The 115343-nt window shown below is 45.5% G+C and carries 81 protein-coding genes and 6 pseudogenes (2 of these 87 cut by a window edge); 65 read left to right on the forward strand and 22 right to left on the reverse strand.

Annotated elements, in window-relative coordinates:
- Together QFZ77_RS12645 and QFZ77_RS12650 are read right to left on the reverse strand one after the other, a co-directional pair.
- On the reverse strand, window positions 1-487 hold the start of the coding sequence (locus QFZ77_RS12645; protein ID WP_307439956.1) for a YheC/YheD family endospore coat-associated protein. 641 nt of this gene lie to the left of the window's left edge; only the first 487 of its 1128 coding nucleotides appear in the window; the start codon lies at window positions 485-487; its stop codon lies off the left edge, out of view.
- A gap of 9 nt (window positions 488-496) precedes the next feature.
- A complete protein-coding gene (locus QFZ77_RS12650; RefSeq protein WP_307439957.1) occupies window positions 497-1873 on the reverse strand; it encodes a YheC/YheD family endospore coat-associated protein in 1377 nt (458 codons plus the stop codon).
- 286 nt (window positions 1874-2159) lie between these two features.
- On the opposite strand from QFZ77_RS12650, the gene QFZ77_RS12655 reads away from it, so the two are divergent.
- The 5 genes from QFZ77_RS12655 to QFZ77_RS12675 all read left to right on the forward strand — a co-directional run bounded on the left by QFZ77_RS12655 (window position 2160) and on the right by QFZ77_RS12675 (window position 6985).
- Window positions 2160-2495: a YlbF family regulator gene (locus QFZ77_RS12655; RefSeq protein ID WP_307439959.1), complete on the forward strand. Its 336-nt coding sequence runs from the start codon at window positions 2160-2162 to the stop codon at window positions 2493-2495.
- Window positions 2496-2684: 189 nt separating this feature from the next.
- Window positions 2685-3740 (forward strand): acyltransferase, encoded by a 1056-nt coding sequence (locus QFZ77_RS12660; protein WP_307439961.1) that lies wholly within the window; start codon window positions 2685-2687, stop codon window positions 3738-3740.
- A 628-nt stretch (window positions 3741-4368) separates the two neighbouring features.
- A complete protein-coding gene (gene nfsA / locus QFZ77_RS12665; protein ID WP_307439963.1) occupies window positions 4369-5097 on the forward strand; it encodes an oxygen-insensitive NADPH nitroreductase in 729 nt (242 codons plus the stop codon).
- A gap of 93 nt (window positions 5098-5190) precedes the next feature.
- Entirely contained in the window at window positions 5191-5478 is a 288-nt protein-coding gene (locus QFZ77_RS12670; RefSeq protein WP_307439966.1) for a hypothetical protein, read from the forward strand.
- Between the two features lie 178 nt (window positions 5479-5656).
- Window positions 5657-6985, forward strand: coding sequence for a DRTGG domain-containing protein (locus tag QFZ77_RS12675; RefSeq protein WP_307439968.1), 1329 nt, complete (start codon window positions 5657-5659; stop codon window positions 6983-6985).
- On the opposite strand, the gene QFZ77_RS12680 is transcribed toward QFZ77_RS12675, so the two are convergent.
- From QFZ77_RS12680 to QFZ77_RS12690, 3 genes are all read right to left on the reverse strand, one after another.
- Window positions 6982-7275 (reverse strand): YtpI family protein, encoded by a 294-nt coding sequence (locus tag QFZ77_RS12680; RefSeq protein WP_261302100.1) that lies wholly within the window; start codon window positions 7273-7275, stop codon window positions 6982-6984. The two genes, QFZ77_RS12675 and QFZ77_RS12680, sit on opposite strands and share 4 nt — an antisense overlap.
- 94 nt (window positions 7276-7369) lie before the next feature.
- Window positions 7370-7771: a sporulation membrane protein YtrI gene (locus QFZ77_RS12685; RefSeq protein ID WP_307439971.1), complete on the reverse strand. Its 402-nt coding sequence runs from the start codon at window positions 7769-7771 to the stop codon at window positions 7370-7372.
- 86 nt (window positions 7772-7857) lie between these two features.
- A complete protein-coding gene (locus tag QFZ77_RS12690) occupies window positions 7858-8190 on the reverse strand; it encodes a YtrH family sporulation protein (RefSeq protein WP_307439973.1) in 333 nt (110 codons plus the stop codon).
- 124 nt (window positions 8191-8314) lie between these two features.
- On the opposite strand from QFZ77_RS12690, the gene QFZ77_RS12695 reads away from it, so the two are divergent.
- From QFZ77_RS12695 to QFZ77_RS12730, 8 genes are all read left to right on the forward strand, one after another.
- Window positions 8315-11944 (forward strand): DNA polymerase III subunit alpha, encoded by a 3630-nt coding sequence (locus QFZ77_RS12695; RefSeq protein ID WP_307439975.1) that lies wholly within the window; start codon window positions 8315-8317, stop codon window positions 11942-11944.
- A gap of 71 nt (window positions 11945-12015) precedes the next feature.
- On the forward strand, window positions 12016-12516 hold the full coding sequence (locus QFZ77_RS12700; RefSeq protein WP_057307279.1) for a phosphatidylglycerophosphatase A family protein: 501 nt from the start codon (window positions 12016-12018) through the stop codon (window positions 12514-12516).
- A gap of 174 nt (window positions 12517-12690) precedes the next feature.
- Entirely contained in the window at window positions 12691-12879 is a 189-nt protein-coding gene (locus QFZ77_RS12705; protein WP_029197080.1) for a hypothetical protein, read from the forward strand.
- Between the two features lie 67 nt (window positions 12880-12946).
- Window positions 12947-13813 (forward strand): acetyl-CoA carboxylase, carboxyltransferase subunit beta, encoded by an 867-nt coding sequence (gene accD / locus QFZ77_RS12710; protein ID WP_307439979.1) that lies wholly within the window; start codon window positions 12947-12949, stop codon window positions 13811-13813.
- Complete coding sequence (locus QFZ77_RS12715; protein WP_307439981.1) at window positions 13803-14777, forward strand: acetyl-CoA carboxylase carboxyltransferase subunit alpha; 975 nt, start codon at window positions 13803-13805, stop codon at window positions 14775-14777. The genes accD and QFZ77_RS12715 overlap by 11 nt, the downstream gene beginning before the upstream one ends.
- Entirely contained in the window at window positions 14770-16524 is a 1755-nt protein-coding gene (gene pyk / locus QFZ77_RS12720; protein ID WP_307439983.1) for a pyruvate kinase, read from the forward strand. Before QFZ77_RS12715 ends, pyk begins: the two co-directional genes overlap by 8 nt.
- A 175-nt stretch (window positions 16525-16699) precedes the next feature.
- Window positions 16700-17164, forward strand: coding sequence for an acyl-CoA thioesterase (locus QFZ77_RS12725; RefSeq protein ID WP_307439985.1), 465 nt, complete (start codon window positions 16700-16702; stop codon window positions 17162-17164).
- A 14-nt stretch (window positions 17165-17178) separates the two neighbouring features.
- Window positions 17179-17574 (forward strand): FxsA family protein, encoded by a 396-nt coding sequence (locus QFZ77_RS12730; protein ID WP_307439987.1) that lies wholly within the window; start codon window positions 17179-17181, stop codon window positions 17572-17574.
- A gap of 24 nt (window positions 17575-17598) precedes the next feature.
- Here QFZ77_RS12730 and ytvI read toward each other — a convergent pair whose 3' ends face one another.
- On the reverse strand, window positions 17599-18735 hold the full coding sequence (ytvI, locus tag QFZ77_RS12735; RefSeq protein WP_307439989.1) for a sporulation integral membrane protein YtvI: 1137 nt from the start codon (window positions 18733-18735) through the stop codon (window positions 17599-17601).
- A gap of 191 nt (window positions 18736-18926) precedes the next feature.
- On the opposite strand from ytvI, the gene QFZ77_RS12740 reads away from it, so the two are divergent.
- Window positions 18927-21059: an RNA degradosome polyphosphate kinase gene (locus tag QFZ77_RS12740; protein ID WP_307439992.1), complete on the forward strand. Its 2133-nt coding sequence runs from the start codon at window positions 18927-18929 to the stop codon at window positions 21057-21059.
- On the opposite strand, the gene QFZ77_RS12745 is transcribed toward QFZ77_RS12740, so the two are convergent.
- A complete protein-coding gene (locus QFZ77_RS12745; RefSeq protein WP_307439994.1) occupies window positions 21025-22560 on the reverse strand; it encodes a Ppx/GppA phosphatase family protein in 1536 nt (511 codons plus the stop codon). The two genes, QFZ77_RS12740 and QFZ77_RS12745, sit on opposite strands and share 35 nt — an antisense overlap.
- 302 nt (window positions 22561-22862) lie before the next feature.
- Between QFZ77_RS12745 and citZ the strand changes: the two genes are divergently transcribed.
- The 4 genes from citZ to QFZ77_RS12765 all read left to right on the forward strand — a co-directional run bounded on the left by citZ (window position 22863) and on the right by QFZ77_RS12765 (window position 28384).
- Complete coding sequence (citZ, locus tag QFZ77_RS12750; RefSeq protein ID WP_307439996.1) at window positions 22863-23975, forward strand: citrate synthase; 1113 nt, start codon at window positions 22863-22865, stop codon at window positions 23973-23975.
- A 344-nt stretch (window positions 23976-24319) separates the two neighbouring features.
- On the forward strand, window positions 24320-25618 hold the full coding sequence (icd, locus tag QFZ77_RS12755) for an NADP-dependent isocitrate dehydrogenase (RefSeq protein ID WP_307439998.1): 1299 nt from the start codon (window positions 24320-24322) through the stop codon (window positions 25616-25618).
- Between the two features lie 51 nt (window positions 25619-25669).
- Window positions 25670-26611, forward strand: a complete 942-nt coding sequence (gene mdh / locus QFZ77_RS12760) for a malate dehydrogenase (RefSeq protein WP_307440000.1) — start codon at window positions 25670-25672, stop codon at window positions 26609-26611.
- Between the two features lie 198 nt (window positions 26612-26809).
- A complete protein-coding gene (locus QFZ77_RS12765; protein ID WP_307449468.1) occupies window positions 26810-28384 on the forward strand; it encodes a DNA-binding protein in 1575 nt (524 codons plus the stop codon).
- 191 nt (window positions 28385-28575) lie between these two features.
- Here the strand turns inward: QFZ77_RS12765 and QFZ77_RS38150 are convergent, their stop codons facing one another.
- The 3 genes and pseudogenes from QFZ77_RS38150 to QFZ77_RS37760 all read right to left on the reverse strand — a co-directional run.
- Window positions 28576-29481: an OmpL47-type beta-barrel domain-containing protein gene (locus QFZ77_RS38150; RefSeq protein ID WP_483874773.1), complete on the reverse strand. Its 906-nt coding sequence runs from the start codon at window positions 29479-29481 to the stop codon at window positions 28576-28578.
- A gap of 504 nt (window positions 29482-29985) precedes the next feature.
- Window positions 29986-31317: pseudogene (locus QFZ77_RS38155) on the reverse strand (pectate lyase family protein); the annotation flags it as partial.
- Between the two features lie 117 nt (window positions 31318-31434).
- Window positions 31435-33882: pseudogene (locus QFZ77_RS37760) on the reverse strand (right-handed parallel beta-helix repeat-containing protein); the annotation flags it as partial.
- A 1295-nt stretch (window positions 33883-35177) separates the two neighbouring features.
- Between QFZ77_RS37760 and QFZ77_RS37765 the strand changes: the two are divergent.
- The 4 genes and pseudogenes from QFZ77_RS37765 to QFZ77_RS12790 all read left to right on the forward strand — a co-directional run.
- A pseudogene (locus QFZ77_RS37765) lies at window positions 35178-39002 on the forward strand (pectinesterase family protein); the annotation flags it as partial.
- A gap of 15 nt (window positions 39003-39017) precedes the next feature.
- Window positions 39018-40268, forward strand: a pseudogene (locus QFZ77_RS12785) (pectate lyase family protein); the annotation flags it as partial.
- Window positions 40269-40316: 48 nt separating this feature from the next.
- On the forward strand, window positions 40317-40907 hold the full coding sequence (locus QFZ77_RS37770) for a chitobiase/beta-hexosaminidase C-terminal domain-containing protein (RefSeq protein ID WP_373462737.1): 591 nt from the start codon (window positions 40317-40319) through the stop codon (window positions 40905-40907).
- A 141-nt stretch (window positions 40908-41048) separates the two neighbouring features.
- Complete coding sequence (locus QFZ77_RS12790) at window positions 41049-41483, forward strand: hypothetical protein (protein WP_307440002.1); 435 nt, start codon at window positions 41049-41051, stop codon at window positions 41481-41483.
- 51 nt (window positions 41484-41534) lie between these two features.
- On the opposite strand, the gene yfbR is transcribed toward QFZ77_RS12790, so the two are convergent.
- Together yfbR and QFZ77_RS12800 are read right to left on the reverse strand one after the other, a co-directional pair.
- Window positions 41535-42125, reverse strand: coding sequence for a 5'-deoxynucleotidase (gene yfbR, locus QFZ77_RS12795; protein ID WP_307440004.1), 591 nt, complete (start codon window positions 42123-42125; stop codon window positions 41535-41537).
- Window positions 42126-42172: 47 nt separating this feature from the next.
- A complete protein-coding gene (locus QFZ77_RS12800) occupies window positions 42173-43309 on the reverse strand; it encodes a polysaccharide deacetylase family protein (protein WP_307440006.1) in 1137 nt (378 codons plus the stop codon).
- 116 nt (window positions 43310-43425) lie between these two features.
- Here QFZ77_RS12800 and QFZ77_RS12805 point away from each other — a divergent pair, with 116 nt between their 5' ends.
- From QFZ77_RS12805 to QFZ77_RS12815, 3 genes are all read left to right on the forward strand, one after another.
- Window positions 43426-44976, forward strand: a complete 1551-nt coding sequence (locus QFZ77_RS12805) for a fumarate hydratase (RefSeq protein WP_307440009.1) — start codon at window positions 43426-43428, stop codon at window positions 44974-44976.
- A gap of 148 nt (window positions 44977-45124) precedes the next feature.
- A complete protein-coding gene (gene pnpS / locus QFZ77_RS12810) occupies window positions 45125-46921 on the forward strand; it encodes a two-component system histidine kinase PnpS (protein WP_307440011.1) in 1797 nt (598 codons plus the stop codon).
- A gap of 96 nt (window positions 46922-47017) precedes the next feature.
- Window positions 47018-47734, forward strand: coding sequence for a response regulator transcription factor (locus QFZ77_RS12815; RefSeq protein WP_307440013.1), 717 nt, complete (start codon window positions 47018-47020; stop codon window positions 47732-47734).
- A 34-nt stretch (window positions 47735-47768) separates the two neighbouring features.
- Here QFZ77_RS12815 and QFZ77_RS12820 read toward each other — a convergent pair whose 3' ends face one another.
- Entirely contained in the window at window positions 47769-48869 is a 1101-nt protein-coding gene (locus QFZ77_RS12820) for a MerR family transcriptional regulator (RefSeq protein WP_307440015.1), read from the reverse strand.
- 148 nt (window positions 48870-49017) lie between these two features.
- On the opposite strand from QFZ77_RS12820, the gene QFZ77_RS12825 reads away from it, so the two are divergent.
- Complete coding sequence (locus QFZ77_RS12825; RefSeq protein WP_307440017.1) at window positions 49018-50100, forward strand: Gfo/Idh/MocA family protein; 1083 nt, start codon at window positions 49018-49020, stop codon at window positions 50098-50100.
- A 71-nt stretch (window positions 50101-50171) separates the two neighbouring features.
- Here the strand turns inward: QFZ77_RS12825 and QFZ77_RS12830 are convergent, their stop codons facing one another.
- On the reverse strand, window positions 50172-51044 hold the full coding sequence (locus QFZ77_RS12830) for a helix-turn-helix domain-containing protein (RefSeq protein WP_307440019.1): 873 nt from the start codon (window positions 51042-51044) through the stop codon (window positions 50172-50174).
- Window positions 51045-51254: 210 nt separating this feature from the next.
- On the opposite strand from QFZ77_RS12830, the gene QFZ77_RS12835 reads away from it, so the two are divergent.
- Entirely contained in the window at window positions 51255-52061 is an 807-nt protein-coding gene (locus QFZ77_RS12835; RefSeq protein WP_307440022.1) for a phytanoyl-CoA dioxygenase family protein, read from the forward strand.
- A 58-nt stretch (window positions 52062-52119) separates the two neighbouring features.
- Here the strand turns inward: QFZ77_RS12835 and QFZ77_RS12840 are convergent, their stop codons facing one another.
- From QFZ77_RS12840 to QFZ77_RS12850, 3 genes are read right to left on the reverse strand one after another with little or no spacing between them, the layout of a single operon-like run.
- Window positions 52120-52404, reverse strand: coding sequence for a hypothetical protein (locus tag QFZ77_RS12840; protein ID WP_307440024.1), 285 nt, complete (start codon window positions 52402-52404; stop codon window positions 52120-52122).
- Window positions 52405-52418: 14 nt separating this feature from the next.
- Window positions 52419-53897, reverse strand: a complete 1479-nt coding sequence (locus QFZ77_RS12845; protein WP_307440026.1) for an alpha-N-arabinofuranosidase — start codon at window positions 53895-53897, stop codon at window positions 52419-52421.
- Window positions 53898-53906: 9 nt separating this feature from the next.
- On the reverse strand, window positions 53907-54935 hold the full coding sequence (locus tag QFZ77_RS12850) for a GntR family transcriptional regulator (protein WP_307440028.1): 1029 nt from the start codon (window positions 54933-54935) through the stop codon (window positions 53907-53909).
- A gap of 317 nt (window positions 54936-55252) precedes the next feature.
- Here QFZ77_RS12850 and QFZ77_RS12855 point away from each other — a divergent pair, with 317 nt between their 5' ends.
- From QFZ77_RS12855 to QFZ77_RS12915, 13 genes are all read left to right on the forward strand, one after another.
- Window positions 55253-56017: a PDDEXK family nuclease gene (locus QFZ77_RS12855; RefSeq protein WP_307440030.1), complete on the forward strand. Its 765-nt coding sequence runs from the start codon at window positions 55253-55255 to the stop codon at window positions 56015-56017.
- Between the two features lie 46 nt (window positions 56018-56063).
- Entirely contained in the window at window positions 56064-57944 is a 1881-nt protein-coding gene (locus tag QFZ77_RS12860; RefSeq protein ID WP_307440033.1) for a Mu transposase C-terminal domain-containing protein, read from the forward strand.
- Between the two features lie 42 nt (window positions 57945-57986).
- Window positions 57987-58694 (forward strand): IS6 family transposase, encoded by a 708-nt coding sequence (locus QFZ77_RS12865; protein WP_373462592.1) that lies wholly within the window; start codon window positions 57987-57989, stop codon window positions 58692-58694.
- Between the two features lie 458 nt (window positions 58695-59152).
- Window positions 59153-60889, forward strand: coding sequence for a sensor histidine kinase (locus tag QFZ77_RS12870; protein WP_307440037.1), 1737 nt, complete (start codon window positions 59153-59155; stop codon window positions 60887-60889).
- 17 nt (window positions 60890-60906) lie between these two features.
- Window positions 60907-62514 (forward strand): response regulator, encoded by a 1608-nt coding sequence (locus tag QFZ77_RS12875; protein WP_307440039.1) that lies wholly within the window; start codon window positions 60907-60909, stop codon window positions 62512-62514.
- Between the two features lie 143 nt (window positions 62515-62657).
- Window positions 62658-64160, forward strand: coding sequence for an ABC transporter substrate-binding protein (locus QFZ77_RS12880; RefSeq protein ID WP_307440040.1), 1503 nt, complete (start codon window positions 62658-62660; stop codon window positions 64158-64160).
- 108 nt (window positions 64161-64268) lie between these two features.
- Window positions 64269-66557 carry a glycoside hydrolase family 2 protein gene (locus QFZ77_RS12885; RefSeq protein ID WP_307440042.1) on the forward strand — a complete coding sequence of 763 codons (2289 nt, stop codon included), beginning with the start codon at window positions 64269-64271 and terminating at the stop codon, window positions 66555-66557.
- 186 nt (window positions 66558-66743) lie between these two features.
- Complete coding sequence (locus tag QFZ77_RS12890) at window positions 66744-67676, forward strand: ABC transporter permease (RefSeq protein WP_047677910.1); 933 nt, start codon at window positions 66744-66746, stop codon at window positions 67674-67676.
- Between the two features lie 11 nt (window positions 67677-67687).
- A complete protein-coding gene (locus QFZ77_RS12895) occupies window positions 67688-68578 on the forward strand; it encodes a carbohydrate ABC transporter permease (RefSeq protein ID WP_307440045.1) in 891 nt (296 codons plus the stop codon).
- Between the two features lie 24 nt (window positions 68579-68602).
- Window positions 68603-70879 carry a glycoside hydrolase family 3 C-terminal domain-containing protein gene (locus tag QFZ77_RS12900; protein ID WP_307440047.1) on the forward strand — a complete coding sequence of 759 codons (2277 nt, stop codon included), beginning with the start codon at window positions 68603-68605 and terminating at the stop codon, window positions 70877-70879.
- 975 nt (window positions 70880-71854) lie between these two features.
- Complete coding sequence (locus tag QFZ77_RS12905) at window positions 71855-72043, forward strand: hypothetical protein (protein WP_307440050.1); 189 nt, start codon at window positions 71855-71857, stop codon at window positions 72041-72043.
- A 249-nt stretch (window positions 72044-72292) separates the two neighbouring features.
- On the forward strand, window positions 72293-73459 hold the full coding sequence (gene ltrA / locus QFZ77_RS12910) for a group II intron reverse transcriptase/maturase (protein WP_307440052.1): 1167 nt from the start codon (window positions 72293-72295) through the stop codon (window positions 73457-73459).
- A 265-nt stretch (window positions 73460-73724) separates the two neighbouring features.
- Window positions 73725-75011, forward strand: coding sequence for an IS110 family RNA-guided transposase (locus tag QFZ77_RS12915; RefSeq protein WP_307440053.1), 1287 nt, complete (start codon window positions 73725-73727; stop codon window positions 75009-75011).
- Window positions 75012-75898: 887 nt separating this feature from the next.
- Here QFZ77_RS12915 and QFZ77_RS12920 read toward each other — a convergent pair.
- Window positions 75899-77020, reverse strand: a complete 1122-nt coding sequence (locus QFZ77_RS12920; protein ID WP_307440054.1) for an NADH-dependent flavin oxidoreductase — start codon at window positions 77018-77020, stop codon at window positions 75899-75901.
- Window positions 77021-77189: 169 nt separating this feature from the next.
- Here QFZ77_RS12920 and QFZ77_RS12925 point away from each other — a divergent pair, with 169 nt between their 5' ends.
- The gene (locus QFZ77_RS12925; RefSeq protein ID WP_307440055.1) at window positions 77190-77600 is read left to right on the forward strand and encodes a MerR family transcriptional regulator; all 411 of its coding nucleotides are present in this window, start codon (window positions 77190-77192) and stop codon (window positions 77598-77600) included.
- Between the two features lie 502 nt (window positions 77601-78102).
- Window positions 78103-78474 carry a hypothetical protein gene (locus QFZ77_RS12930; RefSeq protein ID WP_307440056.1) on the forward strand — a complete coding sequence of 124 codons (372 nt, stop codon included), beginning with the start codon at window positions 78103-78105 and terminating at the stop codon, window positions 78472-78474.
- 929 nt (window positions 78475-79403) lie between these two features.
- Here QFZ77_RS12930 and QFZ77_RS12935 read toward each other — a convergent pair.
- Window positions 79404-80669: an IS110 family RNA-guided transposase gene (locus QFZ77_RS12935; RefSeq protein ID WP_307440057.1), complete on the reverse strand. Its 1266-nt coding sequence runs from the start codon at window positions 80667-80669 to the stop codon at window positions 79404-79406.
- A 453-nt stretch (window positions 80670-81122) separates the two neighbouring features.
- Window positions 81123-82205 carry a stalk domain-containing protein gene (locus QFZ77_RS12940; RefSeq protein WP_307440058.1) on the reverse strand — a complete coding sequence of 361 codons (1083 nt, stop codon included), beginning with the start codon at window positions 82203-82205 and terminating at the stop codon, window positions 81123-81125.
- 469 nt (window positions 82206-82674) lie between these two features.
- On the opposite strand from QFZ77_RS12940, the gene QFZ77_RS12945 reads away from it, so the two are divergent.
- From QFZ77_RS12945 to QFZ77_RS12965, 5 genes are all read left to right on the forward strand, one after another.
- Complete coding sequence (locus QFZ77_RS12945) at window positions 82675-83916, forward strand: ATP-binding protein (RefSeq protein ID WP_307440059.1); 1242 nt, start codon at window positions 82675-82677, stop codon at window positions 83914-83916.
- A gap of 13 nt (window positions 83917-83929) precedes the next feature.
- Window positions 83930-84559 carry a response regulator gene (locus QFZ77_RS12950; RefSeq protein WP_307449473.1) on the forward strand — a complete coding sequence of 210 codons (630 nt, stop codon included), beginning with the start codon at window positions 83930-83932 and terminating at the stop codon, window positions 84557-84559.
- 262 nt (window positions 84560-84821) lie between these two features.
- Window positions 84822-85952: a peptide-methionine (S)-S-oxide reductase MsrA gene (gene msrA / locus QFZ77_RS12955; RefSeq protein ID WP_307440060.1), complete on the forward strand. Its 1131-nt coding sequence runs from the start codon at window positions 84822-84824 to the stop codon at window positions 85950-85952.
- Entirely contained in the window at window positions 85949-86407 is a 459-nt protein-coding gene (locus QFZ77_RS12960) for a DinB family protein (RefSeq protein WP_307440061.1), read from the forward strand. The genes msrA and QFZ77_RS12960 overlap by 4 nt, the downstream gene beginning before the upstream one ends.
- A 376-nt stretch (window positions 86408-86783) precedes the next feature.
- Complete coding sequence (locus tag QFZ77_RS12965; RefSeq protein ID WP_307440062.1) at window positions 86784-87038, forward strand: hypothetical protein; 255 nt, start codon at window positions 86784-86786, stop codon at window positions 87036-87038.
- Between the two features lie 421 nt (window positions 87039-87459).
- Here QFZ77_RS12965 and QFZ77_RS12970 read toward each other — a convergent pair.
- A pseudogene (locus tag QFZ77_RS12970) lies at window positions 87460-88660 on the reverse strand (IS110 family RNA-guided transposase).
- Between the two features lie 768 nt (window positions 88661-89428).
- The gene (locus QFZ77_RS12975; RefSeq protein WP_307440063.1) at window positions 89429-89704 is read right to left on the reverse strand and encodes a hypothetical protein; all 276 of its coding nucleotides are present in this window, start codon (window positions 89702-89704) and stop codon (window positions 89429-89431) included.
- A 194-nt stretch (window positions 89705-89898) separates the two neighbouring features.
- Here QFZ77_RS12975 and QFZ77_RS12980 point away from each other — a divergent pair.
- The 18 genes and pseudogenes from QFZ77_RS12980 to QFZ77_RS13060 all read left to right on the forward strand — a co-directional run.
- Window positions 89899-90256 (forward strand): annotated as a pseudogene (locus QFZ77_RS12980) (SDR family oxidoreductase).
- A gap of 15 nt (window positions 90257-90271) precedes the next feature.
- Complete coding sequence (locus QFZ77_RS12985; protein ID WP_307440064.1) at window positions 90272-93244, forward strand: OmpL47-type beta-barrel domain-containing protein; 2973 nt, start codon at window positions 90272-90274, stop codon at window positions 93242-93244.
- A gap of 180 nt (window positions 93245-93424) precedes the next feature.
- Window positions 93425-93757, forward strand: coding sequence for an Imm7 family immunity protein (locus QFZ77_RS37775; RefSeq protein WP_373462593.1), 333 nt, complete (start codon window positions 93425-93427; stop codon window positions 93755-93757).
- Window positions 93758-94344: 587 nt separating this feature from the next.
- The gene (locus QFZ77_RS12990; RefSeq protein WP_307440065.1) at window positions 94345-94656 is read left to right on the forward strand and encodes a GntR family transcriptional regulator; all 312 of its coding nucleotides are present in this window, start codon (window positions 94345-94347) and stop codon (window positions 94654-94656) included.
- A 19-nt stretch (window positions 94657-94675) separates the two neighbouring features.
- Window positions 94676-95473 (forward strand): LacI family DNA-binding transcriptional regulator, encoded by a 798-nt coding sequence (locus QFZ77_RS12995; RefSeq protein ID WP_307440066.1) that lies wholly within the window; start codon window positions 94676-94678, stop codon window positions 95471-95473.
- Between the two features lie 110 nt (window positions 95474-95583).
- Window positions 95584-96858 carry a glycoside hydrolase family 125 protein gene (locus QFZ77_RS13000; protein ID WP_307440067.1) on the forward strand — a complete coding sequence of 425 codons (1275 nt, stop codon included), beginning with the start codon at window positions 95584-95586 and terminating at the stop codon, window positions 96856-96858.
- 19 nt (window positions 96859-96877) lie between these two features.
- Window positions 96878-97783 (forward strand): carbohydrate ABC transporter permease, encoded by a 906-nt coding sequence (locus QFZ77_RS13005; RefSeq protein WP_307440068.1) that lies wholly within the window; start codon window positions 96878-96880, stop codon window positions 97781-97783.
- A gap of 5 nt (window positions 97784-97788) precedes the next feature.
- Window positions 97789-98673 carry a carbohydrate ABC transporter permease gene (locus tag QFZ77_RS13010; RefSeq protein WP_307440069.1) on the forward strand — a complete coding sequence of 295 codons (885 nt, stop codon included), beginning with the start codon at window positions 97789-97791 and terminating at the stop codon, window positions 98671-98673.
- A gap of 23 nt (window positions 98674-98696) precedes the next feature.
- The gene (locus tag QFZ77_RS13015; RefSeq protein WP_307440070.1) at window positions 98697-100028 is read left to right on the forward strand and encodes an ABC transporter substrate-binding protein; all 1332 of its coding nucleotides are present in this window, start codon (window positions 98697-98699) and stop codon (window positions 100026-100028) included.
- A 17-nt stretch (window positions 100029-100045) separates the two neighbouring features.
- Window positions 100046-103318: a carbohydrate-binding protein gene (locus QFZ77_RS13020; RefSeq protein WP_307440071.1), complete on the forward strand. Its 3273-nt coding sequence runs from the start codon at window positions 100046-100048 to the stop codon at window positions 103316-103318.
- A gap of 125 nt (window positions 103319-103443) precedes the next feature.
- The gene (locus QFZ77_RS13025) at window positions 103444-104919 is read left to right on the forward strand and encodes an S-layer homology domain-containing protein (RefSeq protein WP_307440072.1); all 1476 of its coding nucleotides are present in this window, start codon (window positions 103444-103446) and stop codon (window positions 104917-104919) included.
- Between the two features lie 40 nt (window positions 104920-104959).
- Complete coding sequence (locus QFZ77_RS13030; protein WP_307440073.1) at window positions 104960-108958, forward strand: NPCBM/NEW2 domain-containing protein; 3999 nt, start codon at window positions 104960-104962, stop codon at window positions 108956-108958.
- Between the two features lie 392 nt (window positions 108959-109350).
- The gene (locus QFZ77_RS13035; RefSeq protein WP_307440074.1) at window positions 109351-111003 is read left to right on the forward strand and encodes a sensor histidine kinase; all 1653 of its coding nucleotides are present in this window, start codon (window positions 109351-109353) and stop codon (window positions 111001-111003) included.
- A 2-nt stretch (window positions 111004-111005) separates the two neighbouring features.
- Window positions 111006-111143, forward strand: coding sequence for a hypothetical protein (locus tag QFZ77_RS13040; protein WP_307440075.1), 138 nt, complete (start codon window positions 111006-111008; stop codon window positions 111141-111143).
- 34 nt (window positions 111144-111177) lie between these two features.
- Window positions 111178-112341, forward strand: a complete 1164-nt coding sequence (locus QFZ77_RS13045; protein ID WP_307440077.1) for an extracellular solute-binding protein — start codon at window positions 111178-111180, stop codon at window positions 112339-112341.
- A 16-nt stretch (window positions 112342-112357) separates the two neighbouring features.
- Window positions 112358-113137 (forward strand): response regulator transcription factor, encoded by a 780-nt coding sequence (locus QFZ77_RS13050; protein ID WP_307440079.1) that lies wholly within the window; start codon window positions 112358-112360, stop codon window positions 113135-113137.
- Window positions 113138-113271: 134 nt separating this feature from the next.
- Window positions 113272-114630 carry an ABC transporter substrate-binding protein gene (locus QFZ77_RS13055; protein WP_307440082.1) on the forward strand — a complete coding sequence of 453 codons (1359 nt, stop codon included), beginning with the start codon at window positions 113272-113274 and terminating at the stop codon, window positions 114628-114630.
- A gap of 65 nt (window positions 114631-114695) precedes the next feature.
- Window positions 114696-115343, forward strand: the 5' portion of a protein-coding gene (locus tag QFZ77_RS13060; RefSeq protein WP_307440084.1) for a carbohydrate ABC transporter permease. Its footprint extends 342 nt past the window's final position; the window shows 648 of its 990 coding nt (coding positions 1-648); its start codon is at window positions 114696-114698; the stop codon falls past the right edge of the window.

Here is a 115343-nt window from a genome sequence, read left to right on the forward strand (position 1 = left end):
GTGGTTTGAGGAAAACGTCGCTCCTAGTACGAAGCCATTTTCTCAGTTCGGTGCCACTTGATAGCATGCTCGTTTCAGGCAAATAAAGGTGCAAAGCGCTGTCTTTCTGTAGGATCTGACCCACTTCCCACTTTCCGCTCAAACCATAACCGAGAAAACGAATATGGGGTTTCGCACGCAGCTTGCCAACATGGTAACGGTACTGCCTATAGCTGTGTTTACTGCTAAAGAAGCATCGATCATAGATCAGTGAAGGCAGAGGGAAGAGCTTCATGACCCACTCTTGCGTCTGACTCAGGTAGCTGTAACCTCTCACCATATTCTGCTTCCAATCGATACGATTCGGTGAGAACACGAACACATCTAGGCCCTCGCTATCACCATAAGAAATGAGATGCTCATAAAAGTCCGAACTTGCAAAAGGCAGCCTTCGATTCTGTTCCGTAACCATTATCCCTAACAAGGGACGAGTTGCGCTTAACCGCATGTTTTCACCTCAGAACTTCGCTAAAAAGCGCGAATATTGCACGATTTGTTTCACAGACGGTCTAATTTTCTTTTCAATGTTAAGAGGGGTATTATCATCCTTGGACGGTTTGGAGTTCACTTCGAGCAACCAAACTTTGCCCATTTTATCTACAGCAAGGTCGATTCCTAACTCTCCAAAATGATTTGGGATTTGTGTTTCGATCCCTTTGGCGATGTCTAGAGAAGCCTTGCGCAATCGTCCCAAGACTGAGACACGTGTAGCTGACGAAAATGAAGACTTAGCAAGTGCTCCAGCCGCGGTCGTAAGACTGCCGCCACGAGCCAGGTTAGAGACAAAATGCTGCGTTCCTGCAATTCGGCCAACAATCGACGTTATGGCCCATTGCCCTTGGGCTCCCCGCTGTACAAGCGCTCGGAAATCAACGGGGTTACCGTCTGAAGTAATGAGATCGAGTCCTTGTTGTAATTGATAACGTTGTGTCTTGAGCTTGCCGGATAAGGTCTGGAACACAGCGGTTAGCGAGGAGAAAGATTGTTTGCGAGCCCCAGCGAGGTTCGTAAAATGACAGGTAAAGCCATCTCCTGCTTCCTTGCGAATGCGAATGATTCCTTTACCTAAACTTCCGGTAATCGGTTTAAGGAATAAGACCGGATGGCGTGCGGCCATGGATTTCAACATCTGATAGTTTTTGAAGAGGTAGGATTCGGGTAAATATCCATGGAGAGTGTTATCTTTGCGCAAGGCCTCGAATACTTCCGTTTTGTTCAAATATTTCTCATTAAAGATGTCAGTGGCATGGCGAGCTTTGACGTCTTTCATGAATTGTTGAACATTGGTCATGTTTTCGTATTTGCGCGAGGTAAGTCGATTATAGATGACATTGGGAATCGGAAACGTTTTTTTGCTCCAGGAACCATTGGAATACGAATACGCGGATAGAGTTTGGGCATTGGCACGCATTTCATCAGGAGGAAAAAAGCACACAATAGCCCCAAAAAGGTCACACGCATCCGTCATTTCTTTACAAAAAGCGGTGATAGCACCGAATGGACGATCATTTGAGCCAGCATAAACCCGGCTAATCATTACACCAATCAAGGGTCCGATCGACAAGGTGCTTGTGTTTTGCCTATAATGGAGATTGAGTTGAGCCCCATGATGAAGACCGATTTTGGAAGCGAGAGCAGGGTTTACACGTAAACTGTTCGACGTTGAGGCGGTAACAACTTTGACATCCTGCTGGGCAGAGCCAAATCGCATAGTAATCGTTTGATTGGACGGAACTTTCCATTTTTTTGCAATGGCTTCACTTAGAACAACGGTCCGATCATCCAAATAGATGCTGGTGCCTTGAATGGATATTCCAACTTTCGTCCGGGTCAATAGCGAACACTCCTTCCAGCATGAGAAAACCCCTATCGAGGCCATTCATGGATGATCGACCGCGTTTAAAGGTAGTTTTTATCGCCAATAAGAAAGCTGTTTTCGTTAACCGAAAACTTAATCTTTCTTATGTGGTCAAAAATGGCATTGCTGCTTAAGCAAAGTAAACTACTCCATCATATGAGGACATATTTCCCTTGGTGCCTAGGCATCTGTCCGAAAGTGCCCTTTTATTCGTTGAGAAAGTACATAGGCCGTAACAAATGAAAAATGAGGAGGAAATAAAATGAATGTACATGATAAGGCTTACGAATTGGCAAAAGCAATTAAGGAAAGCAGCGAATATAAGGATATGAAGGAGTTCCGCTCCATCATTAACGGCGATGCATCCAGTAAGAGCTTGTTGGAAGCTTTTCGCAATCGTCAAAATGAGCTGCAGCAGAAAATGGCAGGAGGCGACATGCCGCCGCAAGAGGATATGGAACAATTGCAGAAGTTATATGAGGAGCTCGCGCTCAATCCACGTATTAGCCAATTATTCGACGCGGAGCGCCGATTGTCGATCGTACTGGAAGATGTGCAGCGGATTATTGCTGAGCCGTTAGAAGCCATGTTGAAATAAAAAAGAGTGTATCCCTCGTAGAGAAGTCTAGTGGTCTATTCGTCTAGAAGTCTACTCCTGGGCTACACTCTTTTTTTAGTAAACAATCTAAGAGGAGAATACCTTTTTGCTAGGCTCAATGTTGCGAAAAATCTCGAAACTGTCTATAGTAAAAGGGTATTTATTAGGAAAAGAGGACTTGAAACCGTTATGGCAAAAGCAAAAATCACGGAGCTCGATATCGTTAGAGCCTTCGCAATCCTTGCAGTCGTTCTGATTCATGTTACCGCGGACTGGACAGTGGATCCGGCTTTGAAAGGGAGCAGCACAGAGCTAATCATTTTATTTTTAAACAAAATAAGCTATTTCGCCGTTCCAGTTTTTATTTTCATGAGTGGCATTGTATTGTTCTATATTTATACGGATAATTGGAGTGCGAAACAGGCTGGCATTTTCTACTGGAAACGTGTCCGTCAAGTGTTAGTTCCTTATATCGTTTGGTCCTTCTTCTACTATATATATAATCCTTGGCTTTGGACGCCGGGGCACCCCATTAAGGTTGATCTACGTGTTTTTCTGGAACAGTTAAAATGGGCAGATTCCGGTTATCACTTATATTTCATGATTATTATCGTACAGTTCTACTTGCTGTTTCCGCTGCTAGTTTGGGCTGTTAGAAATGCGCCATGGTTTCGCCGTACGCTGGCACTTTGGGGACTAGCCATTCAAGCGGGCGTTTACATTTACAGCCACTGGTTCGGTACGATTAGTCATAAACCAGAGCTGTGCATAACGTACTTCGGCTATTTCCTTGTGGGTGGTGCAATTGGCATGAACTATGGAGTCTTTCGTTCTTGGATGGAGCGGAACAAAGGTTGGGTGCTGCCAGCTGCACTCCTCAGTGGTTTGGCCTATGTGATGCTTTACTTATTGGGACTAAAAGGATATAAGTTTGAAAATACGTGGTACGAAATTTTATGGCTGCTCTATAGCATTAGCATTGGTGTAAGCTTTATCTGGATCGCGAAATGGCTTCTCCAAAAATCAAGCAGAGTGGCAAGCTTCTTCGTCTCGCTAGGCTCGGTGTCATTTGGTGTCTACTTGATGCATCCAGCGTTGTTATCACTATGGAAATATAAAGTAAATATGCCTGGCTCGATTTTACTTTTTAACGTGTATAATGGGATCGTTTTAGTGCTGATTGTTGCGATACCGTGGGTACTCACGCTGTTATATAGAAAAGTAAGAAAAGTGTTGTCGATATGATAGAGATGAGGACCCAGTTGGTTGGGTCTTTTTTTAAAAAAAATAGATAAGAATTTATATGTTTTGGGTAAGGGGTAAGCGAAGCTTACCCCTTTTTTAACGATCTGGCGAAGCACGCGCCATCGAAAACCAGCTGAGAAGTCGAAAACGTCCTTCTCAGCCTTCAACCCAGACCTCACACGCTGTAGTCGGCAGCTGAGAGGTCTTTTTTTGATTTACTTCATAGTCGCACGATTCCTACGAGTTAAATACTCCTGATATCATTCTAGTTGCCGTCTGGGGAGAGAAATGCAGGGAAGGAGAATAGGCTCAGAAAACGCGCTTTCGGCGAGTGAAGATCGAGATAAGGTCGGTAACAGAGCTTAAAGTTAGCGGGAAGAGCGTTGAAGTTGGAGTAGGTAGGCTGAGAAGTCGATTTCGGAGCTTTCAGCTGAAAATGCGCACTTTTGGCAAGCAATAGCGGTTATTTATTTGAACATTCCTCCCGGGTATCGGATAATTGCAGAGACGGATTGTTGGACAGTCTGGTTCAGTGAAGTCGAGGTTGCTCAGATTATGACAGTTTGTCGACCATATCGGTGGAGACTTTCTAAATATATTCTACATATAGAAGAGAGGTTGTTGAAGAATGAACGAAATCATTTCTTTATTGCAAAATCATCGCTCCATTCGTAAGTTTACGAATGAGCCAGTAAGCTCGGAACAGCTGGACGCTATTCTGGCAGCCGCTCAAGCGGCATCTACATCCAGCAATATGCAAGCGTATAGCGTTATCCACGTTACGGATGACGGGCTGAAGAACCAGCTTGCCGCACTAGCCGGCAATCAAGCTTACGTCAGCGAGTGTCCGCTGTTCCTAGTGTGGTGCGCGGATTTGCACCGCTACGCGCAGGCTGTCCACCGTCACGGGGACACCCCGGTAACTGGCAACGCTGAGAATTTCATCGTTGCCACGGTAGATGCTGCATTAGCTGCACAAAATGCAGCGATTGCCGCCGAATCACTCGGACTCGGCGTAGTGTATATTGGTGGGCTGCGCAATAAGCCCGCTGAGGTGTCCCAGCTGCTGGGCTTACCGCAGCTGGTGTACCCGGTCTTCGGCATGTGCATCGGCATGCCGGATCAAGAGCCGCTGCAGCGGCCGCGGCTCCCGAGAGAAGCCGTATACCATGAGAATCGGTATACGGATAACGAAGGAGCGGTCGACGTGTACGACGAGAGCATCCGCGACTATATGAAGGTTCGATCCGGCGGCAAAGTCGATACGACCTGGTCCAAGGATATGGCCGCCAAAGCACAGCGGCCGCGAGAGCATATGAAACCCTTCCTAAGCACCCAGGGTTTCGAGATTGAGTAAGCCTTAATCTTTCGCTTTGAACATATAACAAGAACTTGTCTCATACAATGACATTAGTATGAGATAGGTTCTTGTTTATCTAAAGCGAAAGGAGTGATCATTTTGAAAGGCTTTAAAAATGTCGTCTACATGAGCTTAACTTTAGGCATGCTATTTTACTCCATTCCCCAATTGGAGTTCCGAGATGCAGGGTCGCTGCCTATGGTGTTCAGCGTCGTCTGGATCGTGATGGCCCTGCTTGTGACAGCCTCTCATTTGCATCAAATACTTGGTGTGGATGAAGAGAAACGCAAAGAGATGAGCCGCATCAATCGGATGAAAAAATGGCAGTTGGAGCAGCTTGTTCAAGGTCGCCGGAAACTTCTGCAGTTTCGCAAGTAGCGAAGAAGAGATTTCATTTTGACAACGAACGTATGTTTGCTATAATACAAATAAAGTATCCAATCCAATAGGGTTGGATTTTTTATTTAGAAAAAGCTGATTTCATTGTTCTTGCGCTTTGGAACGATTATACTAGTAGTACAGAGTAATACAGGAACAAGCGAATGAGGTGTAACAGTTGGACACACAATCCGTGGATACGTTAACGAAGCATGAACAGATTTTGCGCTATATTGAAAGCTTGAAGCTTGGCAGCCGGATCTCCGTTCGCAAAATTGCCAAGAACATGGAAGTCAGTGAAGGAACGGCTTACCGAGCTATTAAGGAGGCCGAGAATCAAGGTCTGGTCTCGACCAAAGAGCGAATCGGGACCGTAAGAGTCGAGAAAAAACTGCGGCAGAACATTGATAAGCTCACATTTGCTGAAGTCGTGAACATGGTCGATGGGCAAGTTCTCGGTGGCTCACGGGGACTCCACAAGACGCTGCACAAGTTCGTTATCGGCGCGATGGAACAGGATGCCATGATGCGCTACATTGAGGCGGGCAGCCTTCTTATCGTTGGTAACCGCAACCGTGCCCATATCTGTGCTTTGGAACAAGGCGCAGGAGTGCTCATTACGGGGGGATTTAACACCAGTACAGAGGTGAAAGTCCTTGCAGATGAACTGGAACTACCGATTATTTCGAGCAGCTACGATACATTTACAGTTGCCTCCATGATTAATAGAGCCATATACGATCGATTGATCAAGAAGAAGATTATGCTTGTCGAGGACATCCTGGCATCAGGTGCTACCCTATATGCCCTCAAGGCAAATAGTACACTGAAGGACTGGCAGCGCATGTCAGAGGATACAGGGTACAGCCGTTTTCCTGTCGTAGACGAGTGGAACCGAATTATTGGAGTTGTGACCTCGAAGGATATGGTGGGCGCTAATTCTCTACAAACGGTAGATAAGCTTATGACGCGCAGTCCGCTTACTGTTACGCCCCAAACTTCGGTAGCATCAGCGGCCCACATGATGGTGTGGGAAGGCATTGAACTGCTGCCAGTCGTAGATACAAACCGCAAAATACTTGGCGTGCTTAATCGCAGCGATGTGCTGAAAGCCATGCAGTATATTCAGAAGCAGCCGCAGAATGGTGAAACGTTCGAGGATTTAATCTGGTCCGGACTGGAAGAAGTCAGAGATGAGAAGGGGACACTTCAGTTTCATGGCGTTATTACCCCACAGATGACGAATCATTTGGGGACGGTATCGGAAGGTGTTCTTACAACACTGATGACCCAAGCGGCCTATCGCATCGTGCAGGAACATAAGAAGGGGGATCTCGTCATGGACAATATGTCGACCTATTTCTTAAAACCGCTGCAAATTGACTCCAAAATAGAAATACGACCCACCATCATTGAGGTGAGCCGTAAGTTTGGCAAAATTGATGTAGAAATTTATCATGCTGGGACTTTGGTTTCCAAAGCGATGCTAACCGCTCAAGTCATTTAACGCAGCATGCGATCGAAGTGCCCGTGATTGCGAATGCCGGCGAATAAGTTGAACAGACCTAGCAAGACCAGCACGGTGCCGAAGATACGGCGAAAGCTGGATTCACTAAAGAAGAAGATTTGGGTGATGGCAATCAGAACGAGCATCAAACCCATGCAAATATTCATGCGGGCCGAGTAGAGACCGCGTTTGGCGGGCTCCTTTTCACGGCGTGCCCGAAAGCTGAAATACACGGATAAGGCAAGCAGCAGGCAAATAAGAGAGAATAAAGTGATTTGAATCGCGAACATGTGGTTAATCCGTCCTTTTAAGCAAGTTTACTGTTAACTTTAGCGATTTTAGGAGGAGATTGCAATCACATCTCGCTTAAATCTTGCCAAGTCCTCATGTTCGTTTTTCCTGGGCTGTAATCCATACAGTTAATTCAGTCTGAATTAACACGATCGATTTCACTTCAACGATATATTTTTTATCATGCAGAATGTAGGTCTTTTGGGTGATCAGTTTCTCATAGAGAGGCTGAGCGTCTTTTACGTAAGTAGCTTTTTGACCGATGACGAGCTTGAGCTCGCTTTTAATATCGCTCTCGATTTCTTTCTGAATATCTTCACTAATGAGTTCTTCCTGATTTTTCGGAACTAAATGTACGTTGACGATATTAATTAAGGATTGCTTATTTTTGGTCTTGTTTAAGTTGTCGATATCGGCACGTAAATCACGATTTTCTTGCAAATATTTATGCATCTCCACATATAGTTGCGTGTAGTTATATTGATGAATGCTCATATAGACCGCGCTCCCAATGATAGCTCCCGAAAGCATCAGTCCTAAGCTCGAAAGCAGACGTTGATATCGGGCAAAAGGAGGGATCCTCAAGGCTGATTGCCCCCTTTGCAGATCATTTGAATAAGTGAAGTGCCCATCTGAGCTCCTATAAAGGCAACAATAATCAGCACGATTTGCTTAATAGCAGGATTCAAATGCCCTATAGCTACATGGCTTTCAATATAGCGTATCGGGTCAATCGTGCCGCCAACAGCAGCTACCATGGCCCAGATTTTAATGTTTTCTGAAATGGTCAGCATTTTTTCCGTCGGTGATTGAAGCGTGAGCACGGCTGCTATTCCACTTAACATGCTGCCTCCAAATACGACCCCGAATGCAATACAGAAATACACGATAATATTTGCCCAAAAGACATACATGTCCTTATCGCTTCCTTTCCAGCTAAGTTAAAGAGGACAAACTCTCTATACTTAATGTATGGGAATGCCTAGCACCAATATGATAAAATATAAGGAATAAAATGAAAGAAGGGAGGACATGCTGATGAGTTCGTTTGTACACTTGCATGTTCATAGTGAATACAGTTTATTAGACGGTGCGGCACGTATGGAGGAGCTTGTTTCGCAAGCAGCTAATCTTGGCATGACCTCTCTGGCATTGACGGATCACGGTGTCATGTACGGGGCCATTGCCTTCTACAAAGCCTGCAAACAGCGAGGCATTAAACCAATTATTGGTTGTGAAGTCTACTTCACAGCGGGATCTATTCGCGATAAAGGGACTAGACAAGAACAGCCGATTTATCACCTCATCCTGCTTGCCAAAAATTTTCAAGGCTATCAAAATTTAATGAAGCTCTGTTCAATCGGACATTTACAGGGCTTTCATTATAAACCCCGTATCGATTTGGAACATTTAGCCAAGCATTCAGAGGGACTTATTTGTTTGAGCTCCTGCTTAGGCAGCGAGGTTTCACAGCATTTGCTTCACAATCGTCATGATGAGGCCAAAAAAGCGGCGGAGCGCTATCGTGATATTTTCGGCGATGACTTCTTTCTGGAAATTCAAGATCATGGGATGATTGAGCAGAAAAAAGTGATGATTTCGATGATCGAGCTGAGCAAAGAAATCGGAATACCGCTTATTGCCACGAATGATGTGCACTATGTGACTGAACCAGATCACGTGATGCAAGACATTCTCATTTGCATTGGAACTGGCAAAACGGTTGAGGACACAGATCGGCTTAAGATGGGGACGAGTCAGATGTATTTGAAAAGCGAGGAGGAGATGAGACGTTTATTCGTCCATGTCCCCGAAGCGCTTACGAATACGAGCGTTGTAGCTTCACGCTGTGAACTCGAACTGGAGTTCGGTAAATCGATTTTGCCTAGCTTTCGTCCGATTCCAAATCACCTCACAGCTGGAGATTATTTGCGAGAGCTCTGTGTGCAGGGGCTGGAGCAGCGTTATTCTGCTAAAGCAGAGTGGCATACAGCGGATTCACCGCTGCGGAAACAAGCAGAAGATCGTCTATCTTATGAGCTCAGCGTCATTGAGAAAATGGGTTTTTCCGATTACTTCTTGATCGTATGGGATTTTATTCGTTTTGCGCACGAAAAGAGTATCATGACCGGGCCGGGCAGGGGATCTTCTGCCGGAAGTCTAGTTGCTTATGTACTGCGCATTACGAATGTGGATCCACTGAAATATAAGCTGCTGTTTGAACGTTTTCTTAACCCTGAGCGGATTACGATGCCGGATATTGATATCGATTTTAGCGATGAACGCCGGGATGAAGTGATTGACTACGTGGTTGCCAAATATGGTCACGAGCATGTCGCGCAAATTATTACCTTCGGAACGATGGCGGCCAAAGCCGCGGTAAGGGATGTCGGACGCGTATTAAATGTACCCTATGGGGATGTTGACCGTGCGGCCAAGGCGATTCCGAATCAACTAGGTATGACCTTATCGGAAGCACTTCAGGTTAGCTCTGATTTAAAGGGGCTGGTCGCAAGACAGCCTAAGACGGCAGAATTGCTTGAAATGGCGATGCGTGTTGAAGGAATGCCGCGCCATGCTTCAACGCATGCAGCAGGGGTTGTCATTTCGAGAGAACCGTTAACGCAGTATGTCCCTCTCCAAGAAGGCACGGCTCAGACAGCTCTTACCCAGTATACGATGGAGCATTTGGAGGCCATCGGACTGTTGAAAATGGATTTTCTTGGCTTGCGGACGCTGTCTATTATAGAACGTACGGTTGATTGGATTGCACAAATGGAAGATGTGCGCCTCAACTTTGATTTACTGGACATGGATGAGGATGCCTTGACCTACGGTATGCTTAGCAAGGGAGAAACGACGGGCGTTTTCCAACTGGAATCATCTGGTGTTCGCAAGGTTTTGAAGGATTTGAAGCCCTCTGTGTTTGAAGATATTATTTCCGTTCTGGCCTTGTACCGTCCAGGTCCGATGGAGTTTATACCTAAATATATTTTTGGAAAGCACGGACAGATGGAGGTCGTCTATCCGCACCCCACGTTAGAACCTATCCTTCGAGATACGTACGGCATTATCGTCTACCAAGAGCAAATTATGCAAATTGCCTCATCAATGGCAGGTTTCAGCTTAGGAGAAGCAGATTTGTTAAGACGAGCGGTGTCCAAGAAGAAGCGGGAAGTGCTGGATGAAGAACGGGCACATTTCGTTTCGGGCAGCTTGCGTCAAGGTTTTAACGCCGATGAGGCTAATCATGTGTATGATATGATTGTGCGTTTTGCTGACTATGGTTTCCCGCGTGCGCATGCAACGGCTTATGGGGTGCTGGCATTCCAAACAGCTTATTTAAAAGCGCACTATCCGATATATTTTATGGCCTCTATGTTAACGGCTGTCATGGGGAATCATCGGAAGGTAGCCGAATATGTGGATGAATGCCGGCGGGTGAAATTGGCTGTGCTGCCGCCTGATGTCAATGGCAGCGGAACGGTATTTACACCGGATCCTGCGGCCGGGGCGATTCGTTTCGGACTTGCTGCGATCAAAAATGTAGGCACTCAAGCGATTGATGCTATTCTTAATGAACGGAAGCAGTCACCATTCGAGAGCTTGCTTGATTTCTGCAGACGTGTTGATTTACGCGTATGTAATAAGCGAGTAATTGAATCGCTCATTCAAGGTGGAGCTTTTGACACACTAGGCGGGCATCGAGCTCAGCTGATGGCTATTCTCGATGAAACCATCGCCTCTGCAACCAAATGGCGCAAGGAACGGGATGATCTGCAGCTTCACCTCTTCGGCTTCGTTGAAGAACCGAACTGGGAGGTTGAGGTTCCGAACATTCCTCCGATGCCGCAAAGTAAACAATTGGAGCTCGAGAAGGAACTTCTTGGCATGTATATATCCGGACATCCGCTTGATGCCTATACGGAGCAACTAGCGGAGATGGAAGCGGCTATGCTTCATCAGTTAGCCGAGCTGCCAGATAACAGTGAGGTTCTTGTAGCGGGGATGATTCTCTCAAATAAGACAATCGTCACCAAGAAGGGGCAGCCCATGGCGTTCATGGAGCTGGAGGATCGCATCGATAAGGTCGAGGTAGTCTTGTTCCCCGAGACCTGGAAGAATACGGCTCCCCTCGTGCAGAAGGGCAGACTCGTCCTCGTCCGGGCGAAGCTGCAGCTTCAGGACGAGGACCCGCCCAAGCTGCTCGCGGAGCAGCTTGTCGCGCTGGACGACCCTGCGGGCGTCCAGCGGCTCCGCCGGCAGCCAGGGGCGCATAGGCGATCAGCTGACGTAGTCAGCGATCCGCCTGCGCGCACGGCTGCCGTCTCAGGCGGCGCACGCAGGGCCGCCGCTGTAACACAGGCGCCCCCTGTGACGGGCCGCCAGGAGTCCCGCGCTGCGGCGCAGCCGGCGCGCACGAACGCTGCGGAGCCGAAGGCGCAGCGGGTGTTCGTCAAGATCTCGGCTGACTGCGAGCAGCCGGATAAGCTGCTGCAGCTGAAGGCGCTGCTGAAGCTGCATAAGGGAGGGCTTGCGGTTGCGCTTTTCTACGAAAGCAGCAACAAGCTCTTGGCCCTGAGCGACCAATATTTGGTCGATCCTTCGAAGGATTTGTTCCGTATGATTGAGACCATCATGGGTAAAGATTCGGTCAGAGTGAAATAAAGATTGCATCCTCCGCATATGAATAGGAACCCGGCATTTCAGGGGCTTATTACATGCGTAGGAGGAGACTTATGACCGAACAACATATGATCCAGTTGCTGCAAAGACGTGGTGTAACGGTAGAGCAAATCTCTGAAATTGTGTTCAAGCTGCAAAAGCCCTATAATGATCAACTTTCGCAAGAAGAGTGTATCGAAAGTGTGCTGGCTGTTCTCGCCAAGCGGGAAGTGCAGTATACGCTTTATACGGGCATTGCTCTTGATGAATTGGCAGAGAAAAAGCTGTTACCCGAGCCTTTGCAATCGATTCTTGAAGCGGATGAACCTCTGTTCGGCGTCGATGAAACTCTGGCCCTAGGCATTGTTCATGTATATGGGATGATTGGCTTAACTAGCTTTGGCTATTTAGATAAGGAAAAAATGGGTATTATCCGAACATTGAATGATGATCGAAGTTCTGTGCATGTTTTTCTGGATGATTTGATCTGTGGTTTAGCAGCAGCCGCTTCTGCCAGAATCGCTCATCAGAATGAGCATGCGCCTGATTATAGCAGTAAATTACGTCTGGACTAGCTCAAATAGTTCAGACTTCACTTTTTTTAATGATCGTGCTCTGTTGCGGGCAAAAGAGAAATTATGATATCATTATTCCATTGTGTGCGCCTATGCTTATGTAGGATGTTAATGATCATCGTTACTAACTTGCCCTAATCCATGTAGTTGCACGTCATAGGAGGTTTTTTTTTCATGTGGACGGTGATATACATAGCTCCTACCGCGAAGATTGCAGAGCGGATTAAACAGAGGCTGACGGAAGAAGGATTTCTCGTACAAGTTCGGGGTATCTCCTTATCCAAAAATCAGTTCGAAATCGTCGTACCAGAAGGCGAAGTAGAGGAAGTACAGGAAGTGCTCAATTCTATTTTACATAGATAATGAAAAGTAGAAGTAAGTAACGTGGCTTGTCAGAAGTTCAAGATAATAGCCAAGTAGAGGTGGAAATGTGCTAAAGGATTTATTTCAAAAGCGTAAATATGCAACGATTCCTTCTGAGAAAACAAAACGGGATATTCCCGAAGGTTTAATGAATAAATGCCCGAAATGCGGTACGATCCAAACGAGCAAAGAGCTTGAGAAAAATCTAAAAGTTTGTACAGCTTGTGGCTATCATTATCGATTAAGCGCGCCCGAACGTATCCAATTAACGCTCGATGAAGGTCAGTTTTTGGAATACGACGCAGACATGATCTCCGAGGATCCTTTGGAGTTCCCTGATTACGTAGAGAAATTAGATAAAGCGAAGAGTACAACGAAATTACAAGATGCAATTATGACCGGGGAAGGTACGATTGGTGGCTATCCGGTTATTGTTGCGGCTATGAGTTTTGACTTCATGGGTGGATCACTAGGCTCCGTTGTTGGGGAGAAAATAACCAGAGCGATCGAAGCTGCAATTCAAAAGAAAGTACCAATTATCATTTATTCAACATCAGGTGGAGCTCGTATGCAAGAAAGCATTCTAAGCTTGATGCAAATGGCGAAGACAAGCGCTGCTTTGTCCAAGCTCGGCGCGGAAGGCGGATTGTTTATTTCTATTATTACAGATCCGACTTTCGGCGGTGTTTCTGCGAGTTTTGCTATGCTAGGCGATATTATTATTGCTGAACCGGCTGCTCCATTTGGATTTACGGGGCGTCGTGTTATTGAACAAACGATTAAACAGAAACTGCCGGACAATTTCCAGACATCTGAATTCAATCTCGAGCATGGTCAGCTCGATAAGGTCGTAAGCCGTAAGGATATACGTCCTACGTTAATCAAGCTGTTAGACATGCACGGAGTGAAGGGGGAGGCGACTTATGGCGGGTGAAATGCCGTTTGAACAGCCGCTGGCGGAACTAAAGAAGAAGATTGCGGAACTGCGTACTTTTGGCGCTGAGAAGAAAATTGACTTTTCAGAGGAAATCCGCCGTTTGGAAGAAAGATACGTTGAACTCGAAGTTGAGCTTTATGCGAATATGTCTTCTGCTGAGAAAATGCAGTTGGCCCGCCATCCGCAAAGGCCGACAACGATTGATTATATTGGCACCATTTTCACAGATTTCATAGAGTTTCATGGTGATCGCCTTTATGGAGATGACCTTGCGATTGTAGGTGGATTAGCCAAGTTGAACGGCATTCCAGTTACGGTTGTCGGTCATCAAAAAGGGAAAGACACGAAGGACAATATTGCTCGTAACTTCGGTTGTCCGCATCCGGAAGGGTTCCGTAAAGCGCTGCGTTTGATGCGTCAAGCGAACAAGTTCAAGCGTCCTATTGTGACGTTTATTGATACCAAGGGGGCATTCCCTGGGAATGCTGCAGAAGAGCGCGGCCAAGGAGAAGCGATTGCCAGAAATTTACTGGAAATGGCCTCTTTTCGTGTGCCGATCATCTGTATTGTTATTGGGGAAGGCGGCAGTGGCGGCGCACTCGGCTTAGGTGTAGGTAACAAGGTGTTAATGTTGGAGAATGCTATCTATTCGGTTATTAGTCCCGAAGGCGCGGCTTCCATCTTATATAAAGATGCTTCCAAAGCTTTACACGCGGCAGAAGCAATGAAAATTACTGCGGATCATATCTTGGAGCTTAAGGTGATCGACGGTATTATTCCAGAGCCTAAAGGTGGCGCACACCGGGATTTAGCAGCACAAGCAGAATTGATCAAAACAGCTATCTGGGAACAGCTTCAGCATTTGCTAAGTATGAACGAACAGGAGCTACTCGAGGACCGTTACCGCAAATTTAGAGAGATCGGCCGGTTCACATTCACTCAGGAGGGAAACCATGCGTAAAACGAAAATTGTCTGTACCATTGGACCTGCAAGCGAATCACAAGAGAATTTGAAAAAGCTTCTAGAAGCGGGAATGAATGTTGCCCGTCTTAACTTCTCCCACGGAGATTTTGAGGAGCATGGCGCACGTATCCGCAACCTTCGCGCTGCATCCGCTGAGACAGGCAAAGTAGCAGCTATTTTGCTTGATACCAAAGGACCGGAAATTCGTACGGGAAAATTGAAAGAAGAGCCGATTGAGCTTGTTCAGGACAAGCACATCATTTTGACGACAGAAGAAATTTTGGGCGATGCTGACCGTATCTCGGTTACGTATTCGAATCTGCCGCGTGACGTTGCTGTTGGATCTACCATTTTAATCGATGATGGTTTAATTGGTCTTGCGGTTGTTGATGTTCGTGGAACAGAAATCGAGTGCCGCATTGTTAATGGCGGAACGATTAAAAGTAAAAAAGGCGTTAACGTGCCAGGAGTGAAAATCAGTCTTCCGGGTATCACGGAAAAGGATGCCAACGATATCGTCTTCGGTATCGAGCAAGGCGTAGATTTCATCGCGGCTTCTTTCGTTCGTAAAGCAAGTGACGTTATGGAAATTCGTGAATTGTTGGAAAGACACAATGCTTCACACATTCAAATCATTAGTAAAATCGAAAACCAAGAGGGCGTTGACAACTTAGACGAAATCCTTGAGGTATCCGATGGTCTGATGGTTGCTCGTGGGGATCTAGGGGTTGAAATTCCAGCTGAAGATGTTCCTGTTGTCCAAAAACAGATGATCAAAAAATGTAACATCGTAGGTAAGCCGGTTATTACGGCAACGATGATGCTCGACTCCATGCAGCGTAACCCGCGTCCAACGCGTGCAGAAGCAAGTGACGTAGCCAATGCGGTATTCGACGGAACGGATGCAGTTATGTTGTCCGGTGAAACAGCTGCAGGTAAATATCCGGTTGAGTCCGTTCAAACGATGGCCCGTATCGCTGAACGTGCGGAAGAGGCATTGGAATATAAAGAAATTTTCCTTCGTCAAGCTCAAGCACAGCAAGTTACAGTAACAGAAGCGATTTCTCAAGCTGTCGCTAACTCTGCGTTGGAGTTAGGTGCAAAAGCGATTCTTACGGCAACGGAAAGTGGATACACGGCAAGAATGGTATCCAAATACCGTCCGAAATCGCCGATCATCGCGGTTACTCCTAGTGAGCAAGTGATTCGCCGCTTGTCTCTTGTATGGGGTGTTATTCCGGTAATGGGTGTGCAAGCGAAAACGACGGACGAGCTGTTCAACCTTGCGGTAGATAGCAGCATTAAAACAGGTATCGTGTCTCTTGGGGATATCGTCGTTATTACAGCTGGCGTTCCCGTTGGACGCTCCGGAACTACGAACTTGATCAAGGTTCATCAAGTAGGCGAGATGATTGCCAAAGGAACAGGTATCGGCATGCAAACGGCAAGCGGTATCGTAGTAACGGCTCGTACACCTGAAGAAGCCAATGCGAAAATGGTTGACGGTGCTGTACTTGTAACCGTAACGACGGACAAAGAATATATGCCAGCTGTACAAAAAGCTTCAGCGTTGATTACCGAAGTTGGCGGAATCACTTCCCATGCGGCAGTAGTCGCTTTAAGCCTTGGAATTCCAGTCATTGTAGGCGTTGAGAACGCAGTGGAATTAATCAAAGACGGCACAGAAGTTTCGATTTATCCAGAAGTTGGCGTTATCTACTCTGGTCAAGCGAGCGTTCTGTAGGTATAGCAAAGAGTGTAGCGAGATTATTCTCGCTTCACTCTTTTTTATTTTAAACTAGCACCGAACGGAACTTACGCACTCAAACCCGCACTGAGTACACCTTCAGCATTACCCATCCCTAATCCTAGCTGTGCTATAATTGTTCTAAGACTTGTTACTGGAGGAATACATCATCATGACTCAGGAGCGCTGGCATCAGCATCAGTTTCGTGTGAGATATGAAGAAACGGATCAAATGGGGGTTGTGTACCATGCCAACTATTTGACGTGGTTCGAGATTGGGCGGACCGAACTTATCAGGGAGCTTGGTTACCCTTACCGGCGAATTGAGGAGAAAGGGCTATTGCTGCCGCTTGTTGAAGCAGAGATTAAGTTCAAGAAGCCTGCTCGTTATGATGACTTGGTATGCGTGAACACGCGTGTGATTGACAGGAGCAGTATTCGGCTCCATTTTGCCTATGAAATCCGTAAAGTTTCGGAAGAAATGATGGCTCTAACCGCAGATTCTGCTGCACAACCTACCGGGGAATTACTTGTGACTGGAGCAACACATCACGTTTGGGTGAATCCTTCTTGGAAGCCAATACGTATAGAGAAGGAAGCGCCAGAATTATGGCAGCTGTTAGCTAAGTATTCATAAAAGGGGCTGAGCTTATGTTTCGTATCATTCTTGCCATTTTTATTCTAGTGCCTGCCATAGAAGTTACGCTTCTCATCACACTTGGGCATTTTGTAGGAGGCTGGACAACTTTCGCGCTTATTATTATAAGCGGCTTCCTTGGTGCTTATTTCGCCAAGCGGGAAGGACGCAAAGTGCTGGAGTATGCCAAGTTTGAGTGGTCTCAGGGCCAACTGCCTACACAGCATTTGTTGGATGGAATCTGTATTTTCATCGGAGGCATTTTATTAATTACACCGGGGTTCATCACGGATATTTTCGGATTTCTACTTGTATTTCCTTACACGAGACCGATTTTCAAGGTTATGCTGCTTGCACTGATTCAAAAACAAATCGGAAGAGGCGGAATTAATATCATAAAACGTAGATAAAGAACAAAGGCTCGTTCACTCCGCTTATTTGGGAGGAACCGAGCCTTTTTGTATGTAAGCCGCCATATCATGAAAAATTCTTGCGCGATAGAACGCTGCAATCAGAATGAGAGTCACAGGACCCACAATAAGCCCGAGGAGTCCGAATAGTTTCAATCCAACGAACATGGCGATTAACGTAGCCAGAGGGTCTAATCCTACTGAGGAAGCGAGCACCTTAGGTTCCATGATCTGTCTGGCAATCACGATGACGCCATACAGTACACTGAGGCCGATTCCGAGAAAAAAGTCTCCTTGCGCAAAGAAAACATACAAAATCCAAGGCACCATGACTGCACCTGTCCCCAAATACGGCATTAGGTCTGCTAAGCCTGTTAATAAACCAATGGTTATGGCATAGTCAACGCGCAAGACCAGCAAGCCAATGATGACCACTAGAGCGGTCAGCGAAACAAGAATCAGTTGGGCGCGTATGTAGCCGAAAAGTGCTTTTTGCAAATCCGTCCGAATCAATTGGGTTGTCTTCACAATCATGTCGGAGAAGATTCCTTTATACCGTTTGATAAGCTGATACCAATCTTTACTAATGAAAAAGGTGGCCAGCATTACAATAATGGTGATGGTTGCGATATTCGGCAAAGAAGTTAGAAATCTTTTCAAAGTATCAAATACATAGCCAATAATGAACTTACTCACGTCTGCAATGGAGCCTGCTGTCGAAGATAAATTGTTGTTGACGGTTTCTTGATATTTCGGGTTATTTTCAAAAAACTGATTAATACGTTCAATCCAATCTTGGAAAGCTGTAGAATTAATGAAAACATTGAATTGCTCCACCCAAAGGTTAATTTGAATCTGTAAGGTATCCGCAAGTGAACCTAATTCTACGACTATATTCGCGACTAGCAAGGTTATGGCCGTAACCATGGCACCTAGAAATAACAACATGGATAAGGTAACGGCAAGCCAGCGCGGCAATTTCACTTTGAATTGGAAGAAGTTCACAAGAGGATTGAGCATAAGAGCTAGAATCCAGCCGAAAATAAATGGGTAAATCAGTGGGATTACATAGTAGAAAGCGAGTCCGATTAGAACAATAATTAGCGCCACCCAAATGCCCCTGAAAATCTGGTGAACTAAACGCGGATTCAGGATACCCATGGTTTTTTCTCTCCTTGTTTCAAGTCTTTTCATTGTAACATGATCATGGATAAATACGGAAATAACATCACCTTTACAAAATCTTCATATATTAAAACAGGGGATTCTGCATTGTCGGTGTAGAGCACGCATAGTACAATGATGATATATGGCACAGATAGAAAACATAAGAAAATATAAGTGGAGGCTTTATGAGTATTGCGCGCGAACCTGATTTGAAAGAAGTTAAAGAGCTCAAAGAAGTCAAGGAAGTCAAAGAGATTTCGACCAAGTACTTAAACAGGGATTTAAGCTGGATCGAGTTCAATTGGCGTGTTCTAGAGGAAGCGCAAGATGCGAGCACTCCGCTGCTTGAGCGTGTGAAGTTTTTGTCAATTGTATCCAGTAATCTCGATGAGTTCATGAGTGTTCGTGTCGCAGGACTGAAGGATCAAATCAAGGCTGGGTATACCAAGAAAGACTTCACAGGCTACACCCCTGCCGGCCTTATTAAACGGATTATGAAGCGCACAGCCAAAATGGTAACAGAACAGTACAAAACGTATCGTGAAGTAACGAGACTGTTAACCAAAGAAGGCATTGTGTTTACGGAATTTGAAGATTTGAATACGACACAGAAAAAAGCCATGGATGCTTATTATCATGATATTATTTTTCCCGTATTAACGCCGATGGCCGTGGATCAAAGTCGTCCATTTCCACTTGTACATAATCAATCTGTTTATTTAGCTGTCTTGCTTGTGCGGGAAGGGGATGATCTGGATGATGAGCCTTATTTCGCCATCGTTCAAGTACCTAGCAATTTATCCCGTTATATTCCTGTGCCAACACGGCCAAATAGTAAAAAAACAGAATTTATTCTTCTTGAAGAATTGATCGAGCATCATATAGAATCGCTGTTCAGTGGATACATCCCGATTTCCGTGCATGGGTTCAGGGTGACTCGAAACGCGGATTTAACGCTCAATGAGGAAGGGGCGGAAGATCTGCTAGAGGAGATCGAGAAGGAGCTTAGACGCAGACGTTGGGGCTCTCCTGTTCGACTTGAAGTACAAGAGGGCATTCATCCTTATGCGCTTGCACAACTTCAGGATGAGTTCGAGATTGAAGAACAAATTTTTGAAATTGACGGACCGCTGGACATCACATATTTCATGAAGCTGGCCGGTACGTTGAATGGCTATGAAAATCTTCGCTATCCGCGTATTGCTGCCAAATATCCCATAGAATTTGAGGATACGACTGACTTCTTTGAGGTTCTAAAGCAAAAGGATGTATTGGTGCATCATCCCTATGAAACGTTCGACGCAGTAACAGACTTCATCATCCATGCTGCCTATGATCCGAAAGTGCTCGCGATCAAAATGACACTGTATAGAGCGAGCGGAAACTCGCCAATTATTCAAGCGTTAGCCAGAGCCGCGGAGTCCGGGAAGCAGGTCACGGTTGTAGTTGAACTGAAAGCTAGATTTGATGAAGAGCGAAATATTGCATGGGCAAGAATGCTTGAAAAGTCAGGCTGTCATGTGGTTTATGGACTTGTTGGGCTCAAAACGCATGCCAAGATAACACTCGTCGTTAGACAAGAAGAGCAGACACTCCGCCGATATGTTCATGTGGGAACGGGGAATTATAACGACAGCACAGCCCGTCTTTACACAGACGTAGGGCTATTCACTTCAAATAGTGTGATTGGAGAGGATGCCTCTGCGCTTTTCAATGAAATTACTGGCTATTCCGCGCCTCATGATTGGCAGTCTTTCGCTGTGGCTCCTACGGATTTGAAGGATAAGCTATTCGAGCTTATCGAACGTGAAGCTGAACATGCTAGAGCGGGCAGACCAGCCCGAATTATTGCAAAAATGAACTCATTATCCAATCAAGAGATGGTAGATGCCTTGTATGCGGCGTCGCAAGCAGGTGTGAAGATTGAATTAATTATTCGCGGCGTATGCTGCTTGCGCCCAGGGGTGCCTGGGATTAGCGAGAATATTACGGTTCGGAGTATTGTAGATCGTTTCTTGGAGCATTCCCGCATTTATTATTTCGAAAATGGCGGATTAGTTGATGTATATTTATCTTCAGCTGACTGGATGACACGTAACTTGACACGTCGTATTGAGCTGATGTGCCCTGTTCTTGATCGGGAAATGAAGAAAGTGATGATTCAAATTCTGAATGTCACTCTGCATGATAACGTCAAAGCAAGAGAATTGATGCCCAACGGGATGTACAGTCGCATAAAAAATGAACTGACCCCTTATCGGAGCCAGTTCGAGGCGATGAAAATTACTTCATGGAAAAAACTCCGGCTTGAGTCTTAAGCTTCAGCCCCCAGATTTTTTCGAAATCTTTGCTTATAGCCGCGAGTTCCTTTAGCTCCATAATTGGGTTGTGGATACATAATAGCTTGAGAGTTAAGGTCGATTCGGTTTGCGTTGTTTGCAGCTCTTGAACTGGCTGTGTCTCACTATGATCCAAAGCTATTGCTAATTTAAGCAGCGTACCTAACTTTATAATTAATGCCGCGTCGGATTCCATCAAAAGGTCCTTGTAAGCTAGGACTTGTTGGTGGGTCCGGCTTTTTGTTTTGTAAGAAGCAATGAAAGAGCAAATAACAATTTCTCGATGACTGAGACCGTCGATATGCGCCCCTGTCATCATATATTCTGTATGTTTGAGGTAATGGTAATAATGGACACTGGCTCCAATTCGATGCAAGAGGGCAGCGGTATGCAAGTATCTTTGGCTTCGATCTTCCGATTCGGGCGGAGCGGTGAGTGTATGATAAAGCTGCATGGCAAATTTATCTACATGAGAGACATGTTTCACAGCGGCGTTCGGATGGAGCAAAAGCAAATTATGGATACTTGCTTCAAGAACATCCTCCTTGATTGGGTGTTTAGGATCAAATGTTTCGTAGAAGAGGCCATCACGAAGCCCTGATCCGCTGATAATGCACGCCGATGAACCCGCTGCTTCGAATATGGTGTCCATAATGATCAGTCCCGGAACCATAATATCTGCGCGCTCTTTGGAGAGACCATCTATTTTTTTTCGTTTTTCCAATGGCATGGAGAATAACAATAGGAGGAAATCACGAAGCTCCCCAGGCTTCAACGTGTAGTTGTGGGCAAGCTGAAGCGAGTATTTGCTGCGTTTTTGGCTTATTTTGCCAAGGGTTCGAATCGTTCCGCCTAGACCAATCATAGGCAGATTGGGAGAACCGGCAATCCAAGGATGAGCCAAAATCGCATCTTCAACCATCCGACGAATATCGCCCATTTCCTGCTCGGTCAGATTCCCGTTTTTCATAAATTGGCGTGTGGTGTTCACTGCACCGAATGGAAAGGAAACGCTGTGCAGCAATTTCCGGTTACGAAGCAATGTGACTTCCGTGCTCCCTCCGCCAATATCAATGATCAGGCCGTCCCGGATATCGATTGTATTGATTACACCTAAGTAGCCATAACGGGCTTCTTCGGTACCGCTCAGAACTTCAATACGAAGTCCAGTCTGTTCTTGGAGAATTCGCACAATTTCAGCTGAATTGGCCGCGTTACGTATGGCTGCCGTTGCTACGGCCCTTATTGTCTGAACCTCATGAACTTTGCATAACAGAGCGTAGTGGGATAGAATGGGGACAATAGAAATAATATCTTTGCTATATAAAATGCCATCGGAACCGATGCGCTCGCTGAGCCTAGCGGAATCCTTATGCTCACTGACAACGCGATATGCCCCATGGGCATTAATTTCGTAGATAACAAGTCGAATCGAGTTGGATCCGATATCAATGATGCCGATACTTTTGCTGCTGCTCATGTATTTGCTCCTTTTTCAGAGAGAAATCACTTTTACTTTGCCTACATTGTATCAATCTCAACACGACTCGACAAACTTTTCCTGCTGGGGTGCATAATTCGGGGGAATTAACAAAAACTTGTATCGTGTGTTTAGAAGAGATGGCTCAAAAAAACAGTGACGATTTCCGCCAAAAAGATTCTTTATGATAGTGATAATGAAGTTTTATGTCTGCTTTTGTTCACTTACTAAGCAAAATACTTTATTATTAAGTTAGGAAAAAAGCAATTTTTTGCTAATAGAGTAGCTAAGGAGAGATTCCCATGTCTGCAACCAAAGGTTTAGAAGGAATTGTAGCCACGACCTCGTCGATCAGCTCCATTGTAGATGGTGTGCTAACGTATCGCGGGATTGATATTGATGACCTCGCAGAAAATGCGACATTTGAAGAAGTTATTTATTTGCTTTGGTTCGGCAAGTTGCCTAATCAAACTGAGCTTGAGAAACTGCAAAGCGACCTGAACGCTTACAGCAAGGTGCCTGATGCGGTTATCAACCAGATTAAAGCATTCCCTAAAGATGTTAATTCCATGGCTGCTCTTCGTACAGCAGTATCGGCTCTTGCACTGTATGATGAAGAAGCGAACGATTTGAGCCCTGAATCCAATGTGCGTAAAGCAATCAAGCTGCAAGCACAAATTCCTGGCATTATCGCAGCTTTCGCTCGTATCCGTGAAGGTAAAGAACCTTTAGCATCCCCAGGATATGCTTCTGTTGCTGCTAATTTCTTGTACCAACTAACAGGTAACGAACCGGATAAAATCGCTATCGAAGCTTTGGACAAAGCATTGGTTTTACACGCTGACCATGAGCTGAATGCATCCACATTCGCTGCACGTGTTACTGTTGCAACATTAACAGACATCTACTCCGGTATTACTTCAGCGATCGGCACGCTCAAAGGACCTCTTCACGGCGGCGCGAACGAAGCTGTTATGGCGATGCTGGAAGAGATCGGTACTGTAGAGAACGTTGTTCCTTACATCAACGATAAATTAGAGCGTAAAGACAAAATCATGGGCTTTGGACACCGTGTTTACAAAAACGGAGATCCGCGTGCGAAGCACTTGCAAAAAATGTCCCATGAGCTTGGTAAACTAACTGGCAACCTCAAATGGTACGAAATGTCCATTAAAGCAGACGAATTGGTCACTAGCCTCAAAGGCTTGAAACCAAACGTTGATTTCTACTCAGCTTCCGTTTACACAACGTTGGAAATCCCACGCGACCTGTTCACGCCGATCTTCGCGATCAGCCGTACATCCGGTTGGGCTGCCCACATCTTGGAGCAGTACGAAAACAACCGTTTGATCCGCCCACGCGCTGAGTACACAGGTCCGGTTAACCAAAAATACATTCCAATTAGCGCACGCTAATTGTCACTTTAACTCCATGTGCGGGCAGTTCGGTACCCGTCCTCGGCTAACTCCGGGGGAGTACCGCAACTCCCGTCACTTTTTGTGTGTTTACCTACTTACATCTACGGTGACGAGTTAAATTTGCTTTTAAATGTACCTCGTTACACCTAAGTAGCTAAGTGGAGTGCTTGGCAGTGCCTGGAGAAACGTAGTGCCCGCCTTTAGAATCGTGTCCATACCATAAAATCAATTCAATTGGACAGGATGATAACAGCGGTCGGAAGGCATTGCCAAAAGCACGCAACGTAATGCACTACATGTTCTCACGAATCATTTTAAACAAATCTAAGGAGGAACTAATCATGCCACAATTCGAATCCTACGAACTTCCAAAAGAAGGTCAAAAAATCACCATCGAGAATGGTGTTCTGCAAGTACCTAACAACCCAATCATCCCTTACATCGAAGGTGACGGTACAGGTCCTGATATCTGGGCTGCTTCCGTACGCGTTCTGGATGCTGCAGTTGAGAAAGCATACAAAGGCGAGAAAAAAATCGCATGGTATGAAGTTTTTGCCGGCGAGAAAGCTTTTAACAAATACAGCAACTGGCTGCCTAACGATACATTAACAGCTATGCGCGAATACATCGTGTCCATCAAAGGACCTCTTACGACGCCAATCGGTGGCGGTATTCGTTCCCTGAACGTTGCACTTCGTCAAGAATTAGATCTTTACGTTTGTTCCCGTCCAGTTCGTTATTTCGATGGCGTTCCTTCACCAGTTAAACGTCCTGAGCTGGTTGACATGGTTATTTTCCGTGAAAACACAGAAGATATCTACGCTGGAATTGAGTGGGAAGCTGGTTCCGACGCAGTTAAGAAAGTTATTAAATTCCTTCAAGACGAAATGGGCGTTAACAAAATTCGCTTCCCAGAAACTTCAGGAATCGGCGTTAAGCCAGTATCCTCCGAAGGTACTGAGCGTTTGGTACGCGCTGCAATCGAGTACGCGATCAAACACGGCCGTAAAACGCTAACTTTGGTACACAAAGGTAACATCATGAAGTTCACAGAAGGCGCGTTCAAAAACTGGGGTTATGAGCTTGCTGAGCGTGAATATGCTGACAAAACATTTACTTGGGCACAATACGATCGCATTAAAGAAGCTGAAGGCGCTGAAGCAGCTAACAAAGCTCAAAAAGACGCTGAAGCAGCTGGCAAAATCATCGTAAAAGATGCTATCGCTGACATCGCTTTGCAACAAGTATTGACTCGTCCGACTGACTTCGACGTTATCGCAACATTGAACTTGAACGGTGACTACCTGTCTGATGCACTTGCTGCACAAGTTGGCGGTATCGGTATCGCTCCAGGAGCAAACATCAACTACTTGACTGGTCACGCAATCTTCGAAGCTACGCATGGTACAGCTCCTAAATACGCTGGTCTTGACGTAGTTAACCCAGGTTCTGTAATCCTATCTGGCGTTATGCTGCTTGAGCACCTTGGCTGGTTGGAAGCGGCTGAATTGATCTACAAAGGTTTGGAAACATCCATCAACAACAAAACCGTAACTTATGATTTTGCTCGTTTGATGGAAGGCGCGAAAGAAATCAAATGTTCCGAGTTCGCGAACGAAATCATCAAAAACATGGCTTAATTTTTTGCGAAAAAGTGGATCTACTAAAAACTATTAGGAGGTACATCTCAAATGGCAATTCGTCGTAATAAAATTACCGTTGTCGGCGCAGGTTTCACGGGAGCAACAACTGCTCTTATGTTAGCTCAAAAAGAACTTGGTGACGTTGTTCTTCTCGACATTCCACAACTGGAAAACCCTACAAAAGGGAAAGCGCTTGACATGCTCGAAGCAGGTCCAGTTCAAGGGTACGATAGCCAAATCACGGGTACTTCCAACTATGCGGATGCTGCTGGTTCCGACATCGTTATCATCACAGCAGGTATCGCTCGTAAACCGGGTATGAGCCGCGACGATTTGGTAAACACGAATGCAGGAATCGTGAAATCCGTATGTGAGAACGTGAGAGAAGTAGCTCCTGATTCCATCGTTATCATCTTGAGTAACCCTGTTGACGCGATGACTTACGTAGCATTCCAAGCACTTGGCTTCCCAAAAAATCGCGTAATCGGTCAATCCGGTGTACTCGATACAGCTCGTTACCTGACGTTCATCTCCCAAGAGTTGAATGTATCTGTTGAGGATGTTAAAGGTGTTGTTATCGGTGGACACGGCGATGACATGGTTCCACTCGTTCGTTACACATACGCTGGCGGCGTGCCAATCGAGAAGCTGATCCCAGCTGACCGTATTGAAGCGATCGTTCAACGTACACGTACTGGCGGCGGCGAAATCGTTAACCTGCTTGGTAACGGTAGTGCATACTACGCACCAGCGGCTTCCCTTGTGCAAATGACAGAAGCAATCCTTAAAGATAAAAAACGTATCATCCCAACTATCGCTCTTCTTGAAGGCGAATATGGCTACGACAATCTGTTCATGGGCGTTCTAACTGTACTTGGTGCTAACGGTATCGAGAAGATTCTTGACATCGAGCTGACTGAGGAAGAGAAAACAGCTTTGGACAAAACAGCAAACTCTGTTCGCAACGTAATCAAAGTTGTAACGGGTTAATACGCTTTAAGATGAAGGATCAACTACCTATGCGAATAGTGGTTGGTTCTTTTTTTTGTTCATTTTATTGTGGCGATGCACAATTTTTTGTTAATTTTGTAAATTGTTTTCCAACTACTATTCCCAGTTAATGGTCTATGCTACGATAGGCATAGGCCAGCACAATTGGCTAAAAAATCCATGGGATGGTGGGATTTGATGTTGAAGAATAGCTTGCTAGGAACAAGAAACTGGAGAAGATTCTGTTTAACCGCAGCATTATCCGTATCATTGTTAGGCATTGTTCCACAAGCTTTTGCGGAAGGTCCGAATGACCCCGCGCCATCGATAACGCCGACAACGGCGAATGGCAAAAAGGTGCTGTTTGACAATACGCACGGTCAAACGGCAGGTGCGGCTGATTGGGTTATTGACGGCGGTTTCTCTGATTTTGCTAGCGCATTAGGAAATGCAGGCTATTTTGTAAAAGAACTGCGTAAGAGTACAGCGATTACACTCTCCGATTTAACAGCGTATGATGTGTTCGTTATTGGTGAGGCTAACATTCCATACAAGACATCTGAGCAAAGCGCCATGCTTGAGTATGTGCAAGGCGGCGGCAGTATCTTCTTTATTGGCGATCATTATAATGCAGATCGTAATAAAAATCGTTGGGACGCCTCGGAAGTGTTCAATGGCTATCGCCGCGGCGCGTGGACGAATCCAGCTTCAGGTATGAGCACAGCAGAAGCAGCTTCGGCAGCGATGCAGGGTGTTGCAAGCTCTGATTGGTTGTCGGCCAATTTCGGTGTGAAGTTCCGTTATAACGCATTAGGTGATATTACAGCGAATAATATCGTGAGCCCCTCTCAGGCTTTTAACATTACGAGTGGTGTCTCCACGGTCGCTATGCATGCAGGCTCGACTTTAGCGGTTACAGACCCGAACAAAGCCAAAGGTATTGTTTACCTGCCAGCGACGACGACCAAATGGGCTAGTGCTGTGGATCAAGGGGTATACAACGGCGGAGGTGTAGCAGAAGGTCCTTATGTTGCTGTTTCCAAAGTTAGTGCAGGCAAAGCCGGTTTCATTGGCGATTCCTCACCAGTTGAAGATGCGACGCCAAAGTATAAGAGGGAAGAGACAGGCGGTACGAAAACTACGTATGCGGGATTCCAAGAGCAGAATGACGCTTCTCTTTTAGTAAATATGGTGAACTGGTTGGCAACCAAAGAAAGTTATACAAGTTTAACGCAGGTGACAGGCCTTACATTGGATTCAGCAACTACACTCTACTCATGGGAGCAGCCGGCTAATACAACAGAGCCGCAGGCCGAGCCTTGGGCAGCACCTGCAGCTGGTTATAAGTGGTGGGATCCATCAACATTTAAAGTAGGATCTTACGGATATAGTACCGCCACGAATACGACAGATCCGTTTGCTTTTGTCCATCAAGCGCAACTGCCTAATCAGGCCGTTTTTCAAGTGAAGATTATTCTAAATGGCTTAACAGCAAATTCAACAACAACCGGCTATAATATTGGCATTTATAATAGTTCAGGTACCCAGGTCGCTAAGGTTCAAAATAGCAATGGTACATGGCCATCCACCTACGGTTACAGCACGAGCTTCTCATTAACAGCTGATGCAAGCGGTCATGCGGAGAAGATTGTGAGTATTCAAATTAATCCGAGTATCTCCGGTTCTGCTAATATGCGATTGAGACAGAACACGACTGCCAAATTTACAGAGGCGGTTACGATCGCTAACGTTCCGGCTGAGCCACTGCCTTAAAACGTTATGAGGGCAGTTAATCCAGTTTGACTCCATTTACTGAACGAAGTGAAGTACCCCAACGAACTCATAATAATATGAGTTCGTTGGGGTACTTCTATTTTGCAGCTGCTTTTTTGCGGTTTTTTGAAAGAATAAGCTGATTCTTCATAGAAAATATCTACTTATGTGATAGCCTCATCGCTTTTTTATTATTTTCCTGACTGATCATGAGGTACTGTTACTGAAGCAATTGCATCTGTCTTATTTCCTGCCCTATCCGTAGCTGTGTATTTCACTAAATAGACAAGGTCCATTTTCTCACTCGCTTTTTTCGCCAGTAAAGTGAATGAAGTATCCAGAGTTCCATATTGAGCCTCTCCAATCATTTGTGCGACTCCGTCATCAGGAATGCTTGGCGTAATTGAAGTCAGTACAATCGAATCAATCTGCGATAGATTATCGCTCGAATAAACGGTTGCTGTTACAGTGACAGGCTTATTGTTGGCGGGCCATAGTGTCGTTTTATCCAGCATGAGCTGAATCGATGGTCCCGTTTTATCCAGGTGAAGGGAGAGGCTTTTCATCTCCTCCACATTACCGGCACGATCCACACTCCAATACACAAGGGTATGAATCCCCTCAGAAGTGATGGTCACCGTATTGCCGGTTTGTGGAGTACTGCCATCGACTGCGTAATAGGTTGCGGCTACACCTGAGCCCATGTCGGCGGCAAGCAGGCTCACCGTTATATTCTTGTTTACCCAGCCTTTCGGAGCATCGTCGATTGTGATCGGTGCCGTTTTATCAATGTTATTGACGGCAGCCATTATACTGCCTGTATTCCCGGCAGCGTCTTCAAACGTAAAGGTAAAGCTTCCATTTTGACTAAATGTATACTGAGTAAGCCCGTTATTGTTCGTTACTATAACAGATTCACTTGGGATAACCGTCACGACCACATCTTGGTAGGTCGGATTGAGAGCGCTATAGCTGACCGTTGCGATTGGTGCAACAGTGTCAATGATTATGCTTCGATATGCCCATTCCGACCATACTCCGTGTCTGTCTTTGGTTCGAACTCTCAAAGCCCATTCCCCGTCGGTTAAAGCCCCCATTGTATACAATTCGGAAGCATCTGCAATTTCTCCGTAGTCTGCTGAAATCGTGGTCCAATTATCGGAAGAAGCTTGAATCTGAAAGGCGGTTTGGATGTCACCGGCATCCGGATCGTTAAAAGCCCATGTCAATATCGGCGTATTCACATTTAAATACCGGCCGTTGGAATAAGAAGTGATCACAGTCGTCGGTGCTGTATTCGGTAAGGGAATGGACACGCTTGCTTCAACGGATTTGGTGCTTTCCCCGTAAGCGTTGGACGCGGTTATCACATAGTAGTAGGTTGTTCCTCCATTTAATGCCAAGTCAATAAATGTGTTTGCAGTAATATGATCCGCGATTGCCGCATAAGGGCCATCATGACTGATGCTGCGGTAAACGTTGTAGTAATTCGCTCCATCCACTGTGTTCCAAGTTAAAGAAACTTGACCGCTGTTGTCAGTAGAAGTACTAGCAGATAACCCGGTTACTGCAGCTGGAGGCGCAGACTCGATTGGAAGCTCAGTCAACAGCCATTTTTCCTTTGACCAGTTCAGCTTTCCTGCTCCGGCGCCGTTATTAGCCAAAAGCCGGCTTCTCAGAACCGACGGGTCATCGTTAGCATAGCTGTATGGCAAAGTCGTAAACCCGTTCCAAGCGAAAGGAATTATCGGTGCCGGAACCGGCGAAAGCGGACTATTCGATTCATTACTGTTACCTCTAAACGAAGTTCCATCTAACGAGTACATCGTATCCAGCGCAAAAATTTTGCCCGTATATGCCGGATTATTGGGATCGGCTTGGTTGTTCCGCAATGGATAATAAATATCGATAATCAGGGATTTTTCAATAAGGACGGCTCCGCCCTCGGTTGAAATCGCCCCATTGCTGGTTACTCCGAAATGATAACCCTTGGCGCTTATCGCAGCTGCAAGACTATCGGAGATAAGTTTCTTTGCTCCCCAATTGCCCGAACTGTCCATCACAATATTGTAAGCATGGGCATTTCCGCCCCGAAGACGAGGTAAACGGTCCTGCATATCTTTATAGTAGTTATGATGCAGAGTCACCTGCAGATTTGCATTATCTGATGCGAATTCGGTGGCACCGACAAGATGCTGTTTCTTTTGTCCGGCAGACACCGCAATAATATCATCCGTACTCAAACCTTGACTACGAAGATAATTGTACATGGCATAAGCCGAGCGATTATTTTCCAAAGCGTTAATTTGCTGGGTGACCCAGCTGTTTGGACTTAGGTCATCCCCTTTAAAAAAGGACCACGAGATGGTTACGCCGGAAGAACCTTTTTTAATATCAACACCGCCATCATAGGACTTATTGAAGGTACAATGATCGATCCAAACCTTCGAATCATCCTCAACGGTTAAGAAATCCCAATCGTTTTTGTCGTAATCTCCTTTGGTAGCTTCATCCCATTCCCACAATTCATCAAACTCCAAGTTGCGAAGGATAGTGTTAGTGCTATGCTTCAAAATAAGCGAAGCATGTTTTAGTTTGGAACCGTTCGCTGAAAAAATGGTCACACCGTTAAGCGTATCGAGATACACTTTACTCACACCGGTTTGAAGCAGAACAGGATGAGTTTTCGGTGCGTTGTGTGCGACCATCAAAGATCCCGCCGTTGTTTTCGTTTCCGCTGAAAGTTCATTCCAGCCAAGATTCAAATCATTCATGATCTCAATTACTTTATAGCCCTTTTTCCTGTTGATGGCATCGGCGAAATCTGTTGCGGTATACACTTTTTTGTAACGAGGGTCAGTCTCGGGAATAGTACCTCCGCCAGTGTTTCCGTAGGAGAAGCCCGTTAAGTTATATTCGTTGTAGGAACCTGCCGGTAAGGGGGACGGTGTAGGATCAGGTGACGGCGTTGGGTCCGGTGTCGGTGTCGGTGTGGGTGTGGGTTCCGGCGTTGGCGTAGGCACAGGGTTCGTTCCGGAAGATCCGATTAAAGCACCGATGTCCATACCGCTAGGCGTGCCGGCCGCCTTTAAATCACTGCTTACTGTAAGTACCAGAAAATTGCCTAAATTAGGGGAACCGTCCGCGTTGCGGCTTACTGCGGGACTCAGATTTACAAAATCCGTATCGTCGGCAAGCAAGCCATTTGCATTGGTGCTTTTATTGTTTTTCCACCAAACGTTTGTGCTTTGAACATCCGTACCGTTTGTTTTGTCACTAGAGGCTCCCTTATAAGATAAATTATTTGTGAAAATATGAGTCCCGATGTCAAAAGCAAAGTTGCTTTGTCCGTTACTATAGGATGTATTGTTTGTAATGGTTATGGTGCCTGGATTGCTGTTGTAGGTAAATCCATGCTTTTTGTTTTGGTAAGCGACCGAATTGATCACAATGTGATTTACGGCAATTTGTTCCCCGCCAAGCTTGAAGCCGTTGCCGTCGCTGTTTGTTGTCGAGCTTCCTTCCGATGTTTGACCATTATGGTAGGCAATACTGTTTCGGATGGTTACAGGACTAATCGGGCCGGTTTCGGTTTTGCTGTAGAGATCCCACCCGTCATCGACGTTATAGGCCGAAATGCATCCATCAAACACATTTCCCGGACCTACAGTCAGTTTGGCCGCAAAACCATCGGCATCTTCACCGTTGTCAGGATCAAAGTTATCGCGGGAATATACGTTGACGATTTCGTTGTAGCTGGGCCACTCGCTTTGCGGAGCGGTTGAAGCATATCTGCCTATTTGCAAGCCTGTGTCCCGGTTGTGGTGAACCTCCGAATTTTCTATACGGTTATAATTGCCTGCAATATAAATTCCGTTATCAGCCGACCCTTTTACTTCTAATCCTTTCACATACCAGTAGTTCCCGTTGATTTGCAGACCTCTCGCGTTGCTTCCGACATTGGCTGCGTCGTAGGTTTGAGACGAGAAATCAAGCACCGGTTTTTCGGAACCAAAAGCAAAAATTTGTTTTTTTGCGGTAGGCGTACCGCTGTTATTGCGGTCAATTGTAATTTGAGCAGAATAAGAGTAAGTCCCTCCACGCAAATAAATGATTTCGCCCGGGGCCACATTCGTTATAGCAGATTCAAGTGTGGTCGGACTGCCAATCGTTCCCGGATTGCTGTCCAAACCACCCGGAGCAACATAGATGACGCCTTCCTCCGGGGTTGATGATACAGCGGTCGGTGTTGCGTTTACTACATTCGAGTTCGTACTCTCTCCGGCTTCATTCATTGCGGAAACAACGTAATAATACTTTGTCTCGTTGGTTAATCCATTGTCCGTAAAAGAGGTCGACGTTAAACCCGTTTGTATGTTCGCAAACGATATTCCGTCTGTACCGCGCTTCACATTATAGTGGGTTGCGCCACTTACGGCTGTCCAGGTCAAGTCGACTTTACTATCCCCTGCAGCGGCGAACAATCCGGTCGGCGCTGACAGAGGCGTAGTCGCGGCAGCTTCCACAGACATCCCGCTCTCTATGCTGCCGGCCTGAGCGCTGACTGTGTAAAAATATGGTGTATTTCCGGCAGCATTCGAATCGGTGTAGCTGTTAATCATGCTTGTGGCGATTTTGGAATACCCGCTGCCGGATGCCGTGCTGCGGTAAATGTTGTAGCTGCTCGCACCGCTTGCGGCCGTCCATTGCAGGGTCACGCCACCTGCGCCGGAAGATGCCAACAAATTCGTCGGAACGCTCGGAGCTTGGACGCCGGCGTTGGAGTCGTAAACAAGTCCGTTTTGATAAATTTTGACGTCGGTGAATTCGGCGCTGGCTGCCGCAACCGCTAACCCGACATAAACGCTTCCGGATAACAAACCTGCAGTGTCGGAGTCCGTCTTGAGAGGGTTTGTCGTCGTGCCATTTCCAAAATTAATTCCGTCTTTCGAATAATATGTTTTAAAGTCTGATCCTGACCGTTCCAATTTCATGTAGAGAGCGGCATTTGGATCCGGAACCGTAAAAGAACTGGAGCCGGTTGTCGACAACCGCCGATAGGAAATCAGGGTATTGGCGGAGCTATTGTAGCCCAAATTATATCCAGGGGATGTCGCTCCGTTGTTAATTGGATCCTTCTTGACCATCAGTAAGGCCCGGTTATTGCTTGTGTTAATTGCAGTGGAAGTCACTTTTGCCGTTATGGAAAAGTCCCCCGCACTTACAGGATAATAAGTATAAAGTGCGTTATCGTCGGAGCTCTGTATTTTACCACCTGTGGCGGAAAGCGCAAATTTACCGTTGCTGAAACCGTAACTGATGGTGCCTAGTGAGCTTGAAGCGGAAACATCCGCCGCTTTCCATCCGGCGGGTAGTGTTCCATCCGGCAGCATACCCGCTGCAGCTGCAATTTGGTGTATAAAAACATTTGGAAATAGAGCGAGAATCAACGCATACACCAAAATCGTACTTATCCGCTTCTTTAGTGAATTCCTCATGTAAACCCTCCTTTTAAAATCGAAAGATTGCCAATTCCATTCTGGTTGGACAATTCAATATCACTGTTACTGCGGAAAACCTCCTCTGAGTTGATATATAGAAAGGGCAAGAAGCCCTTAACTATCCTGGAATTGGTGTTTTCGACCAAGTAATGGATGCGCTTACATAATGGCCATGCGTTTTTAAACCATGACCATTTCATTTGTTATCGTAGCTTAGAGAAAAACATTCATCAATAATCAGTGGCTTAGATTCAGTGCTAAAAGGCACTTTTCATTAAGTAACTGAGATAATGATTATCGCCGAACGTTATAAAATGCTTATGTGGATAAGCAGCATATCGAGAAGCCTAATCATGATAATCATTGCAACACATTTTTTGAATTACGTCATTATTGACACAGCATCAGAGACAGTGATTATTTACATAATAGTCCTTCAGTCCTTATGATCAAGTTATGATTTGAAAGTGCTATGACGAAGAATCTCCCATAAAAGGAGGGGGTTAAAAGCGTATATTGAAAGCGTCACCATTTTCGATGGTGGGAAGCAAAATTGCAGAAAGAATGATTACTCAGGAGGTTGATGGTAGTACATGAACAAGAAACTTATTCGAAATAATTTGGCCAAGCTGCTAATCTGCATGATGTTGTTCACAACGCTTGTACCGTTTAGCGGTACGGAGAATGTTGAGGCGGCCACTGCTTTGCCTATTGGCTGGTCAAATGTTGATATGGGAAGCCCGTCTTCTGCTGGTTCAAGTTCTTATGATAAATCGACAGGAACCTTAACTATAACAGGTACAGGTAACGGAATAGCAGGAGTCGGTACACCACAAATGCAATACGCTTATACAGAAGTCAGCGGTGACTTTACGATGATCGCACGTATTTCCTCATTGACTGCAGCAAGCGGAACTCTACAAGCGGGTATAAGGATTCGTAAAGATCTAGATACCGCTAGCCCTTATCTGGCAGGTCTACTGACATCAAGCGGAGCATTATACTTTAATGCTAGAAAGAGTGATGGTGCTAGCGCCGGGACCTCAACACTTGCGTCATCTGGTTTCAGCGCCCCACAATATATAAGAATTCGAAGACAAATAAGAACGGATGTAACTCCAATCAGATCTGATATCTATATGGCCTACGGTACTCCTAGTGGAGATATAATAACTTGGACAGAACCCAAAGCAGATCAATTCCCTGGACTTTTGAACACAGTTTATCTTGGATTGATTGTAGGTGGAATAGGAACAGCTTCATTTGATAAAATGACAGCTTCATTTGATAAAATGACAATTCTCAAATCGAATAACAATGCTTCTACCACAAGTATTTCGTCTTTAACTCAATCATTGCCGGTATCACCTTCCTCGCCTTCGGGTTTGAATACAGTCAGCGGAGATGCGCAGGTGAGCCTTACCTGGGGCTCGGTATCAGAAGCTACTTATTATAATGTAAAGCGAAGTGAAATTAGCGGGGGATCATATTATCAGCTCAATACTTCGAATATTACCGACACTAACTTCACTGACACGACTGCTGCAAATAGCCATACTTACTATTATGTCGTGACAGCAGCTAATGCCGATGGTGAAAGTACGGTTTCAAATGAGGCCGTAGGAAAACCCTTGGCACCGGCGGCATTATCTTTCCCAACCAATTTAAGTTCATTGTCTGGTAATAATCAGGTTGATTTGACATGGGACAGCTTAACTGATGCTGCTTATTATAATATATATCGAAGCCAAACAAACAGCGGACCTTACACGAAAGTGAATAATGCGAATGTGATAGGTACCCGTTTTACCGATACAACCGCTGTGAACGGCAATACGTACTACTATGTGGTAACAGCAGCGAATACGACGAAAGAGAGCGGATACTCGAATCAAGTAACTGCTGCACCTATAGCTCCAGTATTTCCATCTACGCCAATTTTGGCTGCTTCGGCTGGAGACTCTCAAGTCAAACTTTCTTGGAGCAGCGTGTCCGGGGCCACTTCTTATAAAGTAAAACGAAGCCTGACAGCAGGCGGCCCGTACGAGATGATTGACGCTAACGTGTCAGGAACCAGCTTCACTAACACCGGATTAACCAACGGAACCACCTATTATTATGTGGTGAGTGCCATTAACTCGGTTGGAGAAGGTGCTAACTCCAGCGAGGTTTCAAGCAAACCGGGTGTTTTCCTGATCAATGACAACTTTGAAAACAGTACGCTCGGCGATGTGCCGGCAGGATATACGCCGATTGCCAATGCAAGTGATGCGAATATTAATAATGTGACGGTTATTAACAATAGCAATCTGACAAACAAATATTACTCGCCAACAGAAGTTTCACCTGCAAAGAATATTTCACCTGCGATTCCGGGAAATTCGACCAATGTATTATGGATTAATGACAATGCAAATGCTAGTCGCAGAGGCGGCTATACGAATGCCTTTGCTTCGGTATCGGGCAATAACGGTGTAACTGCCCAACTGGATTTTATGCAGCCGGTTATTATCGGCGATTCCTATCCGCTAGAATTGCTCAATAGCACGAGTAATACGCCGGTACTTTCATTTAGTGTTACTAATCTCAAAACGCTTGCGACTATCAATGCAGGAACCTGGTATAATTTGAAATTTGTTGCTGATACAGGCACGAATTCTGCGGAAGTTTATATTAACGGAGTATATAAAGGGAACTTCAAGTTCAGTATAACAGACACCAACATCTCCAAAATTCAGGCAAGAACAGCCGGTTCGTCCACAGGCAGTATGTATGTTGATAATGTTAAGGTATACAAGCAAATCGTGACAACACCGCAAAAACTGACGACCGACGGCGCAAACAATACCACTGTGTTGAATTGGAACGCGGCAAGCGGAGCAGATTCATATAACGTATATCGAAGCGAAACAACCGGTGGTCCCTATGCTTTCATTACCAATGTAACCTCGCCTATATATACGGATACGGGTCTGGTGAATAAGAAAAATTACTATTATGTGGTCACAGGCGTGAATGCTAATGGAGAGAGTGATTTCTCTAACGAAGCTCTTGGCTATCCGAATAACGTGAGTGCGCCTGCAATAGCACCAGCATTCCAGCAAATGGATATCAGAGACAGCCAGCTTACCTTGAACTGGACCTCTGTGTTAGGCAAAGACGAAGATGGCAGCGCCGTTCCTTCTTACTATACGCTTGTTAGAAGCACGACACCGAGTGGACCTTTTGAAACAGTAGCCCAGAAGCTTACCGGCACTACGTATATGGATAAAAACTTGACTAACGATACGGAGTATTATTATCAAGTAACCGCCGGAAATATGGGCGGGCTAAGTCCGGGCTCCGAGCTTCTTAAAGTAGCTCCTGCCGAGCCGCTAGGAACGCCGACGTTATTGAAAGCAACAGCTGGCAATAACATGGTTGACTTGAGTTGGTCTTCGGTTGCGAAGGCAACCACTTACACTGTAAAAAGAAGCACGGTGAACGGTGAAGCTTATACGAAAATAAAAGAAGTTACCGGAACCAGTTTTTCGGATACGGAAACGGTCAACGGAACGACTTATTATTATGTAGTTTCCGCAGCCAATGCGCCCCAGGAAAGCATGATCTCCAATCAGTTGAAGGCGGCGCCTTATACTCCTGTACCCGGTGCACCCAATAAACCATCAGGCTTAAATGCGATTGCTAACGAAGGCAGCGTAAGCCTTTCCTGGAACACGGTATCTGACGCAACTGCTTATCATGTGAAAAGATCGACTGCTATCGGAGGTCCATATGATCTGTTATCTTCAAGCAGTTCAGCATCCTATGAAGATACGAATGTAACAAATGGAACCACATACTATTATGTTGTTTCCGCTGTAAATGCGAGTGGCGAGAGTCCGATTACGGATGAAATTATTGTGCTTCCGGCAAAAGTACTTACCGTTGATAAGAATGCCACTGCGAATGGTACAACAGTATTCAACACCATACAAAGCGCTGTCAATGCGATTCCGGCAAACAATACAGCGAGAACGATCATTTATATCACTTCTGGAACATATACAGAAAAGCTTACAATTAACCGCAAATACGTTAGCTTGATTGGGGCGGGAATGAATGAGACCAAGATCGTGTATGGTGATTATGCCGGAACCTCAGCAACGACCGGTCAGCCAGGCCACACGGGAAACACGTTTCTAAGTCAAACGGTCGAAGTTAATGCAGATTATTTTACTGCTTCTAATTTGACGATCGAGAACAGCTCATCTCCACGATCTGCTGTTGCGCAGGCGGTAGCTCTGTCACTCAAAAGCGATAAGGCTGTCTTTGAGTCGGTCAAATTAGTAGGCTATCAGGATACTTTGTATACCGGTTTGAACAGTGCTAGTAAAGGTCGTCATTATTTTCATAACAGCATCATTCAAGGTGATGTCGATTTCATTTTCGGAGAAGCACCAGCTGTTGTATTTGATAATGTGCAGATGGTTCTTGTCAGCAATTCTGGCGGTGGTGGACATATCACGGCAGGAGCGCAAAAAAATAGTACCGACATGGGTTATGTGTTCCTGAATTCTCAAGTCATTGATGATCCTTCTGCGCTTGGAACCTATGACTTGGGACGTCCATGGAAAGATAATGCCAAGATTCGCTTTATCAACACCATGATCGACTCTGAGAAATTCCTTCCCAGCGGCTGGGTTGCTGCTTGTGCAGGAAGTTGCCTCTCTTACTCGTTTGCAGAGTATAACAGCTACGGTCCGGGAGCGAACCCATCTGAACGGCAAATAGCTACACAGCTGACAGGTTCGGAAGCAAGCCTGACGATTCCGCAAATTTTTAGCGACCCTACAAATACAGTAGTCGCGGATCGAACATGGGATCCTTCCATTCCGATCATTATGCCAAAAATCAATTATTTGCCAACCATATCCGTCACGTCTTCCACCTTTGATAAAAATAGTACGAAGCAAGCAGATATGAATATGACAGTACAAAATAAAGGGTACGCTTTGACCACTATTAAGAACGGTGCAGAAACTCTTGGCTCGTCAGATTATTCCGCTTCGGGCAACGTTGTTGTTCTTACCAAAGCTTACCTCGCTGGGTTGCCAGAAGGTACAACAACGCTAAGCTTCAACTTCGGTTCCATCTCAGTACCATTAACTGTCTACATCATCAATTCAGACGGATCGGATATTGGTAAACAGGTACTTGCGGTTAATGATGGCTGGGCTTCCTTTACAACGGGAACCAAAGGCGGATCTGCTGCTGCACCGTCGAATATATATACAGTGACTAAGCGCAGTGAATTGATTCAAGCGCTCGGCGGAGATAACAGCAAGAATGCTGCGAATTCCACACCGAAGATTATTTACGTAAAAGGTACGATCGATATGAACGTGGACAATGATGACAATCCGGTAGGATTCGATTATTACAAACATCCGGCTTATGATTTCAATGCCTACCTGGCAGCGTACGACCCTGCTGTATGGGGTAAAACAACAGTACCTTCCGGTCCATTGGAGACGGCTCGTGCGGCTTCAGAGACAAAGCAGGGTAACCAAATCAAAATTAATGTCGGGGCTAATACGACGATAGTAGGGTTACCTGGTTCTAATGCCAAAATTCTCAGCGGTAACCTGATGGTTCAAAACGTGGATAATGTCATTATTCGGAATATTGATTTCCAAAACGCGTTTGACTATTTCCCGCAGTGGGATCCAACAGACGGAGATGTCGGCAACTGGAACTCTGCTTTTGACAATATTACGGTTAAAAGCGCTACGCATATTTGGATTGATCATAATACGTTTAGTGATGGAAGCAACCCGGATGACTACAGCATTAAATACTTCGGACGTCACTACCAGCAGCATGACGGAGCTATGGATATAACGAATGCATCTGATTTAGTCACCGTCTCCTATAACTACTACCATGATCATGACAAGACAACTCTTATTGGTGGAAGTGACGGGTTTACCGGCGATATCGGAAAAGAAAGAATTACGTTCCACCATAACTATTATAAAAATATTGTACAGCGCGCACCACGTGTAAGGTATGGTGAAGTGCATATGTATAATAACTACTATGAAGGTACTGTCAATCATGCGAGTTATCCATTCCTTTACACCATGGGTGTAGGGTACTCCTCGCAAATTTATGCGCAAAACAACTACTTCAAAGTAGATCCAGGTACAAAAGAATCTGCTTTAATAGGCGTATTTACAGGAGGAACGACTTTCACCGATATTGGATCTGTTCTCAATGGTGTTGATGTGAATATTGGACTAAATATGAGTATTAGCCCTGTTAGTTGGACACCTACATTGTTTAAAACGATGGATCCGACAAGATCTGTACCTAGTGTTGTATTGTCTAGTGCCGGTGCAGAAAATACGGTAACGTTGCCCCCAATTGACAATACGGTACCTACGACTATGGATAATGCTCCTGCTGGCTGGGTAAACAATGACGTTACAGTCACGTTCACCGCCACCGATAGCGGATCCGGTGCAGCTGAAACCTACTACACGGTAGACGGCGGGACCCAGGAACAAGGCACTTCCGTTGTTATCACGACAGAGGGCAAGCACACGATCTCCTACTGGAGCGTTGACAAGGCAGGTAACGTTGAATCTCCACATACAGTGTTTGTGCAAATTGACAAGACGGATCCAACGCTTAAAGTTGATTTGGATAAAACAACTTTGGGGCCGCCAAACCACCAATGGATTACAGTGCATGCTGCTGTCAATGCTGATGATAGCCTTTCCGGAATTGCGTCCGTCGTTCTAACATCCATTACCAGCAATGAACCGGACAATGGGTTAGGTGATGGAGATACGGAAAGTGACATTCAGGGAGCGCAAATCGGTACATTGGATACTGAATTTATGCTTCGTGCTGAAAGATCTGGTAAAGGTAGTGGACGCATTTACACCATCACCTATACGGCTATAGATCAAGTAGGTAATAATACGACCAGATCAGCAATCGTTAAGGTTCCTTATAACCAATCTGGTAAGTAATTAGGATCATGCAGCTTTCAACCGCTTACATTTGTAGAAATGGTGAACTGATCGAATGTATGGGATCGCTTTCTTGTCGGGACTGTTCCAGTTCGGTTATACTTAGGAAAACCATTACATAAAATTGCGGAGGTTGTCCAAATGTATCCAGTTATGATATTTTTACATGTCGTTAGTGCTTTACTGCTTGGTGCGTATGTCATGTTCCCATTCTTAGTTGGACGAGTTGCAACTTTGTCTGGAGCTGCCCAAGAGAGTTTTGTCGGGGTGATTGCTACGATCAATCGCATCGGCCAATTTTCATTGATTGTGACCTTCCTTACAGGTGGCGCAATGGTAAGTCAAGTAGATCCGATGCCTTCCGTCCTATGGATGATCTCTTCCGTTGTTCTTCTTCTGATCGTAGGAGCAATCACGGGTATGATCGGTGGTAGAATTAAAAAGCTGATTGCGAATAGCAAAGCAGGTAAAAGCACGGCTTCTGATGCTGCCAAAATTAAAACATTCAGCTGGATCGCAGCCGTCGCTGTTATCGTGGCCGTATTGATTATGACGAATCCGCAGCTACTGTCGTAATTATTGGAAATTGAAAGAGCATGCTCATCATTGATGATGGCATGCTCTTTTTTACGTCGATTCATCCAATGTGATTTCATCTAATGTTTTCTCGAACGATGCACTCATATGCTCGAGGAAATAATCAACTTCAGGCATGTTCATTTTCTGTAAGCTTTTCAGAACTTGCTGCTTCGCGACGACGAATTCACGATTGCCTGTGGAGAGCTCGGTTAAGCATTTGATATAAGCTTCGAGCAAGTCGGCGGCTTTCACCCAACGGTAGAGCTCGGGGTCAGGATCTTGAATTAAATTGCGGTAGATGCCGCTGATTTCAGGTGGAATAGTTTGAATAAGTCGTTCGACTGCGACATCTTCGATCTCACGGAAGTTTCGCAGTATTTGCTCATTGTTATGCTTCACAGGCTGAGGAATGTCCCCTGTTAGTACTTCGGAAGCGTCGTGGAACAATGCAATGGATACCACGCGATCCGTTGGCACGTTGCGTCCATATACTTCGTTGGCAATGGTGCATAACATATGCGCAATCGTAGAGACATAGAAAGAATGCTCTGCTACGTTTTCTCTGCGCATGTTCCACATGAGACTCCATCGATCAATATATTTAAGTCGATATAAGTAAGCGAAAAAGTGATGATTCATCGGGTTAACTCCTCTTCGTTCTAATCCTTAAAAGTAAATAAAACGGCTTATTTGACGCTCGGTGTTACCCTCAAAGCCACCTTCCCGGTGGCTGGAGTGTAGACGAGCGGTTGCCCGATCATCGCGCTAAGATCATCCAGCGCGATTGTGACCAGCCCGTGCTCGCGCAGCACGGGCTGCCGCAGCGTGACGCGCGCATTCCCGCGCGTCGCTGCTTTCGCATTCACCTGCAGGGTGAATGCCTCTTGCCCGAGGCGGAGGCGAAGCACTCCGCCATCCACATCAGCGCTGCCGCCGAGCTGCGCTGCGGCAGCAGCCGCGTCCACGCGCAGCGGGGCGCTGCCCGGCTGCGCCAAGACCCGGCGCTGGATCGAGCGGTGCAGCAGCTCCGGCGTGATGCCGGGGCTGCCCGCGTTGATCCGCGGGATCAACAGGTGATCGGCGCTTCGCGTCGCCATCTCCGGTGAAATCGTGAAGGCGTAGCGGATGCCCGCCTTCGCTACTTGCTCTGTCGCCGCCGGCGACGTGATGCCGAATGGGTACGCCATCGTGTCGAGCGGCGCATCGGATAAGCCTGCAAGCTTGCCGATGCAAGCTTGCGTATCTTTGTAAACGCGCTGCGTATAAGCATCATCGCTCTCCGCATCCAATCTTCCTACCAGCGCTGCTTCACCACTTGGAAGCTTGTGATGAAGATTGTTGGTATGGCAGCCGATATCAATGAAGTTCGTGGCATGCGTCATCTCACTGATTTGCTCCTTCGACATGGAAGGAATGTAGGACCCTAGCGGATTCGTTAAGTCATTGGTAATAACGAAGTTCACAGCGGGAATTCGCAAGCTTTTCAAAATCGGATAGGCCGCTGTGTAGAAGCTTTGATAGCCATCGTCGAACGTAACCAGCACGGCATTGGATGGAACGGTAGCGCCCTCCATGTACTGTTTGAACTCTTCTAAGGAAATAAAATGATAGCCTTTGCTAAGTAGCAATTGAAGCTGATTTTGAAAAAGTGAGCTTGTAATTGTGCTGGAGCTGGTGTCCTTTTCATGCACATGATGATACATAAGAACGGCCACTTGGTCCTGGTAGTAAATATCCCCGGAGAGCTTAGCCTGCAGCGGCGTAAGCAAAAGGGTGAGCCCAATCAGGCTAACTAGAATCGAAATAGCGATTCTTTTGTACATGTCAGCGAATCTCCTTGTTTTCCTCACAAGAACCATCGAACTCTTCATGGGAGGTATGTTATAATAGTTTGTAATTATTATTATGTGTGTATTTGAGAGAGGAGCCAGACCTAGTCATGCAGCATTTTTATCAAAGCGTCTACGATTTGATTGTCGAAACTTCCACAAACCTTCCCGGTGATGTGCGCCGTGCGGTACAAGCCGCTCAGGAAAACGAGGACAAAGGCACGCGTTCTGCGTTATCTCTATCTCGCATTGCGGATAACATCCATATGGCGGAATGCAATGTATCCCCAATTTGTCAGGATACGGGTATGCCAACGTTTATTATACACTGTCCGGTTGGGGCAAACCAAATTATCATGAAGAAGCAAATCCTAGAAGCTGTTGCTAATGCTACGAAAGCTAGCAAGCTTCGTACAAACTCAGTAGATTCACTTACAGGTGCCAATAGCGGAGATAATCTAGGCCCTGGTACGCCAGTTGTTCATTTTGAACAATGGGAGCGTAACGATATTGAAGTGAAGTTGATTCTAAAAGGCGGCGGCTGTGAGAACAAAAATATTCAATACAGTTTGCCTGCTGATCTTGAAGGTGTAGGTAAAGCAGGACGTGATCTTGACGGTATTCGCAAATGTGTGATGCATGCGGTTTACCAAGCGCAAGGTCAAGGATGCAGCGCGGGTTTCATCGGCGTAGGTATTGGAGGCGACCGTACAAGCGGGTACGAGCTGGCAAAGCACCAATTATTCCGTCATGTTGACGATGTGAATCCAAATCCAGAGCTGCGCAAGGTTGAAGAGTACGTCATGGAGCATGCCAATACGCTTGGTATTGGAACAATGGGCTTCGGCGGTCAAGTGACATTACTTGGCTGTAAAGTTGGCGTAATGAACCGTTTGCCAGCAAGCTTCTTCGTTTCCGTTGGTTACAATTGTTGGGCGTTCCGTCGTCAAGGCGTGGTCTTGAATGCTGAGACTGGCGAAATTAATGGGTGGTCCTACCCAAGAGGGACAGAGGTTTCTTTCCAAGAGGCTTTTGAAGCAAGTGCTGAAGAAGCTAAGAATACACCAAAAGAAGAGCGCCGTGAGATCGTATTGACAACGCCAATATCGGAAGAGCAAATCCGCAGCCTCAAAGTCGGTGATGTCGTCGTCATTAATGGTACGATGCACACAGGACGCGATGCGCTGCATAAATATTTGATGGATCATGATGCGCCGGTAGATCTGAATGGGGCTGCTATTTATCATTGCGGACCGGTGATGAGTAAGGATGAAGCTGGCGAATGGCACGTTAAAGCGGCAGGACCGACGACTAGCATTCGCGAGGAGCCTTACCAAGGTGATATTATCAAGAAATTCGGTATTCGCGCAGTCATCGGTAAAGGCGGAATGGGACCGAAAACGTTAGCAGCTTTGAAAGATCACGGCGGCGTCTATTTGAACGCTATCGGTGGTGCTGCACAATACTACGCACAGTGCTTTAAGAAGGTTGAAGGCGTTGACTACATGGAATTCGGAATTCCGGAAGCGATGTGGCACTTGGAAACAGAAGGATTCGCTGCAATCGTAACGATGGATTCACATGGCAACAGCTTGCATGCTGACGTAGAGAAGAATTCACTCGAGAAGCTGGCAGCTCTGAAAGAGCCTGTTTTCAAATAATTTTCTAGGCATGCACTTAACCTTCATCTTTACAAAAAAAATACTGGATTAGGCACGGAAGAAAGGGTTACTATGTAGAGTAGCTCTTTTCTTTTTGTTTTTAATCATGAAAATGGACAGACTGAAACCATCGGAGGCTTAGAATCAGATGACCAAATTCCGTGCCAAACTAACTTTTATTTTGATTTTATTGATTGGTTGTTCGATGCTGATTGCGGGCATTTTCATGGCAAAGGTGCTTGAGAATTCTCACATAAAGTCTTTACAAGACAATATGGAACGAGAGCTCCAAGTTATTACGGCAACTGGTGATTGGAACCGAAAAGGTACCGATGCAGAGTTGATATCTTACTATTCTGTTCAAGCCAAACGCCTTAAAGAAGCAACGAATGAGAGATTGACGTATGTTCGAGCGGATGGGAAAGTACTAGGGGACTCCGATCAAAGACCCGAACAGATGGACAATCACTTGAATCGACCGGAGATTGTGTCGGCAGCAGCGAATGGAATCGGCTACATTACGCGTTACAGCGATACGTTGAAGGAAAATATGCTGTATGCCGCTATTCCAGTGAAGAATGAAGCACAGGAGACAACAGGGTTTTTACGTATATCCATGAGCTTGGAACAGGTAGGGAAGTCGATCCGCAGCTTATGGTATTTCCTGATTTCTGGGTTAATCATTTTGTTCCTGATTGCAGGAATCGTTAGTTATCGGATTGCGAAAGGGATCACTCATCCTATTGAGAAGATGACGAAAGTAGCCCAGCAAATTACGAATATGAACTACGAATCTCGCGTTCCGGCTTACAGTAATGATGAGGTTGGACAGCTGGGTCAGGCGATTAATCGCATGTCCGAAAGTTTGCAGCAGCAAATGGCACGAATTCAGGAAAATGAACGCAGGCTTCAAGGCGTTATGGAAAATATGATGAGCGGAATTATGATGATTGACCGTGAAGAGCGGATTATGCTTTTAAACCCTGCTGCGGAATACATCTTAGGTTTCTCCTCACAGGAGCTTCTGGGGAAGAAATATAATGAAGCCAAGCAGCAATATGAGTTTACAAAGTTAATACAAGAATGCATAGAGACACAAGATCCAATTCGCGATGAGATGGTTTTCTATTATCCGGCAGAGCGAATTCTCGATATTCATTTGAGTCCAATTGCCCATGAAGATGAGGAATGGTCGGGTGTTCTTATCGTTATTCACGATATTACGGCTGTACGCAGACTTGAACGGATGCGCAGTGAATTCGTCGCGAATGTATCGCATGAATTGAAAACGCCAATTGCCGCCGTTAAAGGCTTTGCCGAAACGCTGCTGGCTGGTGCTCTAAACGATAAGGAAACGGCAGTGTCATTCTTACAAATCATTTTTGATGAGAGTGAGCGGTTGAATCGATTGATTGGGGATATTCTGGAGTTATCCAAAATTGAATCGAAGCGGATTCCGATGAATTTTTCGCCGATCTACTTGCCTGAATTTCTGGAGAGATCGTTAAGTGTGTTGCGAAAAGAAGCGGAGAAGAAGCATATTGAACTGAGTATGCTGGTCGATGACGATATTTATATCGAGGCGGATGAAGATCGATTACGGCAAATTATCATCAATCTGCTTTCCAATGGTATTGCGTATACGCATGATGGAGGCAAGGTAAAAGTGCGGGTAGAACCACTTGATATGAATGCTGATGGGGATTATGAACGGCTGCGGCTAATTGTTTCGGATACGGGGATGGGGATACCTAAGAAGGATTTACCTCGAATTTTCGAGAGGTTCTATCGCGTAGATAAAGCACGCTCCAGAAGCTCAGGCGGAACAGGATTAGGATTATCGATAGTGAAGCATTTAGTTGAGCTGCATAAAGGAACGATTCGGGTCGATAGTGAGGTTGGCGTCGGTACGAGGTTCACGATTGAATTACCTGTCATACACTAATTTACACAGCGATGATGAAACATTTACATTGTTTTTACAATCATGTGGTAAAATGAGGTTGTGCAATGTAAATATACTGTAAACGCGGGGGATCCCATGGCACAAAAAATACTAGTTATTGAAGACGAGCCAACTCTAGCTCGATTGCTGTCGTACAACTTATCTCAAGACGGGTATGATACGAAGGTTGTCGATCATGGTGGCGATGGGCTTCAAGAGGCGTTGCAGCAGACTTACGACTTAATTATACTGGATATTATGCTGCCTGGACTGAATGGATTCGAGGTATTGGCGAAGCTAAGGCAGAAAGGAAACAGCACACCTGTAATTATTTTAACGGCACGTAATGCCGAGGATGAAGTGGTGCAAGGTCTTAAGCACGGTGCTGATGATTATATAACGAAGCCCTTTGGGGTAGCGGAATTGCTTGCCCGCGTCTCTGCCGTTCTACGAAGAACACAATCGGAGGACGTGGCAGCGGACAAACTTAAAAGCAATGAGAAAGTGATTCAGGCGGGTGAATTGTACATTTATCCGGAGAAATATGAAGTCGTTCTGAATGGAGATTCCATTCCGTTAAGACCGAAGGAGTTTGAGGTTCTGCTTTATCTCGTACAGCGCCCAGGCGTTGTCGTTACAAGAGACGACCTTATGAATATCGTTTGGGGATTCGACTATATTGGCGGTCAGAGAACCGTAGATGTTCATGTGAGCTCGCTTCGTAAGAAGCTGGAAATGAATCAACAATCTGTTCAAATCGATTCAATCCGTGGCGTTGGCTACAAACTGGTAGCAAGTATGGTCAAAAAATAATGAGCCTTGGGTGCTGGTTAACAGCGGCCCAGGCTCATTTTTGTGCGTAAACAACGTAAATGCTGTTCCCCAATGGCTCCGATTTAACTTGACTTGTGTGAGAAAGTAACCACTCTGTTAGATGGGTATGCGTCATGTAGAGATCGACCTGCTCATGCATCATAGGCAGCTTAGTAGCCTTAGACGAGATGAGGTTGGCTAGAAATGCATCTGCTTCATTTCGATCTTGCATCATATAATCGGCTAAACATACGACTCCTCCCGGCTTCAAGACCCGCAGCATTTCACCCCAGGCGAGCTCCCTTTGCGCTTCTGTCAAATGATGAAGGGCAAACGAACTGACAACATAATCAAACGTTCCATCCATGAACGGAATGGCCAGTACATTACCGAGCTTGAGTTCGATGTCAGCATATTTGGCTGCGCAAAGCTTGAGCATTTGCTTGGATTGGTCGATGGCGGACATAGTTAGGCCGATATGCTGCAGCTTGCCGGCTAAGTTGCCGGTGCCTGTTCCTACATCAAGCCCCTTAAGGCCATGAGCGGGGGAGATAAGCTCAGCGATTTTGTCTAAAGCTGCCTCGTAGCTTGTATATACGGGAGGGCTGCTCATATCGATGTCGTTCAGCGGGCCGTTTTCTGTGATATCTACAAATGAAGAAGCAGGCTGCAGCAGCTCATCAAATTGTTGGGCCTTTCGATCGAAATCCCAATGGTCGCGCCAGCTTCCTCTTAGGTCACGCAGCTCCTTGCTTTGCTGGGCTAACTCGTAAAGCAGTTCAGTCGGCAGTATGCTGTTTCCTTGTGCGGCTTGGATCATCTGATCCATTGTTCCAATGATTTGTTTCATTTCTGTCCACTGTTCAAACAGCATTGAACGCTGCATCTGCAGAGCGCTTAGCACTTCCTCTTGTTGATTTAAATCGGTTTGGGCTAAGGTTTGACGAATATCTTCAAGTGTCATTCCGACTTCCCGCAGAGAAATAATGGTTTGTAATCTCCACGCATCTTGTTCCGTATAGGTTCGATAGCCATTCTCTTTCTGCTTCGCAGGCTTTAACAGTCCTTTCTGCTCATAGAAGCGAATGGCTCTGGCCGTGATGCCGAGTTTGCGGGAAATTTCGTTAATAAGCATGTATGATCCTCCATCATGGCACAATTGCATACAATTTTCGCCAGATCAGAAATTTTATTTTTGTAGGTTTTTGTTATACTCTTATATAGTACTAGCTATGAGCAATTGTGAGAAGCCTAACGGTTATACATATCTAAGGAGGATCATCATGTCAAAAACGTATCGTATAGCAATTATTGGATGTGGAGGTATTGCCAATGGCAAGCACATGCCAAGTTTAAACAAATTAAAGAATGTAGAAATAGTTGCTTTCTGTGACATCATTTCTGAAAAAGCGCAGGAAGCTGCTGCTAAGTATGGCAAAGAAGACGCTCGTGTCTATGAAGATTACCGCGAGGTCCTGAGAGACAGTTCCATTGACATCGTTCATGTCTGTACGCCAAATGATTCACATGCGGAAATCACGATTGCTGCATTAGAAGCAGGCAAGCACGTCATGTCAGAAAAGCCGATGGCCAAAACAGCTGCAGATGCACGCCGCATGGTGGAAGCAGCTAAGCGCACAGGTAAGAAGCTGACAGTTGGTTACAATAATCGCTTCCGTGGCGATAGCCAACATTTGCACCAGTTATGCTCGGAAGGCGAGCTAGGTGAGATTTATTTCGCTAAGGCTCATGCGATTCGCCGCCGCGCGGTACCTACTTGGGGCGTTTTCCTTGATGAAGAGAAGCAAGGCGGAGGCCCTCTGATCGATATTGGTACGCATGCACTTGATTTAACCATGTGGATGATGAACAATTATGAGCCGAAGGTGGTACTGGGTACTTCTTATCATAAATTATCCCAACGAGAAAATGCAGCTAATGCTTGGGGACCTTGGGATCCTTCCAAGTTCACCGTTGAGGATTCTGCATTTGGTATGATTACAATGAAAAATGGAGCTACGATTATTCTTGAATCGAGCTGGGCGCTGAATACACTTGAAGTGGATGAAGCGAAATGTACACTTAGCGGAACTGAGGGCGGCGCTGATATGAAAGGCGGTCTTCGCATTAATGGTGAGAAGCACAGCCGTCTATACACGACAGAAGTTGAACTGAATGCAGGCGGCGTAGCCTTCTACGATGGTGAAACAGAAAGTGCACCGGATTTAGAAATGCGCCTATGGATTCAAGCGATCGAGAATGATACAGATCCAGTTGTAACCCCTGAGCAAGCTTGTGTCGTGTCCGAAATCTTAGAAGCTATTTATGAGTCAGCAAAAACAGGAAAAGCCGTTTATTTCGACTAGTTTCGACTATTTCCTGGGAAATGAAAAATCCCTTTCTTCGATATGATTATCGGAGGAAGGGATTATTTGTGCTATATAACGCTCTTGCTAGCTTTGCGATGTTCACCAGGTGTAGAGCCCGTTCTTTTTTTGAACATTTTGGAGAAATGGTGTAAATCAGCAAAACCGCAATAGAGCGCTATAGATTCGAGACTAAGATCTGTGTTTGTGAGCAATTCCTTGGCGTGATTAACCCGCATGTTGATTAAATACTGGTGAGGCGAGATACCGTATCGCTGTTTGAACATGAAGCTGAATCTGGAAACGGATAGGCTGGCTCGATTCGCCATGTCCTCTAATGAAATGGGTTCGCTTAGATGATTGGAAAAGTAAGAAGTAATCCAGTTGAACGAATGTACAGGTGTCCGTGTCGCCTGGAAGTAAGTCTCTAGTAAAGAAATGATAATTTCCGTAACGAAATATTGGGTTTTCAACTGTATGAGCGGATCCTGCTGCTGGGCATACTCAATAACCTGAAAAAGCGTTTCTTTCAATTTAGTTGGGTTAGAGGGATGAACATGAACCGGCATTTGAATCCCATATAGATCATTGATTGTTGGCTGCATCAGGTTCATATAAGCCGATAAATCAATCTGACCGGGTCGGGTAGGGAAGCTGTTTTCACGTTCGGAATTATAACATAAATCAAAATGAATATAAGGCGTAACTGTGTTAGTCAGCCCTTCGAGTGTTAGCAAACTTCCCGGTTGTACGAGGCAGAATTGACCCGCTTGAAACATATACTTCTTATGATCTACCCAAAAACAGCAAGTGCCTTCTTGAATATAAACGAATAGGTAATCAAGCAACCTACGCTCCGGATATATCCACGGCTTACGAACAGCAAACTCACTTTGCCTAACAAAAGGAACAATCGAATGTTGTTTCAATAATTCGGTGAACATGCCGAATCCTTTCACTTACCAGTAATTTTTTCTTATGTCTTATTGTAGTACTTCATTGAACAGATAATCCAGTTGTTTTTGACAATAATAAAAGCTTGTTTGACAAAGATTTCGAACTATTTGGCACCTATAATAAAGCTGTAATTATACAAAAGAGGTGAGCAGAGTATGAGCATTCAGGAATCATGTAATGTTAATGAGTTACCCTCTATGGAAGACAACTATGAATTGTCTGCACAGCAGAAAAAAAGCTATCAGAAAAAAGGACACATTGTTCTTAGGCAGGTGGCAAGCAAGTCAGAAATGTCTTCCTATGAGCCCGTTATTAGCCACTGGGTGAAGGAGTTGAATAAGCAAGACAAGCCACTTGAACAGCGAGATACGTATGGTAAGGCCTTTATCCAAATTTCAAATCTGTGGGAGAAAAGTGAAGCGATCCAGCGATTCGTGCTAGCTAAACGGTTTGCCAAAATCGCGGCTGATTTAATGGGGGTAGATGGGGTGCGAATTTATCATGATCAAGCCCTGTTTAAAGAACCTCACGGAGGTCATACCCCGTGGCATCAAGATCAAATCTATTGGCCGCTCGATACAGACAAGACGATCACCATGTGGATGCCGTTAGTTCCCATTTCTCAAGAGGTGGGATCAATGACATTTGCATCGGAGTCCCATCTTCTGGGCTACATTAATAAAATGGTCATATCCGACGAATCCCACCGAACGCTTGCCGGATACATTGAAGGCAAAGGCTTCGAAACGGTGTCTCATGGCGCCATGGAGGCAGGTGATGCAACGTTCCACTCCGGGTGGACACTGCACAGCGCGCCTGGAAACCCTACGGACACCATGCGTAAAGTGATGACCGTGATTTATTATGCCGATGGAACGCGAGTAGCCGAGCCAGATAGTAAAGTGCGTGTGAATGATTTGAAAGCGTGGTTTCCCGGTATTCAAGCAGGCGATTTGGCGGTAACTACGTTTAATCCATTGGTTTACAGCCGTTCCGCAGATTAAAAAAGCTCGCTCCCCCTCATATTTATGAAAAGGGGAGCGAGCTTTTATATAGACGAAGTCACCATCTGCTCCCTTGCGGAGCTGGGCAACGGGCAGCGGTTAGCTTGGCCTTGATGGCCATGAGACAACCGCACCAACGGCATGTTGTTCCGAATTGGTAGTCTTTGCAGCCCTCGCATAACGTGATGCGCCGATCATACTCTTCTTCCGTAGTCAGCTTAAGATTACGTACTTTGAGCGTTTCGCCGAAAAGCTTGGTGATTTCTTCAGGCGTCACATGTACCGTTGCTGAACAACCTTTGCATGCAGGCATAGCTTCCATTTTGCTATCCGGGCTTTGCATATCGGACATGCTCCTTAAGAAAGACGAAGCGTGACAACAGATTTGGCAGGAAGTGTAACGATGAGCTGGTCATTTTCAAACCTGTAGTTGGTAAAATCCGTTAGTTTTACTGTTTCAGGTTCATCGAATGTGTTATGTGATTGAATGGTGTCTGAGGTTAGAATACGGCCCTCGACTGATCTCACCTGACGCCCACGAACGTCACAGTTTACTTCAATATGGTCCGAATGGTGCAAATTACATAGGGAAATATGCAATTGGTTAGCCGTATCTAAAGATGCGGATACGCTGAGTTGATCGATTTTTTTACCATCCATCTCATAAGAAGGGCTTTCTGCATGAGTGCTAATGAGGCTAGCACCTTGATGAACCTTGTACATGTCAAAGACATGATAAGTAGGTGTAAGAAGCATGTCGGCGCCTTCGGTTAAAATGACGGATTGCAAGACATTTACGACCTGAGCAATGTTGGCCATGCGAACACGATCACTATGCTTATGGAAAATGTTCAAATTAATTCCGGCGACGAGCGCATCACGCATCGTATTTTGTTGATATAAGAAACCAGGATTCGTTCCGGGCTCTACATTGAACCATGTTCCCCATTCATCGACTATGAGGGCAACTCGTTTCTCAGGATCATATTTGGTCATAATGGTATCATGGCGTGTGATGAGTTCGTCCATAAATAAGGTTTTCTCAAGGGTTTGGAACCAGTCCTGCTCACTAAAGTCTGTAGCCGACCCTTTATCCTTCCAATTCCCTGTAGGAATGGTGTAGTAATGAAGACTTAATCCATCCATATACTTGGCGGCTTCTCTCATTAATACTTCCGTCCAGTTGTAGTCGGCACTGTTTGCACCACAAGCGATTTTGAAAATACGGTTATCCCCATAATTCCGTACGTAACACGCATATCTGCGGTAAAGATCAGCGTAGTATTCAGGACGCATGTCACCGCCGCAGCCCCAGTTTTCATTCCCTACACCAAAATAGGTAAGCTTCCACGGTTTTTCACGCCCATTTTCCTGACGCCAGTTCGCCATGGGTGACTCGCCATCGAAGGTCATATACTCGACCCATTCGGACATTTCAGCTACGGTACCGCTTCCAACATTTCCGCTAATGTAAGGCTCCGCTTCAATCAGCTCGCACAAACGTAAGAATTCATGTGTCCCGAAATGGTTGTTTTCCAAGACACCGCCCCAGTGCGTGTTGATCATCCGCTTGCGTTTCTCAGCAGGTCCTACGCCGTCTTTCCAATGATACTCATCGGCAAAACATCCTCCTGGCCACCGCAAAACAGGAATTTGAAGTTTTTTCAAAGCTTCGATCACATCGTTCCGCATACCTTCCGTGTTAGGAATCGGAGAATCCAGACCAACCCAGATTCCCTCATAAATACAGCGTCCCAGGTGTTCAGAGAAATGACCATAAATATTGCGATCGATCGTGCCTTTCGGTGAATCTGCGTTTATTATCAGCTTAGCCATAGTGAGTATCTACTCCTTTAATAGTTTGATATTGGCAACCGACTCGCGACTAATGTAAGCAGCCGAAAGTACGATTTGTTCCCTAGAATCAGTCTGATTGGAAAGGTTCCGATGAATCGCTGAAAGCAGCTCCTCAACTAAATGCTTAGCATCTAAACTAAAAGTCGCAAGTCGTGGAGAAATTTGAGCGGCAAGTGGAATATCATCGCATCCGATAACGGAAACATCCGCCGGGACTTGATAACCATTTTCGCGCAAGCCTTGTATAAATCCAGCAGCCATCCAATCGTTGACGGCAAAAATGGCATCTGTAAGTCCGACTGAGAGCAAAGTGTCGGCTGCTCGCCGCCCGCCTTCCCAATTCATTTTCTCGGTAATGACCTGCACATGGACACCTTGCTGCTGGCAATACTCAAGAAAGCCTTGTTTTCTTAAACGCGACGAGTCGTATTTATCTGGACCTCCGAGAAGAGTGAAGGTACGGTGACCACTATCGTAAAGCGTTTTGGCTGCTTTGCTGCCGATGCGATAGTCATCAAAGTAAATTTGGATAATATCATCGCGATGCGCATAACGTTGAATGGAAAATAACTGGCCGGATGATGCCTTGAGCTCATCTAATGTCTCATCATCGATCTGACCAATGATGACAAGCGGACTAGGAATAGAAGACTCCATAGGATGCTCTGGGTTCACCATAGAGATCTTAATGGCTTGTTTGGCTGCCAAGTTGGTGATTTCAACAAGGAAATTCGTATAAAAGGGGTCATTTCCTTTAATATCCTGAGAGCATAATACATACAACGTGTCTAAAAGGACAGAAGGGACAATATATGTTCCTTTGCCGCGCAGCTGGACTAAGAGACCCTCGTTGACGAGAATTTTAATCGCAGCACGTACGCTGACTCGGCTAGCATCAAAGCTTTCGGCCAAATCACGCTCAGAAGGGATCTTAACAAGTTGATCGGTTTGTAAAGATTGAATTTGATTCCGCAGCTGTTCGATCAGTTTTTCTTTGACAAGCGGAGATTTTTCCATGCAAGCAGGACCACCATTCAATACCAAATTTGAAACTATTTAATACCAATAAGATACCATATGATGCAGAGTCAGTCCATCTTTATTTTGGAGGTGTTAATTGTAATTAGTTATGTCGGTAGTTGGAAGATAAAATGGCATGTACTTGTAACATGAAATGTCGTGTTTAAGAAAGCCTGAACCTACGTGGTTCAGGCTTTTTTGCCTATTATTAATGATTTACCTTAGGTTTAAACTTTTTCACTTCGTGGAATAATTGAGGAGAGAAGGTTAATCAAATATTGATAATAAAATGGCGCTTATAAGGAGGAAGTTACTTGGATTGGAAAAGTAAGAATTCATGGGTTCAAGAGGATTCAATGTACTCACCCAAACGAAAAGTAAATAACAAAGGTAGTAGGGAGCATGAACACATTATTGGTTCGATTCCTAGTCTAAAAATGAATCGGAGTATTGGTTATGAGTCATTCTGGGGAGAGTGCTTGTTTTATTACTTACTTGAAATTGATCCGCTTACAGTAAGGTACTATGAGCAACCAGTAGAAGTAATTTATACGGAGATGAATGCTCAATATGCACTTGTAGAAAAAGAACATGTTCCTGATACTTTGGTGTTCCGTCAGAACTATCGTCCTCATCTGTTTCAGGTGAAAGGAGGAAATAACTTTGTTGAGCAAAAACCTCACTTGTTTAAAGCTTCATCTAAATACGCTCAAGAGCATGGGTGGAGTTACTCAGTTATTTATCCTAAACTCATACCTTCAAAAGTTCAATCAAATCTTATTCTCTTAATGAACTATATGAAGCCGCGCGAATATTACGATGCTTGGATTCAAGAAATTTTGAATAAAATGTTATATCTAAAAAATCCAACTGTTGAGCATTTAGCAAAAAGTTTTAGTGCAAAAATAGATCATCGAGATATCCTACCAATTATTTATCACCTCATCTTTAGAGGGGACTTACGCACTGATATTTTTATTCCAGTAAATAATTGTAGTGTTCTGGAGCTCGGAGATCTATCTAAAGATTTAATTACTTATTTCCATTTGGAGGGTGGTCCATTTGTTGCGTCTATGTAGTCTTAGAATTGATGATTCCTTTTTGTGGTGTGGAACAAAGTTTATCGTGCATAACATCGAACCTCCCAATATTTTAATATTCAAAGAAGATGGGGAAAGGAAAATTAGTAAAGTTAATTATTACTCATTAATTAATGATGATACCTTTGAAATAATTTCTGAAAGTCATAAGAAAGTGGAAAAGAATATCGCGAAAATAGAATCAAATCAGCGATCACTCTTAGATACTTTACCAGAGGATCGACAAAAGTTGGCGACTAAAAAATTAAACTGGATTAAACCAATTTTAACTTTTGAAAGTGCCAAGAGTGGGGATATGTATGCTGTTATTGCTTTTAACGAGCACTATAAAAAGTATCTAAAAGAAGGAGAGACCGTACAAACATTAAGTAAAAAAGAGTTACTTAAGCGGATCTCTGAGGATAAAGATTGTGGTAAATCTACTCGTCAACTTGAAAGATATCTGGCTGCTTATCTTGAAAGTGAAAGTCAACGGGATAATCATGGGGTCGAAGGTTTAGTGTCAAAAGCTCATTTAAATTCCCATGTTCGAAGTGATGACTTACCACTAGAACTTTGCCATCCTAAGAAGAAAGAGCTAATACTTGATACCATTTTTGTTCGTCTTCATAAAGACTATATACCAATTCTTAAAACAGCAATTGAAGATTACTACTTAGGTAAGCGGCGAAAAAATGTTTCAAAGCTTCATACAATAATTCAGCTTAAGTGTATAAATGAAAAAATAGAGCCGCTAGAATATGATACAGTCTACAAGATTGTCAACCGTATCAATCCATATGTTCTTGAGAAATTAGCTTATGGAGATGGGGGTACAGATCCCAAAATTATGAACACAAATGCAAATCAAAGCTTTGCAAAAGTACCCCTACAAGTAATAGAGATTGACCATGTACGATTACCTATTACTGTTATTGACGAAAATACTGGATATAGTGTCGGTGAACCTTGGCTTACTCTAGCAATTGACGTGTACACTAGAAAGGTATGGGGAATGGATTTATCTCTGCATGATCCATCCGGGTTTAAAGTAATGAATTGTATATTTAATGGGATATGTATGAAAAGGACAAAGGAGAAGTATGGAACTATAAATGATTGGGATTTTCATGGAATACCGACGGTTTTTCACATGGATAACGGTTCAGATTTTACTAGTACTTATGTTAAAAGCATGATTGAAGATGTTTTACATTCAGAAGTTCGTTATCGGCCGATCGCTACACCTCGATATGGCGGAATCATTGAGAGATACTTTAGAACAATAAATCAAGAGTTCTTGGAGGATTTACTTGGTTTTCGTTATAAGACAAATCCTGATAAAAATGATCGTAAAGAAGCTGCTAAGGATGCTATTTTGACCTTAAACAATCTTCGTGAATTACTTGTTCACTATATCACCGATATCTACCACCACGATGTGCATAAAGGACTTCCGCTGGAATGTAATACACCGTGTGCAAGATATTATCAGGCCATAGAAATTATGGGTAATCCTCCCTTTATTAAAGAAGAGGATGAGCCATACTACAAGATACAATTGCTTCCTTCAGATATGAAATCGTATAAAAACGATGGAATACGGGAAGAAAATGTGAAATATGCTTCACCTGAAACTACTAGATTTATTAGTAATAAGAGGAAAAAAAATTGCAAGATAAAATTTGATATTGAGGATATTTCTAGGATTTATTTATTAGATCCTGAATCCAAGTCTTATATTGAAGTACCCTCAATATATCCACCAGCAGATGAGATTGCTGGAATGAGTAGGAAACTATACCAGATCATTAGGAAACTACTTATTGAAAAAGGTGAAATAACAAAACAACAAATACCAGGATCGGCCAATATTATTAAGGGTAAAGAACTATTGGCGGTTGTGGTGCAAAGCTCTAATTCATGATAACGTAGTTGATATTGAAGTCATGGGATGGAGCAACTTGCTTTGGAAACGAAATTGGATATATTTAAATGGAAGCAATATGAATCTGCAATCATTTTACTAACGGTGAGATGGTATTTGAAATATAGTTTAAGCTATCGAGATATAGTTGAAATGATGAGTGATCGAGGATTAAGGATTTCCCATACGACGATCATGAGATGGGTGCATGAATTTGGACCCGAAATCGACAAACGAATCCGCCCTTTTTTGAAGCCTACAAACGACTCGTGGAGGACTGACGAAACCTACATCAAAGTTAAAGGTCAGTGGAAGTATTTATACAGAGCCGTTGATTCTATTGGGAAAACCATTGATTTTATGTTATCTGAAAATCGGGATATGCAGGCAGCTAAGCGCTTCTTTACAAAGGCTTTGTCCTCTCCACATACTCAAATCCCACGTGTAATCACTTTGGATAAAAATCCAGCCTATCCACCTGCCATACAAGAATTAATAAATGAGAAATCCTTAGCAAAAGAAACCTTGATTAGACAGACAAAGTATCTAAACAACATTGTGGAGCAAGATCACCGGTTCATAAAGAAAATCACAAAACCAATGCTTGGTTTCAAATCGTTTCTTACAGCGGATCAGACGTTAAAGGGAATTGAGGCTTTACATATGATAAGGAAAGGGCAGGCCGATGATAATTCGACTGTCCTCACTGCTGTTGAATGGCTAAATAAGATATTTGGTTTAGTGGCATAGACAAAGTATAGTTTGTCAGGTAACTGCGAACTTTTTTAAATCCTTGCACCAGAACCGTTGAATGAACTGTCTGCTTTTATTTGTGTCAGAGGTACTTCAAAACTTAATTGTTTTTTAGTTTTTTGAACACCACAACCACTTCAAAACTTTATTTGTCACCCAACAACAACATCAATCAATTATCGGGTTACAAAACAAATAAGTTTTGAAGTAGACAATAAAGTTTTGAAGGCAGTGGTGTTTTTTTTAATGAAAGGGCAGTTTACTATGATATGTGGTATTAATCATAGAAGCGAAAGACGGCTAAAGTCGTTATATGCATAGGGATATGTCGTCAAAACAGTAGCGAATATATCTAGGAATCCCATATGATTATGATGGCATACTAATGAATAAAGTCGGACTGCTGAGAGGAATCTTGGCAGTCCTTTTAGATTTCCAGAAGGGAGAGACATTGGATGGGACTGCGGCTTCCGCATATATCTTGGAATTCCATTCGGTTCAAGCTGGTAGCCGGGCTGCTCATTGTGACAGTTCCTCTCATCACGCTGCTGATCTACAATAATTTCTACAGCATTCATGTCGTACACAATCAGGTGGCGTCGTCAATTAAAAATTTAATCTCTTTGTATGAGGGGCAAATTGATACCCAACTGCAAGATGCGGATCGAAATTTGCTCAGCTTAGTAACTTCGGATTATGATATCCGTTCGATGAATACTCCTAATTCAGAGGACGAATATCAGCTGGCCAAGCATAGCGTTTCAGTTAAACTATCAAGCGATATTGTTCTTTACAAATCGGTCGATGCTTTTTATGTGTATTCACAGTCAAGACAGGATTTGTTGGACGTTTTCAAAGCATCGGTTACATTTCCGGAGAGGGATCAGGTTGAGCAATATTTACAACGTTTGCTGAGCGAACATCCTAACCTCGCGGAGATTCGCGGCAGCTGGTTCGTTCAGAAAATCGGACAAGACTATTACATGCTGCGCGTCATTCAATCGGGTGATCTCTATATCGGGGCATGGGTCAACGCTAAGACGCTGCTCATACCGTTGAATCTAATTAATTTGGGCAACGAAGGGAGCGCTCTTTTTGTAACAAATCAAGGGGAGTTGATGGTCAGCACCAATCCATTGGTTGATGAAAACATTGATTTCTCGAAAAGCTTTCAGCAGTTTTATATATCGGGAAGCAAGAATAACTTGCTTATTGTCGGGGAGCCCTCGCAAAAAGGTGACTTTAACCTGGTAGCGGTTATTCCGGACAAACAAATTTTACAAAATTTGCCTAGTCTGACGCGTATCATAGAGGTGATTTCACTTGCCTCCATTGTGCTTATACCGATAAGTCTTTTTTTTCTCCGCCACATTCTGCTCGTTCCGCTTAAACGGATGATTGCAGTTATGAGAAGGATCAATAATGGAAACGTGAATGTTCGAATCGAGTCTTATCCGGCTTCTGATGAATTTCTTTTGGTCAACCAAACCTTTAACCGCATGATGTCGCAAATCGAAGAGTTGAAAATCAATGTGTACGAAGAACAGCTTAGTAAGCACAAAGCGGAGCTTCAGCACTTGCAGCTGCAGATTAACCCGCATTTTTTCATGAATTCTTTGAACATCCTGTTTAATCTGGCTCAAGTGAAAAACTACGAATTAATTCAGGAAATGACGTTATGTCTTGTCCAGTATTTCAGATTCATGTTTCGAAGTAATTTGACGTTTGTTATGTTGCGGGAAGAATTGCAGCATGTCCGAAACTATATTCGGATTCAGGAGCTCCGGTTTCCAAACAGCTTAACTTGTACGATTGATTCACCCGATTTCCTGGAAAATATTCCGATCCCCCCCCTGGTGATTCAAACCTTTTTGGAAAATTCCATCAAGCACAGTGTCACGCTGGACGAATCCGTGCATATTTCCGTTGCCATCGATTTGATGGAAACCGGACTGGAGCCCTATATCGAAATCGTCATTCGCGATACTGGCAAAGGATTTTCGGAGGATGTATTAGCCGAGATTCGTTCTGGAAACCGCGTGGTCGACGAACAAGGCGAGCATATTGGTATTTGGAATGTTCGTAAGCGATTGCAACTGTTATATGGAGAGCATGCGGCCATATCCTGTTACAATGGTTTCCCTAGCGGCGCTGTTATAGAAATCAAGCTTCCATATCAATCGGAAAGATAGGAAAGGGGATTCCTAGTATGCTTCAATTATTGATTGTAGACGATGAAATTCATGCTGTTGAAGGAGTCCGGTCGGGAGTCGATTGGCAGAAGATTGGTATAACCTCAGTATTCTCGGCTTTTACCGTAAAACAAGCGAAAGAGCTGTTCGAAAATGAGCGAATCGATATTATGCTCTGCGATATCGAGATGCCGCAAGTATCGGGACTGGAACTGGCGGAATGGGTTATGGAACGATATCCGAGGACGGCGATGATTTTCTTGACCTGTCATGCTGATTTCAAATATGCCCAACAAGCTCTCCAGTTAGGGAGTCTGGACTACATTCTCAAGCCGATTCCTTATGAGGAGTTGGAAAAAACGATCCTCAAAGCGGTTGAGAAAATCAATAAAGATTCGGAATTAGTTGAATTCCGCCAATATGGCCAATTCTGGTTCCAACATCAACCAATGCTGATTGAGCGGTTCTGGCTGGATATCATCAACCAGACGATACCGCCCAGAGCGGAGTCGGTAAGTCGAGCCGCGGCGGATCGCAACATCCCTTATGCCGATAAAATGACATTTGTCCCGGTACTAATTAGCGTGCAGAGATGGCACAAGCATGTGACGATGCGCGAAGAGAAGATATTGGAATATGCGCTAACAAATACGGCTGAGGAAATCATTCTGGGGAACAAAAAAAACGGACAAATAATAACGTTAAACAGCGGAAGATTACTAGCTATCATATCTGCCGAAAGTTATTCCGACATCGAGCTGTTGTTGAAACAATCTTGCGAACGTTACATTGACGCCTGCAGGAAGTATTTTTACTGCGATCTTTCCTGTTATATTGGTGAAAAAGTACACGGTCACGAAATGTTTGGGATGGTAAAACGACTTGGTGAAAATGAGAAAAACAACGTGGCCTATAACAATAAGATTTTCCTGCTTTCCGGGGATCAATTACAACCTGTTAGTAGACAGCTCCCCGACATGAGCACATGGTCGATTATGCTGAAGGAGGGGGAGTTCGCTAAAGTATTGGAAGAAGCAACCTCTTTTTTAGAGCTGTTGTTGCGGCAGAATGGCTTGGATGCAAACCTGCTCCGCCAATTTTACCAGGATTTTCAGCAAGCGATGTATTATATGCTCCAGATGAAAGGTATTCAAGCTCACCAATTGTTTAGCGATACCATCTCGCTGGAGTTTTCCGCAAACGCGACCCGCTCAGTAACCGATCTGATCGCATGGATGAACCACGTTGTAAGCAAAGCGATGGAGTATGTGAATACAGTTGAACAATCCTTCAGTGTTGTCCAAAGAGTTATTAGTTATATTAAGCAGCATATTGCAGAAGACTTGTCGAGGGAAGAGATCGCGAATCACGTGTTTTTGAATCCGGACTATTTGACGCGGATCTTTAAAAAGGAAACGGGCATGGCCGTATCGGATTATCTGTTTCACGAACGGCTCAAGCTTGCCCAGGAACTGCTCGCGAAAACCGATATGCAGATCAGCGCCGTGGCATCGCATATCGGGTATGCGAATTTCTCCCATTTCTCCCGGATGTTCAAGAAGCATACCGACCTGAATCCGATTGAATACCGCCAACTTCATCAACCAGTTCAAAGTGAAAGGTAGTCGGCAAATGCACAGCGAAAAGTCGTGAGCGGAGCAGAGCCGAATCTGCAGTAAAAGTAAAATAAAGATATGCTTGCTGAAGATTTCCGAGTATCGCAAACAGTCTCAGTAGGCAAACGCCAAATTGTAAATGGGGGAGTACCATGAAGAAAAGATTCATGTTGGCAAGCGCACTCATCATCGGGTCAATGCTCTTACTATCCGCGTGCGGCGGCAATAGCGGAGGAGCGGCACCAGCCGGGGATAAAGAAGTTAAGCCGGAGGAAAAACCGACGGAACTGACTGTTGCTTTCCCGATTTTCGGTGCAGTGCCTAAGGATTTGTCCTTGGTGCAGGATTCCATTAATCAAATCGCACAGAAGAAGATCAATGCTACTGTGAAGTTGACGCCGATCAGCTTTGGGAACTGGGATCAGCAAATTAACCTGATGCTGAGCAGCAGCGAAAAGCTGGATTTAATGTATGTAGGAGGCAACAACTACAGCAGCTATGTTTCAAAAGGTCAAATTGTTGCGCTTAGCAAACTTCTCGAACAGCACGGCCAAGGGATTGCAAAAGCGATGGATTCGTCCTATCTCAATGCAGCCAAAATTGCTGGATCAATCTACGCTATTCCTACCATCCGCGACTTTGCCGCGTATAATGGTCTGACAATGCGGAAGGATTTGGTCGACAAGTATCAAATCGATGTTAGTAAAATTCGTACGCTAGACGATGTAGAGGCCACATTGAAAACGATCAAGGAGAAAGAGCCAAATGTGACGCCATTGATTCCAGGCAATATCGGTAGAACGATGCTCGATTCGTACCGTACGTTTGACATGCTTGGGGATTCACTTGGTGTTCTTCCGAATTTTGACAATAATCTCAAAGTAGTCAATTTGTACGAAACGGAGGAATATGCTCAGTTTACCAAAAAGATGAGAAACTGGTATACATCTGGCTTGATTCTGAAAGACGCCGCAACTAATAAAACTTCTCAGTTTGATTTGATCAAGTCGAACCGCGGTTTTGCCTATTTCTCCAATATGAAGCCAGGGTTTGAGCAGCAAGAATCGAAGAGCAGCGGTGTGCCTGTGGTCACGGCAAACTTGCTTCAGCCTGTTTCTACAACTACTAACGTCACAGGTGTCATGTGGGGGATACCAATTAACTCCAAGACACCGGAAAAAGCGATGGATTTCCTGAACCTTATGTATTCAGACAAAGATATCGTCAACCTGTTCGATTGGGGTGTGGAAGGGAAACACTATGTCAAATCGGGTGATGTTATCGACTATCCTCAAGGCGTTGACACTAAATCCTCCGGATACAACCCGAATACGGGATGGTTGTTTGGAAATCAATTCCTCTCCTATGTATTTAAAGGAGACGATCCGAAAATATGGGAGAAAATGGACCAATTCAACAAATCGGCGTTGAAATCCAAGGCGCTCGGCTTTACGTTCGACGCAAATCCGGTTAAGGCTGAATATGCCGCGGTAACCAACGTGGTTACGCAGTATAAGCTTCCGCTTGAGACGGGAAGCGTCGATCCGGAGAAAGTCTTGCCAGAGTTTATCTCCAAGCTGAAATCCGCCGGAATTGATAAAATTATCACAGAGAAACAAAAACAGCTCGACGAATGGGCGAAAAGCAGTAAATAATTCATTTCGGCTCCAATTCATTTGCCCCGATCAACATCTCAGTTGGTCGGGGAATTTTTTGACAGGGATTCTGTCATTTCAATCGACACCGAAAAGGGGTATATATAGATGCTAAATATCATGCCATTAAACGATCAATGGACATTCACGAAAAATAATAATCCCGCCTACATACTTGAGTCCATACAAGACGGCCAGTCTGTCACACTGCCTCATTCCTGGAACGATACCGACGGTCAGGGTGGTAGCGAACAGTACTACCGGGGGCAATGCTGGTATCAGCGGATTTTGGATATTACCCAAGAGGATTTGACAAAACGCATCTATCTGGAAATCGGCGCCGCCGGGAATATGGGTCATGTTTATGTCAACGGCAGCTTGGTCGGGGACAGCCGGTGCGGATATGCCATGTTTAGAGTCCCTTTAACCCCATACTTGAAGGAGGGAGAAAATCTTATCGCCATTATGGTTGACAACAGCTACGACAACTCAGTGTTCCCCCTAATGGCCGATTTTACCTTCTATGGCGGATTGTACAGGGAAGTGAAACTTCTTGTTATGGACGATATCCACTTTGACGTCATGGACAATGGACGGGATGGTGTCTATTTGACGCAACGGAAAATCGCACCAGAAACGTTTGAATTGGCCGTACATGGTCAAATCGTGAATGAATCCTCAATTTCCAAAGAAGGAATCCTTCAGATACAGCTTAAGGATGAATTTGGAAAAACAGTCATGGAGGAAAGTTCAGAACTTGCTCTTGGAAATGAAGCAAAATTCAGGATAAGAAGTGAAATCGTAAATCCGATTCTTTGGGACGGCTTAGATCAACCCTATCTGTATACGGTAGAGGTATCCGTGGTCATCGAGGGACAAGTCTGCGATTCTCGGCAAATCACGTTAGGATTTAGGACGGTTGAAGCGACAACGGAGCAAGGCTTGCTCTTGAATGGCAAACCAGTCAAGATTAACGGCGTATGCCGACATCAGGACTTCGCTGGTGTGGGTAATGCCATTACGAAAAAGCATATGGATGAAGATATAGCCTTGATCCGGGAAATCGGAGCGAACAGCCTTCGTCTTGCCCATTACCAGCATGATGACTATTTTTACAGCTTGTGCGACCGTCACGGTTTACTGGTATGGGCCGAGATTCCGTTTATCAGCATTCCTTCCACCCAAGATCCGGAAAACCGCAATGCGGAAGAACAGCTGGAAAAGCTCATTAAACAGGCTTACAATCACTCCTCTATCTATTGTTGGGGTATACAAAACGAGATTACGATTGCCGTAGAAACGGAGCAAACTTATACAACCATCAAAAAACTGGAAGCTTTGGCCAAACAATTAGACCCTAGCCGCTTAACTGTTCAAGCCAATATTAACGGTGTTGAGAATGACAGTATAATAAATAGCTTTACTGACCTGATCGGATACAATTTATACTACGGCTGGTATTATGGTGAAATCAAAGACTTGCAAGTACGCCTAGATGAGTTTCATCAAGTTCAACCTCAAATTCCAATAATCGTATCCGAATACGGGGTGGATACGAATCCCAAGTACCATTCTTATAGGCCTGGGGTTCAAGATTATACGGAGGAATACCAGCTTTTATTCCATCACAATGCCCTGGAAACCTTCGATAAGCGATCGTTTGTATTAGGCGGTTATGTATGGAACATGTTTGATTTCGGCAGCGCAAACAGAAATGAAGGCGGTGAAACAGGAAAGAACTTGAAGGGACTTGTTACCATTGACCGGAAACTCAAGAAGGACGCCTTTTATCTTTATAAAGCTAACTGGTCTAAGGTTCCTTTCGTTCATTTAGCCGGCCGACGATTTGTGAATAGGCACCAAGAGCTCAATGATATTGTGATCCTGTCTAATTTGCACGATGTTAAAGTTTATTTAAATCATACCCTTCTTACCGAAATTAAGAGCGGCGCACCGATGAAAATCATAAAGGATGTACCATTGATCGCAGGGGAGAATTATGTAAAAGTCGAAGCTGCGGATGAATTTGGCGTCATCCATACGGATGAGATTGTGCTTCATCATGCAGCGGAAATTGACCCTAGTTATATCCATGTTAAACCGGAAAAAGCAAAATATGTCGTCAACTGGTTCGAAAAATTTGATCTATCCAATGCTGAGCCCATCGAATTAAAAGACGGATACTATTCTACATTTGACACGATTGAAGACCTCTATAGCAATGAAGAAACGAAAGCGGTATATCTTAAATACTTTGGAGATATGGCCAATAATCCGTTCTTTGAGGTGATGAGAGGGGTTATGTCCATTCAGAAAATGTCCCAACTGGTGCAATTTAATATTGTCCCGGAATTGTTGGCAGTCATTAACAAAGAACTGAATGCGATAAAAAAATGATTACTGTATTGTCCCTGTCAACTTTGCCTGTTGACAGGGACAATTTTTTGAATTAGAGGTGGAAGGCTAGTCGGCAAAGTGCAAACTAGAAGTCGTAGAAACGGTAGTGGGACGAACGGAATTTCATTACTATGAGAGTACAGCAAGATACCATACACCGCGATAATGGAAAGGGGAACTTTCGGAATGACAAAACGTACGCATAGCAATGCCAGGAAGAGAATTTGGAAATACAGCCCGCTCTATCTAATGATGCTTCCAGGAATTGCATACTTGATCATCAATAATTATTTACCAATGTTCGGTCTCACGATTGCTTTCAAGGACATCAATTTCGCTAAAGGAATATGGGGGTCCGATTGGGTTGGTTTTCAGAATTTCAAGTTTCTGTTCCAAACATCTGACGCTTACTTGATTACCCGCAATACGATTCTTTATAACGCAGCTTTCATTGTGATCGGCCTCGTCGTTGCGGTTGGCTTCGCCATTCTGCTGAACGAAATCAAGAGCAAGTTTGCGTCCCGTCTGTATCAAAGCATTATCATTCTACCATTTCTGATTTCGATGGTATTGGTCAGTTATCTCGCATTTTCGATGCTGAGCATCGAGACCGGATTCATGAATAAGACGATCCTGCCGGCGCTGGGCATCGAGCCGATTTCTTGGTACAACGAGCCGAAATACTGGCCGGTCATTCTGACCTTGGTTCATACTTGGAAGGGCGCAGGGTACGCATGTATCATTTACCTGGCTGCAATTATCGGCATTGATCCGGAATATTACGAAGCGGCGAAGCTGGACGGGGCATCCAAGTGGCAGCAAATCCGCACGATTACAATACCGCTGATCACTCCCGTAATCATCATGCTGACGCTCCTGGCGATCGGGCGCATTTTCTACTCCGACTTCGGCCTGTTCTATCAAGTCCCGATGAATGCAGGAGCCCTCTTCAGTACTACGAACGTCATCGATACGTATGTGTTCCGCGGTCTATTGCAGCTTGGTAACATAGGCATGTCATCAGCCGCTGGCTTCTACCAATCGATAGTCGGATTCGTGCTGGTTATCGTCTCCAACTATGTGGTTCGAAAAGTCAACAAAGAAAATGCGCTGTTCTAAGGGGGATATACATGAATAATGAAAATCGTGTTTGGCAGTGGGCCGCACATCTTGTGATGATCTTGTTTTCAATCAGTTGCCTGCTTCCGTTTGTTCTTTTGACAATGTCGTCCATAACGGACGAAAAGACAATCCTGCAGAATGGGTATTCTTTGTTTCCAAAACAGTTCAGTTTAAGCGCATACGAATATTTGTGGCAGCAATCGTCGCTCGTATTTAATGCTTACGGGATCACAGTTCTCATTACCATCGTGGGGACAACGATAAGCCTCTTAATAACATCGATGCTGGCTTACCCCTTATCGCGCCGCGATTTGCCGGGTGGAACGTTCTTCGCCTTTCTGTTGTTTTTCACATTGTTGTTCAACGGCGGCCTTGTTCCAACGTACTTGATCTATACACAACTATTCCATATCAAGAATACGCTATGGGCTTTAATCGTTCCTGGACTTCTTATGAACGGCTTTAACGTGCTTCTCATGCGAACGTTCTTCATGACGACAATTCCGGTTCCGGTACTGGAATCGGCAAGCATAGACGGTGCAAGCGAATTTAAAATGTATTACAAAATTGTGCTGCCTCTCTCGCTGCCGATTCTGGCCACCGTCGGCTTGTTTCAAGGACTGGCTTATTGGAACGACTGGAACAACGGTTTAATTTATGTAACCAACCCTAAATTGTTCAGTCTGCAGAACGTGCTCAACCGGATTATGAGCGACATCCAGTTCTTGGCTAGTAACAGCGAGATCGGCTCGCAAGCTGGGGAGAGCATTGCGCAGCTGCCTAGCGAAACATTCCGCATGGCGATTGCGGTGATTGCCGTGATCCCGGTTCTGATCGCATATCCGTTCTTCCAGAAATACTTCGTCAAAGGTATGACCATTGGTGCTGTTAAAGGTTGATTTCATTACATTAGGAGGGTAACCATGAAAAGAAATATTCAAGAATTGATTTCACAAATGACTTTGGAAGAGAAAGCATCTCTCTGCTCGGGACTTGACTTTTGGCATACGAAAGGGATCGAGCGGCTCGGCATTCCGTCCGTCATGATGACGGATGGGCCTCATGGACTTCGTAAGCAGCGCGCGTCGGCAGATAATTTGGGACTGTTCGATAGCGTTCCTGCTACGTGCTTCCCATCTGCAGCGGGGCTTGCTTCTTCGTGGGATCGTGAGATGATCGGCAAGGTCGGTGTGGCGCTAGGGGAAGAGTGTCAGGCTGAAGACGTCGCCATTTTGCTTGGCCCCGGCGCCAATATCAAGAGATCGCCGCTATGCGGCCGCAATTTCGAATATTTTTCGGAGGATCCGTATTTGTCATCGGAAATGGCTGCTGCTCATATTCAAGGGGTACAGAGCCAAGGCGTGGGCACGTCACTAAAGCATTTCGCAGCTAATAATCAGGAACACCGCCGGATGACGACTAATGCTGTAGTGGATGAGCGTACACTGCGGGAAATTTATTTGGCTAGTTTCGAAGGAGCGGTAAAAAAAGGGCAACCGTGGACGGTCATGTGCGCCTATAACCAGCTTAACGGCGAGTATTGCGGGGAAAATGAGCGTCTACTTACAGAAATATTGAAGGACGAGTGGGGACATGAGGGGTTTGTCGTTTCCGACTGGGGCGCAGTGAACGAGCGTGCAGACGGTTTGGCTGCAGGTCTTGAGCTGGAAATGCCGACAAGTAACGGCGCCGGTGACCGTAAAATCGTCGAAGCGGTGAAAAGCGGCAGGCTGTCAGAGAAAAAGCTCGACTCGGCTGTTGAGCGAATATTGAACATTGTCTTCATGGCGGTCGACAGCAAGAAGCCGGGTGCTTCCTATGATCCGGAGGTGCATCATATTCTAGCACGGGAAGTTGCGCGTGAAAGCATGGTGCTGCTGAAAAACGAGGACGGCATCTTGCCATTGCCGAAGTCCGGCAAAATTGCCGTCATCGGGCAACTCGCCAAGCAGCCGAGATATCAAGGCGGAGGCAGCTCGCATATTAAGCCAACCAAGCTCGAGGATATCAGCGAAGAGCTTGCCAAATCGGCGGGAAGCGGCGCGGAGATTGCGTATGCCCAGGGCTATGAGTTGAACGGAGACCAAACGAATCCACAGCTTTTGAAGGAAGCGATCAAGCTTGCAGAAGATGCATCGGTCGTTATTCTCTTCGTCGGTTTGCCTGACCGATATGAATCGGAAGGATTTGATCGCGAGCATTTGAACCTCCCGCTCAATCAATCGGAGCTGATTGAAGCGGTGACCGCGGCGAAAAAACAGATAGTAATTGTGCTTAGCAATGGGGCCCCGGTGGAAATGCCTTGGATTGGCAATGTAAAGGCTGTGCTCGAGGCTTATTTAGGCGGCCAAGCGCTAGGCGGTGCGATTGCCGATATACTGTTCGGTGATGCCAATCCTTGCGGCAAGCTGGCCGAGACGTTCCCTGTTCAGTTGAGCGACAATCCATCTTATTTAAATTTCCCGGGTGATGGAGACCTTGTGGAATATAAGGAAGGGATTTACGTCGGTTACCGCTATTATGACAAGAAAAAGCTACGGCCACTGTTCCCATTCGGTCATGGGCTTAGTTATACAACTTTCGAATACGGCGGACTTGTGGTGGACAAAGATACGATGAACGACAGCGATTCGGTGCACGTCTCAGTCAATATAAAGAATACCGGCAGCAGAGTTGGCAAAGAGATCGTGCAACTGTATGTGCGGGATGTGCGCAGCAGCGTGTCTCGCCCGGAGAAGGAGCTGAAGGGATTCGTCAAAGTAGCGCTGGAGCCTGGAGAAGCGAAAACCGTCACCTTTATGCTTGACAAGAGATCCTTTGCATATTTCGATGTGGAAATGAACGATTGGCATGTTGAGACAGGTGAGTTCGAAATTCTGGTCGGAAAGTCTTCAGCGGAGATCGTTCTTAAGAGGACCATTCGAGTGAATTCGACGGTATCGATAGCGAAGACGTATACTCGTAATTCGACTGTTGGCGATCTGATGGAGAACCCGCGAGCCGCTACGATCGTAACGGATTTGCTAAAGCATTCGCCATTCGGCTCTTCTAACGGAGAAGGGGAAGGGATGTCCGAGCTGATGACCGCGTTCCTGAAATATTTGCCGCTTCGAGGTTTAGTTGCATTCAGCGGAGGCGGACTTACGGTTGAGTCTCTTGATTCATTGCTCGAGCGGCTGAATCAGGGAGAAAAGGAGTAGCTTCATACCAAAAGCGGTGGAATAGACATTATAAAGACGTTGCCTATGATCAAGGCAGCGTCTTTTTACATACTTATTGAAAAGAATATCAAACACGTTCAACTATTTTATTACTTCGTCCGGATAGTAGATTACGTTTTTTTTCGGTGAGAGCATATTGATAATCCACTACTTTCCAAAATACAAAGTATAATGGTAGTCAAATGAGACCTGTAGACAGATATTATTTGTAAAATGTTACGTAGAGGAGGAAATGTTATTAATTCTCTAGGAGACAAAATACATAAAATCATTGCAGCATGGGATCCATTTGATTTAAAGATCTACGGTATCGAAAGTTATGAAATACTAAAATGCATTCACTATAGCGGGTCTAGGGATCCTGAGCAAATAGCTGGTTATATTGAATCTATGCTTCGACATTTGGATCCTTCGCGAAAATTAAATAAGTGTGAATGCTTATTAAATGCTAAAAAAATTATTGAGATATTGGAATAAATTTAAGTCATTCCGCTAACTGAGAACGTTAGTGAAATAGCGGTTGCTTCGGCAGCCGCTTTTGTTTGTGCGCCTCACAGTCGCACAATCTAAGTGGTTCAAATCCACTCGGTAACTTTACCCTTTAAAGTGCCGTAGCCGAAGTAGAGGTCCTAATCCAGCAGGGTTAGGATTGGCAGGGTGTCTCTTGTGAGAGGGAATCCGAAGGGCCTGCAGGCAAAATCCAGCCCGGAATGCGGTGAACCAGAGGTGGCGGCGATGTTGGGTGACCCGCCAAACAAACGGGGAAACTTATGCAAATATGTATATCTTGTAGGGAAACAAACAAAGGGATATGACCTGCAAGGCTCATCGACGTGATTAGGGTCAGGATGGATGGAATAGAATGTGCAGATAACTGAGGGAAGTCTCGTAGCTTCCTTGACGCAAACGCGGACAAGGTAGGGGAGGTATAACCTTAAAGGGAAAGCCGAATCAATGGGCTGCGAGATGGCGGATCGTTCCGTAATAGCGAGTAAGTCCGAGCCGATGAAAGCTGGTAACAGTCTGGAGGGGAAAACTCGGATGAGTATGCGCGCGAGAAAGAAGACTCAGTCGCATAACCTGCTTCCGCTTCAAAAGAGGGAAGACAGAGGCAAAGGGGACGTGCTTCGTCAAAATCTGTGAGTTTGCGTGAGTGGAGATCGTAAGCGCCTTAAACCAACGAGAGTAGCTCCAAGTGGGTGCGTCCCGCCAATGGCGAAGAACGCCAACGGATAAGGACTACTGGCGACCTGAGTACACGGCGGACCAACAGAGTGATTGACAATGAGTCTAAGACGCATTTGTTACGCCCGTGGAACAAGCAAGGAATCGATCATCTGTAGCGGAAACAAGACCAGTTTGGTGAGTAGCGGTAAAGGTGGTGAAACACCAATGAAACCGAAACGACGATATTACTCCCTGATCGATAAAGTGTACCAAATAGAAAATCTGTACGAAGCATGGCTATCCGTGAGGAAGAATCAAGGAAGCGGCGGAATCGATGGCGTAAGCATTGCCATGTTCGAGAAGAATGTGAGTATGAACCTGAGGGAGCTCCAAAGGTTATTGCAACAAGGGCGGTACAAGCCTGACCCTGTGCGACGTCATTACATTGAGAAGGAGAATGGGAAATTAAGACCGTTAGGTATTCCTACAATCCGAGATCGCGTATGTCAGCAAGCGGTACGCCAGATCATCGAGCCGATTTTCGAGAAAGACTTCTACTATTATAGCTTTGGCTTTCGAGCAGGATACTCGGCGCACCAAGCAGTGAATACGATTCGACGCGCGAAACGCGGCGGATACGAATATGTGGTTGACCTGGACATTATGTCTTTCTTCGATGAAATTCCACACGAATTACTGATGGAGAAAGTACATGAGAGAATCGCCGACGGAAAAGTACTGACGCTCATTCGCGGATGGCTAACGGCGGGATTCATGGAAGATGATCAGTTCCATGAAACGGAAATCGGGTCTCCACAGGGCGGAAATTTGTCGCCATTGCTTGCGAATTTGTACTTGAACCATTTCGACTGGGGGATGAAGGAGAGAGGTTTTGCAGTGGTAAGGTATGCGGATGATGCAGTCATTCTATGTAAAACAAAGGAACAGGCTGAAGAGGCATACCTAGCGGCAAAGACCATTCTGGAAAACGAATTACAACTACGAATGCACCCTGAGAAAACGAAGGTTGTACATTTCGATGATGGATTTCGCTTTCTTGGATTCGACTTCTGGAAGGGATATCTCATTGTACCTGACACGAAAGTGAAGAAATACAAAGATAAAGTCCGTAAGATCACCCGCAGGCAACAAGGGATTAACCTTGATGGAATGCTCAAGAAACTAAATGAAATTGTGCGAGGGTTTGGTAATTACTTCGGCATAGGGAATGTAAAGAAGAAGTTTCAACGGTTAGACGAATGGACGCGCATGAGGGTGCGAGCCTTTATGTGTAAAAAGAAATCTACGGTTTCTAATTCGCTGATACCCAACAAAGTGTTGGAATCGGCAGGAATGGTATTTCTAACAAACTTACTCACCACACGTTTCTAATTCAGTTGTGAAATATGCAGCCCGGTGACGGGTGAAGATGACTCACTCCTGAAGATGGGGAACTGACGAAGGAAAGCCGTGTGCGGGAAATCCGCATGCACGGTTTGATGGGGAGTCCGGGGGAGTAATCCCCCGTCTTACCCTACTCTAAGCTAAACATTCCTGTTAGGGCTAAGAAATAGCCTTTGTCAAAAAAGGAGCGCCTCGGTATGATGGGTTTGTCGACGGGTTTATAACCCAATACCATCAAGGAGGCGCTCTCACTATGAAGTTTAAACAAACAGACGGACAAAATCAACGTATTGAACGAATTACCACTTCTCATCTTGTTGTGGGCATCGACATCGCGAAGGAAACTCATGTCGCACAAGCGACTAATTTTCGCGGCATCGTACTTTCTCATCGTCATCTCACATTTTCAAATACAATTGAAGGCTTCGAAAAATTAGTGCGGTGGATCGATGGACTGAAACAGAAACACCGTTTACAGGGACTCATCATTGGCATGGAGCCGACTGGACATTACGGGTCAAACCTGGCTAATTGGCTTACCGACAACGGCATAAACGTTGTAATGGTGAATCCTGCCACTACCAAAAGAAACAAGGAGAATCGCGACAATAGTCCATCTAAGAATGATCCGAAGGATGCGCTTGTCATTGCCGACGTGGTCAGCCGAGGATTTTACTATGAATACTCTCGACAAGCTGCAGTCTTTCAAAGGTTGAGAACAATGATGAGTGATCGGGAATATTGGGTGACAAATAGTGTACGGCTGCAGAACCGAATCATCCGCTGGATAGACATTCGCTTCCCTGAATATTTTTCTGTGTTTAAAGATTGGACCTGCAAACGTTCCTTGGCTACGCTTAAGGAATTCCCATTTCCGCAGGATATAGAGTCTCTGTCCGTATCTGATGTGATCACTGCTTGGAGAGCGCATATGCAGCGAGCCGGTGGTTCCACTGGCATGCAGAAAGCTGCGCAACTTATCTCTCTAGCTAAGCGAAGTGTAGGCGACAAGACTGCTCCCAATGAAGCGAATCAGGATTTACACCGACTCTTGCAAGAGTTCGAACGGATTGTTGAAATACTAAATGAAATTGAAAAAGATATCCAAAAATTGCTCAGTGAAATTCCTATGGCCGATCAGCTTCGATCTATCAAAGGACTAGGCTCAATCTGTACGGCAGCTATTCTTTCAGGTGCTGGTGACCTTAGACAGTATGCGCATGGGCGCCAATTATTACGTAAAGCCGGCTTGAACCTAGCCGAAAGCACGTCGGGAAAACGTAAAGGACAGATCGTGCTTTCTAAAAGAGGCGATGCTACGCTGCGAAAATATCTATATCTAGCCACGATCCAGCTCGTAGGGAATAATCCTGTGTTCCGACAGTTACATGAGAATAATGTTCAAATCAAGCATATGAAGAAGCAACAGTCTGTATTTAAACTGCTTGGAAAACTGGCACGAATCATCATTAGTATTGTTCAAAAAGGAGAAACTTTTTCTCCTGAGATAGCTGCTCCAACGTTTACGCAAGCTGCTTAAAACGAACTTAAAGATCACATAGATTGACTCATTCGCAGGATTTCAAAAAAGAAAGCACGGAGAACCGAGCTACTGCCCGGCAAGGGCTTCAGACCCATCCGCTAAACGCTATCGGTCTCCACGCCTTGGTCAGGTGTAACGAAGGAATGTGAGGGCATAGACCCGTTGAGCCATGGGATGGTGAACGCCAAGGAGAAAGTGGAGTATGCGTGCAGAAGAATAGCACTTGGAGAAATGTTCCACACGTTTCTTCTGTTCCCGCATATCCAAACATGGAACGACGGTGTTTAATAAGCTTACTTTCTGGACGACAGCTGTTATACATGGCGATGAAATCCTGCGAATGAGTGAGTAAATGTGAGATAAACCCTTAAAACCGAGGGACGGGAAGTAGAGCGTGGTGGCAAACGGCTATTTTCACTAGGGCATGAAGGGGAAGTAACAACAGATGTTCAATGAAAATAAAGTATTTGACTGAAAAATAAAGTGTTAACTAGGTTAATATAGTTGTAGACTGAGAAAATAAAGTATTAGACTGCCACCGCGGCATTAAGCTCCCATGGAAATTAAGTCTTAGCCGCTGTAAGAAAGACCGATAAGGAAACCTACATTCATCATCTGTGGTGCGGCGCTTGCGCTGCATGTGTGGACGGGCAGATTAACGCAACAGTATTCTGGAGCAGTAGCCTTAGATTCAGGTTATTTAACGCCCCTAATTTGCAAAGACCTTCAAGATCGAAATACACGCGGTATGTGTGTCCGCAGCAGCAAGAATTGCCCTACCGAACTACGGATGGACGGAGCACCTTAGAGTTAGCAAAAGAAACCCGAAGTCTCATAAAAGACTTGGGGTTCTCGTCAATCTGAGTAGCCTTTAGGACTACTTTTTAGTTACTAATATTAAACCAACCCGGCATGGCTTGAATTACATTCCAAAGTTTTTCTGGAATATTAAGCTGGTCGAGTTTTAAAACGTTCAACTCAGAATCTACCTCGGCTTCACGTCCATTTGCGACCTTTTCAACCCAATTAGGATCCATAATTAACGCATGCCCAATGGCGACTAGCGGCAATCCTAATTCCACAGCTTTAAGAGCATCATCCGGTGTTATTATGGAACCAGCAGCCATCACAGGTACCTTACCGTTTGCTCTTTCAAGAATCAATTCAAGCCGTGTTTTTTCATCTTGACTATCTACTGGCTTTGAAGACACATTATCTAATGAAGCATGTATATAATCTAAATCTTGTTCAACAAGGATATCAATTAATTCATACGTATCTTTCATGCGTAATCCGTCCACTTTGGAGGACTCTTCAGGGGAAAATCGGAATCCTAAAATGAATGGTTTTGTAGCATGTTTTTCAATGACATTTTTGATTTCTTCAATAATCGCCAATGGAAAACGCAAGCGATTTTCAAGTGATCCTCCCCATTGGTCCGTCCGTTGATTTGTCGCTGGCGACCAGAAGTTTTGAATTAAAAATCCATGAGCCCCATGAATTTCGATGCCATCAAATCCTGCTTCAATCGCTCTTCTCGTTGTGTCTCCAAAAGCATGTATAATCGACAGGATTTCCTCATGTGATAGCTCTCTTGTTTCTACAGTTGGGCCAAGAGCAGTAGCCTCAGATTGCAATGCACTCGCACTAACTGCATCCAATCCAGGCAAGGCTTTATTGCCAGCATGGAAAATCTGTAGGATCGCAGGAGAGCCTCCACTTTTCGCTGCCTCAGCTAATTTTCGTAAACTTGGAGTAAATTCATCATTGTACCCAGCGAATTCATTCGTAAAACCCTGCCCATTAGGTGTAACATGAGTACACCCTGTAATTACGAGTCCTACCCCGTTCACTCTTTGTTTGTAATACTTTACTTCGTCATCCGAAATGGTAAGATCGTCATTACTTGACCAGGTTGTCATAGGTGCCATAACGATACTATTCTTTATTGTTATTCCACTTCTGAATGTGAAGGATTCAAATAACCTACTGTATTTTTGATTCATTTCTTTAACCTCGCTATCATATTTTCTTTTCTATTTCAGTGTAATTGGTTACCGTTACAGTAAGTAAAGGATTTATTTTTATATGATTACAAATAGAATAGTTGTCTTATCATTCTCCATATGATATATATTTAGTTACAGTAACTGTAACTAAAGGTGGGACAAGTAGATGTTGTATTCAATGACATATGTAGTGGAGAATTTAAATGTATCTGCAAAGACACTTAGATTTTATGAAGAGCAAGGGATATTACCAAATATATCTCGTGACGAAAAAGGCCGTAGAGTTTATAACAAACAACAAATAGACTGGATTTCTTTTATTCGTTGTCTCAAAGAGACAGGAATGCCTCTTTCAAAAATCAAGGATTACAAGGAACTTTATGAATTAGGAAGTCCTACCTTCTTGCAAAGAGAAGAAATGTTGATGCAGCATAAATTGGAAGTGCAGAAGAAAATTGACGAAAGTCTAAAACACTTGGAAGAAATAAACTATAAAATAGCCATGTATGAACTTCAGAAAGAAGAGGTTATGAAAAATCCCAACTATAACTTTAAATGTCACGGTTACTTAAGCTAACGAGGAACGATAGTTGAATAAACGCGAAGAAACGGCAGCCTGATTCACGGCTGCCGTTTTCTGAACTATCTGGTGACCTCATAATACGAACGGAGATTAGTTTAACAGTTGACTATTTATTATCCCTCGTGATTAGTCCAAAAATAAACAGGACAACTCCAATAAATGGAATTATTACTTCAAAAAGATGCAATCTTATATGCATATTGTTTTGAACGTAATACATCAGTACAAAGAGGAAAATACCTGACAGCATTAATTTGTTTGATGGCATTGTTAGTCACCTCAGTCCAAGTTTATCATATTGTAGGAATGAATGTTAACCTAACGAAGAAACGATAGTTACATACACAACCAAGATGAGGGTGCCGGCATGATCGACAGCCTTTGCTCAACTAAAGGGCAGATTAACGGAACTTTCCAAACTTTGGGAACGACGTATATAATACAAATTACTTTATGGAAAAGTGTTATAGGGATACACAGCGAGGGGAGTATCTGAATGAAACGATTCCAGTTACTACTGATTATTTTTGTTACTTTATTTTTGGGTTGCAAAGCTGATACAGAAGAAACATTCTCATTCTCTTCAATACTTTCTAATAATGAGGGGAAATATTATATAACGGTTCTAGGAGCAACAGAAGAACTTAAACGTGAATTTGAGCAAGTGTTTCAGCGGAATATCAATGTCATTGATGGGTATTATGAGAATGGAAATCCAAGCAATAGAGAACTACAAGCGTTAAAAGTAGAGAGTTTACCGACATATTTTGTTTTTGATACGGAAAAGGAAGTGTTTATAACAGATGACATTTTCAAATTGAGCAAATTTCTTATGGAAAGAACCAATAATACTAATCGGCTTAACTAACGGAGAACTTATAGCTCAATTACCAACACCACAGGCTGCCGCGAGAATGAATGGCAGCCTTGCTGCACTAACGGGCAGTCTTGTGATAAATATAAGCAGGTACTAGATGAAAATAGTACTAATTAATTAACCCCAAATACTTTATACTTCTGTTGTAGGAAAGAGTTAATACAGGGGAAATTTATTGGGGAGTGAAAATATTGAATAATAATTTTAATCCGAATATTACTAAGTTATTCTACATTCAGTGTGCAACATTTCTTTTTCTAAATGTGTTAATTGGAATGTTTTCAGTAACAGTTTTCATCTTAGGGCTTCCCTTAATATGGGAGTTAGAGTGGTTTCTATGTTTTCTTATATGGGCTGGATATATAATTTGTTGTCTTTGCTTAAATATTTTTATTTTCAGAGGGATGAGTACTGGTTTTCGGTGGGGGATGTTTATATTAGGGATATGTATTATAACAATTAGCGGAATCTTATTTGGTGGAATAGTAGCTGAACAATTTTAATTTTAAATCAACATTGATTAACATGCTAACTGCTACGCTCCCTCGGTATGATTTAATTTTCTCACTCAAGCTCGCGTATTCGCAGGATTTCATCTTCCATGAGAATCGGATGACGAAAGAAAGAGAGTTCATTTGGTAAGCTTATTCGTTAGAAGGTGTGCGGAAACAGAGGTGGAGGTATCCTCACCCAATTAATTCCATTTACTGCACGTATACTCCACAGAGCCCTTAGCGATTTTCGCTCCCATGTCTCAACGGGTCAATGCCCTTTCATTCCTTCGTCACATCTATCTAAGGGGTGGAGGTCGGTCTTTCTAACGGAACGGGTCGGAGCCCTTTTGCGTAACATATCCCGATACTCCGTGCTTTCTTTGTCCTCCTGCGAATACGCCAACTTAAGTGAGATATGGTTTAATTTTAAGCTGCCATTGCAAAGATTTTATCTGGGTTGTAGGCTTCCCGACTGCGTGCCATCCCAACTAAAAGTCGGGCTAACTTTCCGCATAACTTCATGATAGACTTCATTTTTTTAAGCTTTTTAACATGGACGTTATGGTGATGCAAAGCCTTAAATTCTTGGTTGCTCATGACCATGCACATCGTGATTAAATAGAGGAAGTGTCGAAGGCGTGGACGCCCTCGTTTACTCAATGTCATCTGACCTTTCCATTTCCCCGAACTTGCTTCGGTCAGATTAAGACCTGCATGACGCAGTAGTGTGTTCCCGTGGGCAAATCCACTTAGATCACCTGACTCCCCTAAAACGCCTGCTAAAGAAGTAGCACTCACGCCTGTAATCGCAAGGATCTTGCCCGCATAGGGGATACGATTAAGCACGTCCTTGACCTCGTTTTCAATTCTCTGAAGCTGCGTATTGGCTAAGTCATATTCCTCAAGAAGATGGTCAAGATGGAGCTTGTAAGCGTGTGTTGCCTGCTTGGAACCAACAGTCCGTTTGGCCAGTTCGATGAGCAATTTAGCCCTACGCACACCTGAATGCCGTTTCATGGACTTCTTCCAACCCGCAATCACATCAGCTGACTCCAATTTACATAAATCGGTGGGGAGAGGAAACAGGCGAAGGGTTACCAATGCACCCTTACAAGTTAAGATTTTAAAAACTTGTCTAAGTTCAGGGAACACAATGTCTACCCAGCGGTGGATCTGATTCACTGCACTTACAAGGCGTTTAACAACCGTTTCTCGATTTGACATCAGGACGCGTAGCTCTTCATATTCTGCGGAATGGAAACGGACAGGAGAATAATAGCCGTTTTTCACCATGTCAGCAATTACAAGCGCATCCTTTTTATCACTTTTAGATCGTGTATTGTCGCGGTTTTCTTTGTTCTTCTTGACCAGATGAGGGTTAACGAGCACGGCTTCAATCTCTTTGTCTTTAAGCCAATAAGCAAGGTTGAGCCAATAGTGGCCTGTCGGCTCCATACCGACGATCATCTTGTTTAGCTTATATGAAGCTAGCAAGTCAAGGATCCAGCGATCAAAAGATCGGAAGCCCACTTCATCATTACTAAATTCCAATGGATTACCCAAAGCAATACCGCGGAAGTTCACAGCTCTGGCAACATGGATCTCCTGTGCGATATCTACACCGATAACTAGGTGATCCACGGTAATATTTTCAATGAGTTGATTTTGCTTAACTTGTGACTTAAACTTCATAGTAGAGCGACCTCCTGATGTGGGATTTTAAGGGCTGTAGACCCGTTGTGTACTCCCATCTTACAGAGGCGCTCTTTTTTATTCAAACTCCAAATTATTCGTTCCACAGGAATTCTAACGGGAAACGTTTGTTGAATGAGAGCTATAAATACATGGTTGTAATAAGTGTGTTGAATTTAAAAGGCGTTTACCACACAATTTGGTGAATGCCTTTTTTAAAAGCTAAATAGAATAATAATGATCTTTTATCGAGTATCAAACTACGCAGAACGTTAGTTTATTGGATCTATAGATGAGTGTAAAAAGTACTTCAAAACTTAATTGTTTCTTTACTCCCTGACCTACTACGATATGGGCTACAAATATGTAGTGGTCCGTTAGGGCACTATGCCCTTAGAAAAAAAAGCCATGGAATTCAATGGAAGCTGAATTTCATGGCTTTTTAGAAATCGTTTATCTTCTAGCGTTGAAGCCGATAAAAGCTTTTGTGTTGAAATCGAATACGACTGTCAACGGTCCAAGCAGCTCATTTTGGTCTGTGCTGTAAGTAACCGTCACGAAATTGCCGTTCGCAGCTTGAACGTCTGCGAGCAATTTCTTCTGCTCGTCTGTGGAAGCCAATACGCCTACCTCATTAGAGGAGACGATTTGAACGGCTGCTTCGTCTTGCTTCGTTGTAATATGGGACGCTTGCTCCTTCACTTGCGCCCATGCCAAGTTGCGGTATTCCTGCGCTGTCTCAGGCGACATTTTCGGAGTGCCTGTTACAGGCGCTTGAGCCTGAACAACGAGGAGGAACACAGGGCTTTGCGGAGGTAGGCTTTTCGTTTCAAATGGACCGTAGTAGGCTTTTACTTTTGTGCCGGCTTTCAGGTCCTCCCATTTCACGGATTCGCCTTGAGACGTCATGACGCGAGTTTCTTTACCGCCGTTAAGTACCAAATTGTCGCCTAATTGAACTTGCCAGCCATCATCCGTATGTTTTACTTCTTTGATTGTATCTTCTTTGATTGAGCGGTCTGCGTGAACGTTAATGCTTACAGCTTGCGCTTGGCCCGGATAGCTCATCGCCATTGCTGGTCCGAACTCGGCGTCGATTTGAGTACCGGCTTTAAGATCGGCTGCAGTTAGCGTTTTACCGTCTAGGCTCTTGATGGCAGTCGATTTGTCTACGGTTAAAATGACCCATGTGCTGCCGAGCAGCTCGATGCGGGTATTACCGTCTTCCTTAGCCTGTACGCTTACGATCACACCGGATGCAGGCATCAGGTCAGCCGCTTCGTCCAGCTCGATCTCTTTGTTCGCTTCATCGTAATTTACCGTATATCCAAGCTGAGTCGCAGCGTCGCGTACTGGGAGGTACGCTTTTCCATCGATGTAGACGGGCGTTAGCTTGCTATCTTGTCCATTAACAAGAATCTTTACGTCTTTTTGTAAGTAACCTGTAACCTTTTCTACCAAATCCTCAGCTCCGACTGCGGCTGTTGTGCCGAGTATCCCAGCCAAAGTTAATATAACAGTTAGTTTCTTCTTCATATTAAAAAGCTCCTTCCGATGTTTGAAATTTAGCGTCAATCATGTTGACAATCCATCAGACGGAGGTCGGTTCAAATAGGTTGCAGTTGTCCAAAATTATGTTGTAATATTTACTCACTCTGGAGCTGTAAGGCTGCACATCTCCATTTTCCATCCCCATGATCTCGCCTGGCCACTCAATCAGTAGTTTGATAGGCTGATCAGCCTGTAAACGGGATTTCCGATTTAATTAGAGGGAACGCGGAGTGCTTGGAAACTGGCACGCTCCGTGTGGAGCAGGGGAAAAGCTGGAGATTACATCAAATGCTTACCTATTGCAACCGATAGTTCAAACACTGGGATCAGATTGCCTTGGCAGCTGCTCCTTTTGTCATTAAGCTATTGGGCAGCTTAGTTCAACGCTCATTTGTGGTAAAATGAGACTGTTGGAATAATGGTTATCACTCGAATATGGAGAGGAGAGGCGATCATGCTCCAAGAAACAGATATTATGCAAAAGGCGCCGCTCTCATGGAGACTGTTTTTTGGGTTAAAGCTTGTATTTGATTTAGCACTGACCGGTTTTTTTTATTATGAAAATTCGATTACGATTTTTTGGAGATTAAGTTTTTTAGTCTTTTCATTGGTTATTTTTCTGGTAGTTAACCAATTCTACTCGAAATTGAACAAGAGGAAAAATTGGCTTTTTCATCTACTCATCATTGATTTCTTAGTGTCAGCTTCGTATGGTTATGTCTATATTAGCGGGGATTTCCCCAATCACCTATTTGTTGGCATTACGGCGTTGGCCATTTTAATGTTTTTAAAAAAGATCCGCATGCTCATCATAGCTTGTATCATGTTACTCATCATCTATCTTATTACGATGGGCAGCATTGATTGGTATCTATATCAGCAATTGGATAAGACCAGCTATTTTATTACCTGTTCATTTATTGTTTTCGCAGGTATCGTGAGTTCTTTAATTAATTTTTATCAACGCGCACGCAAGGATACGGTGCAGTTGTATGAACAATTGAAGCAATCCCATGAGCAGCTGCAGAAATTCGCCCTCAAGACGGAAGAGTGGGCCGCCGCGAGGGAACGTGTGAGAATTGCACGCGATATTCATGACACGGTAGGTCATAAATTAACGGCTTTGCTGGTTCAAATGCAAGCGGCTCGCAAGCTAAGCCGAGTGGACCCACAACGAAGCGAACAAGCCTATCTGGAGTGTGAGGAATTGATAAGGTCCTCCTTACAAGAGTTACGTCTTTCAGTAAGGGCCATACGAGATGAACCTATACAATCTACTTCTTTAGAAGAACGTCTTCAAGCGCTCGCGGAGGAGTTTATCAAATTTGCAAAGGTGCAGACCGTCTTGGAAGTGGAAGGGAGACCTGTCACACTCCCAGGCGATCTTCAATTAACTGCTTATCGAATTGTACAAGAGTCCCTCACGAATGCCCAAAAACATGGACAAGCGAAACATGCATTCATCGTGTTGACCTACTCTGGTGAAGGATTTACTTTATGCATTCGGAATGACGGTGAGCTGCCTCACGAACTGAAACCGGGATTTGGTTTAATGAATCTGCAGGAAAGAGTGCGGGAATGGCATGGCGATGTGCATTTCCGGATGGATCAGAGAACCGGCTTCGCTGTTGAGGTGCAATTCCCTTATTCTGTAACAGAAATGGAGCGAGGATTCATTGAAAATTTTAATAGTTGACGATCAACGGCTAATGAGAGAAGGACTTGCGACCATCATCGGTTTGGAACCAGATATGGAAGTGGTGGGAATGGCCGTGGATGGGAGAGACGCCTACACCAAAGCAGCCGAATGGCGGCCGGATGTGGTGCTGATGGACATTCGAATGCCTGGAATGGATGGTATTGAAGGATCGGAATTAATCCTCAAGCACTTTCCGGTAACGAAAGTATTGATTCTGACCACATTTGATGATGCGGAGCTAATCATGAAGGTTCTGGAGAAAGGCGTCCATGGCTACTTATTAAAAGATATGCCTTCGGAGGCGATCGTAAGCGCCATTCAAACGGTTTACAATGGCGGGACTGTTTTTCAACACGAGATCACGGCAGTGCTGCTGAAAGAAATTAAAAAAATGACGGTAGAGCATCTGAACAAGGTAGATTCCGTTCAACGTACTGAGCCTGACGAGCTGGCGCTTTTAACGGATAGGGAGAAAGAGGTATTAGCTCAATTGGGTCAAGGCCTAAATAATAAAGAAATTGCGGGCTTGCTTTTTGTTACGGAAGGCACTGTGAAAAATCATGTTTCGAATCTTATCGCCAAGCTTGGGCTGCGCGACAGAACGCAAGCTGCGCTATTTTCAGTTCGTCATCTTTTATAATTAAAAGGGCATGACTTTTGGCATAGAGCATGAATTTTACCATGCTTTATTGATCAAATGTTGTGCCTTTTTTGGTGTAAACACATGACTTTCCACAGGTTTGCTTGCGCGTGATTCTTGTTAAAATCCAAGTAACGAAAAAAGGAGGAGGATAGACGTGAAATTTAGTGGTTGGAACTTTGTATGAAGTAAATTGTTTTCTGAACTATTAAGAGCTAGTGTTCGTGCCATCCCAAGATGTACCGCGGAGGTGAAAGGTAACTTGAAGATAATAAACCGCAAATTATTGTTACTGCCTATAGCGCTGCTTGTCTTTATGGTTTACTCCTTTTTCAGTTCTAATCACAAAAAAGAAATCGTGAATGCTCAAGCTGCGATGACAACAGCGAATGAAGTTTCGAACACGTCCTACGAAACTGCTATTTTTGCAGGCGGCTGCTTCTGGTTGATGGAAGAGGTATTTGAGAAGCTTGATGGTGTGTCAGGCGTTGAAAGCGGCTATACGGGAGGCCATAAGGAAAATCCTACTTATGAAGAAGTAGGTTCTCAAACGACCGGACATCTCGAATCGGTGGAAGTTCGATATAACCCGAATCAGATTTCGTATGATAACCTTCTGCAGGTTTTCTGGCGAAACGTTGATCCAACGGATGCAGAGGGGCAATTTGCTAATCGCGGCAGCGAATATCAAACCGCCATATTTTATAAAAACAATGAACAAAAAGAGTTGGCTGAGGCGTCCAGAGAAGCTTTAGCAGCTTCAGGAAGGTTCAAAAAACCGATTATCACGAAGATTGAATCTGCTTCGACGTTTTACAAGGCGGAAGAAGAGCATCAAAACTTTTTCAAGAATAACCCGATCAGTTTCAAAATCAATTTGCTCGGCTCCGGCCGCGATGCAAGCTTAGATAGAATCTGGGGGAGTGACAGAAACGTGAACATTCAAAAAGGTTTTGATAAGGAAGCAAAGCTGAAAACGCTGACCAAGCTCCAATATGAGGTCACTCAACATGGGGTGGATGAAGAGCCGTTTAACAACGAATACTGGGACAACAATGAGCCAGGCATTTACGTGGATATCGTTTCCGGCGAGCCGCTGTACAGCTCAAAGGACAAATTTGATGCAGGTGTAGGCTGGCCTAATTTCACCAAACCCTTGGAGCCAAATAATCTGATTGAGAAAAATAGCCATGGTTTTGTGTCGGTAGCTCCCGTGGTTAAAAGTAAGAATGCCGATTCCTTTCTAGGTCATAAGTTCAAGAGCGGCCCCTCACCAACGGGAGTTCGTTACTGCATTAATTCTGCAGCTTTACAATTTATACCCCTGCATGAACTTGAAGAGAGAGGTTACGGTTCGTATGTCAAGCTATTTGATGAGGAGGATTATAAATGAGAGAAGAATTTGTATTCCATTCTTTTAACAAACAACAAGACGCATTTATTGACTTAGTTAACAAATGTCCCATTGACAAACGTAATGTTGTGCCGACAGGCTTTGAAACTAACCTTCTATGGCATGTCGGGCATGTGCTTGTCGTTACTGAATTCCATGTGTTTTGTCTTGCAGACTTGCCTCGAGTTCTTCCGGAAAACTATCAAAACTTGTTTGCATACCGTACCAAAACTTCAGATTGGACAGAAGAACCGCCAACCTGGGAGCTAATAATTGCTCAACTGAAAGAACAACGTTACCTGATACATGAGTTGAAAGATAAACTGGAAGTACCTGTAAAAGAGAACTTTCTGAAGGCGGACAATATTGGAGAGCTAATTCTCTCAACATCTGAGCATTTAGCCACTCATATAGGTGTCGTCTCTGCTATGATCAAAATTCTAAAAGATGAATAGAAAGGGAGAACAGCAGTCCTTGATGGCTGCTGTTTTGCCGTGTTTAGAGGGTTTTTCAAGCTAGGTAAACAAACCTTTCTTGCTTCATTAGCAGGGCATAAATCCAGTGATGCAGTTTGTTAACACTGGCGATGAGGGTAGCGCGACTTTTAGACTTCTAGACGCTAATTCAATGTAAGGGATTCCTCTCCATCTTCTCAGGATAAATCGATGGGAATTAGAGTTACGCTGAAGTAACGGGTAGATTACACGAATGATGCATCGTGATAGAATTAAAAGTATGGGGGATGGATTCCTTCTAATGATGATATGTATAGTCTTACTAATGGCGTTGCCTCGCGTATTGTCGAATACGTAAAGAAGAAGGTGAATGGGAATGAGTAGAGATTTTGAGGGGAGAAAGTTTCAACTTTGGCATTATAAAGTTAGTCATGGTGAATTACTTATCAGAAGCCCAAAGAATGATAAAAATTATAAGAATATCGATATCATGTTTTTTGATGTTAAGTATATAGAAGTACCTAGGTTTTTACCTAATATAAAAATAGAAGAAGTTAATGAAGATGATATCAGCTATGTATGTGATAAACTTACTAAAAATGTTGCTAAGGAAGATATATATATATCATAAAATCAAATAATATCCGACATATTGTTGTTGCTGGTGCAATTAATATTGTTGAAAATGAATTGGATTTATTTGAGCTTCCGTTTAATTGAGTAGGGTTTTGTCACATCAGTATCTTAACTATTCAGGCTTTATATAAGTGTGAAGGATTGGTATGAAGGACTGCCGAAAGGCAGTCTTTTTTCTAATTTATAGTGCAATGAACACTACTATTATAGGGTGACAAGAACAGTAACTTATTCCCGACGGAGGTACACTGTACGCTTAGTGAAATCCTTTGCCATTCAGCTATTCCAGCTAATAGCTTGTCAATATTTAATTATTAATGGCGGATTCATGAGGTGGTATACTTAAAAAAGTGCATGGGAAAGAACCGTCCCATAAAGCACGGAAAGACATTCCATATATTTCTATTTCTTGCTACTTACTCTAAACGGAACGCTTCCTTAGTAGTCAAGATGGCAAAAATCCAGTGGATGAGTTTATTCACACAAGCAATTATCGCTACTTTGAACAGCTTTCCTTCAGCACGCTTCTTATCATAATAAGCTCTTAGTTTTTTATTTCTATTACTACGAATACCACATCGTACAGCTTGATATAGGGCAGTACGAAGCCTCCTGGAACCGTGCTTAGTTATTTTATTTATGGTTGCTGTAAACTTGCCTGAAGAAAAAAAACTCGGATCTATACCAGCAAAGGCAACAAGTTTCTTTGCGTGATTGAACCGATCGATTTCCCCGATCTCAGCTAAAATTGTTGCAGCAATTTTAGTGCCAATCCCGGGGGTATCGATTGGATTAAATCATATTCAAGTAACGCTTCAGCTAGGGCCTCTATCGATTTATTAAGGTCTGCTAGATGGTCCTGGTATTGAAGAAGCAATTTGATGAGCAACTGCATGGAGATCAAATGGCTTGAAAAAGCCGTTTCCTTAAAGGGGTTTCGCTTTGCTGCAGCCCCTAGGATTTGAGCGCGTTCCAAGCACCATGAGACGGATCTGCCGCGTCCAGTAAGACGCCCGATTGCAGTTGTAATCTCCAACTCGGACATTTCTAGGACTTCTTTAGACGTTGGGTGTAAAGCCAGAAATCGAAGGGAAACCTTTGAATAAAGGTCACCAAACACGCCATGATATTCTGGAAAAACTTGATCCAGAATAGCCTGAAACTGTAGTTTTGCTTGGACATACATACCCGTTAAAGATTCATGTTGGCGTGTTAGATAGCGTAAATTCATGAGATGCTGACCCCGCTTTTTGTAAGGTTCAAACTCTTCTTTATAGAACAGCGTCCCTAATAGATGGGCATCAGCGGCATCCGTCTTCAACCGTCGCAAATTGGTTTTCTTGGCGTTATGTGAGATTAAAGGATTAATGACGATGTTCAAATACTGGTGCTCATCCAGAAACTGAACAACGGGGCTATGATAATGGCCTGTTGCTTCCATAACAATGGAGGGACGCATCCCTGCAGCTGATTCCACTCCTCTCATATAATTTAGAAAAGACGCTAACCCTTCAAGATCATGATTAAACCAAAGATCTTCCCATGAGGTACTCCACGGTCTAAAGAAGCTTGTGCATGGCTCTCTCCCTTTGATACATCCAAACCAATGACTGGAATTCATAACTTCACTCCTGTAGTATTTTCACCGGCAACCCCTAACCTTCTTGTCTTCCACACTATCGCATGTGATACGGGATTCATGTCCCAACCAGCCTAACCATGGTTGAACAAGTAGGGGGGATGAACTGAATAGCTCTCGGGATCCAAGTCCCACGGGCAGAATCGTTCGATCCCCGGCTACCGTTATCTTACGGCCTCAAAAAAATGAGGTCGACCAGAAATATCTGGTGACCTCATAATACGAACGGGCAGGTTGGACGACGCGCCTTCTCTCCATTCTAACTGCCCTTTTTTGAAACTAGTTTTCATTTACTACCATTTCCAGATCATACAGTTCTCTGTTCCCTTTTTCATTCCTTCAGCTGCCTTCTAATTCCGAAAGGTTATTAAATGGTAGAGTCGATCACCTTCAGCCCCTCATGGGCTTTCTATGCGCCTATGTTATGTTCAGCGAGTCCTGCAGTTATTCTATTCTAAAAATAAGAGGAATGGAAAAGACCATCGAAATGGTCGGGCCGTCCGGTCTGACACGCGAGAGCATTGTGTTTGATGTCGGTTTATTCGAGGGTATCGCGTCATGGGACCGGTGGCCTATATTCGCAAACGCCTTGGAGGTTCAATTCTTAAGAATACTCACTTTATTCTTAAAAAACAGCATATGACTTGCTTCCTCACTTTGTTACTATGAAGTTTGTCGAGGTGTCGCTGAACACATAAGCCACAGGCGGACTGTGCTTGCCCGAAAACGATGCGTTTTGCGTCTGCCTAAATAAACGGTGGAAAGGAGATGTCGTCGGACATCACTTTGCAGGCAGGCGGAACAAGGGGATTGGGAAATTTCCCCGAGTTGGAGCATCCATTCGGGCTGCGCGACGGCGATAATTCGTTTATATGGGCCATGGGCGATTTCTTTCCTTTATCGTGATAACCGATGGCTTGCACCACTTCTTTCACTTCTTCTTCGCTAAGCAACGTTTGCACGAAGTTCGTAAATGGGGCAATCTTTTCATGAGAGGTCATCTTTTCGATTCGTGGTGTCATGATTACCGATTCTACTAAACGCAAAGTCTCTTTTCATATTTTATTCCCTGTTAATGGATAATCAACACACCTGATGTCCGACATCTGTCTGCAACGTTATAGACGAGGGTACCGTCAGCGCGCTCGAGGCGCAGTGAGCGTTATTGACATTCTGTCAACTCGCGGGCATCATCAAGCGAATCCCAATGACCGAGATGAGCGCAAAGGACTTCCGTCAGGTCATCGACGTTGACTTAAACGCGCCGTTCATCGTGGCAAACGCTTTCAAACAGTCGATGATAAAGAAAGGCGGCGGCAAGATCATCAGCATCTGTTCGAGGTTGAGTGAGCTGGGCCGCGAGACAGTCAGTGCCTATGCGGCAGCCGCCCCCCTTCAACCAGTTTATCATCAGCAAGATGCCCGCGGCCCGTTGGGGCACGCCGGACGATTTGCAAGGTCCAGCCGTGTTTCTGGCCTCGCCCGCATCCGATTTTGTTAGCGGTTACATCCTGTATGTAGACGGAGGCATTTTGACTTACATTGGAAATAAGTCACAGAATTGCGTTATTTAAGAAAGGAGAGCGATTATGAAAAAGCATTTGAAACAGGTCTTATCGTTATTGTTATGTGTACCAATAATATGTATGCCGACGCTTGTCCTGGGATCAACAGCGAATGTTGCTGCCGCGGCTGAGAACGTCACACTGGGTGATCCTATTGTGTCTACCGGTCCCAAAGGCTTTACCACAAGGATAGAGGCGGAAGATTTTTATAAACATACAGGCAATATCTATATAAGGGACAACGGAAATACGGTACCGGGATCTGCCGCCGCGGATGATGTCGTTTTAACAGGCGCCTCGGGCGGCAAATTTGTGGATTTCAGCGACCCTGTCGCCAACTATAAAACGGGCAGCGGCTCTAATAATAACACCATTCCATCGGGGCAGGACAAGGCCAGCTGGAGGGTGATTGTACCTGCGGCGGGCGTTTATGAATTAGCTTTTAAATATAACAACCCAGCCACAAAGGTGGGCGGTTACCGAAATGTCCGCGACGAGAGGAATAGCCGCATTATTATCAACGATGATGAACCGGATTTTACGAATACTATGGATCCGCATTGGGCGGGCTGGATGATTTTCAATATGTCCGGATACATTGACAGTTATAATCCGGAGACCAACACATCCCTGACTCCGCAGACGGACAATGACTATGCAAACGTAAAAGGCAATACGGCTTGGAATAACAACTATATGAACGTCTGGCTGGAGAAGGGTGAAAATACCGTTATTTTGGGAATGGAGGCGCCTCCGGGACAGGCGGTTTACGATGGACCCAATTTGGATTATTTCGATGTGACCTATATTGGAGACCAATATGTCAGCAAGGACACGATCCCCTATCTGAGCGACGATTTCGTCTTCCAACATCCGGGCGTCTATTTCACACTGGAGGACCTTGATAACATCAAGGCAAATAAAAACAACTTGGATACAGTATATGGAAAGGGATATCAGGAACTCGTAAGCGCCACTACCTGGTTCGATAACAATAAGGTTAATCTGGCGCCTGTGCTCGATGTGGGTCCTTACAACAGCCCCAATATCGGAGGTACCGAATTTACCCGCGGCGGCAGCAAGGCGCTCTATTACGCTTTACGGTACTATTTGGACGGAGACGTAGCCTACGGGAAAAAAGCGAGAGACGTCCTCAATGGGTGGGCCAACACTCTGAAGACCCTCGGGCTCGGAAACGACTTGAAGCTGCGCATCGCCATCGTGGGGCCGGATTTCGTGAACGCCGCCGAGATCATAAGGCAAGTCTACAATAACGATCCCTCCGTTGCGCCGACGGACAAATGGCAGAAGGCAAGCATGGCCGAATTTGAGACTTTCCTGCACTTGCTGCTGTCCAAGACCTACGATTTTTATCCCCAGGCCAATGGCAACTGGGATGCTATTCTCGGCGACTTCAACATGGCCACAGTGGTCTATTTGGAGGATGTTGGCTTATTTAACGATGCGCTGAAGCAGCGGTATCTCGGCACTTACAGGGAAGGTAACACTGTGTCCATGGGAAGCCTACCCAGCTATATTTACCCGTCCGGCGAGCAGCAGGAAAGCAGCCGCGATCAGACACACGCCAGGATGGGCATTACGGGTCTTGCTTCTCAGGCGGATATCGCCTGGAACCAGGGTATCGATCTTTACGGGGCCTATGACAACCGCCAGCTTAAAGGCACGGTGTACAGCGCGAGATATGCAGTCGGCGAGGAAGTGGAATCGGCTACGTTCATTTCCGACAAGAACAGAACGCAAAGCGGTATTGAGGCCATCGGATACGAGATCGTCGGCAACCACTATCTCAACCAGGTCGCGGACGTGGCCGCTGAGGGAGAAACGGATTTAATTTATGAAGCGGCGAAGATGCGTCTGCGTACGGGCTCAATAAATAACGAAGCCGGCCGGAAGGCTAACTATTACGGTGCGATGATTTTCACAGATAAGCCTTACGATGTTGCAATGACTTTGAGCGCCAACAAAAACGCGTTGAGCTCCGTAGGCGATGAAATCGTCCTAACGGCCAATGTGCAGACGGATTCCGGCATCAAGCGCGTAAACTGGGATATTCCGGAGTCGCTGAAGCCATACATCGATTACGAGATCATCAGCGACACGATGCTGAAGCTGAAATTGAGGGAGATGCCTGACCTTTATGAGATCGCCGGCGTCATCAAGGCAACATCCGTCAAAAAGGCCACCGTCAGCGCTACCTTCTCCATCTCAATCGACAAGAAGCCGCCGGTGACGACGGCTGCTGTCTCACCAGCTCAGCCGGACGGGCTTAATGGGTGGTATGGACACGCTGTAACAGTTAACTTTAACGCTTATGACAATCTGTCGGGCGTAGCCAAAACAGAGTACAGTTTGGATGACGGACACACATGGCAGGCTTATACATCGGCGTTAATGTTCGACAAAGATGACAAATATACCGTGAGCTACCGTTCGACGGACAACGCCGGCAATGCAGAAGCGGTGAAAACGATCGGCTTCAATCTGGATTCGACGCTACCTACAATTACGGTTACCGGACTTGTGTACGGCACGTACAGCGATTCTATGGATATTACGTCGATCCTTACGTTCAGCGATAACTTGTCCGGAGTCGACAGCAGCAAGACAACGGTCACGATAAGTACAAATGGTGAACCCCAAACCGTGCAGCAAGGAGCCACTATTCCGCTATATACGCTGCCGCTTGGTTCGCACACATTTATCGTAACGGCAAGTGACCTGGCAGGGAATACGAGTAGTCAAACCGTATTGTTCCAAACTACGACAAGCGTCCAATCCTTGCAGGCATTGGTCACACGCTTTATGAATACCGGATGGATCGATAACGCGGGCATTGCCAACAGCTTGCAGAGCAAATTGGCCAAGAACAACCTAGATACTTTCGTGAGCGAAGTGCAGGCCCAAAGCGGCAAGCATATTTCTGCGCAAGCCGCAGGCTACTTGCTTCGGGATGCCCAGTATTTGTTGTCCAAATAGTAAGAGGGTATTGCCTGCTTCCGTTAACTGACGTATCAAAGCTGCATAATTTAATAGCCTATTGTAGATCAGCCCCTCTTGTGCAAACGGAATGTAGATAAACTTCCATAAATGTACAAGAGGTTTTTTTTACCGTGTACCAGGGATGTTTAAGTTAACTAAAGCATACCCTGAATCGGCATGAAAAGTTTCTCTCATGCAGATTTCAATAGGGAAAAAATCTCAAGTATACGGAGAAGGAACGGGCTGCACTCATGGACCATTTCTGGCTTACATAACCACTTTTCAAAATATGTTCTAGATATATATAAATGGGTGTCGGAAAATTTACCTGGTTCGTATGGATTGTTATATGTTCATAACGATGAGGATTTCAAGGGTAAAGACGATAACAGTAACAATTTTATAGTCTGGAAATTAGCAAGGGGTAATTTAACTCAAGAGAAAGACAACTACCTATCACCATATATACCAGTAGTTGAAGATGAATACGATCCAAGTAGGAATGACTAAATAAAATACTGTCACTATGCTTAACGAGAAGCAAGTGCTGAGTAAACAATTACATAAGCTCATTCCGCTAACGGAGAACAAGTGTTAAGTAAATGTAACATGATTGAAATCTTATTTTCATGTGGCATTAATGAATCAAGCCTATAATAAAAGTCGACCCCCCTTTAAAATATAAACTTAGACCCTCAGCCCGTTGCTGTGGGTCTCTTTTTGCTATTAAACTAAAGGGCATTTTAACGCAACATTTGAAAGTTTATTAGTGAAATCTAAACCAAGCGAACCATCCTTTTTCTTTATCCTTTACTACATAAATTTGACCATGAGAGGCATCATATGCTGGCAAAAATTTAGGGAAAAGTATCTCAACAAACCAAGAATTTTTTGCCACTTAGGAAATAACTGAAACAAAAACCTATAACCTGTTGTTTGGAACCGTAGATAGCGAGATCGATATTGTTAATATTTACCACCCAATATACAGCCGTACTTACAAATCCGTCAACAATAAATATGTTTGTTGTATCAAGAATTTGATAAATGTTATACTTGATATATCAACAATATTACAGGTGAAGGATTGATAGGTCATGTCGTTATACGAGAAGATATATAGTCATTTGCTGGATGAAATCAAGGCAGGTAGGCTCAAACCTGGCGATCGTATTCCTTCGGAAAACGAATTGTCTACTCAGTTCAGCGTTAGCCGCATTACGTCGAAAAAGGCGTTGGAGATGCTTGCACAGCACGACTGGATCGAGAGGTTGCAGGGAAAGGGATCGTACGTCGCCCAGAAAATTCTCAATTACCACGAACAGCAGGAAGCGGTTCCTTCCGGCTGGGGGGAACGCGATCACGCTGCGAGCCCGAGGATCGTCCAGCCTCATCTTACCCGACTTTGATCATTCCTTTGGACTTAAGATGGTACGCGGAATTGAAGAGCGGTGCTCGAGCTATGGTATCCCGCTTATGCTGAAGCTGACTTATGATAAACAAAACGTGGAGGAGGAGGCGATCCGTGCATCGATTCGGCAGGGTGCTTCGGGTTTGATTGTTTTTCCGGTACACGGAGAGCACTATAACGCCGAACTATTGCGTCTTGTTCTTAACGGGTTTCCGGTCGTGCTGGTGGACCGCTATTTGCGCGGGATTGCCGCAACGGCCGTGTATACGGATAATCGCAAAGCCGCGCAGGAACTGACCGAGTATCTTCTCGATCAAGGTCATCGGGAAATCGCCTTCGTTTCGCCGCCGTCCGAAAACACCTCGACGATTGAGGACCGCATTCAAGGGTACTTGTCGGCATTTACACAGCGCGGGATTCCGGCAAATCCGGACATGATCGTGACGAACCTTTACAGCACGCTGCCGGTCGGCGGGACGAAAGAATACATCTCGAACGATTATGGAACGCTGCAATCTTTTATCGAAAGGTATCCGGGCACGACGGCCTTCCTGGCTTGCGAATATCTGATGGCTATGCGCATATCCGAGTGGCTGAACAGGATGGGCAAGCGGGTTCCGGATAATTATGAAATAGTCTGTTTCGATTACCCTGAAGATTCGTTTGGCCCGCCGGAGTTCACGCATATTCGGCAGGACGAATGGAGTATCGGACAACGTGCGTTGGACTTGCTAGCAGCCAAATGGGCAGGTGAAGTGACCCCGGAAAACCACCTGGTTGAGCACAAGTTGATTCGGCGGCAAATAAAGAGTTGATATAATAAGATTAAAATTGGTATATAAATAGTATATTGACATTATATTATTCGAGATGTTATATTGATACCATGAAAGGAAGCGATTACAATCTGAATAGGAGAGTGGTTATGTATAGTTCGGTTTATCGGAAAATTGAAGAAACAGCGTTTCGACTTCAGCGGATCGACCCGGGACTTTCTGAAATCTTTCAGAAATGCTATCCGAATACGTTGGAAACGACCGTAGAACTGTTGGACGACGGGACGTCCTTCGTCATTACCGGAGATATCCCGGCGATGTGGCTCAGAGATTCGTCCGCCCAGGTTCGGCCCTATATTCAGCTGGCAGCCGACGATCCGGATGTACAGCGGATGATACGCGGGGTAATCGAACGGCAGGCCCGATACCTGATGCTCGATCCATACGCAAACGCATTCAATAAGGAGCCGAATGGGCAAGGGCATTCGGGAGACCTAACGGTCAAAGGACCTTGGGTTTGGGAACGGAAGTACGAATTGGATTCACTGTGTTATCCTGTTCAACTGTGCTGGGACTATTGGGAAGCTACTCAAGACAGAATGGTATTCAGTGAAACGGTACATACGATGTTTCATCGGATTGTTGAAATCATGCGCGTAGAACAGCGGCACGACCGAGATTCCGAGTACGCTTTCGAAAGAACGGGCTGCCCTCCTTCAGACACGCTGCCTTTCAGCGGAAGAGGCACCCGAACCAATTATACCGGCATGATCTGGTCGGGCTTCCGACCGAGCGACGATGCCTGCAAGTTCGGATTCCTGATCCCTTCGAATATGTTCGCCGTCATCATCCTTCGTTATATTGGACAGTTGGCCAAGGAGATGTATCATGACCACGGCTTATGTGAAAGCGCTTACAAATTATCTGTAGAAATCGAATTCGGTATCGAGACATACGGCAAGGTCAAGCATCCTGAGCACGGATGGATGTACGCTTACGAAACCGACGGCTTCGGCAACTACAATCTGATGGATGACGCCAACGTTCCGAGCCTGCTTTCGATTCCTTACCTTGGTTACCGAGACGCGAACGACCCGGTCTATAGGAATACAAGAAAGTTCGTTCTAAGCCCGGATAACCCGTATTACTCGTCGGGCCTCTTCGCCCAAGGCGTCGGCAGCCCGCATACGCCGCCCGGTCACATTTGGCCGATCGGACTCATCATCCAAGGGCTGACCTCGATCGATCCTATTGAGCGGGACGATCTGGTACGGATGTTAGTTTCCACTACCGCAGGCACAGGCTTTATGCACGAAAGCTTCCATACCGACAGACCGGATACGTTCACAAGAGAATGGTTCGCTTGGGCGAACAGTTTGTTCGGCGAGTTTATTTGCCGATGGCTCGAACAGAAACCCGAATAAAGAAAGGTGGTCGGAACTTTTGATTGCAGCATCCCGCAAGAGGGTTTACCGCCAATGGATCAAGGGTTATTTGTTCATCCTCCCCTCGATTATCGGTTTCAGCGTATTCGTCGCCTATCCGTTAATCTCTTCTCTTTATTATGCGCTTACGGAGTGGGACGGCATCAACAAGCCTAAGTTTGTCGGATTCGATAACTTCACTTATATGTTTACAGTCGATCCGGCTTTCTGGAAGTCGCTCCGAGTGACCTTCTATTTCGTTCTGCTCAATGTGCCTTCATCACTCATATTCGGCCTAGTACTGGCCATGCTTCTCAACCGCAAGCTGCCGGGCATCAAGTTTTTCCGGACTGCCTTTTACTTGCCGACGGTTATCCCAGCGGTGGCAACCTTGACCCTATGGCTTTTCATGTATCATCCGCAGTATGGATTGGCCAATCAGGTGCTCAGATTGTTCGGCCTGCCGGCCGCTCCTTGGCTCACGAGCGAGAATACGGCTCTTCTATCCATCATCCTGTCCGGCTTGTGGCAGGTCGGTTCGGGGATGATCATCTTCTTAAGCGGACTGCAATCCGTACCGCAGGATTTGTATGAAGCTGCGGAGGTGGACGGGGCCAGCGGATGGACGACGTTCTCCCGTGTGACGCTGCCGATGATCACACCGATTCTTTTTCTGCAGCTCATTTTGGGTATTATCGGCTCCTTTCAGGCCTTCACCCAAATTGTTGTCTTAACTCACGGCGGTCCCAACTTCTCGACGATGCTGCTCAATTATAAGATTTACGGAGATGTGTTTAACGGTAAAATGTTCGGATACGGTATCGCTGAGGTTTGGGTTCTGTTCCTCATCATCATGTTCTTCACTCTGCTTACTTACAGGTATTCCAATCGATTCGTGTATTACGAAAATGACAATAGGGGGTGAAACGAATGGCTATGTCCCAGTCTGCGGTAATAGAAAATTCCCGGACAGCCGACCGTGTATCCAAATATCCGTTGAAAGATACGGTTCGTTTCTTGATTCTTCTCGTCGGCTCCATCGCCATGCTGTATCCGCTCCTCTGGATGATTACGATAGCGCTGAAAGGGAATGAAGAAATATTCAAGATACCGCCCGATTGGTACCCGAAGGAGTTTCATCTGGAAAACTTCGTCAAGGGAACGCAGACTATCAACTTCTGGAGGACGTTCGGCAACTCGATGTTCATCGCCGTCGCCAGCACGATTGGGCAAGTCGTCAGCTCGGTCCTCGTCGGATACGGAATCGGCAGGCTTCGTTTTCCGGGACGTAAAATGTGGTTTTCGTTCTTCGTTGGCAGCCTGATGCTGCCGGGCTTCGTAGGGCTCGTTCCGATCTTTCATCTGTTCACCTCGCTCGGCTGGTACAATACTTATCTTCCGCTGATTGTACCGGCATTTCTCGGCAATGCCACCTTTACGTTCTTGTTCATCCAATTCACGAGCACGATTCCGAAATCGTTCGACGAGGCATCCAAGATCGACGGGGCCGGAGACTTCCAAATCCTTTGGTATGTGCTTGTTCCCATGTCGCTGCCAGTCATCGTCACCATGATTATCTTCGCCTTTAACGGAGCATGGAACCAATACCTGGAGCCACTCATCTATATTGCGGATCAAAGCAAATGGACGCTATCGGTAGCTCTTGCCTCCTATGCATCGAATTGGACGACGCAATGGAACTACTTCATGGCCGCAGATTTAATCTATATGCTGCCCATGATCATCATCTTTTTCCTTGGCCAAAAGTATTTTATGCAGGGTCTCGGGTCGGTCAATTCCGCCGGCTTGAAATAAATAATTCAAGGAGGTCCATAGAAATGAAAGCGATTAAATTGGTGAGTCTGGCAGGAGCGTTAACTCTGGCATTGGGGACGGTGGTAGGTTGTTCGGAAAGCACGAGCTCAGGCGGAGGTGCGACCGCGCCGGCAGCTACATCCGGCAACAGCAGTAAAGCGACGTCCACGGAGGTCACGCTGATGACTTGGGAATCCCAAGCGATGAATGATAAGATCATGGCTTCGATGAAGAAGTTCGAGGAGCAGAATCCGGGCATCACCGTTAAGCTGCTTCCGGCACCGCTTCAAGATTACGGCATCAAAATCAACGGGATGATGGCAGCCAAACAGGCTCCTGATATTTTCATGACCGGCAACGACATGACGCTGCAAAACGGCGCGAAAGGCCTTCTTTACGACTGGTCGGCCAAAGCAAGTTCGGATCAGGAGTATATGAATGGATTTTATCCGGGTGTCGTCGACAGTTGGAAATCAAATAACAAGCTTTACGGGTTGCCGGGCCTTCTAAATACGTATGGTGTTTTCTACAACAAAAAGCTGTTCAAAGATGCCGGGCTTCCAGAGCCGAAGCAGGGTTGGACGTATGATGAGTTTTTTGGCGCCATGGCCAAATTGACATCTAATAAAGGCGGCATTCAGCAGTATGGATATTATGGCCGACCTGATGCATTTAACGTATCGCTGTACTCGGTATCGGCCGGAGGCGCTCCTTTTACGGATTCGATCGTAAACCCGACGAAGGTGGAAGTGAGCCCGCAATTTATCGAGGGCGTGAAGAAGTATCAGAAGGCGATTGCCGACAAATCCATGATTCCGCCGACGTTCGACCAATCGGGCGTTATGGCGTCATTTAAGGACGGCAAAGTTGCGATGACGATGCAAGGGCAGTGGGTGGCAGACGACCTGATCCGCAATGCGCCGAACCTGGAATGGGGATATGCTCCTCAGCCTGTCGTGAAGACGCAATCGGAGATTTATGACGCCGTCGGTTGGTGCAGCCCGGCCACTATCAAGAATCCGGATGCGGTCTGGAAAGTGCTGATGTATCTTGATTCGTCAATGTATCAGGAAGTGCTGCCGTCCACACCGGTCGCTCCCGCCGCTTACAAATCGGCCGCAGGCGCTTATTTCGACACGCTCAAGAAAGCGGGGCATCCGGATTTGGCGGACGGTATCGATTATATTCTAAAATCACCGAACATTCAGCCGGTACGGTTCCTTACGACCTGGTCCGGGAAAGCAGGCCCGTTCATCGACGCCGTCTGGAATAATGTCTTGAGCGGCAAAGCCGGCGAAGCCGAGCTGAAGGATACGGCCGACAAGGTGAACAAAGTGATAGCGTCATCCAAATAATCCAGGGAGGTAATGTAATGGTACTGACAAAAAGGAGCCGCTCTAAACTTTTACTGTTGACAACGGCGTTTGCATTAACTTTCACATCATATTCTGCCCTGGGAAGCCCAAAAGCGAATGCATTTACTTCGTCGGACGGAGATACGGCCATACAAGCATTTAACGCGAAATTTTGGGACAGCAGCGCAAAGTTATTTTGGAAAAATTCGAATCGCGGCAGCAACTATATGGACTTTTGGATAGAAGCGGAGCTTTGGGAAATGGTCATGGACGCCTATCTTCATACTTCCGATGCCGGCTTGAAAGCGCAGCTTCGAACTCAGATTGACGACATTTTTGACGGTACGGTAGCGAAATACGGGGAGGATTGGACGAACAATCATTTCAATGACGACATCATGTGGTGGGCGATGGGTTCAGCAAGAGCCTACGAAATAACGAAGAATCAAAAATATTTGGATAAAGCCAAGTATTATTTCGACTTTGTTTACAATACGCAATGGGATGACAGCTTTGCGAACGGCGGCATCTGGTGGATGAATACGGATCACTCTACGAAGAATGCCTGTATTAACTTCCCCGCAGCCGAAGCGGCCGTTTATCTGTATAACATCACGAAGGACGATCATTATTTGGATGCGGCCACCCGCATTTACCGATGGAGCAAGACGATGCTTACGGACGGTAACGGGAAAGTGTTTGACCGCATCGAGATGGAGAAAGGCGCCGTCCCCGATGCGACTCATTACAATCAGGGCACTTTCATCGGCGCAGCGGTAGGATTGTATCAAATAACCGGAAATACCGTGTATCTTGACGATGCTGTGAAAGCGGCGAGCTTTACCAAAGATCATTTAGTCGATGAAAACCGCTTGTTGCGCTATGAAGGACCGAACCACGACCTAAAAGGCGGCAAAACGATCCTGCTTCGCAATCTTGCCTATCTGCAAAAGACCGTCAACGAGCGAAGCGAAAGCACCTACAAGCAATTCGCTGCGGACTTTAATTACTGGGTGGCTTTCAACGCCCAAACGGCATGGAACAATCGAAACGCCGACAACATCGTCGACGGCAACTGGTCAGGGCAGCTGCTTTCCGGAACTTTTGAGGCTTGGGCATCATCCGGCGCAGTAGAAGCATTGTCCGTTTTGCAATCGCAGGACGTCGCACTCGGCGGGTATGCCTCCAAAAATCCTTTTAATAAGGTAGAAGCGGAAAGCTATAACGTCGGTACCGGATTTGTTATGGAAGGTAGCACGGATGGCTCGCTGCAGCTCGGCGGCATACAGCCCGGATACTATGCGGCGTATAAAAATGTCGACTTCGGATCTGAGGGTGCCATTGGCTTTATAGCCAGAGCGGCAAGCGGAACTCGTGGAGGGAACATCGAAATAAGACTCGACTCCTTGAACGGTACAAAAGTCGGAACCTTAAACGTTGAGGGGACAGGAGGATGGAACAATTTTACGGATGCCGTGACCGTCCTTAAAGACGATCAAGGGAACCCGAGCAAAGTAACCGGCGTACATAACGTCTATCTTGTCTTTACGAAGACGAACGATCAATATTTGTTTAATTTGAACTGGTTTAAATTCACAACAACGGATCCGACCAAGTCGGACGCATACGCAAGGCTGAAGGCCGGTCATTTCGACAGCAGCTCGGGTCTAAGCAAAAATGCAGATTGGGGCTTCCTGGACGGCATTAAAAATAACGCTTACGCCTCATATAAAGGCATTGACTTTGGATCTGGTGCGGCCGGCGTTACCGTTCATGTGACCAGCGGCAATCAAGGCGGCACGATTGAGGTGAAGCTAGATAGCCTGGACGGGCCGACCGCAGGTGTGATCGGAATTCCGGCTTTGGGAAACTGGAATAATTGGGTGGACTTGATGGCCAACATTGACGACACCAAGGCAGTTGGCGTTCACGATGTGTATCTCGTATTCCATGGCACAAACGGAAGCGATGCGCCCTGCAATTTGGATTGGTTCACCTTTACGACAGTTAAAGGGAAAGCAAGGGATGCTTATGGCAAGCTGGAGGCTGAGAATTATACCAGCGGCGTAGGCTTCGGTACGGAAAACGGTGGCGGTCAAACGTACTTGGCGGGAATATACGGTCCCAATAAGCCGAATGCCATGTACAATTACATTGACTTTGGAACTCAGAGTCCGTCTAAATTTTATGTTAATGCGGCAAGTGCAACCGGCGGAGGAACGATAGAAGTTAGAGTCGATAGCGTGAGCGGCCCGGTTATCGCAACCAGTTCGGTTTCAGGAACCGGCGGATGGCAAGATTTCAAGGTTACCTCGGCGGACGTCACCACTCCTGTGAACGGAAAACATATCGTGTTCATGCTGTTCAAAGGCAACGATTGGTTATACAACTTCGATAAATTTACGTTCGGTGACCCGGCCGTGCTTACGGCACCGACTCCGCCGCCTGTGACTTTGCCTGATCATGTACCTCCGGGAGAGGTAGAGAACGTGCAAGCGATTCGCGGCAACGATGCCATGACATTGTATTGGGACGGCCCTTATGACATCGACGGTCAAAAATCACAAATCGCGGTATTCAGCAACGGCCAACCGGTCGGAAACGCAATCGACGTCGGTCGAGGCATACAAACCGCCGTTTTACCGGGACTTGACAAGAGCCATAACTACACGATTTTAATCAAGAACGTGGATAAATCGGGGAACGTATCGAAAGGAATCACCGTAGACAGCAAAGATTTGCCTTCCTTTGCTCTAACCGCTAACGGAATTATTATAAATGACGGTGATTCTTTTGAAGACGATACCGCTCTGAACTTCAAAGTATGGGATAACTTATCGGCGATCACGACAGCAAAAGTCGCAATTGACGGTAAGGAATATACGATTGATCCGACGACGCAGCAAAGCATTGACATCGATATGGCCGGAAATCTAGGAATGAAAAAGGCCGCTATCACCATTGAGGACGCTTCTGGAAACAGGCTGGAGAACACAAGGAACGTCAGCGTGACGACCAGCGTCTATGCCATGCAGCATTTAATAACCCGCTTCACGAATTCGGGAGAGCTGAGCGGAGCGATCGTCCCTCAGCTGACCAACTCTCTTAAGCAGGTTCAGCATCAGCTTGACAAAGGCAAGCAGGATCAAGCGGTAAAGCATATTCAAGATTTTATCAAGCACTTGAATAATGAAGCTTTAAGCGGCAACGTGCAAGCTCGTGCAAAGGCGATTCTGAATACGGATGCTCAATTCCTCATTGATACTTGGCAGAAAAGGAAAGAGGGCTAACCGTAAAAATAGGTAGGTCGACCGCAGGTCGACCTACATTTATACATAGAAGAGGGGTCAAGCGTGATTAGATAGGGGCTACACTGGATGGCGCCAGCGGCGAATTCATTGAATAGGGGTGGGTTATGAAAAAGCTTATCGTCCTGCTTATTCTTGCAGGCATCTTCTGGACGTCCTATGCTGGAAACGCTTTCTCGGCTTCCTCGGTAACTCTTCAGGAAATCAAGGATAGCAGAGCCCGGGATACCGTCGAAATTTCAGGACGCACCGATCTGGAGACGATCACGGTCAAAGTCTTAAGACCGAATCTAAGCATCCTTTATGTGAACGTTTTAAATGGAGGGGAATTCAGCGACTCGTTCACCTTGCCGGATGATTCCGTACCGGGCACCTATACCGTAATTGCCGGAAGCGGCGCCGTGCAGGATGTTAAGAAATTCCAAGTTATCGCGCCGAGCCGTGGAGAAGACGGCGGGAGCTCGGGCGGGGGAACGGTTCCTGCGCCGGCTAACCAGTCGCCAACGCTTAAGCCTGTCATACAGAACGGCATCGCATCGGTTCAGCCGGAGGCGGGCCAAAACACAGCGCTGATAGCTGTTGAGGATTTTGCGAATATGCCGCTGAAGGTGCGATTTCGCGACATTTACCTCACGGTAGGGATGTCCGAAGTGCAGGCCTTACTCAAGCGGACAGCCAACTCGGAGGGGGCGGTATTGCAAGTCAAAGCGGAAGCTACCACAAGCACGGAAATGGGGCGTCTGACCCGCCAGAACGGTGCTCAATTGCAAATGGCCGGCGAGATTTTTGATGTCAAGGTGTCGCTGATTTCGAAGGACGGCACTGAAATTTGGGCCGTTCAGCTTGCAGGGGACATGGAGCTGTCTCTGCCTTACGATCCGAAGGCCGATGAACGCTTACTTGGTATCTACTACCGCAACGATGACACTAAGCAATGGGAATACGTTGGCGGCACGGTGGATAAGAACTCGGAGCGGATACAAGTCAAGCTTAAACATCTGAGTTCTTATGCGGCTATCGCGTATAAAAAATCATTCGATGACGTCCCATCCAGCCATTGGGCAAACCGAACGCTGGAATTGCTGGCTGCGCGGCATATCGTATCGGGCAAAACCGAAAACTTGTTCCAGCCTGACGACCATACGACGCGGGCGGAATTCACGGCGATGCTCGTGCGCGTATTGGAGCTGCCGACCGGCAAAGGAAGCACTCCCTTCTCGGACGTAAGCGCTGATGCTTGGTACGCCGATCCCATCCAGAGAGCCTATGCGGCCGGGTTGATCTCTGGGCTAACGGATGCCGAGTTCCGTCCCGATGCCGCCATTACCCGCGAACAGATGGCTTTGCTGCTCGTGAAGGCTTATGAGGCCAAACGCGGGAGCATTCATGCGGGGCAGTCTTCGCTGCCGGTCTTCAAGGATCAGGATCAGATTTCCGGATGGGCCCGGGAAGCTGTGAACCAAGCATGGACCGCGAAGCTGATGCAGGGCATCGGTGAGGGCACATTTGATGCTCAATCCGCAGCTACGCGTTCACAGAATGCTCAAGCGATCTACAATTTGATGCAAAACCTTTTGCCCTAACAGCAGTTGGGCCAAACCATGAATCAGGAGGAGAGTACGCTTGCATAATAGACGCTATTTGCGGCCAATTGCGGCCAAGTTGTTTTTGATGGTTTGCTTGCTGTTTGGCAGCTTGCCTTTCGGATTGCCGGGAACTGTCGTGGCCAATTCCGTGCAGCTTCCATTCACGCACAAGACATTCGATGAAGGAACTGGTACGACGGCAACGAATGCATCGGTGACCGTGGCGACCTATAACGAAAGCTCAACCGCCCTCGTTGTGAGCGATGTAGTATACGCGTCCGACCTGAACTGGGTCAGCATGGAATCGTACTGGAGCGGCGCCAAAAAAGATAAGTCGCTGGACGGCAACACACTGACCTCGGCGGGGAAAACGTACAATAAGGGCATCGGGGCGCATGCAAATTCCAAAATCGTGTACAATCTCGACCCAGCCTACAAGCGCTTTACGGCGGTTGCCGGGATTGACGACGAGGTCAAATCGAACCCGGATCATGTCAAGGCCAAGACCAAATTTCACGTCAAGGCGGACGATAAGGTCATCGCCAGTTCGCCGGAATTGAAATTTAACGAAACTTATACATTCCAGGTCACGATTCCGGCCGGGGCCAAGACACTGACCCTGATCACCGATGACTTGGGCGACCCGACTTGTGACCATACGGATTGGTTGGACGCCCGGTTCCTGTTGACCGACGGAAATGGCGGCTGGTCGCCTTCCGAGCCTGTCGCTATCGCCAGCCCCGGAGGCCAAGTCATGAGTACGATTGAGCAGATTGACGGACGCTTGACCTATTCCATGAAGTTTAACGGTGCACCTGTCGTTGAAAAGTCGGTGCTCGGCGTCATTGTGGACGGCCACGATATCGGCGAGCGGGTGCTCTGGGACCGGACTCAGGCGGTTAGTGTTTCTCCGGACGCTTTCACTTATCCAATAACCGGCAACCATTCCACAGCCAGGGATCATCACACACTCACAACGATTCCGATTACGGACGTGAACAGCGGCATGACCTACAAGCTCCAAGTCAAACTGTTTGACGATGGAATCGCTTTTCGATATGTGATTCCGCCGGGAACCTCGGACCGCGTGTTCTCGGGCGAGAGCACCAGCTTCCGGCTCCCCGCGGACAGTACCGTGTGGTATCAGCAAAATACAACCAATTATGAAGGTCGCTTCACGAAGCAGAGCGCCCAATCTGTTCCTGTGAATACGAAAATCGGCCCACCGATGACGATTAAGCTGCCGGGCAGCGCCGGGTATGCCGCAATTACCGAGGGAGCGCTCGTTCAATATGTCGGCATGACCTTGAATGCCGAAGGCGGCGCCAACTTCAAAGCCAATTTCATCAACAGCGGCAACTGGACCTTGTCCGGCGAGGTTTCGACGCCCTGGAGAATCGTAACCGTAGCCCGTGACTTGAACGGTCTCGTGAACAACGACATCATGACCAATGTGAGCCCGCCGCAAGCGCCGATCTTTGACAACAACACCGATTGGATTAAGCCCGGCTCTTCCACCTGGTCCTGGGTTGTGGACGGCGATGTCAGCAAACGCAACATGCTGCTCTATATCGACTACGCCGCCGAAATTGGCATTCCGTACAATCTGATTGACGAAGGATGGACGGACTGGGCATCAACGCCTGAAGAGTATTGGGCCGCTGTCAAAGAAGTCGTGGACTACGGCAAATCCAAGCATGTCGAAAGCTGGCTATGGAAATCCGCTTCCGATCGCTTCGGCATCAAAGGCCTCTTCAACCGCGAGGATCGGCTCGCCTTCTTCGAAAAGGCCAAAGCGGCAGGGGTAATCGGGGTCAAGATCGATTTCATCGACGGCGAAGAGCTGTTCAAGATGAATTTCTATAAAGACACGCTGGAGGACGCCGCAAAATATCACCTGATGGTCAATTTCCATGGGGCCAATAAACCGACGGGCATGTCGCGGACTTATCCCAATGAATTGTCCCGCGAGGCCGTGCACGGTCTGGAGCAAGGCGCGCCGCCGGCCGATCATAACGCCACCTTGCCGTTCACCCGCTACCTGGCAGGTCATGGAGACTATACGCCAATGTCGCTCAGCAACCGGATGGGCAAAAGCTCCTGGAGCCATCAGGTGGCCACGGCGCTAAGCCTTACCTCGCCGATTCTTTCCTTCGGGGAGCATCCGGAGAACATGCTGCTGAATCCGGCAGTAGAGCTGTTCAAAAGCATGCCGACGGCCTGGGATGAGACGATTGTATTGCCCGGCAGCGAAATCGGAGAGGTTTCGGCGATGGCCCGCCGCTCCGGTACGACCTGGTATGTGGCTGTCATGAACGGACTGGAGGAGCGCACGATGGGTCTGAACCTGTCGTTCCTCGGCAGCGGGAAGTACAATGCCAGCATCTATGCAGACGATTTTACGAAGCCCAACACTTACAGTCTTGATAAGCAGATTGTATCTTCAGGCGCCGTGCTAACCATGAAGATGCGAGGCAGCGGAGGCTATGTTGCCAAATTCAGCCAGCTTGACATGGAGCCGTTCGGCGGGGGATTTCTGGATCAACGTACGGTTCATTTGAAAACATCGGACAGCTCGAGCGAGATTCATTATACGCTGGACGGTTCCGAACCGAAGGCTAGCTCTCCGAGATACGAGAAGGAAATCGTGATCACCGATTCCGTCGTCCTTCGTGCGGTCATCACGAGCGGGGAAGGAGCCGGCAGCACCGTCACGGCCCGATTCAACAAGACCTTGCCTATCATAAAGATCCTGTACGACGGGGATCGGAACTGGGTCAATCCAGGCGGGAAAGTAAGGATACAGACCAATGCGGAGGGAAGCGACTTCGAAATTCGCTATACGCTGGACGATAGCGAACCGAGCCAATACTCGCTGCTGTATACGGGACCTTTTGCTCTCCCTGTAAGCACGGCTAAATTGAAAGCCAAGCTTTTTGTGAAAGGACAACCGGGCTCAAACGCCGTATCGAAAACGCTGTACACCTTGGAGCATAATGGCCCTGTGCCTCCTCTTCCGTCGGTTTACCTGGACGAACTGAATTGGGTCAGCGCGACATCCGGCTGGAACAACATACCGAAGAAGAAGCTATCGATTGACGGCAATCCACTGAGAGCGGGCGGTAAAACGTATGAGCGCGGTTTGGGGACTCACGCCAATTCCGATATCGTATACACGATTCCCAATGGGGCCAAAAGATTTGTCGCTATTGCCGCTGGGGACGACGAGGTGAAGGAAGAAGGCGGATACGCAAGCATGCTGTTCAGCGTGTATGTGGATGGGAAGCTTGCTGCCGCCTCGCCGCTCATCGGCAAAGGCATGTTGTGGAACTTCAACGTCACGCTGCCGGACGGAGCCAAGCAGATTCTCCTATCGCTGAACGATGCGGGCGGCAAAAACTTTGACCACGGCGATTGGCTGAACGCCGGTTTCTTGACAACGGCCATGACGGCACGAGAATTGGCGGCGAGCATCAAGCAGATCGCAAATCCTTCGCCAATCGACACTCGGCTTAAGCTGCCAATCGTACCGAATGGATTCCGCATCGCGATTCAAAGTTCCAGCGATCCTAGCATCATTGCGCTGGACGGAACGATTCGGGCGCCAAAGGCGCGAACGACTGTACAGGTGGTTCTGGAGATCACCGACTTGTCGGACGGCAGCAAAGCTACGACCGAGGCGATTTCCGTTCTCGTCCCGCAGGCCAGCGGACTGGCGCCATATACACTTACGACCACAGGCGTTCTCAAGCGCCAAGGTGGCATCGAGGCCCAGGTTAGTGTGCAGCCGACTCCGGATGCGGTGAAAGGTCCGGATGAACAGGTCATCGTCTTTCAACTGATGAAGGGCAACACGCCTGTAGGGATCGTGGCTGTGCAATCCGACAGAATCGAAGCCTCCAAAGCCTTTACCGCCTTCTTCAACACGGCAGATTTTGACTCCAGTCTGTACACGGTTCGAGCCATGGTGCTGGATCGCTTCAACAGCGATTTGATGTCTCCCGTCAATTTGGCGGCGTTGGTTCAGCTGAAATAGACTGCGGCGCAAGGAAACCTGTCGACTAAAAACCACAATAACCGTTCTTTCTGACTAGGGAACTTTCTCCCCTGAGAAAGAACGGTTTTTCTGTATGCCTCAGTTGTGCTATAGGGGGGCTCAATGTTTTTTGTAGAATTAACTTTCTTCACGTCATAATTAATTCCTAATTTCAGTTAATTCGACAAACATTTTAAAATACAAGTGATAGATTATTCGTGTATTAAATCATAGAAAGGGTGAGCGCATTCACTAGCGTCAGCAAACTGATTTCCATTCGAACTATTCTGCTATCTGTTTTACTTCTGTTTATGATTTCCCCTTTGGTCGTAATTACCTATATTACATACAAAAAGGAAAATAAATTATTTCAAACACAGATGAGCCAGTATTTGTTGCAAACGGTTGCGCAAACTCAGAGGGCACTGGATGCCAATCTGTCAGAGATTGATCGGCTCACATGGACATTGTTATATGAGCAGTCGCTTGATTTTATTAACGGTCCCTTGGATTCCCCGTATCGATTATTTGATGCGAATCAAAAATTTAAAAGCATGGTGTATTCCAATCTGTTTCGGGGCAGGCTGGAGCACATTCGCGCGATTTATTTCGTTACATCGAGTAAAGATGTTCTTTCGACAGAAAATTTATTTTATTCATTTGAGCAAGTTAATCGAGTGAATTATCAATTCATGACGGATCAACTGGAGAAGCAGCCCTTAAAGATGAGCTGGTTCAGCGACAATAGAGCGATATACCGTCCAAAAAATAGCTACGAATCCCCAGTTCGCGCTTCGGTTACAGCATCAAGACGTCTCATTGACAATAATACAGCAAAGCTTCGAGGATATTTGTTTATTCATTTCAACGATCAATTTATTAGCGATTATCTCCGGGAAGTTCAAATTGGTTCAACAGGTTCCTTATTGGTCTCGGACGCGTCGGGAGATGTGATTTATCAGCAAGATCCGCAGCTGGCGCAAAACAACAAAATAAGCGCTGCGATAAAGACACTGCCCTCTCAAGGGCAAGGGCTTAAGATCGTTGACGGAAAATGGATTCTTGCCTCGGATACCTCCCAAATTAGCGGTTGGAAAATGACTGCGGTAGTCCCGATTGATGAACTAATTGGTTCCAATCAAAAAATACTACGCTACCTGCTCATAATGGCGGCAATTGGAGCTCTTATCTCGGTCATTGTCTCGTTTCTGCTGGCTACTGCTATCTCTAAACCGGTTATGAACTTGGCTAGGTTAATGGTTTTCGCTGCGCAAGACAATCTTCATGTCCGTGAAACACTAGGACATATTCAAGAAATCAGCCTTTTACAAGTTAGCTTCAACCGCATGATGGATCGCATTCAAACACTGATCCAAGAGAATGAGAGGCAGCAGAAAGAGAAACGGGAAGCACTGCTTCAAGCTCTGCAAATGCAAATTCATCCTCATTTTCTATACAACACGCTCGACATGATTTATTGGATGGCCAAGAAGCACAACGCTGATTCGATCAGTAAGCTTGTTACTGCGCTGGGACGGTTCTTTCGGTTTACCTTAAATGCAGGACAGGAATGGACAACGCTTGGAAAAGAGCTTGAACACGTTGAAAACTATTTGCAAATTCAGTCCTTTCGCTACAGGGACAAGCTCTATTATGAAATCAATGTAGATCCCGACATTTCATCGGTCATTGTGATGCCGCTTATCCTGCAGCCGCTCATTGAAAATGCTTTGGAACATGGAATATCGAATAGTCCGGAAGGCGGTACCGTGCAGATCAATGCCCATAGATTCGAAGAACGAGTTTATATCTTCATATCGAATACGGGTAAGCAAATCGATCTTGATCGTGTTCGCCTTCTGTTGCAGGATGATTCCTCCGACCATGTCGGACTTCGAAACGTCCAACAGCGAATACAGACGGCTTTCGGTCCCGAATACGGCATCGAGCTTGTGGCAGGTATGGAGCAAGGAGCGCTGGTCAAAGTGACGATCCCTTATCGGTTATCAATGTCGGATCAGGTCCAAGAGGAGGCGGGGGGCTAACCATGAACTACTTAAAATACAATGGGCTGATGATTATTTCGGTCGTCCTGCTTCTGGTCTGGGCGCTCAGCAGTTTAATTTTATTGGAGCGGGTGACGATTGATCCGCCCAAAGCAATGGCAAGTTCGAAAAAAAATTAAAGTGCTAATTCGAACAGGAACGGAATCCTCAGCTATGCGTCAAATTTCGCAGACATTTGAGAAAAACACTGGAATTCAAGTTGAATTTATTGAATTAGGAAGGGACGTGTACTTTACTGCTGTAGGTACACAACTGCTGGCAGGGACCGATACATTTGACATCGTTTCCATTCCCAACACATCGATTGCTCAATTTGCCTCTGTTCATGCGATTCTTCCGTTGGACGGCTTCATGAAGGATACGAATATAACCGATTTGCAATCGTTTGATGTAGACGATTTTTTTTCCATCTACCGGTACCACGGGGCGACATATGCGCTGCCAACCGATATCAGCACCCACTTTCTTTACTACAGGAGCGATTTAATCCCAAGTCCGCCTGAGACTTGGGATGAGTTGTTCGAGGCTTCCAAAAAGTTTTCGAAAAGTAAAAACCCAGCATCCCCAACCACTTGGGGATTGGGGATGCCAGCTGTCGTGCCGGAGGAAAGATCCAAAATCTTTGCCTCGCTGCTATGGTCATTTGGGGGTGACATTCTGAATGAAGAAGACGGGAAAGTATTTTTGGATAATAAAGAGTCGATTCAAGCCGGTCAATACTTGGAGAAATTGGTACAAGAGAAGGTGGTGCCACAGGATTTACTGAGCTGGGATTTTGCGAGAACCCGTGACGCGTTAATTGCGGGGGAGATCGCCATGGCGGCTCCTTATTGGAATGCGGCTTACCCGATGATCAAGCAAAATAGTGACCCCAATAAAGAATCGATTAAAATTGCATTAATTCCAGGCACCAAAGATCAGAATGGACAAATACAGCGCGTCCCGTTTCAGCATGGCTGGACTCTCGCCATTAATGCGAGCTCCAGAAATTCAGTTGATGCCTGGAAGTTTCTCGAGTATGCGACTGGCAAGAAGGGCGGGATGATCTATGCACAGCAAGGTGGTGTGCCGGCAAGACGTTCGATTTTGGACGATCCGTCCTTTTTAGCAACAAGACCGGATTTTGCTTTAATTTTGAAGAGTATGGATATCGCCAAAAATGAACCTTCCATTAGCTATTATCCGGATATGGTCGATATTGAAGAAATGGCTTTAGCTAAAATCATTACGTCATCTGACAAGCCGCAAGAAGCCTTAAGAGAAGCAGCAATTGAGTTGCGCCATCTGTCTCAAAAAATGAATATGAATTCTCAATAGGATGGAGGATAAATCGATGACTGCTTCCATTTACCGTGCCGTTATTATTGATGACGAAGCCTGGATTCGGGAAGGCTTAAGCATGCATATCAATTGGGAGTTAATAGGAATAGAGCTTGTGCGAGTATTTCAAGACGGTCTTGAAGCAATAGATTATATACAAAATCATCCCGTCGACATCATTTTGTCGGATATTCGTATGCCCAATATGACCGGATTAGAGTTAGTTGCAAGATTACGCGAATTGGAAAATGAAAATCACTTGCTATCAAACATCAAGGTCATATTCCTGAGCGGGTATGGTGATTTTAAATATGCGCAAGAAGCGCTTCGGTTAGGCGCGGTAAATTATCTGCTTAAGCCTACGGAAGTCGAAGATATTGAAGATGCATTACAAAAAGCTAAGCAGATGTGCGCCAAAGAAGCCATGCAAACCAACAAACAACCTGTCGAACCAATAGTATTCGAGGAGCCCAGTTCGTACTTGATTAAAAAAGCGCTGCATATCATGAACGCAAGATTTACGGAGGATATTCAACTCAATCTAATTGCCGAGGAATTGTTTGTTACCTCCAATTATTTAAGCAGGTTGTTTCGTCAGGAAACAGGCAAATCGTTTAGTGATTATTTATCGTACCTGCGCATCGAGAAGGCCTGCGAGCTGCTGGCAGGCAGCACCCTCAAAATTTATCAGATCGGCGAGGCCGTGGGCTACCCCAATCCCCGGTATTTCAGCGAGTGGTTTCAAAAACAGATGGGAATGTCACCTGGCGACTACCGTTCCCGACTTTCCTAATTAATAAGCCCAACGGTGTTTGTGCAAAAAAACGGAAGAAAAGATAGATTTACCTCATTAAATGAATTTCCAATAATAAGTAAAATGATAGATGTAAAGCGGTTTCAAACATAGTGACTGAAAGGGGAAGTACTGTGAAACGCAAATTATCTATCATTCTTACGACGGTAACCGTAACGGGATCGCTTCTTACTGCTTGCGGCACGAGCACAAAGGAGGCGACAAACAACAGCCCGGCTCCGAGTGCGGCTGCAAATACGCCAGCGGCTACAGCAGCTGCATCGGCGACTTCGGCACCGGCGGCGACCAAAAAGCAGGTGGAAATCTTTAGCTGGTGGACGGGTGCCGGTGAAGAAGCGGGACTCCAAGGACTTATTAAATTGTTCAAAGGCAAATACGCTGATATCGAAGTTATTAATGCTGCCGTAGCTGGGGGAGCCGGTACAAATGCAAAAGCAGTACTCGCAAGCCGCATGCAGGGCGGCGATCCGCCATCCGCTTTCCAAGTTCATGGCGGGGCCGAGTTAAATACCGGTTGGGTTGCTGCCGGCAAGGTCAGCCCCTTAAATGATCTGTACGATAAGGAAGGCTGGAAGGATAAGTTTCCGAAGGACCTAATCGACATGGTTAGTAAGGATGGCAACATTTACTCTGTACCGGTCAATATCCACCGTGGAAATGTGATATTTTACAACAAGAAAATTTTTGATCAAAACGGTTTGAAAGCGCCTACTACATTTGATGAGTTCATCAAGGTAGCGGATGCTTTGAAAGCCAAAGGAATTACTCCGCTGGCGCTCGGCGACAAAGAGCCTTGGACGGCGACGATGCTGTTTGAAAACGTTTTGCTGGGTGAGCTTGGCGCGGACGACTATAAAAAATTGTGGACTGGCGAGATTCCATTCGACGATGCGCGCGTGAAAAAATCGCTCGAAACCTTTAAAAAGATGCTGACTTATGTGAATAAGGATCACGCTGCCCGTAACTGGCAAGATGCTGCGCAATTGGTTGCCAAAGGCGAAGCGGCCATGAACAACATGGGTGACTGGGCTAAAGGCTACTTCACGACCGATCTGAAATTGAAAGCGAATGAAGATTTCGGTTGGGCGGCATCCCCGAATACAAACGGAACTTTCATGGTCGTGACGGATACCTTCGCGCTTCCGAAAGATTCTAAGGATCAAGCGACAGCCAAAGAATTCTTGAAGGTTCTTGGCTCCGTGGAAGGTCAGGACGTGTTTAACCCGCTGAAAGGATCTATTCCGGCAAGGGTTGATGCGGATGCTTCCAAATACGATATTTACGGGAAAACGACGATTGAGGACTTGAAAAAGAGCAAGCTGACGCCAAGTATGGCACACGGTTCTGCGGCACCGGAAGGTTTTACAACTCAGGCTAACCAAGCGATCAACATCTTCGTTACACAAGGCAATGTTGAGCAAGCGGCTAAAGCGCTCAAAGCGGCGCAGGATGCCAACGGTATGAAGAAATAAGGAAAAATCGGCAGGGCCAGATGGCAGGTAAGGCATCTGACCCTGTTTCTCTGGAGTGTGAATACATGAATTCATTCCGTTCAAGCGCTCGACTGGGTACTGCGCAATCCAACACCAACACTGAGTTACGCCGGCGCCGCGTATGGAAGTCAGAGAAGTATGTCCCCATCCTCATGCTGCTGCCATCATTAGCGGCGATTGCCATTTTTGTGTATGGATTTATCGCCTGGACCGGATACGTTTCATTAACCCAATGGAACACCCTTGTCAAAAACCTTACATTTGCAGGATTCAGCAATTATCAGTTTCTGTTCAATGATTTCCGGTTTCAATCGGATTTTAGAAATACGATTGTATTTACGGCTCTTTTCATAGCTGGAGGTATGATTATCGGCTTGTTTCTGGCGGTTATGGTAGACAGGAAGGTGCGCGGAGAAGCTTTTTTTCGTAATATTTTTGTCTTTCCTATGGCGCTTTCGTTCATCGTAACAGGTGTTGTGTGGCAATGGATTCTGAACCCGACGACAGGGATCAACCTGCTGCTGAAGTCACTTGGAGTTTCTAACGTACCGAGCTGGTTTGTAAGCACAGAGATTGTACCGAAGATTCATTTCGGTCAAATTGATATTGGTATCCCTGTAGCTATCATTGCCGTGGCAATTGCCGCCATCTGGCAAATGTCCGGATTCGCAATGGCGATGTACCTGGCCGGA

It is taken from the genome of Paenibacillus sp. V4I3, from assembly GCF_030817215.1.
Classification (GTDB): domain Bacteria; phylum Bacillota; class Bacilli; order Paenibacillales; family NBRC-103111; genus Paenibacillus_E.

Bases quoted from the DNA above. Each gene is read 5' to 3' on its own strand.
- QFZ77_RS12655 (WP_307439959.1), top strand. From the start codon at position 2,160: ATGAATGTACATGATAAGGCTTACGAATTGGCAAAAGCAATTAAGGAA.
- QFZ77_RS12660 (WP_307439961.1), top strand. From the start codon at position 2,685: ATGGCAAAAGCAAAAATCACGGAGCTCGATATCGTTAGAGCCTTCGCA.
- nfsA (WP_307439963.1), top strand. From the start codon at position 4,369: ATGAACGAAATCATTTCTTTATTGCAAAATCATCGCTCCATTCGTAAG.
- QFZ77_RS12680 (WP_261302100.1), bottom strand. From the start codon at position 7,275: ATGTTCGCGATTCAAATCACTTTATTCTCTCTTATTTGCCTGCTGCTT.
- QFZ77_RS12685 (WP_307439971.1), bottom strand. From the start codon at position 7,771: ATGAGCATTCATCAATATAACTACACGCAACTATATGTGGAGATGCAT.
- QFZ77_RS12690 (WP_307439973.1), bottom strand. From the start codon at position 8,190: ATGTATGTCTTTTGGGCAAATATTATCGTGTATTTCTGTATTGCATTC.
- QFZ77_RS12695 (WP_307439975.1), top strand. From the start codon at position 8,315: ATGAGTTCGTTTGTACACTTGCATGTTCATAGTGAATACAGTTTATTA.
- QFZ77_RS12700 (WP_057307279.1), top strand. From the start codon at position 12,016: ATGACCGAACAACATATGATCCAGTTGCTGCAAAGACGTGGTGTAACG.
- QFZ77_RS12705 (WP_029197080.1), top strand. From the start codon at position 12,691: ATGTGGACGGTGATATACATAGCTCCTACCGCGAAGATTGCAGAGCGG.
- QFZ77_RS12715 (WP_307439981.1), top strand. From the start codon at position 13,803: ATGGCGGGTGAAATGCCGTTTGAACAGCCGCTGGCGGAACTAAAGAAG.
- pyk (WP_307439983.1), top strand. From the start codon at position 14,770: ATGCGTAAAACGAAAATTGTCTGTACCATTGGACCTGCAAGCGAATCA.
- QFZ77_RS12725 (WP_307439985.1), top strand. From the start codon at position 16,700: ATGACTCAGGAGCGCTGGCATCAGCATCAGTTTCGTGTGAGATATGAA.
- QFZ77_RS12730 (WP_307439987.1), top strand. From the start codon at position 17,179: ATGTTTCGTATCATTCTTGCCATTTTTATTCTAGTGCCTGCCATAGAA.
- ytvI (WP_307439989.1), bottom strand. From the start codon at position 18,735: ATGGGTATCCTGAATCCGCGTTTAGTTCACCAGATTTTCAGGGGCATT.
- QFZ77_RS12740 (WP_307439992.1), top strand. From the start codon at position 18,927: ATGAGTATTGCGCGCGAACCTGATTTGAAAGAAGTTAAAGAGCTCAAA.
- QFZ77_RS12745 (WP_307439994.1), bottom strand. From the start codon at position 22,560: ATGAGCAGCAGCAAAAGTATCGGCATCATTGATATCGGATCCAACTCG.
- citZ (WP_307439996.1), top strand. From the start codon at position 22,863: ATGTCTGCAACCAAAGGTTTAGAAGGAATTGTAGCCACGACCTCGTCG.
- icd (WP_307439998.1), top strand. From the start codon at position 24,320: ATGCCACAATTCGAATCCTACGAACTTCCAAAAGAAGGTCAAAAAATC.
- mdh (WP_307440000.1), top strand. From the start codon at position 25,670: ATGGCAATTCGTCGTAATAAAATTACCGTTGTCGGCGCAGGTTTCACG.
- QFZ77_RS12765 (WP_307449468.1), top strand. From the start codon at position 26,810: ATGTTGAAGAATAGCTTGCTAGGAACAAGAAACTGGAGAAGATTCTGT.
- QFZ77_RS38150 (WP_483874773.1), bottom strand. From the start codon at position 29,481: ATGGGGGCTTTAACCGACGGGGAATGGGCTTTGAGAGTTCGAACCAAA.
- QFZ77_RS37770 (WP_373462737.1), top strand. From the start codon at position 40,317: ATGGATAATGCTCCTGCTGGCTGGGTAAACAATGACGTTACAGTCACG.
- QFZ77_RS12790 (WP_307440002.1), top strand. From the start codon at position 41,049: ATGTATCCAGTTATGATATTTTTACATGTCGTTAGTGCTTTACTGCTT.
- yfbR (WP_307440004.1), bottom strand. From the start codon at position 42,125: ATGAATCATCACTTTTTCGCTTACTTATATCGACTTAAATATATTGAT.
- QFZ77_RS12800 (WP_307440006.1), bottom strand. From the start codon at position 43,309: ATGTACAAAAGAATCGCTATTTCGATTCTAGTTAGCCTGATTGGGCTC.
- QFZ77_RS12805 (WP_307440009.1), top strand. From the start codon at position 43,426: ATGCAGCATTTTTATCAAAGCGTCTACGATTTGATTGTCGAAACTTCC.
- pnpS (WP_307440011.1), top strand. From the start codon at position 45,125: ATGACCAAATTCCGTGCCAAACTAACTTTTATTTTGATTTTATTGATT.
- QFZ77_RS12815 (WP_307440013.1), top strand. From the start codon at position 47,018: ATGGCACAAAAAATACTAGTTATTGAAGACGAGCCAACTCTAGCTCGA.
- QFZ77_RS12820 (WP_307440015.1), bottom strand. From the start codon at position 48,869: ATGCTTATTAACGAAATTTCCCGCAAACTCGGCATCACGGCCAGAGCC.
- QFZ77_RS12825 (WP_307440017.1), top strand. From the start codon at position 49,018: ATGTCAAAAACGTATCGTATAGCAATTATTGGATGTGGAGGTATTGCC.
- QFZ77_RS12830 (WP_307440019.1), bottom strand. From the start codon at position 51,044: ATGTTCACCGAATTATTGAAACAACATTCGATTGTTCCTTTTGTTAGG.
- QFZ77_RS12835 (WP_307440022.1), top strand. From the start codon at position 51,255: ATGGAAGACAACTATGAATTGTCTGCACAGCAGAAAAAAAGCTATCAG.
- QFZ77_RS12840 (WP_307440024.1), bottom strand. From the start codon at position 52,404: ATGCAAAGCCCGGATAGCAAAATGGAAGCTATGCCTGCATGCAAAGGT.
- QFZ77_RS12845 (WP_307440026.1), bottom strand. From the start codon at position 53,897: ATGGCTAAGCTGATAATAAACGCAGATTCACCGAAAGGCACGATCGAT.
- QFZ77_RS12850 (WP_307440028.1), bottom strand. From the start codon at position 54,935: ATGGAAAAATCTCCGCTTGTCAAAGAAAAACTGATCGAACAGCTGCGG.
- QFZ77_RS12870 (WP_307440037.1), top strand. From the start codon at position 59,153: ATGGGACTGCGGCTTCCGCATATATCTTGGAATTCCATTCGGTTCAAG.
- QFZ77_RS12875 (WP_307440039.1), top strand. From the start codon at position 60,907: ATGCTTCAATTATTGATTGTAGACGATGAAATTCATGCTGTTGAAGGA.
- QFZ77_RS12880 (WP_307440040.1), top strand. From the start codon at position 62,658: ATGAAGAAAAGATTCATGTTGGCAAGCGCACTCATCATCGGGTCAATG.
- QFZ77_RS12885 (WP_307440042.1), top strand. From the start codon at position 64,269: ATGCTAAATATCATGCCATTAAACGATCAATGGACATTCACGAAAAAT.
- QFZ77_RS12890 (WP_047677910.1), top strand. From the start codon at position 66,744: ATGACAAAACGTACGCATAGCAATGCCAGGAAGAGAATTTGGAAATAC.
- QFZ77_RS12895 (WP_307440045.1), top strand. From the start codon at position 67,688: ATGAATAATGAAAATCGTGTTTGGCAGTGGGCCGCACATCTTGTGATG.
- QFZ77_RS12900 (WP_307440047.1), top strand. From the start codon at position 68,603: ATGAAAAGAAATATTCAAGAATTGATTTCACAAATGACTTTGGAAGAG.
- QFZ77_RS12905 (WP_307440050.1), top strand. From the start codon at position 71,855: ATGGGCTGCGAGATGGCGGATCGTTCCGTAATAGCGAGTAAGTCCGAG.
- ltrA (WP_307440052.1), top strand. From the start codon at position 72,293: ATGAAACCGAAACGACGATATTACTCCCTGATCGATAAAGTGTACCAA.
- QFZ77_RS12915 (WP_307440053.1), top strand. From the start codon at position 73,725: ATGAAGTTTAAACAAACAGACGGACAAAATCAACGTATTGAACGAATT.
- QFZ77_RS12920 (WP_307440054.1), bottom strand. From the start codon at position 77,020: ATGAATCAAAAATACAGTAGGTTATTTGAATCCTTCACATTCAGAAGT.
- QFZ77_RS12925 (WP_307440055.1), top strand. From the start codon at position 77,190: ATGTTGTATTCAATGACATATGTAGTGGAGAATTTAAATGTATCTGCA.
- QFZ77_RS12930 (WP_307440056.1), top strand. From the start codon at position 78,103: ATGAAACGATTCCAGTTACTACTGATTATTTTTGTTACTTTATTTTTG.
- QFZ77_RS12935 (WP_307440057.1), bottom strand. From the start codon at position 80,669: ATGAAGTTTAAGTCACAAGTTAAGCAAAATCAACTCATTGAAAATATT.
- QFZ77_RS12940 (WP_307440058.1), bottom strand. From the start codon at position 82,205: ATGAAGAAGAAACTAACTGTTATATTAACTTTGGCTGGGATACTCGGC.
- QFZ77_RS12945 (WP_307440059.1), top strand. From the start codon at position 82,675: ATGCTCCAAGAAACAGATATTATGCAAAAGGCGCCGCTCTCATGGAGA.
- QFZ77_RS12950 (WP_307449473.1), top strand. From the start codon at position 83,930: ATGAGAGAAGGACTTGCGACCATCATCGGTTTGGAACCAGATATGGAA.
- QFZ77_RS12960 (WP_307440061.1), top strand. From the start codon at position 85,949: ATGAGAGAAGAATTTGTATTCCATTCTTTTAACAAACAACAAGACGCA.
- QFZ77_RS12965 (WP_307440062.1), top strand. From the start codon at position 86,784: ATGAGTAGAGATTTTGAGGGGAGAAAGTTTCAACTTTGGCATTATAAA.
- QFZ77_RS12975 (WP_307440063.1), bottom strand. From the start codon at position 89,704: ATGACACCACGAATCGAAAAGATGACCTCTCATGAAAAGATTGCCCCA.
- QFZ77_RS12985 (WP_307440064.1), top strand. From the start codon at position 90,272: ATGAAAAAGCATTTGAAACAGGTCTTATCGTTATTGTTATGTGTACCA.
- QFZ77_RS37775 (WP_373462593.1), top strand. From the start codon at position 93,425: ATGAAAAGTTTCTCTCATGCAGATTTCAATAGGGAAAAAATCTCAAGT.
- QFZ77_RS12990 (WP_307440065.1), top strand. From the start codon at position 94,345: ATGTCGTTATACGAGAAGATATATAGTCATTTGCTGGATGAAATCAAG.
- QFZ77_RS12995 (WP_307440066.1), top strand. From the start codon at position 94,676: ATGGTACGCGGAATTGAAGAGCGGTGCTCGAGCTATGGTATCCCGCTT.
- QFZ77_RS13000 (WP_307440067.1), top strand. From the start codon at position 95,584: ATGTATAGTTCGGTTTATCGGAAAATTGAAGAAACAGCGTTTCGACTT.
- QFZ77_RS13010 (WP_307440069.1), top strand. From the start codon at position 97,789: ATGGCTATGTCCCAGTCTGCGGTAATAGAAAATTCCCGGACAGCCGAC.
- QFZ77_RS13015 (WP_307440070.1), top strand. From the start codon at position 98,697: ATGAAAGCGATTAAATTGGTGAGTCTGGCAGGAGCGTTAACTCTGGCA.
- QFZ77_RS13020 (WP_307440071.1), top strand. From the start codon at position 100,046: ATGGTACTGACAAAAAGGAGCCGCTCTAAACTTTTACTGTTGACAACG.
- QFZ77_RS13025 (WP_307440072.1), top strand. From the start codon at position 103,444: ATGAAAAAGCTTATCGTCCTGCTTATTCTTGCAGGCATCTTCTGGACG.
- QFZ77_RS13040 (WP_307440075.1), top strand. From the start codon at position 111,006: ATGAACTACTTAAAATACAATGGGCTGATGATTATTTCGGTCGTCCTG.
- QFZ77_RS13045 (WP_307440077.1), top strand. From the start codon at position 111,178: ATGCGTCAAATTTCGCAGACATTTGAGAAAAACACTGGAATTCAAGTT.
- QFZ77_RS13050 (WP_307440079.1), top strand. From the start codon at position 112,358: ATGACTGCTTCCATTTACCGTGCCGTTATTATTGATGACGAAGCCTGG.